101 protein-coding genes, 1 tRNA gene and 1 other RNA gene (2 of these 103 cut by a window edge) are annotated in these 115,343 nt (G+C 54.8%); 42 read left to right on the top strand and 61 right to left on the bottom strand.

The features are described 5' to 3' along the window. Positions 1-349, bottom strand: partial view of a paraquat-inducible protein A gene (locus Abin_RS09515; RefSeq protein WP_048846259.1) — the beginning only. 1,139 nt of this gene lie to the left of the window's left edge; 349 of the gene's 1,488 nt are visible here — the first part of the coding sequence; the start codon lies at positions 347-349; the stop codon falls past the left edge of the window. Between the two features lie 171 nt (positions 350-520). On the opposite strand from Abin_RS09515, the gene Abin_RS09510 reads away from it, so the two are divergent. Continuing rightward, positions 521-596 (top strand) — tRNA-Thr (locus tag Abin_RS09510). A 129-nt stretch (positions 597-725) separates the two neighbouring features. On the opposite strand, the gene Abin_RS09505 is transcribed toward Abin_RS09510, so the two are convergent. The 11 genes from Abin_RS09505 to Abin_RS09455 form a co-directional block, all read right to left on the bottom strand. Beyond that, a complete protein-coding gene (locus tag Abin_RS09505; RefSeq protein WP_048846257.1) occupies positions 726-2,408 on the bottom strand; it encodes an ArnT family glycosyltransferase in 1,683 nt (560 codons plus the stop codon). After that, the gene (locus Abin_RS09500) at positions 2,402-3,157 is read right to left on the bottom strand and encodes a glycosyltransferase family 2 protein (RefSeq protein ID WP_048846255.1); all 756 of its coding nucleotides are present in this window, start codon (positions 3,155-3,157) and stop codon (positions 2,402-2,404) included. The genes Abin_RS09505 and Abin_RS09500 overlap by 7 nt, the downstream gene beginning before the upstream one ends. 27 nt (positions 3,158-3,184) lie before the next feature. Then, positions 3,185-3,697 (bottom strand): F0F1 ATP synthase subunit B, encoded by a 513-nt coding sequence (atpF, locus tag Abin_RS09495; protein ID WP_255319286.1) that lies wholly within the window; start codon positions 3,695-3,697, stop codon positions 3,185-3,187. Between the two features lie 15 nt (positions 3,698-3,712). Further along, positions 3,713-4,303, bottom strand: a complete 591-nt coding sequence (locus Abin_RS09490) for a F0F1 ATP synthase subunit B family protein (RefSeq protein ID WP_048846383.1) — start codon at positions 4,301-4,303, stop codon at positions 3,713-3,715. A 37-nt stretch (positions 4,304-4,340) separates the two neighbouring features. Next, the gene (locus tag Abin_RS09485) at positions 4,341-4,565 is read right to left on the bottom strand and encodes an ATP synthase subunit C family protein (RefSeq protein ID WP_003624142.1); all 225 of its coding nucleotides are present in this window, start codon (positions 4,563-4,565) and stop codon (positions 4,341-4,343) included. Between the two features lie 52 nt (positions 4,566-4,617). Further along, positions 4,618-5,367 (bottom strand): F0F1 ATP synthase subunit A, encoded by a 750-nt coding sequence (locus tag Abin_RS09480; RefSeq protein ID WP_048846253.1) that lies wholly within the window; start codon positions 5,365-5,367, stop codon positions 4,618-4,620. A gap of 56 nt (positions 5,368-5,423) precedes the next feature. Next, entirely contained in the window at positions 5,424-5,723 is a 300-nt protein-coding gene (locus tag Abin_RS09475; RefSeq protein WP_048846251.1) for an AtpZ/AtpI family protein, read from the bottom strand. A 129-nt stretch (positions 5,724-5,852) separates the two neighbouring features. Then, complete coding sequence (ftsY, locus tag Abin_RS09470; RefSeq protein WP_048846249.1) at positions 5,853-6,779, bottom strand: signal recognition particle-docking protein FtsY; 927 nt, start codon at positions 6,777-6,779, stop codon at positions 5,853-5,855. 2 nt (positions 6,780-6,781) lie between these two features. Continuing rightward, positions 6,782-8,026 (bottom strand): tRNA (N(6)-L-threonylcarbamoyladenosine(37)-C(2))-methylthiotransferase MtaB, encoded by a 1,245-nt coding sequence (mtaB, locus tag Abin_RS09465; protein WP_048846247.1) that lies wholly within the window; start codon positions 8,024-8,026, stop codon positions 6,782-6,784. Beyond that, positions 8,023-8,835: a diaminopimelate epimerase gene (dapF, locus tag Abin_RS09460; RefSeq protein ID WP_048846244.1), complete on the bottom strand. Its 813-nt coding sequence runs from the start codon at positions 8,833-8,835 to the stop codon at positions 8,023-8,025. The genes mtaB and dapF overlap by 4 nt, the downstream gene beginning before the upstream one ends. A 72-nt stretch (positions 8,836-8,907) precedes the next feature. Next, positions 8,908-9,309 carry a VOC family protein gene (locus Abin_RS09455; RefSeq protein WP_048846381.1) on the bottom strand — a complete coding sequence of 134 codons (402 nt, stop codon included), beginning with the start codon at positions 9,307-9,309 and terminating at the stop codon, positions 8,908-8,910. 153 nt (positions 9,310-9,462) lie between these two features. On the opposite strand from Abin_RS09455, the gene Abin_RS09450 reads away from it, so the two are divergent. Both Abin_RS09450 and Abin_RS09445 read left to right on the top strand, forming a co-directional pair. Continuing rightward, positions 9,463-11,388: a hypothetical protein gene (locus Abin_RS09450; RefSeq protein ID WP_048846242.1), complete on the top strand. Its 1,926-nt coding sequence runs from the start codon at positions 9,463-9,465 to the stop codon at positions 11,386-11,388. 115 nt (positions 11,389-11,503) lie between these two features. Beyond that, positions 11,504-13,282 carry a DEAD/DEAH box helicase gene (locus Abin_RS09445; RefSeq protein WP_048846241.1) on the top strand — a complete coding sequence of 593 codons (1,779 nt, stop codon included), beginning with the start codon at positions 11,504-11,506 and terminating at the stop codon, positions 13,280-13,282. A 117-nt stretch (positions 13,283-13,399) separates the two neighbouring features. On the opposite strand, the gene Abin_RS09440 is transcribed toward Abin_RS09445, so the two are convergent. Continuing rightward, positions 13,400-14,122, bottom strand: coding sequence for a hypothetical protein (locus tag Abin_RS09440; protein WP_048846238.1), 723 nt, complete (start codon positions 14,120-14,122; stop codon positions 13,400-13,402). Between the two features lie 152 nt (positions 14,123-14,274). On the opposite strand from Abin_RS09440, the gene Abin_RS09435 reads away from it, so the two are divergent. Then, positions 14,275-15,843, top strand: a complete 1,569-nt coding sequence (locus Abin_RS09435; protein WP_048846378.1) for a S10 family peptidase — start codon at positions 14,275-14,277, stop codon at positions 15,841-15,843. A gap of 177 nt (positions 15,844-16,020) precedes the next feature. On the opposite strand, the gene rpsI is transcribed toward Abin_RS09435, so the two are convergent. Continuing rightward, the gene (gene rpsI / locus Abin_RS09430; protein ID WP_048846235.1) at positions 16,021-16,506 is read right to left on the bottom strand and encodes a 30S ribosomal protein S9; all 486 of its coding nucleotides are present in this window, start codon (positions 16,504-16,506) and stop codon (positions 16,021-16,023) included. 5 nt (positions 16,507-16,511) lie between these two features. After that, positions 16,512-16,988, bottom strand: a complete 477-nt coding sequence (gene rplM / locus Abin_RS09425; protein WP_048846231.1) for a 50S ribosomal protein L13 — start codon at positions 16,986-16,988, stop codon at positions 16,512-16,514. A gap of 219 nt (positions 16,989-17,207) precedes the next feature. Between rplM and Abin_RS09420 the strand changes: the two genes are divergently transcribed. Together Abin_RS09420 and Abin_RS09415 are read left to right on the top strand one after the other, a co-directional pair. Next, positions 17,208-18,557, top strand: a complete 1,350-nt coding sequence (locus Abin_RS09420; RefSeq protein ID WP_048846229.1) for a hypothetical protein — start codon at positions 17,208-17,210, stop codon at positions 18,555-18,557. Between the two features lie 42 nt (positions 18,558-18,599). After that, entirely contained in the window at positions 18,600-19,463 is an 864-nt protein-coding gene (locus Abin_RS09415; protein ID WP_048846227.1) for an NAD(P)H-binding protein, read from the top strand. A gap of 25 nt (positions 19,464-19,488) precedes the next feature. Here the strand turns inward: Abin_RS09415 and Abin_RS09410 are convergent, their stop codons facing one another. The 5 genes from Abin_RS09410 to pstC are packed head-to-tail and all read right to left on the bottom strand — an operon-like array spanning position 19,489 to position 23,945. Next, complete coding sequence (locus tag Abin_RS09410) at positions 19,489-20,475, bottom strand: retroviral-like aspartic protease family protein (protein ID WP_146867627.1); 987 nt, start codon at positions 20,473-20,475, stop codon at positions 19,489-19,491. Positions 20,476-20,522: 47 nt separating this feature from the next. After that, positions 20,523-21,227: a phosphate signaling complex protein PhoU gene (gene phoU / locus Abin_RS09405; RefSeq protein ID WP_048846223.1), complete on the bottom strand. Its 705-nt coding sequence runs from the start codon at positions 21,225-21,227 to the stop codon at positions 20,523-20,525. A 17-nt stretch (positions 21,228-21,244) separates the two neighbouring features. Continuing rightward, complete coding sequence (pstB, locus tag Abin_RS09400; protein WP_048846376.1) at positions 21,245-22,051, bottom strand: phosphate ABC transporter ATP-binding protein PstB; 807 nt, start codon at positions 22,049-22,051, stop codon at positions 21,245-21,247. A 23-nt stretch (positions 22,052-22,074) separates the two neighbouring features. Continuing rightward, positions 22,075-22,959: a phosphate ABC transporter permease PstA gene (pstA, locus tag Abin_RS09395; protein WP_048846221.1), complete on the bottom strand. Its 885-nt coding sequence runs from the start codon at positions 22,957-22,959 to the stop codon at positions 22,075-22,077. Then, complete coding sequence (gene pstC / locus Abin_RS09390) at positions 22,956-23,945, bottom strand: phosphate ABC transporter permease subunit PstC (RefSeq protein WP_084593565.1); 990 nt, start codon at positions 23,943-23,945, stop codon at positions 22,956-22,958. The genes pstA and pstC overlap by 4 nt, the downstream gene beginning before the upstream one ends. Positions 23,946-24,228: 283 nt before the next feature. Here pstC and ilvD point away from each other — a divergent pair, with 283 nt between their 5' ends. After that, positions 24,229-26,097: a dihydroxy-acid dehydratase gene (gene ilvD / locus Abin_RS09385; protein ID WP_048846219.1), complete on the top strand. Its 1,869-nt coding sequence runs from the start codon at positions 24,229-24,231 to the stop codon at positions 26,095-26,097. Between the two features lie 99 nt (positions 26,098-26,196). Here ilvD and Abin_RS09380 read toward each other — a convergent pair whose 3' ends face one another. The 7 genes from Abin_RS09380 to Abin_RS09350 all read right to left on the bottom strand — a co-directional run bounded on the left by Abin_RS09380 (position 26,197) and on the right by Abin_RS09350 (position 34,089). Next, positions 26,197-26,442: a hypothetical protein gene (locus Abin_RS09380; protein ID WP_084593564.1), complete on the bottom strand. Its 246-nt coding sequence runs from the start codon at positions 26,440-26,442 to the stop codon at positions 26,197-26,199. 79 nt (positions 26,443-26,521) lie between these two features. After that, positions 26,522-27,217, bottom strand: a complete 696-nt coding sequence (locus Abin_RS09375; protein WP_048846216.1) for a hypothetical protein — start codon at positions 27,215-27,217, stop codon at positions 26,522-26,524. 202 nt (positions 27,218-27,419) lie between these two features. After that, positions 27,420-28,712 (bottom strand): autotransporter strand-loop-strand O-heptosyltransferase, encoded by a 1,293-nt coding sequence (locus Abin_RS09370; RefSeq protein ID WP_048846213.1) that lies wholly within the window; start codon positions 28,710-28,712, stop codon positions 27,420-27,422. 464 nt (positions 28,713-29,176) lie between these two features. Beyond that, on the bottom strand, positions 29,177-30,160 hold the full coding sequence (locus Abin_RS09365) for a quinone oxidoreductase family protein (RefSeq protein ID WP_048846211.1): 984 nt from the start codon (positions 30,158-30,160) through the stop codon (positions 29,177-29,179). A 123-nt stretch (positions 30,161-30,283) separates the two neighbouring features. Beyond that, complete coding sequence (locus Abin_RS09360) at positions 30,284-31,309, bottom strand: FUSC family protein (protein ID WP_048846209.1); 1,026 nt, start codon at positions 31,307-31,309, stop codon at positions 30,284-30,286. Between the two features lie 26 nt (positions 31,310-31,335). Further along, positions 31,336-32,892 (bottom strand): DegQ family serine endoprotease, encoded by a 1,557-nt coding sequence (locus Abin_RS09355; protein ID WP_048846207.1) that lies wholly within the window; start codon positions 32,890-32,892, stop codon positions 31,336-31,338. Positions 32,893-33,012: 120 nt separating this feature from the next. After that, positions 33,013-34,089, bottom strand: a complete 1,077-nt coding sequence (locus tag Abin_RS09350) for an OpgC family protein (RefSeq protein ID WP_237595693.1) — start codon at positions 34,087-34,089, stop codon at positions 33,013-33,015. Positions 34,090-34,398: 309 nt separating this feature from the next. Between Abin_RS09350 and Abin_RS09345 the strand changes: the two genes are divergently transcribed. Further along, a complete protein-coding gene (locus tag Abin_RS09345; RefSeq protein WP_048846203.1) occupies positions 34,399-35,529 on the top strand; it encodes an Mrp/NBP35 family ATP-binding protein in 1,131 nt (376 codons plus the stop codon). Between the two features lie 92 nt (positions 35,530-35,621). Here Abin_RS09345 and Abin_RS09340 read toward each other — a convergent pair whose 3' ends face one another. After that, positions 35,622-35,897: a hypothetical protein gene (locus Abin_RS09340; RefSeq protein WP_048846201.1), complete on the bottom strand. Its 276-nt coding sequence runs from the start codon at positions 35,895-35,897 to the stop codon at positions 35,622-35,624. A 358-nt stretch (positions 35,898-36,255) separates the two neighbouring features. On the opposite strand from Abin_RS09340, the gene Abin_RS09335 reads away from it, so the two are divergent. Genes Abin_RS09335 through Abin_RS09325 form a run of 3 tightly spaced genes read left to right on the top strand, consistent with a single transcriptional unit; the run spans position 36,256 to position 38,694 of the window. Beyond that, positions 36,256-37,068 (top strand): MetQ/NlpA family ABC transporter substrate-binding protein, encoded by an 813-nt coding sequence (locus tag Abin_RS09335; protein ID WP_048846197.1) that lies wholly within the window; start codon positions 36,256-36,258, stop codon positions 37,066-37,068. After that, the gene (locus Abin_RS09330) at positions 37,065-38,057 is read left to right on the top strand and encodes a methionine ABC transporter ATP-binding protein (protein WP_048846195.1); all 993 of its coding nucleotides are present in this window, start codon (positions 37,065-37,067) and stop codon (positions 38,055-38,057) included. The genes Abin_RS09335 and Abin_RS09330 overlap by 4 nt, the downstream gene beginning before the upstream one ends. Beyond that, positions 38,038-38,694: a methionine ABC transporter permease gene (locus Abin_RS09325; protein WP_048846192.1), complete on the top strand. Its 657-nt coding sequence runs from the start codon at positions 38,038-38,040 to the stop codon at positions 38,692-38,694. Before Abin_RS09330 ends, Abin_RS09325 begins: the two co-directional genes overlap by 20 nt. A 144-nt stretch (positions 38,695-38,838) precedes the next feature. On the opposite strand, the gene Abin_RS09320 is transcribed toward Abin_RS09325, so the two are convergent. Both Abin_RS09320 and thyX read right to left on the bottom strand, forming a co-directional pair. Further along, positions 38,839-39,108, bottom strand: coding sequence for a hypothetical protein (locus tag Abin_RS09320; RefSeq protein ID WP_048846190.1), 270 nt, complete (start codon positions 39,106-39,108; stop codon positions 38,839-38,841). Positions 39,109-39,121: 13 nt separating this feature from the next. Further along, on the bottom strand, positions 39,122-40,030 hold the full coding sequence (gene thyX, locus Abin_RS09315; RefSeq protein WP_048846188.1) for an FAD-dependent thymidylate synthase: 909 nt from the start codon (positions 40,028-40,030) through the stop codon (positions 39,122-39,124). Positions 40,031-40,290: 260 nt separating this feature from the next. Between thyX and Abin_RS09310 the strand changes: the two genes are divergently transcribed. The 5 genes from Abin_RS09310 (at position 40,291) to Abin_RS09290 (ending at position 44,330) form a co-directional block, all read left to right on the top strand. Continuing rightward, the gene (locus tag Abin_RS09310) at positions 40,291-41,052 is read left to right on the top strand and encodes an HPP family protein (RefSeq protein WP_084593563.1); all 762 of its coding nucleotides are present in this window, start codon (positions 40,291-40,293) and stop codon (positions 41,050-41,052) included. A gap of 50 nt (positions 41,053-41,102) precedes the next feature. After that, positions 41,103-41,436, top strand: a transfer-messenger RNA (tmRNA) gene (gene ssrA / locus Abin_RS09305). Positions 41,437-41,620: 184 nt separating this feature from the next. Next, complete coding sequence (locus Abin_RS09300; protein ID WP_048846187.1) at positions 41,621-42,169, top strand: SspB family protein; 549 nt, start codon at positions 41,621-41,623, stop codon at positions 42,167-42,169. A gap of 42 nt (positions 42,170-42,211) precedes the next feature. Then, positions 42,212-43,867 (top strand): fumarate hydratase, encoded by a 1,656-nt coding sequence (locus Abin_RS09295; protein WP_048846185.1) that lies wholly within the window; start codon positions 42,212-42,214, stop codon positions 43,865-43,867. Positions 43,868-43,937: 70 nt separating this feature from the next. Beyond that, entirely contained in the window at positions 43,938-44,330 is a 393-nt protein-coding gene (locus tag Abin_RS09290) for a VOC family protein (protein ID WP_048846183.1), read from the top strand. 102 nt (positions 44,331-44,432) lie between these two features. Here the strand turns inward: Abin_RS09290 and Abin_RS09285 are convergent, their stop codons facing one another. The 3 genes from Abin_RS09285 to alr all read right to left on the bottom strand — a co-directional run bounded on the left by Abin_RS09285 (position 44,433) and on the right by alr (position 48,632). Then, entirely contained in the window at positions 44,433-46,037 is a 1,605-nt protein-coding gene (locus Abin_RS09285) for a glucoamylase family protein (RefSeq protein WP_255319285.1), read from the bottom strand. A 169-nt stretch (positions 46,038-46,206) separates the two neighbouring features. Next, positions 46,207-47,463: a D-amino acid dehydrogenase gene (locus Abin_RS09280; RefSeq protein ID WP_048846181.1), complete on the bottom strand. Its 1,257-nt coding sequence runs from the start codon at positions 47,461-47,463 to the stop codon at positions 46,207-46,209. 26 nt (positions 47,464-47,489) lie between these two features. Then, positions 47,490-48,632: an alanine racemase gene (gene alr / locus Abin_RS09275; RefSeq protein ID WP_048846178.1), complete on the bottom strand. Its 1,143-nt coding sequence runs from the start codon at positions 48,630-48,632 to the stop codon at positions 47,490-47,492. Positions 48,633-48,770: 138 nt separating this feature from the next. Between alr and Abin_RS09270 the strand changes: the two genes are divergently transcribed. Continuing rightward, on the top strand, positions 48,771-49,223 hold the full coding sequence (locus Abin_RS09270; RefSeq protein ID WP_048846176.1) for an Lrp/AsnC family transcriptional regulator: 453 nt from the start codon (positions 48,771-48,773) through the stop codon (positions 49,221-49,223). A gap of 8 nt (positions 49,224-49,231) precedes the next feature. Here Abin_RS09270 and Abin_RS09265 read toward each other — a convergent pair whose 3' ends face one another. The 6 genes from Abin_RS09265 to rimP all read right to left on the bottom strand — a co-directional run bounded on the left by Abin_RS09265 (position 49,232) and on the right by rimP (position 57,102). After that, entirely contained in the window at positions 49,232-50,629 is a 1,398-nt protein-coding gene (locus Abin_RS09265; RefSeq protein ID WP_143217139.1) for a hypothetical protein, read from the bottom strand. 483 nt (positions 50,630-51,112) lie between these two features. After that, positions 51,113-51,592: a 30S ribosome-binding factor RbfA gene (gene rbfA / locus Abin_RS09260; protein WP_048846171.1), complete on the bottom strand. Its 480-nt coding sequence runs from the start codon at positions 51,590-51,592 to the stop codon at positions 51,113-51,115. Continuing rightward, on the bottom strand, positions 51,589-54,273 hold the full coding sequence (gene infB, locus Abin_RS09255) for a translation initiation factor IF-2 (protein ID WP_048846169.1): 2,685 nt from the start codon (positions 54,271-54,273) through the stop codon (positions 51,589-51,591). Before infB ends, rbfA begins: the two co-directional genes overlap by 4 nt. Continuing rightward, positions 54,270-54,926 carry an RNA-binding protein gene (locus tag Abin_RS09250; RefSeq protein WP_048846167.1) on the bottom strand — a complete coding sequence of 219 codons (657 nt, stop codon included), beginning with the start codon at positions 54,924-54,926 and terminating at the stop codon, positions 54,270-54,272. The genes infB and Abin_RS09250 overlap by 4 nt, the downstream gene beginning before the upstream one ends. A 34-nt stretch (positions 54,927-54,960) precedes the next feature. Further along, positions 54,961-56,487, bottom strand: coding sequence for a transcription termination factor NusA (nusA, locus tag Abin_RS09245; RefSeq protein ID WP_048846165.1), 1,527 nt, complete (start codon positions 56,485-56,487; stop codon positions 54,961-54,963). Positions 56,488-56,517: 30 nt separating this feature from the next. After that, entirely contained in the window at positions 56,518-57,102 is a 585-nt protein-coding gene (gene rimP, locus Abin_RS09240) for a ribosome maturation factor RimP (protein WP_048846163.1), read from the bottom strand. A 227-nt stretch (positions 57,103-57,329) separates the two neighbouring features. On the opposite strand from rimP, the gene Abin_RS09235 reads away from it, so the two are divergent. From Abin_RS09235 to Abin_RS09225, 3 genes are all read left to right on the top strand, one after another. Further along, complete coding sequence (locus Abin_RS09235; RefSeq protein ID WP_048846161.1) at positions 57,330-57,929, top strand: hypothetical protein; 600 nt, start codon at positions 57,330-57,332, stop codon at positions 57,927-57,929. Next, positions 57,926-59,209 (top strand): AAA family ATPase, encoded by a 1,284-nt coding sequence (locus Abin_RS09230; protein ID WP_048846159.1) that lies wholly within the window; start codon positions 57,926-57,928, stop codon positions 59,207-59,209. Before Abin_RS09235 ends, Abin_RS09230 begins: the two co-directional genes overlap by 4 nt. 72 nt (positions 59,210-59,281) lie before the next feature. After that, a complete protein-coding gene (locus Abin_RS09225; RefSeq protein ID WP_048846157.1) occupies positions 59,282-60,241 on the top strand; it encodes a hypothetical protein in 960 nt (319 codons plus the stop codon). A gap of 193 nt (positions 60,242-60,434) precedes the next feature. Here Abin_RS09225 and Abin_RS09220 read toward each other — a convergent pair whose 3' ends face one another. The 4 genes from Abin_RS09220 to acnA form a co-directional block, all read right to left on the bottom strand. Then, the gene (locus Abin_RS09220; protein WP_048846156.1) at positions 60,435-61,340 is read right to left on the bottom strand and encodes a LysR family transcriptional regulator; all 906 of its coding nucleotides are present in this window, start codon (positions 61,338-61,340) and stop codon (positions 60,435-60,437) included. Between the two features lie 246 nt (positions 61,341-61,586). Beyond that, positions 61,587-63,104 (bottom strand): ABC transporter substrate-binding protein/permease, encoded by a 1,518-nt coding sequence (locus tag Abin_RS09215; RefSeq protein WP_084593576.1) that lies wholly within the window; start codon positions 63,102-63,104, stop codon positions 61,587-61,589. 35 nt (positions 63,105-63,139) lie between these two features. Continuing rightward, positions 63,140-63,928: an amino acid ABC transporter ATP-binding protein gene (locus tag Abin_RS09210; protein WP_048846154.1), complete on the bottom strand. Its 789-nt coding sequence runs from the start codon at positions 63,926-63,928 to the stop codon at positions 63,140-63,142. 40 nt (positions 63,929-63,968) lie between these two features. Beyond that, positions 63,969-66,662 carry an aconitate hydratase AcnA gene (acnA, locus tag Abin_RS09205; RefSeq protein ID WP_048846153.1) on the bottom strand — a complete coding sequence of 898 codons (2,694 nt, stop codon included), beginning with the start codon at positions 66,660-66,662 and terminating at the stop codon, positions 63,969-63,971. 304 nt (positions 66,663-66,966) lie between these two features. Between acnA and ccmA the strand changes: the two genes are divergently transcribed. Next, positions 66,967-67,638 carry a heme ABC exporter ATP-binding protein CcmA gene (ccmA, locus tag Abin_RS09200; protein WP_146867626.1) on the top strand — a complete coding sequence of 224 codons (672 nt, stop codon included), beginning with the start codon at positions 66,967-66,969 and terminating at the stop codon, positions 67,636-67,638. Further along, positions 67,632-68,300 carry a heme exporter protein CcmB gene (gene ccmB, locus Abin_RS09195; RefSeq protein WP_048846150.1) on the top strand — a complete coding sequence of 223 codons (669 nt, stop codon included), beginning with the start codon at positions 67,632-67,634 and terminating at the stop codon, positions 68,298-68,300. Before ccmA ends, ccmB begins: the two co-directional genes overlap by 7 nt. An 83-nt stretch (positions 68,301-68,383) precedes the next feature. Here the strand turns inward: ccmB and Abin_RS09190 are convergent, their stop codons facing one another. The 3 genes from Abin_RS09190 to Abin_RS09180 form a co-directional block, all read right to left on the bottom strand. Continuing rightward, positions 68,384-69,430, bottom strand: a complete 1,047-nt coding sequence (locus Abin_RS09190; protein ID WP_048846365.1) for an aldo/keto reductase — start codon at positions 69,428-69,430, stop codon at positions 68,384-68,386. A 178-nt stretch (positions 69,431-69,608) separates the two neighbouring features. Next, the gene (locus Abin_RS09185) at positions 69,609-70,370 is read right to left on the bottom strand and encodes a YfdX family protein (RefSeq protein WP_048846148.1); all 762 of its coding nucleotides are present in this window, start codon (positions 70,368-70,370) and stop codon (positions 69,609-69,611) included. Between the two features lie 177 nt (positions 70,371-70,547). Then, entirely contained in the window at positions 70,548-71,678 is a 1,131-nt protein-coding gene (locus Abin_RS09180; protein ID WP_048846363.1) for a type III PLP-dependent enzyme, read from the bottom strand. 447 nt (positions 71,679-72,125) lie between these two features. Here Abin_RS09180 and Abin_RS09175 point away from each other — a divergent pair, with 447 nt between their 5' ends. Next, a complete protein-coding gene (locus tag Abin_RS09175) occupies positions 72,126-73,115 on the top strand; it encodes a YihY/virulence factor BrkB family protein (RefSeq protein WP_048846146.1) in 990 nt (329 codons plus the stop codon). Positions 73,116-73,306: 191 nt separating this feature from the next. Here the strand turns inward: Abin_RS09175 and Abin_RS09170 are convergent, their stop codons facing one another. Then, the gene (locus tag Abin_RS09170) at positions 73,307-73,942 is read right to left on the bottom strand and encodes a septal ring lytic transglycosylase RlpA family protein (protein WP_306297636.1); all 636 of its coding nucleotides are present in this window, start codon (positions 73,940-73,942) and stop codon (positions 73,307-73,309) included. A 244-nt stretch (positions 73,943-74,186) separates the two neighbouring features. On the opposite strand from Abin_RS09170, the gene aroQ reads away from it, so the two are divergent. The 4 genes from aroQ (at position 74,187) to Abin_RS09150 (ending at position 77,391) form a co-directional block, all read left to right on the top strand. After that, positions 74,187-74,642, top strand: coding sequence for a type II 3-dehydroquinate dehydratase (gene aroQ, locus Abin_RS09165; protein ID WP_048846140.1), 456 nt, complete (start codon positions 74,187-74,189; stop codon positions 74,640-74,642). After that, complete coding sequence (accB, locus tag Abin_RS09160) at positions 74,639-75,097, top strand: acetyl-CoA carboxylase biotin carboxyl carrier protein (RefSeq protein WP_048846138.1); 459 nt, start codon at positions 74,639-74,641, stop codon at positions 75,095-75,097. Before aroQ ends, accB begins: the two co-directional genes overlap by 4 nt. Continuing rightward, entirely contained in the window at positions 75,097-76,440 is a 1,344-nt protein-coding gene (gene accC / locus Abin_RS09155; RefSeq protein WP_048846137.1) for an acetyl-CoA carboxylase biotin carboxylase subunit, read from the top strand. The genes accB and accC overlap by 1 nt, the downstream gene beginning before the upstream one ends. Before the next feature lie 171 nt (positions 76,441-76,611). After that, on the top strand, positions 76,612-77,391 hold the full coding sequence (locus Abin_RS09150) for an acetoin reductase (protein ID WP_048846135.1): 780 nt from the start codon (positions 76,612-76,614) through the stop codon (positions 77,389-77,391). A gap of 81 nt (positions 77,392-77,472) precedes the next feature. Here Abin_RS09150 and Abin_RS09145 read toward each other — a convergent pair whose 3' ends face one another. Beyond that, positions 77,473-78,960 carry a sugar porter family MFS transporter gene (locus tag Abin_RS09145; protein ID WP_048846132.1) on the bottom strand — a complete coding sequence of 496 codons (1,488 nt, stop codon included), beginning with the start codon at positions 78,958-78,960 and terminating at the stop codon, positions 77,473-77,475. A 413-nt stretch (positions 78,961-79,373) separates the two neighbouring features. Between Abin_RS09145 and thiC the strand changes: the two genes are divergently transcribed. Beyond that, a complete protein-coding gene (gene thiC, locus Abin_RS09140) occupies positions 79,374-81,233 on the top strand; it encodes a phosphomethylpyrimidine synthase ThiC (protein ID WP_048846129.1) in 1,860 nt (619 codons plus the stop codon). 48 nt (positions 81,234-81,281) lie between these two features. Here thiC and Abin_RS09135 read toward each other — a convergent pair whose 3' ends face one another. After that, complete coding sequence (locus tag Abin_RS09135) at positions 81,282-82,667, bottom strand: hypothetical protein (RefSeq protein ID WP_143217140.1); 1,386 nt, start codon at positions 82,665-82,667, stop codon at positions 81,282-81,284. 321 nt (positions 82,668-82,988) lie between these two features. On the opposite strand from Abin_RS09135, the gene Abin_RS09130 reads away from it, so the two are divergent. Continuing rightward, positions 82,989-84,635 (top strand): dihydroxyacetone kinase subunit DhaK, encoded by a 1,647-nt coding sequence (locus tag Abin_RS09130; RefSeq protein ID WP_048846126.1) that lies wholly within the window; start codon positions 82,989-82,991, stop codon positions 84,633-84,635. A 74-nt stretch (positions 84,636-84,709) separates the two neighbouring features. Here the strand turns inward: Abin_RS09130 and Abin_RS09125 are convergent, their stop codons facing one another. Both Abin_RS09125 and Abin_RS09120 read right to left on the bottom strand, forming a co-directional pair. Then, positions 84,710-87,331: a TonB-dependent receptor plug domain-containing protein gene (locus tag Abin_RS09125; RefSeq protein WP_371862209.1), complete on the bottom strand. Its 2,622-nt coding sequence runs from the start codon at positions 87,329-87,331 to the stop codon at positions 84,710-84,712. Between the two features lie 181 nt (positions 87,332-87,512). Beyond that, entirely contained in the window at positions 87,513-89,312 is a 1,800-nt protein-coding gene (locus tag Abin_RS09120; protein WP_048846124.1) for an ABC transporter ATP-binding protein, read from the bottom strand. A 156-nt stretch (positions 89,313-89,468) separates the two neighbouring features. Here Abin_RS09120 and nth point away from each other — a divergent pair, with 156 nt between their 5' ends. Next, positions 89,469-90,305 (top strand): endonuclease III, encoded by an 837-nt coding sequence (gene nth / locus Abin_RS09115; RefSeq protein ID WP_084593561.1) that lies wholly within the window; start codon positions 89,469-89,471, stop codon positions 90,303-90,305. Positions 90,306-90,311: 6 nt separating this feature from the next. Here nth and hemH read toward each other — a convergent pair whose 3' ends face one another. Then, positions 90,312-91,349 (bottom strand): ferrochelatase, encoded by a 1,038-nt coding sequence (hemH, locus tag Abin_RS09110; RefSeq protein ID WP_048846122.1) that lies wholly within the window; start codon positions 91,347-91,349, stop codon positions 90,312-90,314. An 84-nt stretch (positions 91,350-91,433) separates the two neighbouring features. Beyond that, positions 91,434-92,498 carry an A/G-specific adenine glycosylase gene (mutY, locus tag Abin_RS09105; protein ID WP_174766828.1) on the bottom strand — a complete coding sequence of 355 codons (1,065 nt, stop codon included), beginning with the start codon at positions 92,496-92,498 and terminating at the stop codon, positions 91,434-91,436. Positions 92,499-92,646: 148 nt separating this feature from the next. On the opposite strand from mutY, the gene Abin_RS09100 reads away from it, so the two are divergent. The 3 genes from Abin_RS09100 (at position 92,647) to Abin_RS09090 (ending at position 94,834) form a co-directional block, all read left to right on the top strand. Then, positions 92,647-93,078 (top strand): DUF721 domain-containing protein, encoded by a 432-nt coding sequence (locus tag Abin_RS09100; RefSeq protein ID WP_048846120.1) that lies wholly within the window; start codon positions 92,647-92,649, stop codon positions 93,076-93,078. 317 nt (positions 93,079-93,395) lie between these two features. Continuing rightward, on the top strand, positions 93,396-93,635 hold the full coding sequence (locus tag Abin_RS09095; protein WP_052948201.1) for a hypothetical protein: 240 nt from the start codon (positions 93,396-93,398) through the stop codon (positions 93,633-93,635). A 95-nt stretch (positions 93,636-93,730) separates the two neighbouring features. After that, the gene (locus Abin_RS09090) at positions 93,731-94,834 is read left to right on the top strand and encodes a lytic transglycosylase domain-containing protein (protein ID WP_052948200.1); all 1,104 of its coding nucleotides are present in this window, start codon (positions 93,731-93,733) and stop codon (positions 94,832-94,834) included. A 111-nt stretch (positions 94,835-94,945) separates the two neighbouring features. Here Abin_RS09090 and Abin_RS09085 read toward each other — a convergent pair whose 3' ends face one another. Continuing rightward, the gene (locus Abin_RS09085) at positions 94,946-95,158 is read right to left on the bottom strand and encodes a hypothetical protein (protein WP_048846118.1); all 213 of its coding nucleotides are present in this window, start codon (positions 95,156-95,158) and stop codon (positions 94,946-94,948) included. 1 nt (position 95,159) lies between these two features. Between Abin_RS09085 and Abin_RS09080 the strand changes: the two genes are divergently transcribed. The 5 genes from Abin_RS09080 (at position 95,160) to Abin_RS09060 (ending at position 103,464) form a co-directional block, all read left to right on the top strand. Then, positions 95,160-95,699, top strand: coding sequence for a DUF3576 domain-containing protein (locus Abin_RS09080; protein ID WP_084593559.1), 540 nt, complete (start codon positions 95,160-95,162; stop codon positions 95,697-95,699). 54 nt (positions 95,700-95,753) lie between these two features. Then, positions 95,754-98,393 carry a leucine--tRNA ligase gene (gene leuS, locus Abin_RS09075; protein ID WP_048846117.1) on the top strand — a complete coding sequence of 880 codons (2,640 nt, stop codon included), beginning with the start codon at positions 95,754-95,756 and terminating at the stop codon, positions 98,391-98,393. Then, entirely contained in the window at positions 98,393-99,091 is a 699-nt protein-coding gene (locus Abin_RS09070; protein WP_048846115.1) for an LPS assembly lipoprotein LptE, read from the top strand. The genes leuS and Abin_RS09070 overlap by 1 nt, the downstream gene beginning before the upstream one ends. A gap of 25 nt (positions 99,092-99,116) precedes the next feature. Next, complete coding sequence (gene holA / locus Abin_RS09065; protein ID WP_048846113.1) at positions 99,117-100,130, top strand: DNA polymerase III subunit delta; 1,014 nt, start codon at positions 99,117-99,119, stop codon at positions 100,128-100,130. Between the two features lie 1,054 nt (positions 100,131-101,184). Beyond that, complete coding sequence (locus tag Abin_RS09060; RefSeq protein ID WP_370684413.1) at positions 101,185-103,464, top strand: TonB-dependent receptor; 2,280 nt, start codon at positions 101,185-101,187, stop codon at positions 103,462-103,464. Positions 103,465-103,531: 67 nt separating this feature from the next. Here the strand turns inward: Abin_RS09060 and Abin_RS09055 are convergent, their stop codons facing one another. Together Abin_RS09055 and Abin_RS09050 are read right to left on the bottom strand one after the other, a co-directional pair. Next, positions 103,532-104,434 (bottom strand): cytochrome-c peroxidase, encoded by a 903-nt coding sequence (locus Abin_RS09055; protein ID WP_086659051.1) that lies wholly within the window; start codon positions 104,432-104,434, stop codon positions 103,532-103,534. Continuing rightward, positions 104,434-104,958 carry a hypothetical protein gene (locus Abin_RS09050; protein ID WP_048846109.1) on the bottom strand — a complete coding sequence of 175 codons (525 nt, stop codon included), beginning with the start codon at positions 104,956-104,958 and terminating at the stop codon, positions 104,434-104,436. The genes Abin_RS09055 and Abin_RS09050 overlap by 1 nt, the downstream gene beginning before the upstream one ends. Positions 104,959-105,020: 62 nt before the next feature. On the opposite strand from Abin_RS09050, the gene Abin_RS09045 reads away from it, so the two are divergent. Then, positions 105,021-107,207: a TonB-dependent receptor plug domain-containing protein gene (locus tag Abin_RS09045; RefSeq protein ID WP_084593558.1), complete on the top strand. Its 2,187-nt coding sequence runs from the start codon at positions 105,021-105,023 to the stop codon at positions 107,205-107,207. 162 nt (positions 107,208-107,369) lie between these two features. Continuing rightward, complete coding sequence (locus tag Abin_RS09040) at positions 107,370-107,690, top strand: SelT/SelW/SelH family protein (protein WP_084593557.1); 321 nt, start codon at positions 107,370-107,372, stop codon at positions 107,688-107,690. 53 nt (positions 107,691-107,743) lie between these two features. On the opposite strand, the gene Abin_RS09035 is transcribed toward Abin_RS09040, so the two are convergent. The 5 genes from Abin_RS09035 to Abin_RS09015 are packed head-to-tail and all read right to left on the bottom strand — an operon-like array spanning position 107,744 to position 111,480. Next, positions 107,744-108,058, bottom strand: coding sequence for an antibiotic biosynthesis monooxygenase family protein (locus Abin_RS09035; RefSeq protein WP_048846105.1), 315 nt, complete (start codon positions 108,056-108,058; stop codon positions 107,744-107,746). A gap of 13 nt (positions 108,059-108,071) precedes the next feature. Further along, the gene (locus Abin_RS09030) at positions 108,072-108,890 is read right to left on the bottom strand and encodes a heme ABC transporter ATP-binding protein (protein ID WP_048846103.1); all 819 of its coding nucleotides are present in this window, start codon (positions 108,888-108,890) and stop codon (positions 108,072-108,074) included. Then, positions 108,887-109,852 (bottom strand): FecCD family ABC transporter permease, encoded by a 966-nt coding sequence (locus Abin_RS09025; protein WP_306309161.1) that lies wholly within the window; start codon positions 109,850-109,852, stop codon positions 108,887-108,889. Before Abin_RS09025 ends, Abin_RS09030 begins: the two co-directional genes overlap by 4 nt. Positions 109,853-109,912: 60 nt before the next feature. Beyond that, on the bottom strand, positions 109,913-110,851 hold the full coding sequence (locus tag Abin_RS09020) for a heme/hemin ABC transporter substrate-binding protein (protein WP_255319284.1): 939 nt from the start codon (positions 110,849-110,851) through the stop codon (positions 109,913-109,915). 44 nt (positions 110,852-110,895) lie between these two features. Then, the gene (locus Abin_RS09015; RefSeq protein WP_052948199.1) at positions 110,896-111,480 is read right to left on the bottom strand and encodes a biliverdin-producing heme oxygenase; all 585 of its coding nucleotides are present in this window, start codon (positions 111,478-111,480) and stop codon (positions 110,896-110,898) included. A 248-nt stretch (positions 111,481-111,728) separates the two neighbouring features. Here Abin_RS09015 and Abin_RS09010 point away from each other — a divergent pair, with 248 nt between their 5' ends. After that, positions 111,729-114,002, top strand: coding sequence for a TonB-dependent hemoglobin/transferrin/lactoferrin family receptor (locus tag Abin_RS09010; protein ID WP_048846099.1), 2,274 nt, complete (start codon positions 111,729-111,731; stop codon positions 114,000-114,002). A gap of 413 nt (positions 114,003-114,415) precedes the next feature. Beyond that, positions 114,416-115,343, top strand: partial view of an FUSC family protein gene (locus tag Abin_RS09005; RefSeq protein ID WP_048846097.1) — the beginning only. 1,115 nt of this gene lie beyond the right edge of the window; the window shows 928 of its 2,043 coding nt (coding positions 1-928); it begins with the start codon at positions 114,416-114,418; its stop codon lies off the right edge, out of view.

The following is a 115,343-nucleotide window of genomic DNA, read 5'->3' as shown; positions in this document are numbered from 1 at the left end:
GCAGTTCTATTGGGCCGGTAATAATATCAACCGTGCGCTGACGCCCATACAGGTCAAGCATCATCAGGGTTGAAAACAGCATGGCCAGATAAAGAGCAGCCGAACTGATACAAAACGCCAAAGGTGTTGCAATCGGTGCTGTCTTGTTCCGACGGTCTAGGCTCTGGTTACAGCGTAAACACCGTGCCTGTGTGCCCGGCTCAAGCGGCGGCAGTTTCTGAAACAGCCCGCAGCACGGGCATTCCACCGCACCTTCAACATTATGAACGTGCTGACTTTCATCTACAGACGAATCCTGCACGGGCATAACGGCCTCTCGCAACAGGGCTGTAAAATGTGACGCGTTCATGAAACCGACCTTAGAACGAAAAAACGGAGTGGGTAATAGCTAACGCACCAAATTGCAGCCATGCGAGCACAACAGGAAGCCATAGAATAGCACTCTATCGCATTTTTTTGGCTGCCAGCCCGTTGCGTTTGCGTATATGCCGTGATAACCAGCGCTTCGAAAATTGGTTATGCCCGCTTAGCTCAGTTGGTAGAGCACGTCATTCGTAATGATGGGGCCGGTGGTTCGAATCCGCCAGCGGGCACCACTTTTCCTCTCCCACACAAAACAATAAAACAAGCCAGTCAGGTTAATTTACCAGACCATAGCGGCGCATCATGCTCTGTGAATGAGCAAACCAGCTTGCCGCGCTTTAGCGAAAAACGGTCAGCAATTATTATTCAGCAGATAGTCCGTAAAGACTGATGTTCAGATGGTGTCCGTTTGAATAATTCAGCCCGGATACGGTACCGTGAGACACAACTTTGCTCCGTGCGTCGCCCAGTGCTGACAGGAACTGTTCTTTGTCATGATCATCAACCAATGCGACCGCACACGCACGATTATTCAGCATCATGGTGGCGGCCTGCTGTGCGCCAACCAACTTGACCTTGCCCCCAAGTAAAAAAACCAAACTGGGTTCAGAAAAGGAGACTGACGCCACTTCTGTCTGCGAACATGGGCGATGTGTCTTCACTAAATCAGCCAAGCGGGGTGCCAGCCAGATACTATGCAGGCGCGGCACCACAACCAGAAAAAGCCCGACATAAAGAAGCGCTGCACACGCGGCACTGGTAAGGAGCGCCTTGCGGAGCTCAGACTTCCAGATCAAGGCAGAGGCAAGCACTATCAGAGGCAGACACCCGGCAGCCAGTATCAGGGCTGCGGGAGAGACAACGTGCTCCACTTTCCATAAAAGCACCGGCCCTGCCACAGAGAGCGCCAGCCCGACCAGAAGCCAGGCAACGCCATAAACCCCCAAAAGCACCCGCGCCCAGATGGCTTTTGGCCATTCATTCCAGACCGGCGCGCCACGCACCAGCATGCCTGCTGTCAGAATGGCAATGGCAGGATAGGTGGGCAGCACATAGTGCGGCAGTTTGGTTGCAATGGCTTCAAATACCAGCCAGTGCGGAAGAATCCAGCACAGCAAATATTTTACAGCCTGTGTGGTCCGGTTTTTCCATATGGCTGGCAGCGTGGCCGCCACAAAAAAAGACCCCGGCCAAAATGCAATTAGAAAAACAAGAACATGGTACCCGGGTGGCAAACCATGCGCCTGCTGGCCTGAAGAGACCTTACCCAGAAAATTTGTACCGACCGCGTTCCGGAAAAATTCACCGTGACTGACAACACCAATGGCAACACACCACGGCAGCAAAATAGCCAGCGAGATCAGCCAACCCCATGAAGGACGCAACCGCAGCCAGAGGGTGAAATTACGGTCAACCCACGCCATGGCAAGCGGCGTTGCCAGTGACGGAATAAGAATAACAGGCCCTTTGAGCATAAGCCCGCAGCCAATAGCAGCCCAGAACAGAACAGGTGTTTGCCAGACCGTGCTCTTTTGCCGTTCACAATCAAGCAGCGCACGAAGCACGGCGACCTGCGCCAGCAAAACCGTTAACAACAAGCAGGAATCAATGGTGCCCATCCGGCTTTCAGCCGTAACCAGCACAGACACCATGAACATGACCGCCGCCGCAATCCCGGCTGGGGCACCGAACAGAACCGAGCCCATCCAGGCTGTGAGCATTACGGACGCTGACATGGCCAGTAAGGACGGCACACGGTAGGGCCATACAGCCCGATCAGGCAGCGTGCCGGACGCAGCTACAGCCGCAGCTTCCAGCCAGTATATTCCTGCTGGCTGCAAATAGCGGGGCTTGTCCTGAAAGCGAACATCAACAAAATTGCCGCTTTCAAGCATTTGGGCCGTCGCTTCCATATAGCGAGGCTCGTCCCGGTCAAAGGGGGGCGTTGACGCCCGTCCAGGCAGGAACAGCAGAAAAGCGAATAACCCCAGCAGAGCGAGAACACGACCTGGCAAGGGCTGTGTGCCCGACTGAGGTTTCAGCATTCACGGACCGATTTTGGCAACCGAGTGCGGTTTCGCAACCAGATCACGCCCAGCAGGTCTCGAATGCCGACAAGCGCGCGATTGAAGTTGGTATATTTTGACTGGCCATGCAGACGAGGCCGATGTTTGACCGGGTGGCATAGAAGCGGCACGCCATACGAACCGAATAATGCCGGCAGGAAACGATGCAGACCTTCAAACTGCGGCAACCGTAAAAAAGCATCCCGCTGAAACAGTTTGATAGGCGCACCCGTATCCGGGCAATCATCACGTAAAAGGCGACGACGCAAACCATTGGCAAAGCGGGTCGCAAAGCGACGAGACCAGCCATCTTTCCTGCGCGTACGCACACCTACGACCAAAGGCGGTGTGCCGTTAGCCGAGCGAGCCAGACGCAGCAGGGCGATCAGTTCACGCGGATCATCCTGCCCATCGCCATCAATGGTAGCAATCCATTCGCCCTTTGCGGCCGTAATGCCGGTACGCAGGGCAGCGGATTTACCGCAGCAACGGTCGTGGGATAAAACCCGCAAATTGGGGAGACATTCAGCCCGCATCTGCTGAAGCACAGCAACCGTGTCATCCCGGCTGCCATCATCAACAAAAACAATTTCTGTCGGGGGAAGGCTCTGGCAGGCTTCAGCCAGCTCCTTGCAGACGAAAGGCAGGTTATCGCGTTCATCAAGAACAGCGATAACAATGCTCAGGACCGGAGTGGTGTCACTCCGGAGAGAGGTATGTTCTGTCAAACCTGATCAATCAGCACAGAGCTGAACTCAGGCAGCCTGGCGCGCCAGAGCGGCGGGCAGGTCAGCAATGGCTTTATCAACCAATGATTCAGCTTTCTGTGCGTCCAGAGACTGGCTGATCACACCGCGGGCTGCCTCAACAGCAACATCAATTGCAACCTGACGCACTTCTTTTGCAGCAGCACGTTCAACAGCGGCAATACGGTCATAAGCCATCTGCTCGTGACGTTTCACAGCTTCTTCAGCTTCAGCGCGGGCTTTTTCCGCGACTTCAGCCGCATGCTTGCGAGACTGCTCAACAACAGATTTCGCTTCAACCAGAGCCTGCTCACGCTCACGCGTGGCATCTTCCAGCATCTGCTCGGCTTCGCGGCGCAAACGAGCAGCTTCATCAAGCTCTTCGCGAATGCGGGCTGCACGGCTATCCAGCACCGCAGTGATGGGGCCCCACAGTTTGCGACCAAAGAAAACAAAGAACAGAACGAAAGAAACAGCGACCCAGAAGCCTGCTTCGTGAAAAATGTTATTCATGATGAATATTCCCCTCGAAGCAGATCAGAGCGACAGGTGCGCGGAAGCACCCTCAACCTTTTGCGCCACCAGAGAAGCATCAGCAGCCGTACCAGTCAGACGGCTTACAAGCGCCTGTGTGGTATCAGCAGCGATATCCTTCAATGCGGCAAAGGCGCGGCTTTTTTCGGCAGCAACGCGCTGTTCTGCTTCTGAAATTTCAGAAGCAAGACGGGCGTTGATTTCCTGCATTTTCTGTTCTGCAGCACGCTGTTCTTCATCCAGCGCTTTCTGCAAATTCGCTTGGGCTTCAGCCAGGGCATCCTTACGGGCCTGCTGAAGTTCTGCCACGGCTTTATCGGCATCCTGTTTGGCAGCACGGGCAACATCAAGATCATTCGAGATGCGTGTGCTACGGTCTTCCAGAACACGACCAACGCGCGGCAGCATTACCCGGCTGAGCACCAGGTAGAAACCCAGAAAGATCACCGCACCCCAGATTACCTGACCGGTAACCAGGGGATTGTGAAAATCAAGCTGAGGCATCCCTGCGGCGTAGGCACCAGGTGCCGCCATGGCCAGAAGAGACACGCCGGATACCGCAGCGAGCAAACCGGCACGAACAGTCTTCATCATGACACCCACAGGAACTTCTCCTTTACCCTACGGCTTCTTAGACGAAGAGGATCAGGAACGCGATCAGCAGAGCGAACAGAGCGATAGCTTCTGTCAGCGCAAAGCCCAGCATGCCCAGACCGAAAACGTGGGGGCGAGAAGCCGGGTTACGAGCAATGCTGCTCACCAGCGTTGAAAAGATGTTGCCGAGGCCGATACCAACGCCGGCGAGGGCGATTACGGCGATACCTGCACCGATTTCCCGGGCTGCAGCGATGTCCATATCAGTCACTTCCTTGTTTCAAGTACAGTTCAAACGAAACGGGCAAAGCAGCTCAGTGAGCCACGGCCTCCCGCAGGTAGATGCACGTCAGGATGGCAAACACATAGGCCTGCAGCACACCAACAAGCAACTCAAGAGCCACCAGCGCCATGTTAATGGCAATGGGCCCGATCGCAAACACGTCACCCACCACGCCAAAACCGGCGAGCATGACAACAAAGCTTGCGAAAATATCAAACATGACGTGCCCAGCGACCATATTGGCAAACAGTCGGATAGACAGGCTCACGGGGCGAGAGAGAAAGGACAGGATTTCAATCGGGATCAGCAGTGGCGCAAGAGCCAGACTGGCACCAGCCGGCATGAAGTGCGCGAAAAAGCGGAAGCCCTGCACCTTAAGGGAGACAATCACCGACAAAAGGAAAACCAGCAGCGCGAGTGCCAAGGTTACGGCAATGTGGCTGGTGAAGGTGAAAGAGAAAGGCAGCAGGCCGATATAGTTCCCGGCCAGAATGAAGAAGAACAGCGTAAAGATAAACGGGAAGAAAGCAGCGCCTTCTGGCCCGATGGTATCAACCGCCATGTTCCGGATAAATTCGTAGGCCACTTCTGCCGCGGCCTGAAAACGACCAGGCACCACAGCAGCAGGACGCATCCCGAAATACAGGAATGCCAGCACCAGGCAGACTGCCACAAGCATGTAAAGCGGAGACTGACTGAAGCGCAATGCTTCACCAAGCCCGCCAAGAACGGGATGAAGCTCGAACTGACCAAGTACGTCGATACTGGAACCGCCCGCCAAAACCGTTCTCCTACTCCACTGTGCCCGGCTCGTTACCGGGCTTGCAGCTTTCCATGTCAGATCTGGGGTGGTTTGACCAACCGCCAGACATTCAGCACTCCTGCACTTCCACCCAGCAGCGCGAAGATAATCAGGAAAATGGCCCGGGTATGGAACCAGTGGTCCAGACCCCAACCGACAGCAACCCCCACAACCAGAGCGGAAATCATTTCCGTCCCGGCCCGGAGCGCCAATGCTGGAAGAGATTTTTCATCTCCCTCCGCCGCGCTGGCTTTTTCATCTTTCTTTTCCAGCCCCGAACGGCGTTCTGCCGCCTCAAGACGCTTGGAGAAAGACTCGTCGCTCTCTTTACCCATTCTTCGCACCTCCAGAGGGGTGCAGGCGCTTGCTAACGGGGCTGCTATGGCCTGTCAAGGAAGCATCACCAGCACACACAGGAAAATCCTTCACTTCGCGCAAAAAAGCCACTTATTGACGTTCTTTTTTCAGGCGTCGGGCAGACCAACCAGCCCTTTTGCATAATCCTGCGCCAGAAACGGCCGTAAATCTTCCGCCTGCTCACCCACACCAACGGCATGTACGGGCAAGCCAAAGCTGTCTGCCAGTGCCACGACAATGCCCCCACGGGCAGACCCGTCAAGTTTGGTGACAACCAGCCCGGTCACATTCACCAGTTCACGGAACACGCGAACCTGCTCCATGGCATTTTGGCCCGTTGTGGCATCCAGAACAAGGAGAACGGTGTGAGGTGCTGTTTCATCAAACTTGCGCATGACACGAATAACTTTTGCAAGTTCTTCCATCAGGGCACTTTTGTTGTGCAGACGGCCTGCCGTATCAATAAACAGAAGATCCGCGCCTTCTGCCTTGCCACGCTTCAGGGCTTCAAAGGCCAGACCGGCGGCATCACAGTTTGGCGGGCCGGCAATAACCGGACACCCTGTGCGCTCGCCCCATATCTGAAGTTGCTCAACAGCGGCGGCACGGAAGGTGTCTCCGGCTACCATCATCACTTTTTTACCTTCATCGGTAAAAAAGCGCGCCATTTTGCCAATGGTGGTCGTTTTTCCGGTACCGTTGACGCCCACAACCAACACGACATGCGGTTTGTGGGCAGGGTCTGGCACAAACGGCACCGCAACAGGTTCGAGTATCTGCGCGATTTCATCGGCCAGAGCGGTGCGAATCTCCTCATCCGTCACCTCCGTGCCGAAGCGGGAACGACGGAAGGACTCGATAATGCGTTCAGCAACATTCGGGCCAAGATCTGCCGTAATCAGCAGGTCTTCCAGTTCTTCCAGCGCTTCATCATCAAGTTTACGCTTGGTGAAAACCGAGGTCAGGCCGCCGCCCAGTTTCTGCGTGGAGCGGGAAAGCCCCTGCTTGAGGCGTGAAAAAAAGCCTAGCGCCATCCTTAAACCCTTTCTGCCAGCAGGCCGGTTTCATCCACCGTCACGGCCCGCAGGCTGATAATCTCACCAATATCTGCTGCACCCTGCGCCAGACGCACAGGGGCAAACTGTTCACTGTGGCCGGATGTGGACGTTTCCATCAGAACCCGCAATTCCTGCCCTACCAGCCCTTCAAAATAACGGCGGGCAGACGCTGCCCCTACGTCACGCAACTGCGCAGCGCGAGCCTTACGTTCTGGCACGGGAACGGCGCGCATACGGGCCGCCGGGGTACCGGGGCGTTCGCTATAGGGGAAGACATGCAGGTAAGGCACGCCCTGCTGTTCAAGAAACGAACGGGTTTCTTCAAACAGACTTGCATCCTCTGTCGGGAAGCCTGCGATTACGTCTGCGCCGATGCCAATGTCTGGCCGCAGGGCGCGGGCGCGGGCAATGACGTCTGCTGCATCCTGCGCCAGATGCCGCCGCTTCATGCGTTTGAGGATCAGGTCAGACCCGGCCTGCAACGACAGATGCAGATACGGCATAAAGCGCGGTTCATGCTCAAGCAGACGCCAGATGTCCTCATCAATTTCAACAGGATCAACTGATGACAGGCGCAGCCGCTCAAGCTGCGGCACCAGCGCCAACACGCGGCGGCATAACTGCCCCAGTGATGGCGTTCCCGGCAGGTCTCCGCCCCAGCTTGTCATGTCCACGCCGGTCAGCACCACTTCCCGGTAGCCCGATTCGACCAAGGCGCGCACCTGTTCAACCACCACCCCGACGGGAGCTGACCGAGACGGCCCACGCCCGAAGGGGATGATGCAGAACGTGCACCGATGGTCACACCCTTGCTGCACCTGCACAAAGGCACGCGTACGCCCGGCAAACTCCGTAACCAGATGCGCTGCTGTTTCCTTGGCAGCCATAATGTCGGAGACAGCCCGGGCCTCGTTCATGGCGGAAGGAGACCAGCTTTCCGCCTTCAGCTTTTCCTCATTGCCCAGCACACGAGTAACACCGGGCAAAGCCGCCCAACGGTCTGGGTCAATCTGGGCGGCGCACCCGGTCACCACAATACGGGCTGTGGGTTTATCACGGTGCGCCCGACGAATGGCCTGCCGGGCCTGGCGTTCTGCCTCGCCCGTGACAGCACAGGTATTGACGATAATCACATCATCCAGCGCGGCAGCATGCTCACGCATGACTTCGCTTTCCCATGTGTTCAGGCGACAGCCAAACGTCAGGATTTCAGGCTGCGTCATGATGCATAGGCGGCAAGATCGACCGTCCCTTCAAACGCCATGGTGGCACTGCCCGTCATCAACACATGGTTGTTGGCTGCCCATTCAATGCGCAACACACCCCCATCAAGTTCGACCTCGCAAATACGCTCCACCAGCCCACGCCGGACGGCATTGACCACTGCTGCACAGGCACCAGAGCCACAGGCCTCTGTCACCCCTGCCCCCCGTTCATGCACTTTCAGGCGCATACGCGTCGGGTTTTCAACAAGCGCGAAGCCGATATTGGCGCGATCAGGAAAGAGCGGGTCATGCTCAAGCGCGGAACCCTGGCTGAGCATCGAAAAATCATCCACAAAAAACGTTGCATGCGGGTTGCCCATGGACACCGCCGCAGGGCTGCCAACCAAAGGCAGGCTGAGGGTATCAAGCGGGTCAGACAAAGGGATCTGCTGCCACTGGGTCTGGGGTTCGCCCATATCAACAGTAACAAGACCATCGGGCGCAATGTTTGCAGGTAGACACCCGGCGCGCGTCTGAAGAACGGGGGTTCGGTTCCCTGTCTGCCGCCAGATCAGATCTGCAACACAGCGGGACGCATTGCCACACGCTCCGGCTTCAGACCCGTCCGGATTGAAAAAGCGCACGAATACATCCGCCCCCTCGGCACAGGCGGGCCGCAGCGTCACCAACTGGTCGCACCCGATGCCCCGCCGCCGATGGGCAAGCGCTGCGATGCGCACCGGGGTAAGCGGCAGGTGGCCCGTGCGCTCGTCGAAAATGACAAAATCATTCCCGAGCCCGTGCATCTTGTAAAAGGAGGTCAACATCGTGCGCCTTATAAGCGAGATTGGCCTCCAAAGCCATTCCGATCAGGAACTGCCGTTTTCAGCCGCAATAAATTAGAGAAAACGCCCCGGTGCACCACGCTGGAGCACTTCAATCTTATAACCATCGGGGTCTGTCAGGAAGAAAAACATCCCGACAACCTGCCCATTATTTTCCAGCGTCTTGATGGGCGTAAGGGTTAGTCCCGCATCATCCAAGCGTCCATGTTCAGAAGCCAGATCATCCACCGAGACGGCAAGATGTCCATATCCATCCCCTAACGCATAGGGTTCGGTGCGGCCATGATTGACAGTCAGTTCCAGTTCAAACGTCTGCTCGTCATTTGCCAGATAGATCAGGGTGAAACTGTCAAAGGCCACACGCTGGGCCACTTTCAGGCCAAGTGCTGTTTCATAAAACGCAAGCGAACGTGCTTCATCCAGAACGCGGATCATGGAATGAATCATCTTTGCCATTGGTATCAGCCTTTCACCGTAAATTTTGTAGATGTCATAATGCACGTTCGCGTCTTCATGAAATTATTTTTTAAATACATTGGCCTTTACGGAAGGGGCAAAGAAATGGTTCACAATAAATAAATCACCCTTGCCCGGATTATCTAAAAAATCATGCGTTCTTCCCGTTTTATATCGGCCGCAACTTTGCGACACGCACGCAACTGGCTTTTTGTCGGAACTGTTCTGGCATCTGGCGCGGTGTTTGGTCCGGCATGCGGTGTTGCGCACGCAGCAGAAGACGAAAGTGCATCACTGGATGTGCTTGAACAGCAGATGGCCCGCATTCAGGCTGAACAGCGTGAACTGGCCAAAACAATGCTGAGCATGCAGAAGCAGATTGCCGCGCACAGAGCGGCCCTGATGCACGGCAGCAAACCCGGCACACCCGGCAGCCACCATACCCTGACGGCCCATAACACAGCGCATACTACCGCCCCAGAAGACAGCCGGGGCTGGAGCGAGCACGGTGGCGACGGGGATATGGGTACAGGCACAACCACAACGGCCATGAACACGCACACCGGGCATGGTCTGCATCATGTTACCGGGCCGGACGCGCAACCTGTCTTTTCTGGCACCACAGACCGGGAAGTTGATTCTGTCATTGGCCACAGGGCAGAAGATATTATCTCCCGCATTGCAGAAAACGGTGTTGGCCCCCACGCCCGTGAAACCGTTGGCGCGCAGGCCGCAGGGGCGCTGGGTGACCATGGTATATTCCACATGGGGCCTGTCACGCTGATACTGGGTGGCTTTCTTGATGCCTCAACCGTACTGGCCAACCGGCATGTCGCATCGGGCACGTTCAACTACTGGCAAGACATGCCCTACCCCAACGAATCCCGGTATCACACCAACAATTTTGAAGGCAGCGCCCGCTACAGCCGTATTTCTTTGATGGCACGCGGCAATGTTGATGCGCACTCCACCATTTCCGGATTTTATGAAATGGATTTCGGTGCCGGGGCTGCCACGACCGATGCCTATGAAAGTAACAGCTACGCCTTCCGTATGCGGCAGCTTTACATGGCGTACGATAACAGTGACTGGAACTTCCACTTCTTGGCAGGGCAAGCATGGAGCATGCTGACCCCAGGGCGGATCGGGATTATCCCGCGTCAGGAAAGCCTGCCTGAAACCATTGAATCGTCCATGCTGGCCGGACAGACATGGGCACGTCAGCTTCAGTTCCGGTTTGTGAAAGACTTCCTTCAGCATCGACTCTGGCTGGGGCTTTCCATCGAAAACTCGGCTACGTTGTATGACACCACAGGCTTCACCAACAACGACGGCACAGTCACGCTGCCCACCGGTAGAACAGCCACCATCAGCAGCAACGGGACGGGTCTGACTAATGATGCCCCGTTCTCGAACGAAATTGCGCCAGATGTCATTGCAAAAGTGGCGTGGGACCCATCATGGGGGCATTATGAAGCGGAAGGTATTCTTCACTTCCCGCATGACCGCGTAGCATCCGTCGGGACTGGCCGGAATAACACCGCCATTGCGGGCGGCGGCGGCGGATCCATGGTGCTGCCAATCATTCCGCACAAGCTTGAAATGCGTCTGGCTGGTCTGGCTGGTGTTGGTATCGGGCGTTATGGCTCGGTGCTGCTACCCGATGCCACGCTGAAATCAACCGGCGAACCTGTGCCCATCCCGTCTGTGCAGACAACAGGGGGCATCATTGCGCACCCCACCCCGCTGGTCGATGTGTATGGTTATTTTGGCTATCAGGCCGCAGGCCGACGGTATTCAAACTATGAAGGTGGGTCATACGGCTACGGCAATCCGAACTATTCCAACGCCGGGTGTGAGGTCGAACTATCTACGTTGGGCTGCACTGCCAACACCCGCAGCGTGATGGAAGCAACAGTCGGCGCATGGTATCGGTTCCTGAAGGGAAAATACGGAACAGTTGAAGCCGGAGCCCAGTTGGCCTATTCTCGCCGTGATGCCTGGAAGGGGCAGGGTGGTGGTCCTGATACCAGTATGAGTCAGATATTTCTGGACTTCCGCTATCTCCCGTTCCAGTAACAGCACACGCTTGCAAAAAAGCGCCTTGGGCAAAAAGTTCTCCGACCAGGCTCTGGTCTTTCATGCGGGGAACCTTTATCCCCCCATCATTCTTGTTGCCTGGACCTAAAGACTTATGCCTTTTCAGAATGCCCCCGCCTCTCTTGCGAGCGCCCTTGCCGCTCGCGGGTACGAATCCGCAACCCCTGTTCAGGCCGCCGTTCTGGCCCCTGAAGCTGAAGGGCGGGACCTTCTCGTTTCAGCACGCACCGGATCTGGTAAAACCGTCGCTTTCGGTCTGGCCATGGCCAACACGCTGCTGGACGACAACGGACGCTGCCCCCCGCCGGGTGCGCCGCTAGCGCTTGTTATTGCCCCAACCCGTGAACTTGCCCTGCAGGTACGTAACGAACTGGAATGGCTGTACGGCCAGACCGGTGCCCGTATCGTTTCCTGTGTTGGCGGCATGGAACCGCGCAAGGAAGCCCGCTCTCTGTCAGCCGGGTGCCATATTGTTGTGGGTACGCCGGGCCGTCTGTGTGACCATCTGTCACGCGGGCAGCTTGTCCTGTCAAACCTGCGCGCCGTTGTGCTGGATGAAGCTGACGAAATGCTTGATCTGGGCTTCCGGGATGAACTGGAAACCCTGCTGAAAGCAATGCCGGATACGCGCCGCACGTTGCTGTTTTCTGCCACCATTGCCCGCGACATTGCTGCTCTGGCCCGTCGTTATCAGAACGATGCCCTGCGCATTGATACGCAATCTGGCAGCGCACCGCACACCGACATTTCCTACCGTGCCATCCTGACTGACCAGTCTGACATGGCCGGAGCAATTGTGAACGTGCTGCGTCTGATTGAATCGCCGACAGCTATTGTGTTCTGCCACACACGTGAAGCAGTACGGCAGTTGCAGGGTATTCTGACCGAACGGGGATTCTCTTCCGTCGCCATTTCAGGGGATCTGGGGCAGAACGAACGGAGTCGCGCCATTGAAAGCCTGCGTCATGGTCAGGCACGCGTCTGCGTGGCTACAGACGTTGCAGCCCGTGGCATTGATATCCCTGATCTGGGTCTGGTGATTCACGCCAGCCTGCCATCCAACCCTGCAACCCTGCTGCACCGTTCAGGCCGCACGGGCCGCGCAGGCCGCAAGGGCACCTGCGTTCTGCTGGTGCCGCCAAGCCGCCGCCGTCTGGCAGAGCGTCTGCTTGAAGGAGCCAAGGTTGAAGCCGAGTGGAGTGGTGCCCCCACACCCGAAGCGATTGCCACTGCGGATGCTGAACGTCTTCTGGCGTCCCCCGCACTGAATGCGGATGTGCCTGAAGCGGGTGAAACCCGTGACCTGATTAACAAAATCACGGAAAGCCATTCAGCCGAACAGCTTGCGACGGCCCTGATTACCATGTGGCAGGACAGCCTGCCGACGCCAGCAAGCCTGCGCGTGCTTTCGCCCGGTTCCGTTAAGAAAATGCCACGTGAAAAAAGCCGGGATGGTGAAGAACGTGGTGAACGCTCACGCGCCCCGCGTGAAGCAGGGTCATGGTTCCGCCTGTCTGTTGGCCGTGAAGACCGTGCCGACCCTAAATGGCTTGTGCCCATGCTGTGCCGCTTGGGTGGTATCAAGAAGCAGGATATCGGCGCAATCCGTATTCAGCCTGACCATACGCTGGTTGAAATTGCCCAAGACAAGGCAGAACGCTTTCAGGCCTGCGCCGCCGCAACCGACCCGGATGAAATCTCGGTCGAGCCCGCAGCAGCGCCCCGTCAGCACAGCGCCTATAAGGGTAAGTCCGGCCGTGGCGGTAGCGGTGGCGAAGGTGGCCCAGGCAAGCGTGCGCCCCGCAAAGGTGGCGGCGGCGGTGGTGGTGCTCCCTTCAAAGGGGCTTCCAGCCGCAAGCGCAAAGAGTTCTGATCCGAAAGCATCATATCTCTGGGGCTATGGTCAGGCCATAGCCCATAAGAAGAGGCCCATCCTGCAAAGGAAGGGCCTTTTTTATTAGGCGCTCACCTGTATCTGCTTTAACGCAGCTTACAGTTTTGGCAGCGAGGTTGCGTCTTTCAGGTCTGCATTCAGACGCTCTTTCTGCGCCTGCCATCCCTGACGGGATTTTTCACCCGCGCTGCTCCATTTTTTTTGCGTGTCCGTCAGCTTATTCTGCCATTTCTGGCGGGTCGCTTCGTCTGCATTTTTCCATTTATTCTGCGCATTTTTCTCGGTACTGGTCAGCTTGTCCTGCCACTTTTGACGGGTCGCTTCATCAGCGTTCTTCCACTTATCCTGTGCATTTTTTTCAGTGGTATTCAGCTTGTTCTGCCATTTCTGGCGGGTTTCCTGGCTGGCATTATTCCATTTATCACGGGCGCTCTGCTCCGTGTTTTTCAGACTATCCCGCTGGGCTTCCCATTTTTTGCGGGTTGCTTCATCAGCATTGTTCCATTTGTCCTGCACGCTTTTCTGCGCATTTTTTAGACTATCGCGCTGCGCCAGCACTTTCTGGCGGCTTTCTTCACTGGCATTGTTCCAGCTATCCTGCAGGCGGTTTTTAGCTGACTGGCCAGAGTTTTTCAGGTCAGAAGAAAACTGGCTTGTATCATTCTTGACAGAGTTCCGGGTATTATCCCACCCCTGTTTAATCTGCTCCTGCGTGCAGGCGCTCAGGGATGCGCATGGGTCAGCATAAGCGGACGATGCTGAAACCAGAGCTGTCGCAAGAGGCAACCCCATAATGGCAATTTTTTGAATGAACCGCATAAATAATCCTTCCTTCTTTCCTGACACGTATCAGGAAAAGATATCCGGATTCAGACATGCAATTTTGTCAAAAAATTGCCAGTTCTGTCCTGTAAATACGGCAATGCAGCAAGGGCATGGCTGAATTCTTTGTATCTGGAGATAAATCCCGCATGTTTCCATCGGTTTTATTCAACGGTTCTTTTTTACGCCGCAAAAGCCGCGCCCCTATTGCTCTGACTGCCCTGCTTTGCCTGTCTGCAGCCCCTTGTGCATCTTACGCGGCAACGCCGTCCCCCAAAGCAACGCCAGCAGCCGAAACGCCCAAAGACGCTCAACCTGTTTTTCAGGGTACAGCGGCTTTGCTGCCGGATGATGCCGTCACACATCACACCGACACGTTTGCTGGCCGTAAAATCAGCTACACCGCCAAAGCAGGAACGCTGATACTGCGCGATGATGCCGGTAAGCCCACAGCCCGTATGTTCTATGTAGCTTACACGCAGGATGGCGCAGACCCGGCACGCAGACCTATTTCCTTTTTCTTTAATGGCGGTCCGGGCGCTGCCACGGCCTATCTGCATTTAGGGGCGGCAGGCCCAACCATGCTGTCTTTCCCGTCGGGAAACCCAACGGATGGTGCCAATGCGCATCTGGCCCCCAACCCGGATAGCTGGTTGCCTGAAACCGATATGGTCTTTCTGGATGCACCGGGAACCGGCTGGTCAATTCCGACAGACGCAAAAACGGCTGACAAAACTTTTTACGGAGTGAAGCAGGACGCCCGCGCGTTTGCCAAAACCATTCAGCTTTGGGCCAGCACCAATAAACGTCTGGCGTCCCCACGCTATCTGGTGGGCGAAAGCTATGGCGGCATACGGTCGATTGAGGTGGCAGAGGCTCTGGCCCAGCAGCAGAATCTGCTTGTAAACGGCATTGTCATGATTTCGCCCGCGCTTGATATGCAACTGCTGGCAACCGGTGACAATATTCTGGCTTCAGCCCTGATTCTACCGTCATACGAAGCCTCTCGCCTTGCAATGCAGCATAAGTTGTCACCTGACACTGTCGGCCATCAACTGGACGAAGCCTATCATTACGCGTTGGGGCCTTACCTCAGCACGTTGGCGAACACGCCCCCTACCGGCGATGCCGCGCATGATTTTTATGACGACGTTGCGACGCATAGTGGCCTACCCCTAGACGTTATCACCAAGGAACGTGGCATCCCCGCCCCCAGTGCGCACGACGTACGCAGTCGGGATGGCCGCCTCTATTCGCTGTATGACGGCACATTGTCTGTGGCAGACCCCTTCCCCGAAGGTGTTGACAATAGCGACAGCCCGGACCCTGTTCTGTCAGGCTTCGGCCGTGCCTATGGCACCGCGTTTGAGCAGTATGCCGCCACAACACTTAATTTCCATACTGATCTGTCTTACGAACTGCTCAGCATGAAAGTGAATGGCGCGTGGGATTACCGTGGTGATGGGGAACTTATTGCACGGCAGATTCCGGTGCTACGCCGCCTGCTGGCCCTGAACCCAACACTCAGGGTGTTTATTGCCAACGGTTATTATGATCTGGCTTGCCCCTTTGCCTCGTCTCGCTGGGTAGCCGAACATATTCCGGTCGGGCGTAACCGCATTGGTCTGCATCTGTATCCCGGTGGGCACATGCTCTACACGCGCCCAGAAAGCAAGGCTGCGCTGGCGCGCGACGTCAAAGCGTTTCTTTCACCGTAAGGAACAATTCATAGTTTTGCTGGGGCTATTTCCCGGCAAAACTGGCACTGGCACTGGCACTGGCACTGGCACTAATTTTGACACCAGTCCCCATTTGCATAACCCCAAATACAAAAAAGGCGGGAGAGGAAACCCTCTCCCGCCTTTCTGTGTCGCAAAAGCGAGCGTTCTTGCAGATCAGCGCTTGCTGAACTGGAAGGAACGACGGGCTTTGGCGCGACCGTATTTTTTACGTTCAACCTGACGAGAGTCACGGGTCAGGAAGCCAGCAGCTTTCAGAATGCTGCGCAGGCCGGGTTCATAGTGGGTCAGAGCACGGCTGATACCGTGACGCACTGCACCAGCCTGACCGGACAGACCACCACCAACAACCGTGCAAACAACGTCGAACTGGTTGTAACGGTCAGCCACAAGGAAAGGCTGAGTCAGCAGCATGCGCAGCACAGGGCGGGCAAAGTAGGTGCCAACCGGACGGCCGTTTACGGTGATGTCGCCTTTACCTGGCTTGATCCATACGCGGGCAACGGCGTCTTTACGACGGCCCGTAGCGTAAGAACGGCCCTGCGCATCGCGCTTTACTTCATAAACAGGAGCTTCCGGAGCTGTCGGGACAACGCCCTTCAGATCAGCCAGCGTGCCTGTACGTTCCTGAGTTTCAGACATAATGCTCAGCCTTCCTGCGCGTTAACGACGTTTTTGCGGTTCAGCGCCGCTACGTCCAGCTTCTGCGGCTGCTGACCGTCATGCGGGTGTGCGGCACCAGCATAAACATGCAGGCTGCGCATCTGCTGACGCTGCAGCGGACCACGGGTGATCATGCGCTCAACGGCCTTCACCACAACGTGGTCAGGGTTTTTCCCTTCCAGACGCTGGGAAATGGTGCGGGTCTTGATACCGCCCGGATAACCGGTGTGGTAATGGAACAGCTTCTGGCCAGCTTTGTTGCCGGTCAGTGCCACCTTTTCAGCGTTGATGACAACCACGTGGTCGCCGCAATCAACGTGCGGGGTGAACTGGGGCTTGTGCTTGCCGCGAAGGCGGTTAGCGATGATGACGGCAAGACGACCAAGAGCGAGGCCTTCGGCATCGATCAGGATCCAGTTCTTCGTCACCTCCGCAGGTTTCAGCGAGAGGGTTGTCTTCATAGAGAATGATTCCGTTAAGACTGTAAGCTTGTAGAGATGGGGCCTTATGAGCATGCAAACCCCCTTCGTCAAGAGGAATTGGCGTTCATGGCCGTTATTTCAACGGTTTTTCTTCAGGTAATATGTTACCGTACACCCGCTTGCTCTCTGCCCCCGCAGTGCATTAAAGAAGGCATGAGTTGAAGAGTTTCTGGTAAAAACAAACAGGATTTCTGCCTGGTGAAGAAAAAAGTCGTTGTCACAGTTGGTGGGGTTGCCGCTGTTGCCTGCCTGGGCTGGCTGGCTGCCCGCCATGCCGAACATGTCATGCTGGATAAGAGCATAGACAGTTTCCGGCAGAGTCTGGGGCCTGATACGTCCTTCACCTATCAGAAAGCCTGGCCTGGCCTGCTGGGCCGAAGCGTGAAGTTTTCCGGGCTTGTGTTCCGTCAGGGGCCGGAAACCATTACGGCGGATGAGGCTGAAATATCAAAACTGGCCGCAAGTGGGGAAGAACCCCACCGAATCGGCCATCTGACGTTCCACAACTTCCAGTTGGCTGACCCGGCAGGCAGCCTGCATCTGGACGCCCTGCGTATGGATGATGTGACGCTGCCATCCAAAGCGGATGAACCACAGGGCTCGCCTGCACAGGCGCTGGAAATTCGGCACGCGGAAGCTGACAAACTGCATGGGTTTGTCAGCAGTCTGCAATCTGACCTGTCAGCGCAGTCTCTTATTATAGATGATTACGGTGCAAGCAACGCATCGCGCCTTGAGGCCCATGACGCCAAGCTGTCAACGGATGTAGCCCCCCAGCGGCATATTACCGCTGCGTCTCTTATCCTTGATGGGCTTGATCTTGCGGGGCTGTATGGCAGCCTTTCTGCCGGTACACCGTACACAGCCCACAATGGCACCCGTGACATTCAGGTTGAAAAACTAAGTGTGGAAGGGACCGGCCCCCTGCTTCGCCTTGCTGCCCTGCATTCCCATGCCACACGCACGGACACCGCCGAAAAAGAAGTCTCCAGTGTGCAGAATCTGGAACTATGGCCCGAAGTGCCAAACCTGTCTATGCTGACAGCGCTGGGGTACGACCGCTTCCGTGGATCAATCGTGCTGAATGACACACATGACTTCAAGGCAGGCAAACTGCATGTGGATGAGTTCAGTCTGGACGCACCCGGCATGGGCCGCCTGAATCTGGATGGAGATTTCAGCCAGACAAGCACCACAGCCCTTCTGTCTGCCGGAGCAGGCGACATGCAGGTTATGGCGCTGAACATTACCTATACAGACCACGGGTTGGTTGAGAAGGCGTTGGATGCTGCGGCAAAAGCACGGGGCGTAAAACCGGAAGAACTGACAGCCGCTCTACAGAGCCAGTTCGCGCCACCATCCCCCACGGCCTCTGTTCCCCTGACGCAGGTTGCCACCTATCTGCGCCACCCCGGCAAAGGGCCTTTGACCATTACGCTGCGGCCTCCCCAGCCTTTGCCCATGATGGCTGTTGCAGCCGCCATCAGCATGCTTTCCACCTCGCCACAGGTCGCGCAGCAGATTGGCCTGACTATCAAGGCACCCTGAGCATCTCAAGGCTCCGCTAGGCTAGAAGGGACGAGCGCAACTATGCAGTCAGATGCATCCGTCACGCAGCACTGCGTGCATGTTATTGGGGCATCTGGTCGCTCCGGCGCAGCGCTTTGTGCTGCGTTGCAGGCTGAGGGTAGAGCCGTTATCCCGTTGGTACGAAACCCTGCTGCTGCGGCATCCCTCCCAAACGCCCGACTGATTGATCTGACAGGGCCGGAAGCCTCGCTGCGTGCAGCTTTGGCAGATGCAACCACTATTGTGTGCACAGCCCATGCCCGTAATATTCCGGCGCTGATTGCCGCCGCCCCCACCACTACCAAACTGATCTGCCTGGGAAGCACGCGGAAATTTACCCGCTGGCCTGATGCCCACGGCCAAGGGGTGCTCCGGGGGGAAAAGGCGCTGATGGAATCGGGCCGAACGGGGATCATTCTTCATCCCACCATGATCTACGGGGCGCAGGGTGAAAATAATGTTCAGCGGCTGGCATCCCTGTTGCGGTTCATGCCCGTCGTGCCGTTACCCGTTGGCGGCAAGGCGCTTGTGCAACCCATCTGGCAGGGCGATGTGACAGCCTCCATTCTGGCAGCACTGGACAAGACATGGCAGGGCCCGAAATCTCTGGTCATTGCCGGTGCGGCACCCGTGACCTACCGCCACTTTATTGAACTCGTCTGTCAGGCCGCAGGGTTACGGCGTCGGCAAGTGTTGCCCGTGCCTGTTTCGATTCTGATGCTACTGGCGCGGTTAACGCCGTTGCTCCCCGGTGTTCCACGTATTGAGCCAACCGAAATCCGCCGCCTGCTGGAAGACAAGAATTTCGATATCAAACCCATGCAGGATTTTCTGGGTGTCAGCCCGCTCTCATTAGATGTGGGGTTGAAGCGGACATTTTCTTAAAGACCTATACTTCTACACTAGGTCTTCAGGGTGTTGGCTGCTTCTGCATGTCAGGCTGCGTAAGCTGACGTTTCCGCAAGCCGTGCTCAAATGTCGGGTCCTGCATCGGCGGAGGTGATAGTCGCTGGATGTAAATCATATCATTCCGATTAGAAATCCACACCCGATTATGCCGCAGAAAATCTGCCCCCAGAAGAGCATCCCCATCCGTTTTAAGCGGAGAGACGTCTAGAAGAGGATTAGGAAAAACTTCATCGCCAATCTGCAATCGTTCAAACCGATGCAGATGACCAGAGAGACTGTGCAGATCAATCCCCCGGCTTTTTGTTGAAATATCATTTGCCAACTGTTCTTCGGACACACCAGCATGATGCGCCTGACGGGGCAGCACCACAGTGGCGGACGAACCACTGTCAAGAATAGCGTCAATTTTATAATTGTTCAGCACCAGCTTCAGACCGATATGCGTTTTCCCTTCACGGCTTGACCGAAGCTTGGAAACCGGACCATCCCACATTGGGGTTGGCGACGGGCACCCATGAAGCTGATACAGATCGATCTTGTGTGCGGGTAAATCGAACACGACGTCATAGGATGTCAGAAAGTCACCGCCAAAAAGACCGACAATCGGAATACCATTGATCTGACCGTGCGTTCGGGGCAGCCCGACCAACGCAATATCCTGCGTTGTTCCCGTGCCCAGCCCCAACTTGTCCACCTTATAAACAGACGCATCGACCAACCCTCCGACCCCGTTCACAGGGACATAGGCGGACAGACGCGTCATGTCATATTGTTTGGTAAGGGATTCGGAGACCGAGGAAAAATCGGCCCCGGTATCAACAATCATGGCGGCCTTTTTATCATTGAGTGTGACCTCAACGATAGGCGAACCATGATCATTCAGAACAGGCAGAGTGCCAAGGGTATGAACGACGCACTCATTTGGTGTTTCAGCACAGCCTGCCAGCGTCAAAAAAAGCAGAGCAGCCAGACTGTGTTTCAACCTCATTTCCTGCACCCCTTCTTTGTCTTTCAGGCAGTGCAAGGCATAGACCTTTAGCTGCTTTTTCGTGCGGCCCCACCACGGGGACGAATTGCCGGAAGCATTTCACCCGTTACCGCGTAATAGACACGTTCTGCAATATTGGTGGCATGGTCGCCAATACGTTCCAGATTTTTGGCAACGAACAGCAGATGAATACAAGGACCGATTTTACGAGGATCTTCCATCATGTATGTCACCAGTTCACGGAACATGGCGGTGTACATTTCATCTACAGCGGTATCGGCATTCCAGACTTCCATAGCCCGTTCGCTGTCGTTGTTGGCCATGGCTTCAATCGCGCGATGCAGATTTTCCTGCACCAGCCGTCCCATACCGCGCAGCGCGGTGAAGGACATGGCACCATCCAGCGGTTCGACCTTGAGCGCACGGCGCGCAATGCTGGATGCGTAATCACCCACACGTTCAAGATCGCCTGTGATTTTCAGCACAGCTACAATCAGACGCAGGTCAACCGCCATGGGGGCACGCAGGGCCAGAATGCGGATTGCCAGACTTTCGGCATCGCGCTCAAGCGCGTCAACCTCCACATCCAGTTCAGGCGGTTCAAGAGCTGCGTCTTCGTCTTGATCTACAACGGCGGCAATAGCTTGTGCGGTCTGACGTTCCACCAGACCCCCCATGCGGGCCACTATCCCGCGCAGGCGGTCAAGCTCCTGATCATAGCGGGTGACGGTATGCGCTGGTTCAGTCCCCATCGGTGTGTCCTCCCTGTTCAGCCAAAGCGGCCGGTAATGTAATCCTGCGTACGGCTTTCACGCGGGGTGGTAAACATGCGGGCTGTGCTATCAACTTCCACCAGCTCGCCAAGGTAGAAGAAGGCCACCTGATCCGCACAACGTGCAGCCTGCTGCATGTTATGCGTGACAATGGCGATGGTGAATTCGGTTTTCAGTTCATCCAGCAATTCTTCGATACGGGCGGTAGACACCGGATCAAGGGCTGATGTGGGTTCATCAAGCAGAATAACTTCGGGGCGGGTGGCAATCGTGCGGGCAATGCACAGACGCTGCTGCTGTCCACCAGACATAGCCGTGGCAGAGGCCTGCAAGCGGTCTTTCACTTCCGGCCACAGGGCAACACGCCGCAGCGCGTCTTCTACCCGCCCATCCATTTCCGATCGGCTGACCCGTTCGTGCAGGCGGATACCAAAGGCAATGTTATCATAAATGGACATGGGGAATGGGGTCGGCTTCTGGAACACCATGCCGATGCGTGAACGCAGCACATTCAGGTCAACGCCCGCCGCCAGAATGTTCTGACCATCAAACAGAACCTCACCCGTGGCTTTCTGGCCGGGATACAGATCATACATCCGGTTGAGCACACGCAGCAGGGTTGATTTACCGCAGCCTGAGGGGCCAATCATCCCAGTGACACTCCGCTCGGGGAAATCAAGGGAGATATTGTGCAACGCACGGGACTTTCCGTAGAAAAAGTCCAGATTGCGAACCTGTAACGCCAGCGGATGGGCGGTTTCGCCAACTGCATCAGCCGTCAGGTTAGACGCATCGTTCTGCATGGTGCTGCTCATGGTGTCTCCGTTCATGTCCGTCCTCCGTGGATACCCACCCGCACCACAATATTGATAATCAGCACGCCCAGCGTGACCAGAAGCGCGCCTGTCCAGGCCTGCTGCATCCAGTCCTGATAGGCAGAGCCTGCATATTGATAAATGGCGACCGGAAGGCTTGCCATGGGTCGCCCCATGTTCAGTGACCACTCCGAATTACCCAGCGAGGTAAACAGCAGTGGCGCTGTTTCACCCGCCACGCGCGCAATAGCCAGCAACACGCCGGTCATGATACCGCCGCGCGCAGCCCGCACGCAGATAAACAGAATAACGCGCCATTTCGGGGCACCCAGCGCAATACCGGCTTCACGCATGGAAAGAGGCACCAGACGCAGCATGTCTTCGGTTGTGCGCACCATGATCGGCATGGCCAGAATAGCCAGTGCAACTGACCCAGCATAACCGGAAAAGTGGCCCAAAGGTGCCACCAGAACCATATAGACAAACAGGCCGATCAGGATGGAAGGCGCTGACAGAAGCATGTCAGACACAAATCGCACGGCCCGCGCCAATGCGCTCTCGCTGCCATATTCAGCCAGATAAATCCCTGTCAGCAACCCGGCAGGGGCCCCCAGCAGAATGGCAAGCCCTGTCTGAAGGATGCTGCCCATAATGGCGTTAGCCAGGCCACCGTCCTGACCCGGAGCGCCCATGGATTTGGTAAACAGGCTGGCGGTCAGCCCCGGCAGACCGTTTTTCAGGAGCGTCCAGATAATCGAGCCTAGGACAAACACCACAATCAGCATTGCGGCCCAGCTCATGCCGGTAGCCAGTCTGTCCATGATCTTGCGCTGCACCGCGCGTGAAGCAGATTTCTTGGCGCGTCCCGGACGCGTGGATGTCTGGCTGGCGCTCATGACCGTTTTCCTGCCTGTGCTTCGCCCCGCGCAAGCAGAATGCGGGAGCACCACAATGTCACGAAAGAGATTGCCATCAGAATGGCCCCCAAAGCCATCAACGACGCCAGCTTCAGGCTACCTGCCGGGCTTTCGGGGAATTCAAGCGCAATAAGGGACGCAATGGTGTTGGCTGGCGCAAAAAGGGACCACCCAATGTGGTTGCTGTCACCAATCACGAAGGTTACGGCCATGGTTTCCCCCATGGCGCGGCCCATGCCCAGAACAATACCACCCACAACACCCTGACGCGACCACGGCAGCACAACCTGACGCATGACTTCCCACCGGGTCGCCCCCAGACCGTAAGCACTCTCGCGCAGAACGGTCGGCATGGACGTGAACACATCCCGCATGACCGCGGTGATGGAGGGCATGACCATAATGGCAAGGATCAACCCCGCCGTTAGCATGCCCGTACCAAACGGCGCGCCAGAGACCAGAGCCGAAAGACCGGGAATATGGCCGAACATATGCCGGGCGAAGGGCTGTACATAATGTGCCATAGGCGGCACCAGCACAAAGAAACCCCACATCCCGAAAATGATGGAAGGCACGGCCGCCAGAAGCTGCACCGCCATACCAATAATGGCCGCGGGCACAGGCGGGGCCAACGCTGTCAGCCAGAAAGCCGTGCCAAACGCCAGCGGCACGGCAATCAGCAGCCCCAGGGCACTACTGGCCAGCGTGCCGAAAACCGGGGCAGCGGCACCAAAATGCTGGGAAACAGGATTCCAGACCGCAGAGACAAGAAAGCCGGGACCAAATGCCTTGAAGGCCGGGAACCCGCCAATGCTCATGACAGCAATGATCGCGCCAAGCACCAGCAACACGCCTATGCCTGTTGCCATGACCAGCATTTTGAACAGTGGGTCCCCTGCGAACCCTCCGCTCCTGCGATGTTTTTGGCCATCCATCTGGGCGGGCGGCTTTGCGGATACGTCCATCTGCACTCCGTTTCCGATCTGCAATCGGGCGAAGCGAGGAATACTGAACCCCCTGCCCGCCTGCAACCGCATGATGGCGCAAACACTGCCAAAAATCCTAATTTGTCATGAAACTGTAGTAATTATGGGGCACATGCACCAGATAGTCAGATGCTACCTGACAGAGAGCGCTTTGTACCGTAAGGTGCCGCCCTTGTGTCGGCCCCCTGCCGCGCATTTTTCCTGATTTTGGTCTGCTTCTGTCAGGCCGCTGTGAACCATGACCCAACCAGAGAGACCCCCAATGGCCGGCTATCGTTCCCGCACCACCACCCATGGCCGCAACATGGCAGGCGCCCGCAGCCTGTGGCGTGCCACCGGCATGAAGGATTCCGATTTCGGCAAGCCCATTATTGCCGTCGCCAATTCCTTTACCCAGTTCGTACCCGGCCACGTTCACCTGAAAGACCTCGGTCAACTAGTGTGCGACTCCATTGCGGAAGCCGGTGGTATTGGTCGTGAATTCAACACCATTGCTGTTGATGACGGGATTGCCATGGGTCATGGGGGCATGCTGTACAGCCTGCCATCGCGTGAACTGATTGCTGACGCCGTTGAATATATGGTGAATGCCCACTGTGCGGACGCATTGGTGTGCATCAGCAACTGTGACAAGATTACCCCCGGCATGCTGATGGCCGCTATGCGGCTGAACATCCCCACCATTTTTGTCTCCGGTGGCCCGATGGAAGCCGGACGCGTAACCCTGAATGATATTGAGCAGCGCGCCGACCTTGTGACGTCCATGGTGGCCGCCGCCAACCCGGATGTTAGCGAAGCTGACTCCGAAGTGATCGAACGCTCCGCCTGCCCGACCTGTGGGTCATGTTCTGGCATGTTCACCGCCAATTCCATGAACTGCCTGACCGAAGCACTGGGTCTGTCGCTGCCCGGCAATGGCAGTCTGGTGGCAACCCATGCTGCACGGCGCGGCCTGTTTGTAGAAGCAGGCAAACGCATTGTGGACATGGCCCGCCGTTGTTACGAACAGGAAGACGAAAGCGTGCTGCCCCGCAACATTGCCTCCATGCAGGCGTTTGAAAACGCCATGTCGGTTGATATCGCCATGGGTGGCTCCACCAACACGGTGCTGCATCTTCTGGCCGCAGCGCATGAAGGTCAGGTGCCTTTCACCATGAAAGACATTGACCAGCTTTCCCGTCGTGTTCCCAATCTGTGCAAAGTGTCTCCCTCTCGCCCCGATGTGCATATGGAAGATGTTCACCGCGCCGGGGGCATTCCGGCCATTATGGGTGAACTGAACCGTATGGGCCTGCTGCATAACGATATCCCGATGGTTCACGCCCCATCACTGACCGATGCGCTGGCACAATGGGATATTCGCCCGGCCAGCGGCGAAAGCCGCCCTGAAGCCGAGGCCTTCTTCCGCGCTGCCCCCGGTGGCGTTCGCACCACACAGGCTTTTTCCCAGTCAAGCACCTACAAGGAACTGGATAAAAACCAGAGCACCGGCGCCATTCGTGACGCCGCCCATGCCTATAGCAAGGATGGTGGTCTGGCCGTGCTGTACGGCAACATTGCCGAAGACGGCGCGATTGTGAAAACGGCTGGTGTTGCAGCCGGGCTTGAAACCTTCTCTGGTCCTGCCCGCATTTTTGAAAGTCAGGATGACGCGGTTTCCGCTATTCTCACCAACAAGATCAACCCGGGCGATGTTGTTCTGATCCGGTATGAAGGGCCAAAAGGTGGCCCCGGCATGCAGGAAATGCTGTACCCGACCAGCTATCTGAAATCAAAAGGGCTGGCTGAAAAATGCGCCCTGATTACAGATGGCCGTTTTTCTGGCGGTAGCTCTGGGCTGTCGATTGGCCATATTTCACCAGAAGCAGGTGAAGGCGGCACAATCGGTCTGGTTGAAGAAGGAGATATTATTGAAATTGATATCCCCAACCGCCGCCTGTCTGTTGCCGTGGCGGATAGCGAGCTTTCTGCCCGTCGTGAACGCATGGATGACAAGGGCGATCAGGCGTGGCAGCCCAACCGTGACCGCGTTGTGTCTAACGCACTGAAAGCCTATGCCGCCCTGACAACCAGCGCCGCACGCGGTGCCGTGCGTGACGTAAGCCAGCTAACGCGCCGCACGCCACGCTGATTACAGACACATAAGGCCAATAAAAAACCGGACGAATTGTCCGGTTTTTTTGTCTTTGCTCTCTGGCGCAGAAGGTCTTGGTGCTGCTTGAAAAGCGCCTTAACGCCCCCGCCACAACCAGAGAATAAACAGGGGCAGGAAAAAATAGGCGGCTACCCCTGCAATCAGGATACGCAGCACATAAGACAGATCTATGTGCAGCCCATACTGGCAGATCAGATTAGCCGCACCCAGCATAGCCAGAACGCAGACAAACGCCCCCAGATTGGCCAGCCATGACCGACCGCCATTCACCTGCTCCAGTGTTTCCAGAAAGGCTGGGCCTGTGCTGTTCTGACGGTTCACGACTTCTCTCCTGTCACATAACAATACAGGCCGTTAGCAGAGCGCAGATGTCGCCCTGTTAACGGCCTGTCATTTTACCTTACTGCGCCTGCGGAGCCGGTGTTGGTGCAGTCGGTGCAGTCGGTGCAGTTTGATCTGCCGCGGCAGCAGGGGCAACAGGAGCGTCTGGCGTGGCCGGTGCAACCGTATCATTCAGGATGATGTAGGAAATGGATTCCATACGCGTGATATCAATCACGTCACCCACTTTCAGGGTTTTCAGGAAATCCTGCATCGCCTTCGTACGCAGCACAGCAACGTGAGACGTATCATCATCCGTGGTGAAGGAGATGGTATGGGTCGGCACGTCGATGCTGTTGATCTTGGCGCGTTCACGACGGAAAGACGCAATAACGCCGCGTGGGTGGCCATGCACATAACCACGAGCCGTGGTCAGAGTTGATTCCGGCAGTGGGCTGCCCGGCTGGGCCAGGTCTGCACCCAGCGTTTCCACAAAGCTGATGCTCAGCTTGTCACCTGCGTTGACATGCGGAAGATCGCGCACGGAAGACCCGTATTCAATGGTAATCAGATGGCCATTGGCTTCGCGCAGCAGCAGTTCGCGGGCGTCATGGTCAACGGTTTCAACCACGGCCTTGGCAGATTGATGCTTAAGCAGCACGGAAGCCTGTGCATGCGCCTGTGCCGACAGGCCAGCCACACCACCCAAAGTGAGGGCGCAGACCGCAGCGGTACCAGCAGCCAAAGACGCAAGACGGGAGACGATAGGATGCAACGCCCTTATCCTTTCTGAAATCAGTCTGACAACACGGGGTCCAGACAAGCAGTTATGGAGTAGTCTGATACAACGCCAGCACCATAACACAACCCGTGCGCAACGCATTGCGTTGCCTCAACGCGCCTGATCGCAGATTTCAGGGGAGCAAAAACCACGGTTCTGCTTTTGCTCGCCCCGGCGGCTAGAGCGTAAGCCGCCCTTATTCGCCCACTATTTTCTTAAGCTGACCAATGACCTGCTGCCCGGTAATCAGTCGCGAACATTCAAACTGCCGGGGGGTATTTTCATGCCGGGGGCACCATAAAAAATTATGGTGATCAAAGCGTACACGCGGGTCATTCCAGCAGGAATTGCAGGTGTGCCAGTTGATAACACGGTATGGCGTATCAAATTCATTGGTAGGATGTGTAAAGCCAGAGACCATAACAACTCTGGCCCCTGCCCCCCACGCCAACCATGCCAGACCGGAACTGACACCAATAAAGGCTTCGGAATGCTTCAGCCAACGCGCACGTTCGGCCAAGGGACGATTGCCGGTCTGGTCTTCCACTCCATGCGGAATATGGTTCCAGACAATGCCTGTTCCATGAACGGGTTTCTGGTCAATACAGATAACCCGATAGCCCTTCTGCTTCAGAAAGGTAATGACTTCCTGCCAGCCTGTCGGGTTGTTCCAATATTTGCACTGGGTACTGGCCTGCACGGCAATACACACATAGGGTTCGGGGATAGGCCGGGTATCATCAGGCAGAACCATTCTGGGCGCTTCTTCCTGCGGGGAGACACCTAAAATATAACCTGCCGTACGATGCAGCCCGACAAACCGAAAATCGGTTGGCTGCTGGGCATTGGCTTCATCATCAAAAAACAGCCCAATGCAGTATGTGGCATAGGATTGGGCACAGATCCCTTCCTTCGCAGCGTCATCAGACGTCATGAGCCGCAAATTAGGGTAGGCATCTTTTAACAATGGCAGAATGAGACCCGACAGCAAACAGGTTACGCGTGCCCCATAGGTCTCGGCAAAGCGGGCCACATATGGGAACCATGCCAGCGTATCGCCCAGCGTTCCAACCGGAAGCTGGATGATAACGTCTTTTCCCTTTGCGTCATATTCATGCTCAAGCACGACGGTTTCAACACCTGTCGCGCTAATATCCACAACCTCGATGCCAAAACGGACATAATAGCGTTTGGCGGACGAGACAAAGGCCCCGGTATTTTCGTTCTGGAACAGGATGTTGCCTGTATCCAGATCACGCAGGGTGATGCGCCATTTCCCTTCCGTCCGTTGCGGCAAAAGAACACGCGCACCCAGATTGAAATCAAAGAAAACGCCGTTTCCACCATCCAGAACGGGTTTTTCTGCCGGCGATAAATAAGCGGGAGACCCATTTGAGGGTGCTGGCGGAGCAGGTGGAGCTGAAGAGACAGTGCTTTCTACTGGAGCTGCGGAAACCACGGGGTCTTTAATCTCAGTATCAGTCGTCAACTGCCTCTCCTGAATATAATCAGACTGTTTATAAGTTTTGCTGAACTGTTTTGAAAGAATTAATATTTAATAAACATGATTAGCTATTTTTGAAAAAGAAACGTCAGAAAAACTGCTTATCATAACTGTTTCACCCAATAAAAAACCCCCGCTCTGTTCCCAGAGCGAGGGTTGGAACCTTGGGGCATTATGCCTTCAGGTTAGCCGCAGCACTTTTTCTTACGGAAAAAATATACGACAGAGGCAATCAGCCCAACAATCAGCAGACCGCGTACACACGGAGATTTCGGGCATTTTGACAGACATTTTGCCATATCAGACTATCCTTGCATTCTTTCTGCCTTCCAGTGTTCTGGAACGCTGAAACCAAGACTACCCCATATGCTGCACGCCGTCATGCCATATGGGGCATATTCCTGCATTGTTACATGCCTGCCGCGCAAAAACCGGTGCGCAGCCGTGCGTCAGACAACCAGAATGGTGCTACCGGTTGTCTGGCGTGATTCAAGCGCCTCATGCGCTTTGGCGGCCTCTTTCAGGTTGAAACGCTGCCCGATACTGGGCTTGAGCACCCCTTGCTCCAGCAGCGCAAAAAGAGCCTTGGCCGATGTCTGTAATTCAGCCGGATTGGCAATATAGGTCATCAAAGAGGGACGTGTGAGGTACAGGCTGCCATGCGCACCCAGTGTCCCGACATCTAGCCCGGTAACAGGGCCGGAGGCATTGCCGTAACTCACCATCAACCCGCGCGGAGCCAGACAGTTCAGGCTGGCTTCAAACGTATCCCGACCAATGCTGTCATAGACAACTGGAACCATAGACCCACCAGTCAAATCCCGCACCCGGTTCGCGAGGTTGTCAGTGCCAATCAAAACATCTGATGCCCCGCAGAATTTCGCCAGTTCTGCCTTTTCTGGGGTAGAGGTCACGCCAATAACGCGAGCCCCCAGATGGCGGCCCCATTGGCACATCAACTGGCCCACACCCCCAGCAGCAGCATAGACCAGAATGGGGTCACCCCTTTTCACGTCATAAACCTGACGCAACAGCATATGAACAGATAGCCCACGCAGCATGACACCCGCTGCCGTTTCAAAGCTGATTCCCTCTGGTAAAACAACCAGTCGGTCAGCCGCAATGGTGCGATAGTGCGCATAGCCCCCCAGAACACCCGCATAGGCTACCCGCATCCCCGGCGAGAGAGAGGTCACGCCTTCCCCCACAGCTTCAACAACACCCGCCCCTTCCATACCCAGCGTGGCAGGAAACGCAGGCAATTTATAAAGTCCGGAACGAAAATAGGTATCAATGAAATTGACCCCCATGGCCTCCTGCCGCAGCAGGACTTCACCCTTGGCTGGCGTGGGTATGGGAAGTCTCTCCGGTTGCAGCACGTCGGGGCCGCCGGTTGTCTGGATTTGAATGGCGATGTTGGGTTCAGAAGCCATGATACCACTCCTTTTTCTGGCTCGGGCTTGGACACAGGAGGAGGCCAGATCCAAACTCCGATATTTCCCCCTTAACGTGGCGCAACCAGAAAAGACTGTCACCTGCCGTCTTTGTCTTACGCTCTAGGCTCTATCTGCGTCATCTTCACCCAGCAGACGAATGAGTGACGTCAGGTCTGTTTTCAGAATATGCAGGGCAAAGCTGATAATCTCATCATCAATGCCATTCTCGCTCGGCAGGCCGCTGATCACACCGGCCGCCACGCGATATTCCTCGCCCGATCGGGATACGGCCTCTGCCTCACACCGGGTGATAATCCAGTCGAAGCCGCGCATCACTCCGGCACTCAAGGCTTCAGCCTTGTCCCGCGTCAAAGTTGAACGCGTTTTAGGCGACCTGAGGATGGCCCGTGCGACCACCAAAGAATCCATCTGCAACTGGCGTAGGGCTTTGGGCAGCGCGGCCAGCATGGGGTCCCGTTGCTCCAGCGGCCGCCAGCGCTCGCGACGGGCTTCTTCCACAGCCGCCTGCACCTTGCGGAGCGAAGCCGCACATTCGTCATTCAGATCCTGAATACCCAGCCAGTCGATATCCCGATCACGCGCATGGGCCAGAATATCGACAATTTTGCGTACTGTAGTGGCAGCATTCCGAAACGCATCCCTCCGCGCCTGTTCATGCAGCACGACGTAAGACACCACCATGGATACGCTGACACCAATCAGAATCGACAACACACGTTCCACCGGCCGCAGGTACGGATCATCCTGCGTGGGGAACAGCGTCGCAATCATCAGTGTGACAACGGCCATGCGGGTATTGGGCCGCCATGATGCCAGAACCGCCAACGGCACAAAGGCAACAGTAAACGCCTGCCACAAAGGCCAGTGAAAAATCAGAAGCGTGATGGGCAGAATACTGACTGCTGCACCAATAAAGGTGCCCACCAATTGATACCGCCCGCTGGACAGGGTTTCGGTAATGCTGCTCTGGGTCACAATGACTGAAGTAATCAGAGCCCAGCCCGGTTCCTGCAGGCGGGTAATCAGCGCTACCAGCCCCGACAGCCCGACAGACACCAGTAGCCGGATAGTCTGCCTGACTGTCGCATTATTCAGCCAGCGGGCGGAGAAGGAAAAAGACGCCATAAATGAATTGGGATTATGGCGTAAAATCAGGGAGCATCATCACCCGTCAGCGGAAAGGGCACCCACCGCAGACCATCGGCGTCATGCACCAGAAGCAGAATGGATTTCTTCTTGGCTTTTTGGGCTGCTTCAATCCGCTTCTTCAAATCTGCAGGGCTGTTGACTTCTGCCTGCTGCACTTCCGTCACAACATCGCCTTCCTTCAGACCACGGTCAGAGGCAAGACCACCATCTTTGACCGCTGTAACCACAACGCCTTTCTGACTGGCTGGAAGGTTATATTTCTGACGCGCGGCGGCATCCAGCGGCCCCACAGACAACCCGAACGTGGACAGACTGATCTCTCCACCGCCCTTGGGGGCTGGGGCGGCCTTTTTTTCGGGCTCGGCAGCGGGTTCCGGCAATGCACCAATGGTAACAGGCACATCAATGGTTTTGCCATGACGCCACACGCCCAGATGGGCAACAGTTCCAACCGGCAACTGTGCCGAAAGACGGGGCAGCGCCTTCCCTTCTATGACATGCCCATCAAGCGACTGGATGACATCCCCTGTCTGAAGCTTGGCTTTGGCACCCGGCCCGTCTTTTTCCACACCGGCCACCAGCGCGCCACGCGCCGGGCTGAGGCCCAGACCATCCGCAATATCCTGCGTCACGTTCTGAATGCGCACCCCAAGCCAGCCGCGTGAGACCTTACCTGTCTTACGCAACTGTTCGATAATGCCTTGGGCTTCATTGGCCGGAATGGAAAACCCAATCCCCACTGACCCGCCGGAGGGTGAGTAGATAGCGGTATTCACGCCAATAACATTGCCATCCATATCAAACAGCGGACCGCCGGAGTTCCCTTTGTTGATGGGCGCATCCGTCTGGATGAAGTCATCATACGGGCCCTGATCAATATTACGCCCGCGTGAGGAAATAATCCCTGCTGTCACGGTGCCGGAAAGGCCGAAGGGATTACCAATCGCCAGCACCCAGTCACCCACTCGACGTTTGTCGCTATCGCCAAAATGTACGGCGGGCAGAGGCTTTTTACTTTCGACCTTCAGCAGCGCCAGATCGGTCCGGTCATCATGACCGACAGCTTTTGCCGTCAGAACCGTGTTGTCCTGCAACGTGACCGTGATTTTATCGGCATGGCGGATAACATGGTTATTGGTCACAATGTAACCTGCGGGGTCGATAATAAAGCCTGACCCCAGCGCCTGCATCCGGCGCGGTGGTGCGTCCGGGCTGTTCTGGCGGTTCATGAAATCATGGAAGAATTTTTCGAAGGGTGACCCCTGCGGGAAATTCGGCATCTGCGGAAGCTGATCTTCCCCATCGCCGTCTTCTTCGTCTTCATCATCGCCGTTTTTCACGGTCTGGGTTGTCGAAACATTGACCACAGCCGGTAGCAGGCGGTCTGCCAGATCAGCAAAGCTGTTGGGTACCCCCCGCGCCATACCACCTGCAACCACAGGTTGTGCGGCTGGGGCCGCATTTGTATCCGCAGCCCATGCCGCAACAGGTCCTGCTACCCCCGCCAGCAATACACATGAGAGAGAACCGGCACGAAGGAGACGAACGGGCAGACGCATGGGCTGAAATCACTCTCAACAGTCAGAAAACAAGGTCGTTTTTACTCTATCGCACGATCGAGCCAGAACGTCAGCCTGTTTCAGAAATACGACCACAGCAAGGCAGAACGAGTGCGATCATTACGCTTTTGCCTGTTTATCAAGGGCTGCCAGTTTCTGACGCGAACGGTATTTGTCCAGCCATGCTGCCAGCCCGAACAGGATGCTCAGCCCCGTAACATTCACAACAACCTGCAAGACCCAGCCATCCCCAAACGTGTTGAAAATCAGCCGCGCATAAAGGTCTAGCAGCGTGCCGACCACAAAAATTTCAAGCGAATGGCGGCCAACCCGCGCCAGAAGTTGCCCTGTGGGCGATTCTGCGGCCCAGCGCCGTGCGCGGGCGGAAGACTGCACCAGATAGAAAATGGCCATGACATCCAGCAAACGAAGCGGAGAAAGCCAGCTTTTTTCCGGCATGATCATACTGCCAAAAGGCCGAAGGTCAGGCAGCCCCCATTGCCCCCAAGGAAACGCCTGTAGGGCTGAAAACAGCAGATAGAGCATGCAGCAGCCCGCAAGCAGATCAAGCCGGGGAAAATCTGCGCCACGACGCTCTGTCTCGGCTGAAGCAGAAACACCCAGCGCAAACAGAAACTGCCATGCGAACGGGTTAAAATACCAGCCGTCCGGGTCAAGCCAGTTGGGAAAATTCAGGCCGGGGTCCAGATTAACCAGCATCCACAATGCCCCCGCCAACAACAGTGCCAGCGAACGATGGATGCGCATCAAAAGATAGAAAATGGGAAAACCGGCCAGCAGCACGATGTAAAGCGGCAGAATATTCAGATTGCTGGGCAGCGCGTCAAACATCATGACACGCCAGACCCAGCTCATGCCGTGCGCCAGTTCTGGTTCCAGAAAATCAACGGGCACCGGCGTATAATGCCGCCATAGACGGATGCTGAGCACGGACACCATGACCATAATGGTCTGGCCAATATAAAGCTGCACACACCGGCGGAAGATGCGTTTCAGGCACCCAAGCGTGCCGTATTTACGAAAGCCACGCCCATAGGCCAGCCAGGATGCATAGCCCGCCAGAAGCACAAAGACCTCCGCCGCATCCGCAAAACCAATATTGCGCATGGTAAAGCGGTTCAGCAGGCTTTGTGGAATATGGTCCACAAACATCATCAACAGCGCAACGCCCCGCATGGCATCAATCCGATGATCCCGGCCCGGACTGATGGCGGAACGCGGTTTTGCGGGCTGGGGTGTCTGCGCCTGTCGGGTCTGCGCTGTTGCCTGAAGGTCGGGCTGTGCAGTCATGGAACGAAATTGGCCCTTTTAACGCGTATCATGATAAAGCCATGTCAGTCCGGTGGCCTTATATCCTGCTTTCTTTACGCGCTCTGCCTTGCAGAACAAAGCACCAAAGCCACCTTTATCCCTTGACGGCCTACCCGCATTGCTGTTGCCAACACACGCGGACGCCGCATTTCGTTGCAGATCAGGACAAAACCATTGGCACAGACTTCCTCCCCCCTTCACCATGATGACATTGCGCTGGTTCTGGATTCGGTAACGGATGCCCGGACAGGCCATTCCTTGCTGGCCCTTGGCAAGCTGGAAGGGTTCCGGCTGGAAGAAGGGAAGCTGTCTGTCGCTCTGGCCGTGCCGAAAGAAAAAGCCGCGCTGCTTTCCCCATTGTGCGATGAAGCCGCCATGCGCCTGAAAGCGTTGCCGGATGTGCAGGATGCCACAATTATTCTGACCGCCCACCGGCCCGCAGCCCCGGCCCAACCCGGCGCGGCACGTCCACCCGCAGGGGGAGCTGGCCATCGGCCCTTCGGTGGCCCGCCAGCGGACCCCAACGCGCCCGTCCTGCCGGGGGTAAAAGCCGTTATTGCCGTAGCGTCTGGTAAAGGTGGCGTAGGCAAATCAACCACGGCCACCAATCTGGCCATCGGGCTTGCACAGGAAGGCCTGAAGGTGGGCCTGATGGATGCCGATATTCACGGCCCATCGCTGCACCGCATGCTTGGCACCGCAGGCAAGCCGGAAGTTCACAATGGTCGTCTTCAGCCCATTCCTGTGTGGGGTCTGCACGCTGTTTCCATCGGGATGCTGGTTGAAGAAAAACAGGCCATGATCTGGCGCGGGCCAATGGTCATGGGGGCTATTACCCAGTTTCTGACAGATGTGGACTGGGGAGAACTGGATGTTCTGGTTGTGGATATGCCCCCCGGCACCGGCGACGCCCAGCTTTCCCTGATGCAGAAAGTGCCGCTGGCAGGGGCTATCATCGTCTCAACCCCGCAGGATATTGCGCTGATTGATGCCCGGCGTGGCGTCAGCATGTTTGAGAAAATGAAAGTCCCTGTTCTGGGGCTGGTCGAAAATATGTCCTATTTCTGCTGCCCCAACTGCGGCCACAACACCGAACTGTTCGGCCATGGTGGTGCCCGCAAGGAAGCCGATGCCATGGGTGTTCCGTTTCTGGGTGAAGTGCCCCTGCTGGCCACTATCCGTGCCAGCAGCGATGAAGGTAACCCCATTGTGGCAAGCGACCCGGACAGCGAAGCGGCGCAGGCTTTCCGCCGTATTGCCCGCACCACGGCAGACGCTCTGCGCCGTCAGACGACAGCCCAGTAAAGGCTACCCGGCAAGGCAAACTGGCTAAGGCCTACAGTGTATTTGCATCTCGGCTATCGGCTCCAATAAAGCTGATAACCGGGAACGACTGGTCAGTTTTTGGAAGGTGTCTTTTTCTGCTTGCTGCCTTTGTCAAAAAAGGCGCGGCATTTGGGGCTTAGCTTCTCTTTTTTCTTTTCCATACAGGCGGTGATTTTCGCTTCGTTAGGAATATACAGGGCACAAAGCTTTACAGCGTCGCCTTTGCAGGCAGCAGTCTGTTTTTCACGCTCGGTTTCGGCATGAGCTGCAACACTTACACCCAGTAACGTTGCCACCGACAGCGCCAGACAGACCTGATGCAGTTTCTGTTTCTTTAAAATGATCATCCGCTTTAATTCCTGTTCACTATAATTGGGGTCTGAAGGGTGCTTCACATGCTGTCAGCCTGATTTGGCGGTCTGTTTCTCCGCCTGCCTGCTGCCTCACTTTGGCATTGCCTCTTAACCGTTCTGCCTTATCAGCTTTTGAAACTGATAAGATATAAAGAACAGTCACGTTTCTTCCCAAAACTCACATGGCAAATATGTGACACACGCGACCGGAAGAAGATGCACCCCTTAAATCCGTTTTGTTTTCGTATTATGGTCAGGCGTTTTTTTAATCACTCTTGACAACGTGTTTTTCTTACATTCAATCAGCCCCCTCCGTTAATATCGTGTTCTTTCAGCACAGGTGCGGTACGCCATGTCTTTTTCTGCTCTTTCTCGCCGGTCTGCTCTGGCCCTGCTTGGTAGTGCGGCCCTTGCCAGCCGTAAGGCTTTTGCCGCATCCCCTCAGACACTGCGTATTGGCATCATGTCCGGCGAGGATGAAGATGTGTGGCGTGTTGCGGCTGAAAATGCGGCCAAGGCCGGGCTGACGCTGAAAATCATCCCTTTTTCAGACTACAATGCCCCCAACGAAGCGCTGTTTGAGCATGAACTTGACGCAAATGCGTTCCAGCATGGACCATTCCTGACGGCCCAGAACACTGCCAACAATTTTCATATTGTGCCGGTTGGGAACACCTACTTCGCCCCGATCGGGCTTTATTCCGGGCGCTGGAAGTCTGTAAAAGACTTACCCCAGAATGCAACAATCGGCGTGCCCAATGACCCGAGCAATGAAGGCCGAGCCCTAAAGCTGTTGCAGACACTGGGGCTTATCAAGGTTTCAGAAAGTGCTGGCCTGACGCCAACTGCAATCGACATTACCGAAAACCCACGCAACATCACCATCAAGGAGCTCGATGCCGGTGTAGTCGGGCGTGCCCTGCCTGATCTGGATGGTGCAGTGGTCAACACAGATTGGGCCAAAAAAGCCGGGATTGATGTTGAAAAACAGCGCATTGGGCAGGAATCCCTGCAAAACAACCCCTATGTCTGCTTCATTGCTGTAAACGAAGCTGACCAGAAAGCACCGTGGGTCAGTACACTGGTCAACGCGTTCCATCAGCCCAATGTGCGGCAGTCTCTGCTGGATGTGTATCATGGGGCCATTGTGCCTGCGTGGTCATGACACTTCTTCAGGTCGAACATATCAGTCGGTCTTTCGGGCCGCACGCTGCGTTACAGGACATCAGCTTCTCTGTCTCAAAAGGGGAAAGCGTTGGGATTATCGGACGCTCCGGGGCTGGGAAATCGACCCTCCTCCGGTGCCTGAACGGGCTGGAGCGACCAGATTCCGGGCGCATCCTCCTTGAAGGAGAAGATCTTGCCACGCTGCCTGAACAGCGGCTGGTCATGCTGCGCCGTAAAATTGGTCTGGTGTTTCAGCACTTCAATCTACTCAACTCGCGCACCGTTGCTGCAAACATTGCGCTGCCGCTTGAAATTGCCGGTATCCCGAAGCCGCAACGCACCCAACGCGTTGCCGAACTGCTTGATCTTGTAGGCCTTGGTGGCCACGCCAGACACTATCCGTCCCGGTTATCTGGTGGTCAGAAGCAGCGTGTTGGGATTGCCCGTGCGCTGGCAGCCAACCCCACATTGCTGCTGTGTGATGAAGCGACATCTGCCCTTGATCCAGAAACCACAGCCTCCATTCTGGCCCTTCTGGCTGACATAAATCGCACCCTTGGCCTGACCATCGTGTTCATCACGCATGAAATGGATGTTGTGCGGCAACTGGCCAACCGTGTTCTGGTGCTTGATAAAGGGCGCATTATTGGCCGCGGCAGGCCTGAAGATGTTTTGGCCCCGTCTGCACCAAATACCGCTGATCTGCCCCTACCAGCCGGATTTTCTACCGTACCGGGCAACAGCAGCCAGACCGTGCTGAAACTTGCCTTGGCCGAACAGGATATTGTCAGCCCTTTGCTAGAACAGCTTGCCAAGCAGCATCAGGTCAACGCCACGGTTCTGGCCACACAAATGCGGCAGAACAGCACAGCGGCAGAAGTTGATGTGCTAGTGCAAATGGCTGATCCGTCGATGGATATTATCGCTTTTCTGAAAAATGCCAGTCAGTCTGTGGAGGTCTTGGGGTATGTCCCGGCTGATTCTTGATCTGCTTGTCCGTGCGACCGGACAGACACTGGAAATGGTTCTAGCCTCTGGTTTTCTGGCCGTTCTGGGCGGCCTGCCCCTGGCAGTGCTGATGGTGCTGACAGGCCCGTCAGGTCTGTGCCGTATGCCGCTTCTGGCCCGCAGTCTGGGGCTTGTTATTGATGCTGTCCGTGCAGTGCCCTTCATTATTCTGCTGGTGCTGCTGATCCCGGTTACACGCCTGATAGCGGGCACCGCACTGGGTACTACGGCAGCTATTGTGCCGTTATCCATTGCGGCCATTCCTTACTTTGCCCGTATTGCAGAAGTGTCCCTGCGTGAAGTTGATGCCGGGTTGGTGGATGCCGTGCGTGCCATGGGGGGAACACGCTGGATGGTGGTCCGCTATGTTCTGCTACCCGAAAGTCTGCCCAGTCTTATTTCCGGCTTTACCGTCACGCTTGTCACGCTTGTCGGCGCATCGGCCATGGCAGGGGCCATTGGTGCAGGTGGTTTGGGTGATCTGGCCATTCGCTATGGCTATCAGCGGTTTAACACCCCCGTTATGCTTGGGGTTGTGGCTGTTTTGATTGTTCTGGTAACAGGCCTGCAAGGGCTGGGTAATCTGCTTTCCCGCCGTCTGCGGCACGAAAGCTAAACGCTGCCGCATAATAGAGACGGATCAATAAAAACGCTTGAACGTATCCACGCTGCAAATAAAGAATGAATCTGAACTCAGGACGGTAAGAGCATCTGATTGATACAGACGTAAAATAATCTGCTTTAGAAAAAATCTTATAACTCAATGCAAACAGATGGACGTATGGGCGTCTGGGCCTTCTGTTTTGCAAAGATGAAGATGCTGCGGCCGCGGGTTTTTCGGGGCCGTCAAAAACAGCGCCAGCCAGATTGCCACAAGAACACCGGCCACCACCAGAAACGGGGTGAAGGTCGGTAATTTGAAGGCCGTTTCTGCGTCTAATTGCTCTACCCGGTTTGCGCCGGGGACCGGGGTAAAAATCTCGTCCCGATTGACGGGGAGAGGCGCAGATGCCTCATGATCATGATCCATCTGCGCGTCCTTTTCAGCCTTTCAGGCTGGCCATCATTTCATCCCACTCACGCTTGCTCAGGCCCGAATCGGCACGCTCAACCGCTTCACCAGCCAGCATGCTGCGCAGAACCTTCATCATCCCGGCCGAGAATGTGACCGCACCCCGACGGTAGTCTTCAAAGGCCGAGGCTGTCTGCGGCACCCACGCATGCAGAATCTTCAGCATGACTTCCGCATATGCCCGGATCTCGTACTGGGCATGCGGGTCAAGGCGCAGGGCCAGAAAGTGCATCAGATTATGCAGATCAATCTTCCAGTACCACTGGGTGTAGGTATTCAGGGTCAGATTGATGCGGGCCAGTTCGCGGGCCAGACCGTAGCCTTCGTCCGTATCCAGCATGGTTTCATAGTTGCGATAGGTGCGCATGGCATCATCACGCAGAATATCCAGCACGGCGGCAGCATCTGCGCCTTCCAGCACGGCACCGCGACCCTGACGGTTAATTTCACTCTGGGCGGCCATATGTTCTGGCGCGGGCAGATAGAACTCACTGTCCAGAATCGAATAGCGTGCAGAATATTCGTTCACGCTGGCCATGCGATGACGAATCCATTGCCGGGCAATGAAAATCGGTAGTTTGACGTGAAATTTGATCTCGCACATTTCAAACGGCGAGGAATGACGATGCCGCATCAGATAGCGGATAAGCCCCGCATCTTCTGACACTTTGCGGGTACCGCGTCCATAGGAAACACGCGCCGCCTGCACAATGGCGGAATCATCCCCCATATAGTCGATAACGCGCAGAAAGCCGTGGTCAAGCACCTCCTGCGGGTCATACAGCATGGCCTCCAGCGCAGGCACCGTTGGCCGACGGGTGGAGCTTGTTTCTTGGGCGTGTGCGGCAATTTCAGCGCGCTGGGCATCGGTAAGTGACATGCCCTTTCCCTAGCGCAAAATACCCCCTGCGGGAAAGACACATATCACCGCGATTGGCTGGTTATCACCTGCGGGTGCTGCCCTCTGATGCGTCCCGTGAAAAATGCGTCATGAGTTATAAGCAGAACTTATCACGTAATAAAAACCTTTCATTGGACAGTGATGAAAGGAAATGGCAGCAGAAAATGTAAAACCATTAAGTTGTTTTGCATTCGTTATTAAATCAAGAGCCCTGTAAAACGCCTGACGGATGCGTCCCTATGTATAAATTCTTTTCAAAACTGCCGCCATTACTGGCCCGTGGTAACAGCAGAATACTGTTTCTTCTGGCCGGCCTTGGCGCTTTATGTGGTATTATCACCAGTATGGTGCTGACAGGCATTGTCGTTCCAGCAGCGCTCCCCGCCATCGTCGCGCCGATCGGGGCTTCTTCGGTGCTGGTATTTGCCCTCCCTGCCAGCCCACTGGCTGGGCCGCGTGCTGTCATTCTGGGAAATGTCATTTCGGCCGCCATTGGTGTTGCCGTCAGCGTGGTCATTGAGAATCAGATGCTGGGCGCGGGCATTGCCGTAGGGCTTGCCATTATGGGCATGAGCGCCACACGCTCACTCCACCCACCCGGTGGCGCAGCAGCCCTTACAGCGGTCTTGCTTCATCCGTCTTCTGCCGGGGTTGGGGCCGCTGTCCTGTTTCCTTTTGTGCCAGTTGGTCTGAACTCGCTTCTGCTGGTCTGTGTTGGGATTGCCTTTCACCGGCTTGATGGCCGCAGCTACCCCCACAAAGCCGTTCCTGCCACCCAGCAGGCAGAACAGGCCGCAGGGCTTCATCGTGACGATGTGCTGGCCGCGCTGCATAAAACCAATGAAACGTTTGATATCGAACTAGAAGATCTGGAACGCCTGCTGGTTCTAGCCGAACTGCATGCCCAGGAACGTCAGACGATTGTTCAGAAACCGGCTTTTCCCAGCAAGCCAGCGTCCCGTGCCCTAAGACCAGCCACCCCACGCCCCAGCGCTGCGTAATCCCCCGTCCGCTGACGCAACAGCGTTAAGAACTAAGCGGACACTACAGGCCTCTTGCAAAGCAACCCCATGCTCCTTATGTTCACAGGTGCAGGAGGGGCTTGCCCCTTGGCTATGGCGATAAACGGAACGTGGAATAAGCGTAGTGGACCCGGGGGCAGTACCCGGCGTCTCCACCATAAAAATCCGGCCCTTGTGGCATTGGATAGATGGGGACGAAACAGGCTCGACACGCGTGGTAAAGACCTTCTTTTTGCCCGGCATTGTACCGCCGTTATCGGGCTAAACTTACAAGTGCCAACGATAACTCAGAGGTGCTCGCTGTCGCTGCATAAGCGATAAGCGCGGTTCGGGAGGGCACCGGGCAACAGAAGCCCTCCCACTTTTTAGCCTTCATCCCTGTTTATTTTTACGCTTTCAGGCGTTTTGCATTTTGCATGGCAGCCTGACGGAGTAGAGAATCATGCAGTGTCGACTTGCACTTGCCCACCCTTTGCCCCATGGCTGACGTCAGAGTGATCAAGATGATGCCGGAGCCCCCATACCGGCACAGAACAGGAGAGCCGCCATGACTGATGACCACGATAACACACCGGAAAACGGCGCTTTTCCCCCTGAAAGCCTGCTACCTTATGAACGCTGGCTTGAAGACGCCTATCGCGGCGTCATGTTAAGTGCGCTCGAATATGTGAGCCGCGAAGGGCTTGCAGGCGAACATCATTTCTATCTGACTTTCCGCACTGACTTCCCCGGCGTGGAAATACCGGCCCGTCTCCGCGCCCAATATCCGCATGAGATGACCATAGTGCTGCAACACCAGTTCTGGGACCTGAAGGTAGACCACGCGGAAGATACCGTGTCTGTCGGCCTGTCTTTTGGCGGTGTGGGCAGCATTCTGGTTATCCCTGTGCGGGCCTTTACCGGCTTTGCAGACCCATCCATTCAGCTCAGCCTCCATTTCATGGCGGAAGAACCTGATGAGGCCGATGCACCTGTGGCTGAACAGCCCAGTGACGCCGCAACTGGGCAGGAAGACAGTGGAACAGCAGAAAGTGATGGCTCCTCACAGGTGGTGAGCCTTGACGCTTTTCGCAAGAAAGGGCCATCACCCGCCTGATGCCCCCAGCAGCGGGGCAAGGCAACGGAGATCACGCACATCATGAACAGCCAGCCCCCCCGCCCGCCTGTGCCCGCCTTCACCTACTCCCCCATTTTTCCGTTGGGGGAAGACACCACAACCTACCGCAAGGTTGATATTGCGGGTGTCAGCACATCGCACTGCGGTGGCAAAACCATTCTGCACATCACACCTGAAGCCCTGACAGAATTCACGGCGCAGGCTTTTCATGAAGTGGCCCATTATCTGCGCCCCAAACATCTGGAGCAGTTGGCCAGCATCCTCAAAGACCCTGAAGCATCAGACAATGATCGCTTTGTTGCCCTCGATCTGCTGAAAAACGCCTGTATTGCTGCCGGTGGCGTGCTGCCCATGTGTCAGGATACCGGCACCGCCATTGTGTTTGGCAAAAAAGGCCAGCGCGTCTGGGTGGAAGGGGACGAGGAAGTCGCGTTCTCCAAAGGGGTGTATGAAACCTATACCCGCACCAATCTGCGCTATTCGCAGATGGCGGCCCTTTCCATGTTTGAAGAAAAAAACACGGGCACCAATCTGCCGGTGCAGTGCGATATTTTTGCCAGTCCTGCCACGCATCATGATGAACAGTTTGATCTGATGTTTGTGGCCAAGGGTGGCGGGTCAGCCAACAAGACCTTCCTGTTTCAGGAAACACGCGCCCTTCTGGGGTCCGAGCAGAAGCTGCTTGACTGGCTTGATACCAAGATCAAGACATTGGGCACATCTGCCTGCCCGCCGTACCATCTGGCCATTGTCATCGGCGGTATGTCGGCAGAACAGACGCTGAAAACGGTCAAACTGGCCTCGACCCACTGGTATGACAGCCTGCCAACCAGCGGCAGCCCCACCGGCCACGCCTTCCGCGATGTGGATATGGAGCAGAAAATTCTGGGCCTGACCCGCAAGCTGGGTATTGGGGCACAGTTTGGGGGCAAATATTTCTGCCATGACGTGCGCGTTATCCGCCTGCCACGTCACGGTGCTTCCCTGCCGGTGGGAATGGGTGTTTCGTGCTCGGCTGACCGTCAGATCAAGGCTCGCATTACAGCCGACGGCTTCTTTCTGGAACAGTTGGAGCATGACCCAGCCCGCTTCCTGCCAGAAACAACAGACGACCATCTGGGTGGGGATGCAATCAAAATTGACCTCAACCGGCCGATGGATGAAATCCGGAAAGAACTGTCACAATACCCGGTCAAGACCCGTCTTGCCCTGACAGGCACCGTGGTGGTGGCCCGCGACATTGCCCACGCCAAGTTCAAGGAACGGCTGGATCGTGGTGAAGGCTTGCCCCAGTATCTGAAAGATCACCCCGTCTACTATGCAGGCCCGGCCAAAACGCCAGAAGGTATGCCAACAGGCTCCTTCGGCCCGACAACGGCAGGGCGCATGGATTCGTATGTGGCCGAGCTTCAGGCCAATGGCGGGTCATTCATTATGCTGGCCAAAGGCAATCGCTCCAAAGCCGTGAAAGACGCCTGCCAGAAATATGGTGGCTTCTATCTTGGGTCTGTCGGTGGCCCGGCAGCACGGTTGGCACAGGATTGCATCCGCAAGGTTGAGGTTCTGGAATATCCTGAATTAGGCATGGAAGCCGTGTGGAAAATTGAAGTTGAGGACTTCCCGGCCTTTATTGTTATCGACGACAAGGGCAATGACTTCTACGCTGAACTGAGTTGATCTGGGCTGAACAGTTCAGAAAGGCCGCCTTGCAGGAAGGCGGCCCAGCCAGAGGGAGCCGGGTTGTTTCATGCGCTTTACCGTTGACCGGATGGACCATGCGGTCCTGACTGTAAGAGACCTCGAAATTTCAGCCTCCTGGTACCAGCGTGTTCTGGGTATGGACCGTGAGGAATACGGGCGCAACAACCGCACCGCCTTATGTTTTGGTGGCCAGAAACTGAACCTGCGCCCCCATGACGCCACCGGCTGGGACACAGCAGTGCATGCCCTGCCCGGTGGGAACGACCTGTGCTTTGTTACCGCCGTAACCAGCGATGATGTTGTCGAGCATCTGGAAAAATGCGGCGTAACCATTGTTGAAGGGCCAGTGGCCCGCCTTGGCGCGCTTGGCCCGATCACATCTGTGTACTGCCACGACCCAGACCAGAACCTGATCGAGATCGCGTCCTATCAAGGATGATCAAAAAGGCCGTTCAGAAAAAAATCTGAACGGCCTTTTTTGTGTCTGGTGATTTCAGAAAAGCCCTAGGCTGGCTCCTCTTTTCACACTCTGCCCGACAAATCAGCCAGCCTGATTATTACGCACCACACCCTTATTGTCGTCCGTGCTGGCTTCCGTATTGCCAAGCCAGCCACCGCGGAACCCGGCGCGTTCCAACCCCTGCCGAATAGCCGGATTTTTCTTCATGACGTTCCAGACAAAACCACTGCGCCGGTTTTCCAGCATGAGCAGAATTGGACCCTGATCGATGCCGAGATAGGCCGTGTCTGACCAGAATGGCAGAGTCGTCTTGTTATGAAAACTGGGGTTGAAAGCATCAACAAACCCATAACGCCCATAAATGTGGCTTCCGTAGCGATGCTTCATTTCACGCAATGCAGGCACAGCAATTTCTGGCGCAAAGGCAACAGACCCCCCTGCGGCCGTCGGCGCAATCGTACCATCGTCCTGCGTGTAATCACGCCCTGCCCCGCGTGCGGAATAAGAAAAGAAGCGACGCACCTGCCCGTTTTCGGTTTCCGTTACTTCTCCCGGCCCGTCACTGGCCGTCAGGCCCCACACATCTGGCCCGTAATCCTGCCATTTGCCGGGGTTGGCAATCGCGTAAGACCGCTGCGCATAGGCAGCGCGTCGGCTGTTTTCAAAATAGTCGATGCCTTTCTCACGGTTCCAGTCATCTTGGATGCCGCGAAAATCAATCCAGGAGTGAGTGTATTGGTGGCCAAACAAGGGGGCAAAATTCAGCAATGTCTGCCCGCTATATTCCCCCCAACGCTTGTCATTCGTCGCCAGCCATGCCTGCCATGACGCAGGCTGAAGCGGATGAGTGGAAGCGCCAAGGCCAAGCACATACGCCATCATGCCCTCGCTATAACCCTCCCAATAGTTAGGGAGAAACTGGTGTTCGGGCGACCACCCCATACTCAACCGCTGATCGGGCCTGCGCATCCAGGCCCAGTCCACGCCTTGATACAAGGCGTTGGCCAAAGTCCGGATTTCGCGTTCCTGCGGTGTGTTGGCGGTATAATAGCTTTCAGTAAACAGCACGCCCTGCATCAGCAAAGCTGTATCAATACTGGAGAGTTCAATGTCCTTGTTGAACCGCAAACCAGTTTTATGATCAAGAAAATGATAGAAAAACCCGTGATAACCAGACGCTTTATCCGCACTGGCGTTTTGCGGCAGTCGGGACAGATAACGCAAGGTTGTCAGCGTACGTTCAACCGCCTGTGCGTGTGTAATATACCCACGGTCAGCACCAATACCATACGCGGTCAGCCCGAACCCGATGGAGGCCACGCTCGCCTGTGTCTGATCAGATGGATAACGGTCAGGCACCAGACCGGTTTTAGGATCGCCAGCCTCCCAGAACCAGAGAAACGTGCGGTGTTCCAGATCTTCCAGTAACGCCTTATCCGATGCCGTTACGACGTAGGGTCCTGCTGCACTATGGGCAGCCCGCGTGACAGTGGGGGTATTGGGTACACCGCCATCGGCCGCATAGGCGGCAGAACACCCGACACCGCCGCCAATTGACGACACACCCACCGCACTGACTGATAATACTGCGCCAAGAGTGGGAATTGGACGCGAAACATACCGCACCATCTGACGCAGACAGGACTGAACCGAAAACCGCTTATCCATCATATCGAGTGTCGCCACCTCTTGTTGCCACTTGCCGGAGCACCGCTTTATCCGACTACCGCACACAGGAAACCATTCAAAACAGGCATATCCATGTCACAGCCATGACAGTAACAGGACACAATTTTGAAAAAACACACTATGAGGATAAGAAACTTTAAAGTTTTATTACAGAAATGACAGAAACCTACTGTGCGTAACGGAAGACATTCAGATCCTCATACGCAATATCTGGCTTCTTGCCTGACATTATGTCCGCCAGAACTCGGCCCGACCCACAGGCCATTGTCCACCCCAATGTGCCGTGGCCGGTATTAAGGAACAGATTATCAAACCCGGTGCGGCCAATAATCGGTGTACCATCGGGTGTCATGGGGCGCAGGCCGGTCCAGAACTGTGCTCCGGGCACGTCACAGCAGTTTGCAAACAGATCTGTCACTGAATGTTCCAGTGTTTCACGCCGTGGTTTACGCAACCGGCGGCTGAAGCCTGCCAGCTCTGCCGTGCCACCAACGCGAACCCTATCCCCCAGACGGGTAATGCCAATCTTGAATGTTTCATCCATAATGGTGGAAACAGGCGCTTTTGCCGCATCGGTAATGTTGGCTGTCAGCGAATAGCCTTTCACCGGATAAATAGGCAGATCGAGCCCCAGAGGCCGCACCAACGCCGGAGAAAAACTTCCCAAAGACAGCACATAGGAATCTGCCATCAGAACGCCACGGCTGGTTTCGACGGCGGTAATACGTCCACCATCCGCCAGAATCTGTTTGATCTTGGTATTATAAAGGAATTTCACACCCGCTTTTTCTGCCATAGCCGCAAGGGTCTGTGTGAACTTGAAGGCATCCCCTGTTTCATCACCCGGCAGACGCAGGCCACCCACTATTTTCTGCGCCGCGTCAGCAAGCCCGGGCTCTGCCTTTACGCAGGCTTCACGATCCAAAACTTCGTAAGGTACCTGATATTGTTTCAGAACAGCAATATCGAGTGCTGCGCCATCAAGCTGCTTCTGGGTACGAAAAACCTGCAATGTACCTTGCTGCCGGTCATCATAAGTAATCCCCGTTTCTTTCCGCAGATCACACATCACATCACGGCTATATTCTGCCAGACGCACCATACGGCCTTTGTTCCGGTCATAGGCATCGGTTGTGCAGTTTTCCAGCATCTGCCACAGCCATTTCCACAAATGCGGGTCTGGCATTGGCCAGAACACAAAGGGACGATGCGCCATCATCAGCCAGCGGATAGATTTCAGTGGCACCCCCGGGCCGGCCCACGGAGCGGAATAACCCGGCGAAACCTGTCCCGCATTGGCAAAACTGGTTTCCATACCGGCTTCTGGCTGCCGGTCTATAACCGTAACGTCATGCCCGGCCTGTGCAAGATACCAAGCCGAAGTGACACCAACAACGCCACCACCAAGAACAAGAACTTTCATAAAATACTGTCCTTATTTGAAAACGATCAGATTGCTTCAGACGTATTCTGGTAAACACGGTGGTACCGTCGGCCCAGAGACGTCAAAATTTCGTAGCCTATCGTGCCTTCTGCCTTGGCAACATCATCCACTCCATAGTCAGCATTCAGAAGATCAACTAACGCATCTGGGCCAAGTTCATGTTCTGGAATGGATGAGACATCGACGGTCATGGAATCCATAGAAATCCGACCGAGAATTGGCAGTTTCCTTCCATTGAACCACACACAGCCTGTGCTTGCCCCTGCGCGGGCAAAGCCGTCTGCATATCCAGTAGCAATGGTTGCAACGCGACATGGCCTCTCGGCCTGCCACGTCAATCCGTACCCAACCCGATCTCCCTTTGACAAAGAACGAGTTTGCAGAACATGCGCTTGCAGACGCACAACCTGCTTCAACGGATTGGGTGCCGTCGCATTCGGGGCGACGCCATATAATGCCGCACCCGGACGTACCAAGTTGAAATGATACTCAGGCCCCAAAAATACACCTGATGAGGCCGCCAGACTTAGCGGGGCAGCAGGTAGTAAGGCCGCATAAGCTTTCAGATTATCACGTTGCCATTCATTAGCCGGATTTTCTGGACTATCGGCACACGCGAGATGGCTCATAATCAGGCTGACAGAAATTCCTTTTAAAAGAGATGGGTTTTCAGAAATTTCTTTTACATCAGCCTCTGACAGACCAAACCGGGACATACCCGTATCAAGCTGTAACACCGCATCAAACGGTCTGTCGGTTTTCTCAGCCAGCGCCCGCAACTGTGCAATTTGTTCCAGACTATTCAGAACAGGGCGCAAACCGCTTTGCACACAATCCTGCAGTGCTTGCGGTCGTGCGCCATGGAGCACCGTGATTCGCGCCCGGTCAGACACATATGGTTTTAGCGCCAGACCTTCATCCACATGCGCGACAAAGAATTCCTGCGCCCCGGCTTGCTCAAGAACAGGCGCAACTTGTGCAGCCCCCAACCCGTAAGCATCGGCTTTCACAACCGCCGCACACACGGCACCCGCCGTACGCTGTGTCAGTTGACGATAATTATCCGCTATAGCCGCCAGATCAACTGTCAAAACAGCACCTGCCCTGTAGGCAGCCCAGTCAGCGCATGGAAAGGAACTGGAAGACATCAGGACAGATACTCATTCTGTTTCGATATAACAATTTTAGCAAAGAGCATCTGGCATTTCTTGCTATTTTGACGCATAAAATTGCACTTAATCGCATTTTTGTCGCATATTATGCGTCATTAGGCAGGAAATAGACACATGATCTTCGACAAAGTGACAGATGCTATTCTTCGCCATCTGCAACATGATGGACGGCTTAGTAATGCGGAACTGGCACAGCGGGTGGGTCTATCGCCATCGGCATGCCTCAGACGCGTCAAGCTTTTAGAAAAAAACGGAATTATTCAGGGCTACCGCGCCATTATCGACCGCAATGCAACCCGCAGCATGGCGACGGTTATTGTGCAGATTACCCTGGAACGCCAAACAGAAGATTGCCTGCGCCGCTTCGAAAGCCGTGTACGGGAATGCCCCGATGTCAAAGAATGTTACCTGATGACCGGAGACGCAGACTACCTGCTAAGGGTGGAGGCGCAGGATATGTCAGACTATGAACGGATTCATAAAGAGGAGCTTTCCCGTATGCCCGGGGTGGTCCGTATTCAAAGCAATTTTGCTATCAGACCAGTTGTTCAAGCCTGGAAAAGCTAAGCCATATTTCACACAGCAAAGTCACACCCAGCAGATTCTGCGGCCAACCCTTCCCTAATGGCTTGCACCACCATTTGGGCACTTTTGCCCGGATAAGGCAGCAGCAGTTTCAAAACATCATCACGATAGACGCTTGCGGGGTCATTCTCGCCACCCCGGATACGCTCAATGAATTGCCGAGCCTGTGCAACGTCGGCAACGCTGTTCGCGCCCTTGACCACCTGTTGCCCGACAGGATTGAACGGCACATGTTCACCACTATCAATAAAAACCAGTGGTTTTTCAAAAAGCTGATATTCTGCCAGAAAAGACACACCATCCGTAATCATGGCGTCAGACGCGGCAAGAAGCGCACTATAGTTTCCGCCGTCCTGCACGGTTGTATTAGGGAGCGAATCCCATGTTTCGCGAAAAAAGCGATACTCTTCCGGCGATAGCATCTGATCGCCCTCTATTTTACTAAACAGCGCAGGATGCGGTTTCAACACAATCTGTATGGTTTGGTCTTCCTGCGCCCACGCCAACATTTCGCGCCATGTCTGAAGAAACATACCGAATGATAACCAGCGCCGATCGATACTATGATGGGGAGCCCATACAATTCGGAAAGGACGAGAGTTTTCAGGTTTTTCTTCTGTTTGATCACCCGCTTCTGTGTCCAACGGCCCATCTGGAAGAGCGTCGTCAAACGAAGGGTTATTCTCACAATGCTCTGTGTTTTGCACTGACGCACTCCCAACCACTTCCGGATCTGGAAGTGGCCAACACGGATTATCCTGCATACGCCGCAGCCGATCCAGCTTAGGGTTGCCGGTCACAACAATATTAGCGCCACATAATGTAGAGTCTGTCAGTGCCTGCTGTTTGACCGTTTCGTTTTCAGCAAAAATTCGCCAGCAATGTTTATGGAATGGTTGATCAATATGCTGGTTTAGATGATCTTCCGGTTTATCGGCCTTAAAATGATCATCAACCAACATGAAAGCATAATAGGGCACATAACATATACGAGCAAAATTGATCGCTTCTGCTCCAAAAGCCTCAGGCACATCATATTCCCAAGGGCTTTGCCTAAAAATAACGTCTGGTTGAAGGTTTTTTATAAGATCAAGGTCATCCAGACGTTCTGGATTACTCGTCAGTCTGAAGTGAGGAACCCCAGAGTTGCGTAATCCTTCATGCACCATATCCTCATGGCTGAAATGATTTTCTCCAGGATAACGACGTGGAATACTGACCACTATCGGGTCGAAGTCTTCGGCATGTTGCATTTCTTTATAAACATCATGCAGAGAATCCCACGTCTCTATTGCATGCACAATAAAAACACAGCGTATTTTACGGCGTACGAATTGAGAAATAACGCGCCTTGAAACCAGATTACTCGTCTGGTCAATCCGTTGCATCTGCTTGCTGAGACCTGAAAACGCAGAGTGCATTTCAGATCGCAATTGATTCAGAAGATCATTCGGATTTTCTTGTTCTACAGGCTTAAGTGTTTTCTGCTGTAGAATATAAAAAGGAGACGGTAGCGTTTCCTCCGCTCCCTCTTGTTTCAAACATCGGGCTATCAGCACAAATGAACCGGGCGCCCCGACACAATTCTGGAATATCAGACGTGTATTATCATTTAAAAAGCAAAGAGAATCATTTTCTATTACCCATTGGGTAAAAGAGAGGCCCTGCTGAAGTCCGTGTAATTCGCCATTGCGCTGACATTCAAGACAATCAGAAAGAACTGCACCATCAGATGAAAAAAGCTGAAATTGCGTGCCTACTACATCATCTTCGTTCAACACGCGCATCAATGAGTGCTCCTTCTTTGCAGACAGTGTAACAATTCTGCAAAGAAAGGTGTTTCACAAAAAAGGCACTTTTATGCCAGAATTTTATACTTCTGGTTCATCTTCGCTCTCATCGCCCTGGTGTTGGGCGTCGAGATCCCGCTTCACATCGGGTGATTTCAGAAGACTGTCCATATGCATGGCATAATCCAGCGTTGTGTCAGGCTGAAAATGGAGTTCTGGCGCAACACGCAACCGCAGCTTGTGAGACATCTGTGTCCGCAGCCATGGGGCAACCCGCTTCAAACCTGGGAGCAGGGCGTCAATATCACTGCGTCCTAACCGTGCGATAAAAACTGTCGCGTGCTTGAAGTCAGGTGAAAGACGCACCTCGGTGACCGTAACGTCAGCATCCGCCAAGTCTGGGTCACGAAAGGTAGTGCGCGCAAAAAGTTCGGCCAGTACACGGCGAACTTCTTCACCAACTCGTAACTGACGTTGGGACGGCCCTAAAGGAGAAAGACCGGCGAGATACCCCGCCGGTCCTTTCATTCCTGGCCTGTCTGATCCGTTTCGACGGCTCATGCAGGAACCAACTCACTTTCAAAACATTCGACCACGTCGCCTTCACGCAGGTCATTATACCCAGCAAAGGACAGACCGCACTCATAACCACGAGCCACTTCTTTGACATCGTCTTTGAAGCGCTTGAGCTGGCTGAGGTCACCTTCGTGGATAACCACACCGTCACGCAGCAGACGCACGCCACAGCCGCGTTTGACAACGCCTTCCGTAACGTAACACCCGGCCACTTTGCCAACCTTGGTAATATTGAAAACCTGACGGATTTCTGCGTAACCAAGGAATTTTTCACGGTGCTTCGGCGCAATCTTGCCACGGACAAGCTGCTCTACATCGTCCGTTACCTGATAGATAATGGAATAGTAGCGAATTTCCACACCTTCGCGCTGAGCAAGGGTACGGGCCTGAGCTGTTGCACGCACGTTAAAGGCAATGATGAGAGCATCAGACGCTTTGGCAAACTGCACATCACTTTCCGTGATCTGGCCTACCGTTGCGTTGAGCACGCGCACTGCAACTTCTTCATGTGCCAGCTTGAGAACCGTGGTCTGAATTGCTTCAGCAGAACCCTGAACGTCAGCCTTGATAAGGACGGCAACTTCCTTCTGCTCACCCGCCTGAATACGGGCCAGCATCTGGTCAAGAGTACCACGGGCAGCAACCTGCCCCGCTACCTGATGTTCCTTCAGCTTACGCTGACGGAATTCAGAGATTTCACGGGCACGATTTTCATTTTCGACCACAACAAACGGGGCACCTGCGGAAGGCACACCTGTCAGGCCAAGGATTTCAACCGGCATGGATGGTGTTGCGTCCGTTACCTGACGACCGCGGTCATCAACCAGTGCACGCACACGGCCCCATTCAGCCCCGGCCACAACAATGTCACCCTTATGCAGGGTGCCCTTCTGCACCAGAACAGACGCCACGGAACCGCGACCCCGATCCAGACGGCTTTCAATCACGGCACCTTCAGCAGACCGGTCCGGGTTTGCTTTCAGATCCAGAATTTCTGCCTGCAGAAGAATGGCTTCTTCAAGCTGATCAAGACCCTGACGCTTCAATGCAGAGACTTCAATGTCCTGCACGTCACCGCTCATGGATTCGACAACAATTTCGTGGTTCAGCAGTTCCTGCCTTACCCGATCCGGATTAGCACCCGGTTTGTCGATCTTGTTGATCGCAACAATGATCGGCGCATTTGCAGCCTTGGCGTGTTTGATCGCTTCAATCGTCTGCGGCATGACGCCGTCATCGGCAGCAACAACCAGAACAACAACGTCTGTAATCGAAGCACCACGGGCACGCATGGCCGTGAACGCTTCGTGGCCTGGCGTATCAAGGAACGTGATCTTGGCACCAGACGCCAATGTTACCTGATAGGCACCAATATGCTGCGTGATACCCCCTGCTTCACCAGCGGCAACGTCTGTTGTACGCAGGGCATCAAGCAGAGACGTTTTACCGTGGTCAACGTGACCCATGATGGTCACAACAGGCGGACGGACTTTCAGTTCATCTGGCTGATCTTCAATGCCTTCGATCCCCAGTTCCACGTCGCTTTCTGAAACGCGGCGCACACGGTGACCGAATTCTTCAACGATCAGTTCGGCTGTATCAGCATCGATAGTCTGGGTAACAGTAGCCATGACGCCATTTTTCATCAGCGCCTTGATCACTTCACCCTGACGGGCTGCCATACGGTTTGCCAGCTCCTGAACCGTGATGGTTTCAGGCAGCACGACATCACGCACAACGCGCACCTGATCCGCACGCAGACGTTCAAGTTCAGCCTGACGGCGTTCACGTTCACGCTGGCGACGGACAGAAGCGAGCGAACGCGTCTTGTCGTCATCACCTTCGATAGCGGCCTGAATATCAATACGACCTGCACGACGGCCTGAGTCACCCTTACGGGCCCCGCTTGGAGCTTTACGGACAGGTGCACCACCGCCACCGGGGCGACGGGCCGGACCACCACGACGAGGTTCGTCATCGCTATCTGCATTGCGGCCCCGCAGACGCAGGGTCTGTGCAGCAGCGCCTTCAGAAGCAGACGGTGTCGCGGCCGGTTGAGACTGCGGACGCGCAACAGGCTTCAGCGGCTTGGCAGGCATGATTGCCCGTTCAGCCAGAGGCTTCAGACGGCTGACAGGCGGAGCAAGCGTGACTTCACCCGGAATCGGCACAGCAGAAACAACCGGGCCCTTCGCTTCAATCGGCTTGATGGCGTCAATGCGGGCCTTGCGCTCTGCTTCTTCAGCCGCTGCTTTTTCAGCAATAGCTTCTTCAGCAGCCCGTTTTTCGTCTTCTTCACGACGACGCGCTTCTTCGGCAGCAGAAAGGATCTGAATCTTTTCCTGCTCGCGGCGTTCAGCTTCACGCCGTTCGGCTTCTTCAGCCGCAACCTTTTGTTCCTGCAGCACGCGCTGGCGTATCGCCAGTTCAGCGGCAGTCAGGGTACGACCTGCCCCTGCACGACCACCTGCGCCACGACCACCTGCTCCAGAGGCAGATCCGGGGCCGCGCTTCTTGCGCACCTCTACCTGCACAACCTTGGAGCGGCCATGGCTGAAACTCTGCCGCACGGACCCGGCATCAACCGTCCGTCCGACTTCCGAACGACCCGCCGGCCGAAGGGACAGACGTCCCTTACCCTGATCCTGATCCTTGCCTTCGCTCATTGACCCGCCTGTTCACACCCATCCGCCGGAAAGGTCCGGCGAACCCGGGAGCCGCCTTCAGCAACCCCCGAAAAACGCTCATTCTCGCAGCAGAGACGAGAGGCAAGCCCCCCGGCTGACAACGCTACGTTTACCACTCGCTCCCGCCCGAAAACCTTTGCCAGATCTTCCGCCGAAAGCGCCTCAATCACGGGGAGAGACCGTGCGCCTGATAACAGACGCCCCAGTTCATCCCCGCTTCCATCAGATGCATGGACAATGACTGCGGCATTCCGCTGCGCCACCCATTCCCGCACCTTCATAAAACCACTGACAGATTGCCCGGCACGCCGGGCCAACCCCAGAAGTTCTATCATCCGCCGACGCAGGCCAGCCTCTATCTGGAAGACCAGATCGTCCGGGACAGTGACCTGACACCGGGCGGCCCGCGCGAACACCCCGCGTTTGCGGGCCTGTTCTATCACATCCCGCTGTGCGCTCAACCATATTCCCCTTCCGGGAAGTTTTGCGTCCAGATCGGGAACAACAACCTGTGAGGGAGATACCACAAAACGCAGCATTACGTCAGGTTTTCCCTGCTGGCGTGTTACAGCACAGCGCCGCAGGGGGCCTTTTTCGTCTTCATCCGCTTCGGGCAAAAATTCACCACTCACTGTTTATCAGGCCTTCTTGGCAGCCTGCCTGTCCTTACTCCTGCTCGGCGCTCTTGCCGTCTTCCTCGTCAAACCAATGAGCACGGGCTGCCATGATGATTTCATTGGCAGCATCTTCCTCAATGGCGTCAGAACCGAGAATTTCGACAAGCTCATCACCAGCCAGATCAGCAAGGTCGTCCAGAGTTTTTACACCCTTTTCGCCCAATGTCACAAGCATCTGGTTGGTAAACACGCCCATCTCTGCGATGTCATCAGACACACCGAGCTCGCGCCGCTTGGTATCCAGGTTTTCTTCCTGCTTCACCAGATAAGCTTCGGCGCGCTGCACCAGTTCACTTACCACTGATTCGTCAAAACCTTCAATGCCAATCAGTTCATCCGGGTCTGCATAGGCCAGTTCTTCAATTGTATTGAAGCCTTCTGTCACCAGCAGCCCTGCAATGACGTCATCAACATCAAGCGCTTCAACAAACAGATTGGTGCGACGACGGAATTCTTCCTGACGCCGTTCGGATTCTTCAGCTTCCGTCAGGATATCAATATCCCACCGGGTCAACTGGCTGGCCAGACGCACGTTCTGACCGCGACGGCCGATCGCAAGGGAAAGCTGTTCGTCAGGCACAACCACTTCAACGCGCCCAGCTTCTTCATCCATCACCACTTTGGAGACTTCTGCCGGTGCAAGTGCGTTCACCACGAACGTTGCAGCCTGCGGGCTCCACGGAATAATGTCGATCTTTTCGCCCTGCAATTCAGTAACAACAGCCTGAACACGGGAGCCACGCATACCCACGCAGGCACCGACCGGATCAATGGAAGCATCGCGGGAAACCACAGCCATTTTTGCACGGGACCCGGGATCACGTGCAACAGCCTTGATTTCGATAATACCGTCATAGATTTCAGGCACTTCCTGCGCAAACAGCTTGGCCAGAAAGGCCGGATGCGTGCGGGACAGGAAGATCTGCGGGCCACGGGGTTCGTCACGCACGTCGTAAATATAGGCACGAACACGATCAGAATTGCGGAATGTTTCACGAGCAATCAGTTCGTCACGGCGCAGAAGCGCTTCTGCCGAACCAATTTCCACCATCAGGTTACCGTATTCAGTACGCTTGACAGTGCCGTTAACAATTTCGCCTACGCGGTCCTTGAATTCATTATACTGGCGCTTGCGTTCATATTCACGCACACGCTGCACAATAACCTGCTTGGCGGTCTGCGCTGCAATACGGCCGAAATCAATTGGCGGCAGCGGATCAACCAGATATTCGCCAGCCTTGATTTCCGGCTGAAACTTGCGGGCAATGGCCAGCGGAATCTGGGTTTCCTCGTTTTCGACGTGCTCGACAACTTCCGTCCAGCGTGACAGGCGGACTTCGCCCGTGCGGCGGTCAATGGTCGCACGAATATCTTTTTCATGCCCGTATTTGGCACGTCCGGCCTTCTGGATGGCCTGTTCCATGGCCTCCAGCACTTCTTCGCGTTCGATTCCCTTCTCGCGCGAGACTGCATCTGCAACCAGCAGAAGTTCAGGACGGGAAACAGAGGTATCCATACTCTCAGCTCTCCAAAGCAGGCGGCTTGATCAGTGTAATTTGCGCCCGGTCGGCTTTTCTTCCCCGACCTTGCTCTTCTCGTTTTCGCCCTCATCAGCCGGGCGCGCCATCTGCGCGCTCGCCTCAATCAGGGCATCCGTCAATACCAGTCTTGCCCGGCGAATTTCCACCAGCGGCAAAACGGCTTCGGTTCCATCATCCAGCCGCAGGCGGCCGGTTTCACCATCCGACCCCAGCACCACGCCTGAAAAGCGACGACGACCATCAATCGGCACCAGAACCTCGGCCTTTGCCTGATGTCCGGCAAAACGGTTCCAGTCCTTGGCGCGGGTCAATGGGCGATCAATCCCGGCGGAAGACACTTCAAGCGTCCACACACCAGGAATGGGGTCTTCCACATCCAGCACAGCGCCTACCGCATGGCTGATACGCTCACAATCATCCACATTGATAAGCGTACCGTCCTTGCGATCGGCCATGATCTGCACAGTTGGGCTTTCGCGGCCCAGCACTGCCACGCGGACAATTTCATAGCCCAGATCGTCCAGCGTTGGCGCTATCAGCGCAACGAGGCGAGACTCCAGACCGGAATGAATGGGCAGATCAGCGTCCAATGCAAAAAAGGCGGCCCGTCAAGGCCACCCCCCAAAATTCTTATAAAGTGAAAGGATGATGTTCCATGTAGGGGATACCAAGCCAGACCGCAAGGGGTGAAACATCGGCGACCATGATGCTACGGGTTTAACGTGAAAAAGAAATTAAGTGCAGACATGGCTTTTCGGGTCTTTCCTGCGTTTTCTGAACTTGCGCATAGCGGCCCGGATATGTCTGAATTACCCGTATGAATGATCTGCCTGATCCTGTTTATAAAGCTCAGCCGGAAAAAGAGGAAAAATCCTCTCATTTCCGCACCATACTCGTCGCTTTGGCGACGTGTACCCTGCTGGCAGGCGCCGGTGTGCATTTCATAGGCTCCAACAACAGCACGTCGTCCCACACGCCCGCTGCGGCTGGGGCGGGAGACAACCAGGGCGCAGATGCCAGCCAGCAGCGGATGGGCATTCAGCTATCCCTGATAGCGCCGGAAAAAGCTGCGGAAGCCTTGGCCTCCTCCGGATATTCGGAAAAAGAGCAAGCTGATATTCTGGCGGGCGTGAAACGGCGTGACCTGCGGTTGGTAGCCATGCCCATTTTTGATGCAACCGGCACGGGGGGTACGGTCAATGTGGTATGCGGGACCATGCATCGCACTGTTGCCTTGCAAACCACCCCAACCGTGTTGATTCTGCCTATCAGTGTTGCGGGCAATGTTGATATTCTTCCGGTCTCTGATCCCGGCATAGTAGGAATAGGAAGCGGCGTGATAACCATGTTCGGGCCACAGGTTCTACCTGTCATGCATCAGGGTGATTCTCTTGGCCTGACGGTGATTGCGCAATGAAAGGCCTGCTGCCCGCCCTGAACCGGCTTATGCCGCTGATGATGGTCATCTTTCTGGTCCTTGCCAGTATTCAGATGGCCATCAGCCTGCACCTTTCACTGGCCTCGCTTGGTCATTTCATGGAATGGTGTGCACCGGCATGGCCTATAATTGCCGCAGTAAGCGGATTGCTGACCATAGGCGGGCTGCTATTTGAAACACGCGCCGAGCGGCTTGCACGCAAAGGCTTATTACGCCGACGGGGGTGGATGATGGACGTTCTTGCCAGACTGACAAACCGCAATGAACTGGAAGAAATGCTGGCGCGTGAACAGCGCGAAACAACCATTGATGCTGAAGAACTGGCCGCAAATCTACGGGCCCGCGTGATTGGGCAGGATCAGGTTTGTGAAGATATTGCCATGCAGTTGCGCCGACGGCTGGCGCTTCAGGTTCGTGGCAAACCTGTTGGCATCTTCCTGCTGGCCGGGCCGCCTGGCACTGGCAAAACCTATCTGGCCAAACAGATGGCGCGCCAGCTTGAGCGCCCCCTGCTGCATTTTGACATGACGCAGATGAGCAGCCCCCATGCCGCCACGCAGCTTTTCGGCTCGCCCAAAGGATATGTCGGGTCTGATACGTACGGTAAACTGACGGGTGGCTTGAAAGAAAAGCCTGATGCCGTCGTGCTGCTGGACGAGATTGAAAAAGCGCACCCTGACGTTTTCAAGAAATTCCTGACCGCATGGAACGATGGCCACGTTACCGAGGCCTCGACCGGCCAGCAGATTTCGACTGTTCGTGCGATTTTTGTGCTGACATCGAACATTGCAACCGATGCCCTGACCGAAATTGCAGACCGCCTGCATGATGACCCGGACCGGATGCGCGCCGAGTCGGTTGAAGCCTTGCGTCAGGCCGGATTTGCGCCGGAAGTTCTGAACCGTCTTGACCGTATTTTCGTCTTCCGTGCGCTGAAAGGGCTGGATATTGCCCGCGTTTCTGCGCTGGAAATCGAAACCATGATTGAAAGCTACGGTCTGAAAGTAGAAACCGGCGGTATCGACGCTGGCCTGCTGATGGACGTGATGCGCCGACAAAGCCGTATGGGCGATGCAGCGTCGGCCCGTGACCTTGTCCGCTCTATTGAAGACATGATTAGCGAGTCGCTGATTGTGGCGCGTCAGCAGGGTGCGACCATGATCCGCATCAGCCGCGATGAAGATGGGTCCGTTGTGGCTAAGATAGCAGACAATAAAAGCGATAGCAGCGAAAGCATGCACGCCCGTCTGACACCCTGAGTCTGTTACGGCCCATGCCTGTGCATCGGCCGGTGTTTTCAAGCCTGATTATTCTGAACCGAGCATTACGGCATGTCCGCTTTTACCCGTCTCTGGCAACGTGCGCCGCTCTGGCGCACGGTTCTGATTACCACTGGTGCCTGCGGCATTTTCTCCGTGGTGTTTCCCGCCCCCTGGCTGACCAACAGGCTTCCGTATTATCAGACATTGACTGATAAAGTGGGCCATATGCTCGGCCGTGCGGATGCAGGCAAACCAGCCGCCGATGCGGATGGGGAAGGCCGCCGCATGGTCTCTCAACCGCCGCTGGATGCCCAGTTTGAAGGGGTTATTCCATTTGCGGGCCGTCAGTTACCCCTGCCTGCCGGAAAATGGCACCCGGTTCTGAACTATCAGGATGATATTTCACATGGTGAGATTCTGACCTCCATTTTTGTGCGGTCAGAACAGGGCGTGGTGACAGGTTTCATTATTGCGCAGGCAACGACGCAATCCATCCCGTCCCAAGATACGCAGATGTTGCAGGATATGTGTCACAGCGGCTTCAACTTTACAGTTGGGGATCTGCCGCAGGACGGCACACAGACAGAATGCTGGCTGACATCCCCCATTCGGGTGGTTAACAACCTGTTCATTACGTCCAATCAGGCTCTACAGGGTTTGTTAAGCAGCCCGCTGTTCATTCCACCAGCTTTGCAGCGACTGGGCATGATGGGGTTTGATCTGCCCCCTATTCTGGTGGATGCCGGATGGACGCATATTGAAAAAAGCAAGTCTGGCACAGGTGTGGATTTTGCCACCATTCATACGTTGCTAAGCCCGGCGCAGGCTGGCCAGCGCGCGGTGCCGGGTGCGCCCGAAGACTGGTCCCATGCAGGCATGAACAACTCTCCCATGGTAGCGGATTTTGTAAAACGTACCGATGGATGGCTGAAAAACTGGCTGCCATATCTGCGCAAAGGATATACGAGCAGCCTGGAAGCGGGTCCTCTTCCCGCAAACGCCGCAACAGACCCCGGCTTCCACGGGTAATGCGGCGTGCCGCGAAAGGCGAACTTTTATGAATCTGGTGCATGTCAGAAGTAAAAAGCATAATGACAGGCTTTTCGCGGCTATAATTTAGCCTGCGTCTTTTACAGACGCACAATCTATTCTGAACATCGAAGCAGCCACTTTTCAGGGAAGCTACTTCTTTATCAAAAATTAAGCGTGCGTGAGAACCACCTTAGACTGACGGTGCTTCTTTCAAAACGTCTGACGATACATCAATCAGGAAATCGAGCACTGTCCGCGTCCGTAACGGCAGGGTACGGGGGCCAGTGTGTACTGCATAAAACGGCAGCGTCGGGATTTTCCAATCAGCAAACAGACGCACCAGTTTGCCTTCCTTCACCGAGTCCCGCACCAGAAATTCGGGCAACAAGCCAATCCCGATATCTGAGGAAACCGCATAAAAAACCGCCTCGCTGCTATTGGCACGAAAAACGGTTGAAGGCGCGATAACGCTTTCTTCTTCCTCACGGTAGAAGTTCCAGTCGTGCCGACCGCCACCATAGTTGTAAACAATGGCAGGGTATTCGGGCAGATCACGCGGGTGTTCTGGTGTCCCACATCGCTTCAGGCATTCTGGGGAGGCCACCAGCCATTTGCGCACTACGCCCAACTTCCGGGCAATAAGCGACCCTTCGGCAATTTCTCCCACACGTACAGCCAGATCGAGCCCTTCTTCCACCAGATCCCCAAAGGAGTCGCGCATGACGACTTCGACTGAAAGATCAGGGTGGCGTTCAAGCAGTTCACCCAGACGCTTTGTCAGATACAGACCAAATGCGGTGGTAACGCCAAGCCGCACCAGACCCGATACGGAAGCACGCCGACGCCCCAGAACGGTTTCTGCCGTTTCAAGAATTTCCAGCACTTCATAGGCATGCGGCAGAAGGCTGCGGCCATCTTCCGTCATCATCAGGCTGCGGGTGGTGCGGGCAAACAGCGTGGTGCCGTAATGCGCTTCCAGCAGGGCGATATGCCGCGAAATTGTGGGTTGGCTGACACCTGTCTCACGCGAGACAGCAGAGAAAGAGCCTGTGGCCGCCACGCGGACAAAGCTGTGTAGAGCAGAAAGAAGGTCCATCAGGTTCCGGAACGAATGTGCTTGAAGCCGCCGCCACCTGCCCAACCTGCGGGGTATGTCTGGTTAAAATGCAGCCTGACGTGCCACACCTTCACAAACACCCATCAGACCAGGCAGATCTCTGGAATAGCAACGCGAACGCTACCGTATTTATATGTGACGCATGGCCATTTTCTGCACAATTGACAGTAACACTCCTCCGCCATGTCATTTGTGCATTGAGCCATGACATAGCGGAAGCCAACGTTACCGCCGCCGGGTGTGGGGCTGGGCCAGTTTCTTTTCCGCCATTCGGGCCAGACGCACAAAAGGCAGCCCCAGAAGCAGGTATGCTGCGCCAACCATCAGGCCGGTACCGAAATAGTCAAAATAGGTTGAAGAAAGACGAATATACGTCTGCGTCAGTTCTGTCAGGGTAATGACACTGACCAGAGAAGAGTCTTTCAGAAGAGAAATAAAATCATTGGTCATGACTGGCATCACCAGACGAAATGCCTGCGGCACCACCACAAAGCGCAAGGCCTGAATGTGAGTCATGTTCAGCGCAAGGGCGGCTTCCATCTGCCCTCGCGCAACTGATTGCAGTCCTGCCCGGTAATTTTCGGCCTCATAAGCCGCGTAGTTCAGACCGAGCCCTATAACCCCGGCCAGAAACGGCCCCAAATTGATGCCAAATTCTGGCAACCCGTAAAAAATAAACAGGATTTGAATCAGCAGCGGCGTGCCGCGCACGACTTCCACATATAAAGCAGCCAGAGACGCCAATGGGGCGGGCCCATATATACGCAACAGCGCCAGTGTCAGCCCCAGACCAACCGCCAGCACCATGGACAGCAGAGAAACAACCAGCGTCAGCACCGCCCCTTTGCCCAGCAGAGGCAAAAAGCCGACATAGCGTTTCACACGGGCTGACCACCCAGCATTCCCCTGCTGGGCATCCACGTAGGCCTGCCATTCTGTCGGGGCGATATCCAGCGTTGACGAGTCTTCAGCATAGTGCGCCATTTCTGGCGTCCACAGGTTCCAACGCGCCAGAATCCGATGCAGGCTGCCATCTTTCATCATGGCGGCCAGCGCGGTATTCACCTGCTCACGCAAGGCTGCGTTCCGGCCTTTGCCAAAGGCAATGCCATAGGCAACTTTGCCAATCGGTTCGCCCACAATCTGTAAAGCCGGATTGGTCGCCCCATAATATTGTGCAATGGGCCCATCAATCAGGATGGCGTCGGTACGGCCATTCACCAGATCCATGAACACATTGGTTTCTTCTTCATAGGTGCGGACCTGCACCTGAGGATGATCAGCCAGAATCCGTTCAGCCTGTGTGGCTTTAATAGTTCCGACAACATGCCCGTCCAGGTCTTCCAGCCGGGTCAGTTGCGGACCGTTGCGCCGCACGACAATCCGTTCAGACGTCATGTAATAAGGGGCGCTGAAATCAATCCCCTCCGCGTGTTCGGGGGTTATTTCGATACCGCAGATTACCATGGCGTAAAGGCCACGCTGCAAACCGGGAATCAGGCCATCCCAGTCATTCTGCACAAATTCAAGACTGGCACCCATATGACGGCCCAGTTCCTGCATCAGATCATATTCATACCCGGTCAGGCGGGATTGATCTTTCAGGTCATGAAATGTGTAGGGCACATCGGCCGAGGCGTCTGCCGCCCAGCGTATGGGGTCAGCGGCCTGCGCAGTGTGGGAGGGTACGGAACTTAAGCCAGCCACGCCTACCAGAATGGCCAAAGCCCACACGCGCACCATGACAAAGCGCGCCAGAAAATACCGCAGGCCGTGCTTCACAGAACTGTCCTTAAAAAACGCCGTGTCCGTTCATCAACCGGGTTCACACACAGTGTTTCCGGTGGTCCGGCCTCAATAATATGACCACCATCCATATAGACGATGATATCAGACGCGACTTCGGCAAAGCGCATGTCATGCGTCACGACAATCTGGGTCATGCCTTCATTATCAAGCGTCCGCATGACGCCCAGCACTTCCTCGGCCACCAGCGGATCAAGTGCGGATGTGGGTTCGTCATACAGCATGATTTCAGGGCGCATGGCCAAGGCACGGGCAATGGCCGCGCGCTGCTGCTGACCACCAGAAAGCGAAAGCGGGTACCGCTGTGCAACGCGACCCAATCCTACTTTTTCAAGCAGGCTCATAGCTTCATCACGTTCTTCCGTGCCTGTTTCACGCTTCACCACCCGGGGGGCAAGCAGCACGTTTTCTAGAACGGTCAGATGGGGAAACAGGTTGAAGCTCTGAAACACCATGCCAACATGCGTACGCAGCTTGTGCGCCATGGCTTCATCCGCGCGTCTCCAGGCGCCCCCCTGCCGCGCAATGGTCACGCCCATGGCCGTGACAGTGCCATGGTCTGGTATTTCCAGAAAATTCAGACACCGCAGAAAAGTCGATTTTCCGCAGCCAGACGGCCCGATAATGGAGATCAGTTCGCCTTTGCGAACCTCCAGGGAGACGCCGCTGAGAATATCCCCCTCCCCGAAGCTTTTGTGCACATTCTGCGCACTCAGAACAATGGGGTCTTCATTTACAGAAAAAGCCGACCCGGTGTGCACCGGGTCGGCAGTGTCATGTCCACTTGGAACAAAACGATTTTCAGGCAGCTTTGGTCATCCCACGCAAGACATACTGGAGGATGCCACCATGCCGGTAATACTCGACTTCGTCCAGTGTATCGACGCGGCACAGAAGGGGAACATCCTGCGTAGAACCGTCTTGACGCGTAATTGTCATAATCACATCCATACGCGGCGTAATGGTTTCCAGACCTTTGATGGTGATGGTTTCATCACCCGTCAGGTTCAGGGTCTTGCGGGTTGTGCCTTCCTTGAACAGAAGGGGCAGAACGCCCATACCCACCAGATTTGAACGGTGAATACGTTCAAAACTTTCGGCAATAACGGCCTTGATCCCCAGCAACAGGGTGCCTTTTGCAGCCCAGTCACGGGATGACCCCATGCCGTATTCCTTGCCACCAAAGACGACAAGAGGGGTGTTTTCCTTCTTGTATTCCATGGCCACATCATAGATCGACCCTTCCTTGCCATCAGGGTAGTGCTTGGACAGCCCCCCTTCTGTGCCCGGAAGCATTTCGTTCTTGATGCGGATGTTGGCAAAGGTGCCACGAACCATCACGCGGTCATTCCCACGCCGTGACCCGTAAGAGTTAAAGTCACGCGGTTCCACACCATGTTCGATCAAATAACGCCCGGCGGGGGAGTCCTTCTTGATCGCACCGGCTGGGGAGATATGGTCGGTGGTGATGTTGTCACCCAGAATGGCCAGAATACGGGCATTTTCAATACCGCCGCGGGCTGCTGGTTCTGGCGTGATGTCCTTAAAGTAAGGCGGGTCCTGCACGTAGGTAGATTTTTCATCCCACTTGTAGGTTTCAGACCCGGTAGCCACCTTCAGATCCTGCCACTCCTTCGTGCCCTTGGACACGTTCTTGTAGCGCTTGATGAATTCTTCCCGGTTAATGGAAGATCCCATCAGGTCGGCAATTTCCTTATTGGAAGGCCAGACATCCTTCAGATAAACCGGCTTGCCGTCCTTGGAGATGCCAAGCGGTTCAGTCGTGATATCTTTCCGCATGGTGCCGAGAATGGAATAGGCAACAACCAGCGGCGGGCTGGCCAGATAGTTTGCCCGCACGTTGGGAGAAATACGGCCTTCAAAGTTACGGTTGCCGGACAGCACGGACACCGCAACCAGATTGTTGTTTTCAATCGCGTCCACAATATGCGATGGCAGCGGGCCGGAGTTACCGATACAGGTTGTGCAGCCATAGCCAACTGTATTGAAGCCCAGGGCATCCAGATCTTCAGACAGTTTGGAGCGATCAAGGTAATCGGTCACGACCTGAGAGCCAGGCGCCAGAGACGTCTTGACCCAAGGCTTAGGAGTCAGACCCAGAGCACGCGCCTTACGCGCCACAAGCCCCGCTGCAATCAGCACTGCCGGGTTGGAAGTATTGGTGCAGGACGTAATCGCCGCAATAACGATATCACCCTGACCAATTTCGTAATTGGTGCCCGCAACCGGAACTTTTTTATTGGCATCGTTGGCAGGCACGCCAAGAGAAGACGTCAGTTCTTTTTCGAACTCGGTCTTGGCGGCGGTCAGCACAACACGGTCTTGCGGACGCTTGGGACCGGAAATAGACGGCACAACAGTGCTGAGATCTAGTTCAAGAACATCCGTGAAGACAGGTTCTGGTGTGTCAGATGTGCGGAACATATCCTGCGCACGCAGATAGTCTTCCGTCAGCTTGATGCGGTGTTCGTCTCGGCCGGTTTCACGCAGGAAGTCGAGCGTGAGCGTATCAACCGGGAAGAAGCCACAGGTTGCGCCATATTCCGGTGCCATGTTCGCAATGGTTGCACGGTCAGCAACCGGCAGATGGTCGAGTGCCGGGCCGAAGAATTCAACAAACTTCCCAACCACACCCTTCTTACGAAGCATCTGGGTAACGGTCAGAACCAGATCGGTCGCCGTAGCGCCTTCTGGCAGTTTGCCGGTCAGCTTGAAGCCGATCACGTCCGGGATAAGCATGGCAATCGGCTGACCCAGCATGGCGGCTTCAGCTTCAATACCTCCAACACCCCAGCCCAGAACGCCCAGACCATTGATCATGGTTGTGTGGCTGTCTGTGCCGTACAGTGAGTCAGGGTAAACATAGTCCTTACCACCAACGTTGGCGGTCCATGCGACCTGCGCAATATATTCCAGGTTCACCTGATGGCAGATACCCGTATCGGGCGGCACAACGGAGAAGTTTTCAAACGCTTCCTGACCCCAGCGCAGGAAGGCGTAACGTTCACCATTGCGTTCAAATTCAAGCGTGATGTTTTTCTGAAGCGCATCGGCAGAGCCGTAAACGTCCACCATCACGGAATGGTCGATGACCAGATTGACGGGAACCAGCGGGTTCACCTTCTGTGGGTCACCTTTCAGCTTCACAATGCCATCACGCATTGCCGCAAGATCAACCACAGCGGGAACACCCGTAAAATCCTGCATCAGAATGCGGGAAGGCTTGAACGGCACTTCCTTTGTGCTGCTGCCCTGTGGCAGCCAGCCCGCAATTGCCTTGGCATCATCAATGTTGTAGGAGCGGCCGTCTTCAAAACGGAGAATATTTTCCAGCAGTACCTTCAGCGAAACCGGCAGCCGACTGACATCGCCGATTGTTTTTGCCGCTTCGGGAATGGAAAAATAATGATAGGTCTTGCCGTCAACATCCAGCGTACGACCTGTTTTCAGTGAATCGTGCCCAACCGTCTTCATTTAACCCTATCTCCCCTATCACAGCCCATGGCTGGTGATACGTTCCGGAAGCCGATGCCCCGCACGTATGGGGGGCCTTATGCACACCCGCTCTTCCGGGTGCCCGACTTGATATCCCGTTGGCAGTAGAACATACCGGCAGACACATCAGGCACAAGCCGGAGCCCGACCACGAGAACGCGAGCACCCCGGCATTGGCTGATTTTGGTAGGTAACATTAAGGGGAAGTCCCATCTCCGAGAGCGTTTTCTGTGGGAATGGACCACATCTTGATCCACTTTCCCCCTCCGGCACACCACGGCTTGTGGCAGAGTCTCTCTCGGTTTTCCGGGGTGACCGGCTGGTGCTTGATGACGTCAGCCTGACCCTGCACGCAGGGGAAGCCATGCTGTTGACCGGGCCCAATGGTGCTGGGAAATCCACCCTGCTGCGTGTTCTGGCTGGTTTACGCCGCCCCGACAGCGGCACCCTGTTGTGGGATAACACCCCTATTCAGGAAGACCGCACGACCCATGCGGCGCGTGTGGCGTATCTGGGCCACCAGGATGCGCTTAAGCCCAGCCTGAGCGTTCTTGAAAATCTGCATCTTTTTGCCCGCGCTGGCGGTGGCTCCATCCCCGATGCGCTGACAGCCGTTGACCTACTGCCATTGGCTGACCTTCCTGCCCGTCTGCTGTCTGCTGGTCAGAAACGCCGTGCCGCCTTGGCTCGTGTCCTCCTGGCCAAAGCCCCCTTATGGTTGCTGGATGAACCAAGTCTGGGGCTGGATGCCAATGCAATTGTCTTACTGGGGCAAGCCATAGCGCATCACCGGGCACAAGGTGGCGTCGTTATTGCGACAACACATGTTCCCTTGCCGCTTGACGATGTACGACACCTCGCCCTGCCGGGTGCGCCGCCCCCTGTTGACAGATGGTGGGATGAACAAGGCGACGAGGAAACGCGTCTTCTTCAGACGGAGGCCGAAGAATGGTAAGCCTGTTCTGTGCCGTCATATTCCGTGATTTGCGGCTGGCCTTGCGGCACGGGGCAGACACTTTGGGGGCAGTGCTGTTCTTTATTCTGACAGGCACATTGTTTCCGCTGGCCCTAGGGCCATCCCCTGACCTTTTGCGCCATATGGCCCCCGGCATTATCTGGGTTTGCGCGCTATTGGCCGCCCTGCTGCCGCTTGATCGCCTGTTCGGGGCTGAACTGGAAGATGGGTCACTCGATCAGCTTTTGCTGATAGGGCTGCCACCGTCTTTGGTTGCCTTGGCCAAAATGACTGCGCATTGGCTGACAACAGGGCTCCCCCTGCTGATTGCCGCAGTGCCTTTGGCCATTATGCTGGGGCTGCCCGCTTCAACCCTGCCTATTTTGCTGGCAGGGTTACTTTTGGGGTCAATGGTGTTGTCTCTGGTTGGGGGGATGGGGGCCTCCATTGTTTTAGGGGCCCGCCGCGGGGGGGTGCTGTTACCGCTTCTGGTCTTGCCACTGATCACACCTGCATTGATTTTTGGGGCCGCCGCCATTGATGCAGCCCGAACCGGGCTACCCTGGGCACCTGACCTTGAACTGCTGGGCGCTTTTCTGGCTGGGGCCATTCCCTTATGCCCTCTGGCTGCCGGGGCAGGATTACGCGCTGCTGTAGAATAACCCCATATGATGAAGGCCGCCCTAATAGGAGCGGCCTTTTTTCTGTCAAACCAATACGCTTCGTCGCAACTTGAAACAAAGCGTCATGGTGCCGGGTTGGAATGTACCTGATGAATAGCGTTAATTTTCGCCTCTAGTTCAGGCGTTATGGTGACGTCCACCGAACCAAGGATAGTTGCCAACTGATCCGTGCTGGTGGCACCGATAATATTGGACGTGACAAACGGTCGGGACGTCACGAATGCAACTGCAAGTTGCACAGGGTCAATCCCTTCTTCGCGTGCAAGGGCCAGATAGGCTTCAATGGCCACATCGACCCCCGGCTTCTGATAACGCTGCCCGCGGTCAAACAACGTGGTACGGGCTCCCGCAGGGCGAGCACCATTAAGATATTTTCCCGTCAGATAGCCTTGCGCAAGTGGTGAATAAGCCAGCAATCCGACCTTTTCGCGCAGGGCAAATTCAGCCAGACCAATTTCAAACGTGCGGTTAATCAGGTTGTAGGCATTCTGGATTGAAGCAATACGGGGTGCCCCGGAGGAAGCAGAGGCCAGATATTTTGCCACGCCCCATGCTGTTTCGTTCGACACACCGACATGGCGAATTTTGCCTTCTGTCACCAGATCACCCAGAACACCGAGTGTTTCTTCAATAGGCACTTCATCCGCGTCAGACACGGCGGTGAAGGTATTTCCGCCTTCGCCAAAGAGCCCCAGTTTCCGATCCGGCCAATGGAGTTGGTACAAATCAATATAATCAGTGCCCAAACGCCGCAGAGATCCCTCAAGCGCGTAACGGATCTGTCTTGGCGTCAGGCGGGTTTCTTCACCACCGGGGCGAAACCACGGGAACGCACTGCGCCCCACTGCTTTGCTGGCAATAACCAGTTTGTCCCGCTGCCCGCGAGCTTTAAGCCATGTACCGATAATGGTTTCAGTTGCCCCCTGCGTTTCAGGCCGCGGAGGGATGGAGTAAAGTTCAGCCGTATCAATAAAATTGATGCCATGCTCCAGCGCCATATCCAGCTGCGCATGTCCTTCGGCTTCTGTATTCTGCTGACCGAATGTCATGGTGCCGAGGCAGATCTCACTGACCAGAATGCCAGTACGGCCCAGTTCACGCTGTTTCATGCTGAGGAAACCCAATAGGTAATAAAGACAGGAAAGGGGCTGAAAGCCTGTTTTGCCTTCAGCCCCACCACAACCAGTGTCTTCATTATCCACGCACAAAGCAAGGGTGTAAAAAATTTTACATTTTTGTGTGCTTGTTAAGTGGTGGCCAGATAGAAAAGGTTTTGCGCGCTGTTTTCTATTTCCCGTCAGATTTTCTTGGCGAGGCACCGTCTGACAGAGGGTGAGAAACCGCCTGAATATCAACAGACGCATAACGCACGGAGTTTTCGACAGCCCGTAATGCTTCGCTGGCTTTATACGGGTCATTTTTCAGAATTTTTGCCGCGCGAGCTACGTCCTGCCGCGCCTGCTCCAGCGGTACTGCGGCAATAATATAGTCAGCATCCACGCCGGAAATTTTCAGCACTTCTGACGCACGGGCCGTATTGCCTGCTTTCAGATGACGGTTTGCCGCAGCCAACGCAGCCGTTTTTTCTGATGTTGGCTCAATCGTTTCATCCAGCACCAGTTCCCCATCAATCGGCAACCATGCCACTTGCTTGCCACCCGATGGAACAGGCCGAGGCGGTTGCTGACGCACCTTGTTAGGCATCAGTTCGTCTTCCGCTTTCTGAAAAGCAGTGTTGTCTTGACCAGCCCGCTCAAGCGCATCCCGTGCGCTGGTGATAAAAAGACCGGCTGTTTTGAGATCACCATCAAAAATGGCGTGGCGCGCCAGACCGACGTCTTCAAAGGCGGTATTGCCGTCAACCGAAAGGCGCCCGAAATCCTGTGACGCCAATGCTGCCAGTTGGATCTTTTCAGGCCCCTGTGGCCCGACAGAGGAAGCGGCTGATGCTTCAGGAGTCTGAGCCATGGCCGCAGGTGTCTGGGCCAGAGCTGGCACAATAACGGCTGAACATAGGCAACCGGCCATTAGCAAAGCTGAGATTTTCATGAGTTCTCTTCCTCATCCCTCTTGCGCATTCATGCGGTAATGATGCGCTGAAACATAGCGGGACAAGGCAGCCCTGCACAAAGCAGGAATGAACAAGGGGCTGATCACATCCGCGAGCAGCTAAAAAACAAGCTGGCGCAAGAGGTTACCCCCCTTGCGCCAGAAAAACATGGCAGATCAGATATAATATTCAGTCAGCGGCTTGAAACCGTTGAAACGGGTCGAGCAATAGGTCGAAACATAGGCACCAGTGGAGAGCAGATCGATCTGATCACCCGATTCCAGACCCAGCGGCAGTTCGTAGGCGGTTTTTTCGTACATGATGTCCGCACCGTCACAGGTTGGACCAGCAATCGCTACCGGACCTGTGGGTGTGCCATCGCGATCAGTACGGATTGCGTAGCGGATGGATTCCCCCTCCGTTTCCGCCAGACCACCAAAACGCCCGATATCCAGATACACCCAGCGCGGACCGTCTTCACGACCACGGCGGCTGACCAATACCACTTCAGACCGCACAACACCGGAATCACCCACGATGAAGCGACCCGGCTCAACCAGCATTTCAGGCAGAGCATTACCGAAATGCTCCGTCATGGCGTGGCTGATGGCCGTCGCAAAATGGTCAATGCCCGGCACGTCATCCCGATAGCGGACCGGAAAACCGCCCCCCAGATTAACCATGCGCAGATCAAGCCCCGCAGCGCTTAGATCCGTGAACAATGCTGCCACACGCGAGATCGCAACTTCATACGCGTCAGCCGACAGTTGCTGGCTACCCACATGAAAGGACAGACCATATGGGTCTAGCCCCAGATCACGCGCTAGCAGCATCAGATCACGCGCAGAATCCAGCGTGGTGCCGAATTTGCGGGAAAGCGGCCATTCAGCGCCGTCATTATCCACCAACAGGCGGCAATAAACACGGGCACCGGGTGCATGCTGTGCCAGCTTTTCAAGCTCTTCACGGCAGTCAAACACGAACATCCGCACGCCAGCATCATAGGCTGCACAAATCGCGGAAACCTTCTTGACCGTATTCCCGAAAGAAATGGCGTCTGGTTCGGCCCCGGCTTCAAGGCAGAGAGAGACCTCTTCCCATGAAGCAGCGTCAAAGGATGAGCCCAGACCAACCAGCCGGTTCAGGATAGGCATGGCGGGGTTTGCTTTGACCGCATAATAAATGCGGGCCTGTGGAAGGGCGGAATTCAAAGCGCGATACCGAGCCTCAACCTGGTCAACATCGACCACGAGGCATGGCGTTGCCGGCTTTTGCTCGGCAATAAAACGGGCAATTTTGGGAGTCATCCCACCCATTCCCTATATCAATGCTCTTGCTGCGTTTTCTAGGCAGGAAGAGAAGTTGCGAAACGGTCTAACGGACCAGCGACCTTAGGCGAACCGTCCAAAAACAAGGCGGTCCCGATTGCCAGAACGCTTGACGTCGTTGCGTAACCTCAAAGGGCCAGTGGCACGTGCGTTGCTGCGTAGGGGGGTGCATATGAGGCCAAACCGCCACAAGCGCAAGACAAAAATAGCGTGATGCCAAAAAAACATGGAAAGGCTGGAATACTCCCGTTAAAACAGCGTTTCTTACGGTTTCTTCACGTTTCTTTTACCCCCCTGTTCGCCCCAGAACACCGCCGCTGCCGTGAAGCGAACCGCCCGTAATCCACAGGCTGCTTTGTGCAGCTTCTTGCGCGGTTCAGCCCTTTGGCCGGATGCCACACGACAAAAAAGGATGTTTGACGCACGATGCAGGTTCTCTGTGATCCCGCCACACCTTCGCACACCGAACTCCAGACAACGGCCGAGTCTCATCAAACCGGAACTGAAAAACAGGGACCGACTTTTGAGCGTCCCTCGGAATTAAAGCGCAGCGACTGGAAGAGCATTTTTATTCAGACAGCGAAAAGTCTGATTTCAGGCCCGACCACACTGGTCGCGGCGGGGTGCGCTTTTTATACCACGCTGTCGCTGTTTCCGGCCATCAGTTCGCTTATTTCCATCTACGGGCTGGCCTTTGACGTGCAGACCGTTACCCCGCAACTGGAAGTCTTGCGCAACCTGCTGCCCCCCAGTGCCTATGCACTGATTTATGACCGTATCCAGACACTGGTCGCCGAGCCTCATAGCTCGCTAACGCTGAATCTGGTCATTTCTCTGAGTGTCGCAATCTGGTCTGCCTCTGCCGCAACCCGCTCCATTTTGGCTGCACTGAATATTGCTTACAACACCAAGGAAAGCCGGAGCTTTCTGGTCTTTCAGGTCACGGCTTTAGGTATGACGCTGTCTGCTGTTCTGGGGGCCGCGTTGACGCTGGCCCTGATGGTGGCACTGCCTCTTTTGCTCAATTTGCCCGCGTGGCTGCACATTCCCACTCCTCCCGGCTCCATTGAGTTTGCTGCGCGCTGGAGCGGACCGGTAATCATGTTTACGTTCCAGATTCTGGCAACATCCGTGCTGTATCGCTTCGGGCCTGACCGTCATCACCCGGCCCTGTGGCGCTGGGTCATGCCCGGCGCTTTGTTCGCCACCATTTCCTGGATTCTGAGTGCTTCAGGCTTTTCTTATTATGTTGCCCATATTGCCAGCTACAATGCCACATACGGACCTTTGGGCGCGGTTATTGCCATCATGATGTGGTTTTTCGTTAGCGCCTGGGTGGTTTTGATGGGTGCAGAACTGAATGCCGAAATGGAAAGCTACGCACGCGGGGAACGCCGGAAGCCAATCGAGCTTTAGACCCCAGATTTCACTGCCTAAAAACACACTCTGTCAGCGTGCCAGTCTCTAAGAATGGCACGCTTTTTTATGTCCAAATGGTTCTCTGCCGGTCTGCGGATCTGCGCTCTTTCACCTGACCAGAGGACACAAAAAAAGCGATGAAAGCACAGCCCTCATCGCCCCGTTCGTTTCTTGAAGCTTTTAGTAATTCAGTGTTTGCCGTGTCTTACACGTGGGCGCTGAATCTGACGCACTGTGTGCCCCTTGGCAGCTTCAATCTGCATGACAGAAGAGGACTCAAGAGAGTCTGATCCATCCTGCGGTGCGGAAGCCACTTCGATGGGGGCTGGCTCAACTTTCACGTGGGCCACACCGGCACCCAGCATACCAATCTGCGCTGCGGCTGCCTGAGACAGATCGATAATCCGACCACGGCTATAGGGCCCACGGTCATTGACGGTCACAACGACAGAGCGACCGGTTTCTTCGGATGTAACCAGAAGTTTGCTGCCAAGCGGTGCGGTAGGATGCGCTGCCGTAAGGCTGGCTTTATTGAACGCGGCACCAGACGATGTCCGATGGCGGTTAAAACGGCCGCCGTACCAGCTTGCCACACCCTTCTGGGAAGCGTGATGCCCCTTACCAGCGGCAGGGTTCACAAACGTGGGGTCTTTCTGCTCACGCGCGGCCAGCGCACGCTTTACAGAATCGGCCCAGCTTGTGCCGTTCAGTCCATCATCTGCCGCACGGGCAGAGGAGGCTGATGCCATGGTGGCCATAACAAACACACTTCCAAGAAGTGCCCGGCGCAGGGCTGACATCCGCTTTTTTACTCCGTCGTTCATTAAAATTTCCTGAGTAAAGCCGTTGCACGCTCAAAAAAGCAACCTGTTTTTCTCTTTCAAAGCTTTTGGTCTTCCTGTTTCCTGCCGGGGCCTGATGGCAAAAAAAGGGCGTCTTTCGGGCCAAATTGCTCCCGACATCCCACATATGGCTAAAATGGAAAGCTGGTTTTTCCTTAATTTTCAGGTAGCAGGCGCATCTCTTCTCTTGGATGCCGCGTAGCATCGTGCTACGGCCCGAGGCACTATGGAAAGACCCCTCATTGCTGTGCTGAACGGCCCCAACCTGAATATGCTTGGCCAGCGCCAACCCGAAATCTACGGGCGCGCCACCTTGGATGATGTAGAACAGATCTGCATTCAGGCCGCTGATAAGCTCGATCTGGCCATAGATTTCCGGCAGACCAACATCGAAGGCGAGCTGATTTCTTGGGTGCAGGAATGCCGCAAGCGTGCGCGTGGCATCATTATTAACCCCGCAGGTTACAGCCACACATCCGTTGCCCTTCTGGATGCGCTGCTGGCCACAGATCTGCCGGTAATTGAGGTTCATATCTCCAACATTCACCGCCGCGAGCCATTTCGCCACATGTCGTACGTCTCCCGCGCCGCCGTTGGCGTTATCTGCGGGCTAGGCGTGACAGGGTATTCTCTGGCATTGCAGGCAATGACCGATCTTATTCTACAAGAGGATGACCAATGAGCGGATTGCTCGTAGATGCAGATGCCATTCGGGCATTGGCTGAAATTCTGACCGACACCGGGCTGACAGAAATTGAAATTGCGGAAAAAGACAGCCGCATTCGTGTTGCCCGTGCCCCGGCTTCCGTTCAGGCCGTTGCAGCACCTGTTGCTGCCCCAGCACCTGTGGCAGCGCCCGCAGCAGCCCCCGTACCGGCTGCCCCGGCTGACCTTTCACGCCATCCGGGTGCTGTAAACAGCCCGATGGTAGGGGTGGCTTACCTGACGCCTGACCCGTCCTCCCCTCCGTTCGTGAGCGAAGGCCAGATTGTCAGCGCCGGTCAGACCCTGCTGCTGATTGAAGCCATGAAAACCTTCAACCAGATCAAGGCCCCGAAGTCTGGCACGGTTAAGACCCTGCTGGTCGCTTCTGGCGATCCGGTCGAATTTGGCCAGCCGCTTGCCATTATCGAGTGATGTTTTCAAAAATCCTCATCGCCAATCGCGGCGAGATTGCCCTTCGTATCCTGCGCGCCTGCCGGGAACTCGGCATCAAAACTGTGGCGGTTCATTCCACTGCGGATGAAGACGCCATGCACGTGCGTCTGGCAGACGAAGCCGTCTGCATCGGGCCTGCTGCCTCGCGCGATTCGTATCTGAATGTGGCTGCCATTCTGTCTGCCGCAACCATCACCGGGGCTGAAGCCATTCACCCCGGTTACGGCTTTCTGTCTGAAAATGCAGATTTTGCCGAAACGGTTGAAGCCCACGGTCTGACCTTTATTGGCCCGACGGCAGACCATATCCGCATGATGGGCGACAAAATTACCGCCAAAACCACCATGGAAGCCTTGGGCGTTCCCTTGGTGCCCGGTTCTGACGGTGAACTGACAAGCCTGGACCAAGCCCGGACCGTTGCGGAACAAGTCGGCTATCCGGTGCTTATCAAAGCTACCGCTGGTGGCGGCGGGCGTGGCATGAAAGTGGCGCGTGACGCCAGCGAAATTGAAGAAGCGTGGAGCGTGGCCCGTACGGAAGCCCGCACGGCTTTTGGTAATGACGCCGTTTATCTGGAAAAATATCTGGATAAGCCCCGCCATATCGAGCTTCAGATTCTGGCCGACAATTACGGCAGCGTGGTCCATTTTGGTGAACGTGACTGTTCCCTGCAGCGGCGCCACCAGAAACTGCTGGAAGAAGCTGGCTCCCCCGTTCTGACAGCAGAAGAACGCGATGCCATTGGCCGCACCGCCACGGACGCACTTTCCAAAATGGGTTACCGGAACGCTGGCACGCTGGAGTTTCTGTATCAGGATGGGCAGTTCTGCTTTATCGAGATGAATACCCGCCTGCAGGTGGAACATCCGGTAACGGAAATGGTGTGCGATGTTGATTTGGTGCGTGAGCAGATCCGTATCGCTGCCGGTGAAAAGCTGGGTTACACGCAGGATGATGTGACGTTCTCTGGCCATGCCATTGAGTGCCGTATCAATGCCGAAGACCCGGATACGTTTGCCCCTTGCCCCGGTACTGTAGCTGTTTATCATCCGCCCGGTGGGTTGGGTGTGCGTGTCGATAGTGCGCTTTATACCGGCTACCGCGTGCCCCCTTATTACGACAGCATGATTGCCAAGGTGATTGTCCACGCGCCGACACGGGCGCAGGCCATTGCCCGTATGCACCGTGCGCTGGATGAGTTTGTGGTGGAAGGGATCAAGACCGTTATCCCGCTGCACCGACGGATTCTGGCAGACCCGGAATTCCAGAAAGGTGACTACACCATTCACTGGCTGGAACAGTTTACAAGCCGCCCGCACTGATTTTTCAGACGGACGCAAAAGCCCGGTTTCTGCATGGAAGCCGGGCTTTTTTTATGGCTATGCCTGCCTGTGTTCACCTGCTCGTGATTTCAACCTGCCGCACCATGTCGGCACGGTTGCCTTCTGCTGCCCGGCATGGTGCCGTGCACCCCTTCAGAGAAAGCAAACCTTATGTCTCTCTCAGGTAAAACCGCCATTGTAACAGGTGCTGCACAAGGCATCGGCCGCGGCATTGCCCTTCGACTGGCACAAGATGGTGCAGATATTGTTCTGACTGATCTGAAAAAAGACAAACTTGATGCCGTAGCGGCAGACATACAGGCACTAGGCCGGAAGACGCTGTGCGTAACAGCGGATGTAAGCCAGCGCGATCAGGTTTTCAGTGTGCTGCAACAGGCCAGTCAGGCGTTTGGCCCTGTCGATATTATGGTCAACAACGCTGGCATTGCGCAGGTGCGCTCACTTCTGGAAGTAACGCCCGAAGAAGTGGAAACTATTTTCCGCATTAACGTGCAGGGCACATTATGGGGCATTCAGGCAGCCGCAAAGACATTCAAGGCACAGGGTACGCCGGGCAAGATTATCAATGCATGCTCCATCGCTGGGCACGAGAGTTTTGCGTTTCTTGGTATTTATTCGGCCACCAAATTTGCTGTGCGGGCACTGACACAAGCTGCCGCCAAAGAACTGGCATCGGCTGGCATAACAGTAAACGCTTACTGCCCCGGTGTGGTCGGCACCGATATGTGGACGGAAATTGACCGCCGCATGGCTGAAGAAACCGGCGCACCAGTCGGCGAGACCTACAAGAAATACGTAGAGGGCATTGCGCTGGGCCGGGTAGAAACGCCTGAAGATGTTGCAGCTTTTGTAGCGTATCTGGCCAGTGCGGACGCCAATTACATGACAGGGCAATCTGTCATGATCGATGGTGGACTGGTGTATCGGTAATACGCGAACTGAAATAATTTTCCAGCCACACACAAAAAAGGCTCCCGAATGGGAGCCTTTTTTTCAGTCTGCGCCTGAATCTTAGGCGGCAGATGTAACCCCGGCTTCTTCGGCCTCTTCGTCATCGTAAGAGCGAATGCGTGGGTCTTCCCCCCGACGTGGCTTAAATTCACCACGGCGTAGGGCTGTCTCAATATCTTCCAGCGTTGCCCCGGCTGTTTCAGGCACAAAGAAGTAAACAAAGAGAACAGATGCCAGATTAACCCCGGCATATATCCACATGGTACCACCCAGCGTCACAAGCTGCACCAGTGTCAGCGCCGTTGCTGTCACCAGCAGATCCGCACCCCACAGCACCGCAGCATGCACGCTGGTTGCGGCTGCACGCATCGGCAGCGGGAACAGTTCCGCACCCAGCAGCCAGCCAACAACCTGAATACCGCCCGAATTGAACATCATGAACAGCAGCATGAAGGCAATGGTCACCCAGCTTCCCACACTGCCTTTATCCGGGTGGATGGCAAACATGATTCCCAGCCCTACCAGACTGATAACGGAACCCGGCCCCATGATGAGCACCAGACGACGACGCCCGATTTTATCCACAAACAGGCAGCCCAGCAGCGTCATGACCAGATACACAATGGCAATGCCAAGGCTGGCCAGCAGAGCGGCAGAATTACCGAATCCGGCATCAGACAGGAAAGTCGGGGCGTAATAAATCATCATTTCCAGCCCACCAGCCTGCGTAAAGAAGGCAATACCGAGGGCTGCAATCAGAGCCGGACGGGCAAATGGCAGCATCAGCCCTTTCCATCCGCGTTCGTCTTCATCCATGTTGGCGGTGTTTTCATGGATTTCGTGAATTTCACGTCGAATGGCTTTGCGTGAGGTTCGCACACGGCTGAGTTGCTCAACCGCTGATTCCAGCCCTTCGTTTTCGGCGGTCCAGCGTGGGCTTTTCGGCAGAAAGAACATGCAGACAAAAACAAATGCCGCAGGCAGTGCCGCGACCGAGATCATAGGCCGCCAGCCCCACGCATCCCGCATGGTGAACCCGACAAGGTTGGCCAGAAAGATACCAACCCCGATGGCCACGTTAAACAATGTGACCAAATTACCGCGCTTGCTGGCCGGTGCCAGTTCGGAAATATAGGTGGGCACAACCTGTGTTGCCCCCCCAACCGCCAGCCCCAGAAACAGGCGCGACAAAACCAGCGACGTCACATCAGGTGAGCGCGAACAGGCCACGGCCCCCAAAACAAAAACGGCCGTCACCACCATGACGGAGACCCGGCGCCCAAACCGCTCAGACAGATAGGAAACGCCGAGCGCCCCCAGCACGGCCCCGACCAGAATGGCCGATGTCACCATTTCCTGCTGGCCGGAAGTCAAATGGAAGTCTTTAGTAATAAGAAGAAGAGCACCGGAAATAATACCAGTGTCATATCCATAAAGACCACCACATATGGCTGCGACTATCGAGGCAATCCATAAGACACGATGCGCGTTTGGCGAAATCTCAACATTCGCAATTGCTTCTTGAGCACGTTTTCTTTCTGCTTTCATGCCTGCATAATGCCACAATATGACAACGGTTGCATAGAAATTACATTTTTTTATTAATTATGTTACGATGTCGGGCTGGACTCTACTTCAAACCGGTTTGCCACACGGCTATGTGCGCATCCCTGCGGCCTTGGCGTCCCGAATTCTCTTGACAGAAAAACGCGTAAAGCTATCTGATTCCCACACAACCAAGGGGGGTTCCGGCAAGGAACTGAGAGGCCACTGGTTCTGGCAACAGAACAGCGCGTGGCGACCCTGCCGCCAGCATGCATGATGCCGCTGGCGGGGAACCTGATCCGGCTAATACCGGCGGAGGGACTGGTGCGAAAGAAGAGAGCCTTTACAGGCAAAATCCCTCCGCACGGATGTGGACCCCTCTTCTGCCCTGTCCTCCTCTGGCTGAGGAGAGAGTTATGACCCAAGCCACTACACTGACAGAAACTGGTAATCCACGCCCGGCCAACACCGCCGCACCAGCCCCCGGTCATGTCACCACCGGCCCCATCCGTGGGTCACGCAAGGTATATTCAAGCCCGGATGACCATGCCGATATCCGTGTTCCTTTCCGCGAAATCGCGCTGGACCCATCAGCCAATGAGCCGCCGCTGCGCGTCTATGATACGTCCGGCCCCTATACTGATACCGCCGAACAGATTGATGTCAGCAAAGGTCTGCCCAAACCGCGTGCTGCCTGGTTGGCCAAACGCGGCTTTCAGGCAACTCAGGCACGCGCCGTCAAACCGGAAGACAACGGCAATGCATCCGGGGATCATCTGGTTGCCCCCTGCCCTGCACCGCACAGTGTTCTGAAAGGCGCAGACGGACAACTGGTGACCCAGTATGAATTCGCAAAAGCGGGCATCATTACCGAAGAAATGATCTATGTGGCGCACCGTGAAAACATTGGTCGCCAACAGGCTGCAGAAGATGCCGCTGCCCGTCTGAAAGATGGTGATTCTTTTGGGGCCGCCATTCCAGACTTTATTACCCCGGAATTCGTCCGGCAGGAAATTGCACGCGGGCGCGCCATTATTCCTGCCAATATCAACCACCCGGAACTTGAACCCGTCATTATCGGACGCAATTTTCTGGTTAAGGTAAATGCCAATATCGGGAATTCAGCCGTCACGTCATCGGCGGCTGAAGAGGTCGAGAAACTGGTCTGGTCAATCCGCTGGGGTGCGGACACCGTGATGGATCTGTCCACCGGCCGCAATATCCATAATATTCGCGACTGGATACTGCGTAACGCCCCGACCCCTATTGGCACTGTGCCGCTTTATCAGGCTCTTGAAAAAGTGGGCGGTGATGTCAGCAAACTGAGTTGGGAAGTCTTCCGCGACACGCTGATTGAACAGGCCGAACAGGGCGTGGATTACTTTACCATTCATGCCGGTGTGCGCCTTCAGCACGTGCCGCTGACTGCCAACCGGGTAACGGGTATTGTGTCTCGTGGTGGGTCCATCATGGCAAGCTGGTGCCTGAACGGACACCGCGAAAGCTTCCTGTACGAACATTTTGACGAAATCTGCGACATCATGCGTGCTTATGATGTTTCCTTCTCTCTGGGGGATGGTCTGCGCCCCGGCAGTATTGCCGATGCCAATGATGCCGCGCAGTTTGCCGAACTCGAAACACTGGGCGAGTTGACACAGATTGCATGGTCAAAAGGTTGTCAGGTTATGATCGAAGGGCCGGGGCATGTGCCCATGCACAAGATCAAGGAAAACATGGACAAGCAGCTCCGTGACTGTGGCGAGGCCCCTTTCTACACGCTTGGCCCGTTAACCACGGACATTGCACCCGGCTATGACCATATTACTTCCGCCATTGGCGCAGCCATGATCGGATGGTTTGGTACGGCCATGCTGTGCTACGTCACACCCAAGGAACATCTGGGCCTGCCAGACCGTAATGACGTAAAAACGGGTGTTATCACCTACAAAATTGCAGCCCATGCAGCAGACCTTGCCAAAGGACACCCGGCCGCAAAACGACGGGATGATGCCCTAAGCCGCGCCCGCTTTACTTTCAGATGGGACGATCAGTTTAACCTGTCCTTAGACCCCGACACGGCATGTGCTTATCACGATGAAACCATGCCGCGTGAAGCGCATAAGACAGCACATTTCTGCTCTATGTGCGGGCCGAAATTCTGTTCCATGCGCATTAGCCATGACCTGAAAGAAGATGCGATCAGGTTGGCTGGCATGGAAGAAAAAACGAAAGAATTTCGTGAAGCAGGCGGGAAAGTTTACGTTCCCGCTGAATAACATCCTTTTTCCACCCGGCGACAAACCGGGTGGAAATCTGCACCGAGATTAAAGCACATCAATATTAAGAATAATGCTTTGATAATGGGGGTTTTTTACCCCAACCTCCCTTTCTATCAACATTGTATCTTTTCCCCTGTAACCAGCAGCAGGCCGGTACTGTGCACTACTGCCATGCGTTGCTTTATTACACCGAGCCAATGGTGATGGGGCCGTATAATGGGGCGTCCCGATAATATCGGGCCAGATTGTCAATGTTCCATGAAGTGGCTGTTTGACAACACGAATTTTCGGAAGAAAATCTACCGAGCAGTCAGGCTTGAGCGAAGTGAGAAACAACGAAATATCGCCTTTCGGATCGACACGAACATGATAGACTTGAGTATCTGCGGGTAAACGACTTTTCCATAAAACTCTGTCATTATAGGCATAAAGATGGCAGCTTTTACTATGTGTTGAACATGTCTCTAAAGCATGGCGCGCTGGGTCACGCTCGCTCCATGCTGTCGCTGTTCCATTTTCACCGATAGCAAACGCTCTGGGGAACGGTTTTTTCAGAAACTCTTTATAAGCCTGTATCGCTTTATCGGATTGATCGGGAAGCGCCTGAATATCGTCAATTTTTGCAAGAGACTCTGCTTCATTCTTTTTAATGATCGGTTCTACATAGGCAGCATCTTTCAGGCCAGATGGGAGAGAAAGATGTTTCAAAAATTCGTCCGCTTTTACAGACCAATACGGAAATGCCTGCCCATAGCCAAGAAAAGTATAATACCCGGATGGCGTCGTGCTGAGGTCAACTAAGGATAAATGATCATTCTTGTGAGAATACACTCCAACCATCGCCCGCCAGACTGTTTCTGACACCGGATTGTTAGCACGTCCTTCCACCCAGAATGTTGGCAAGCTGTTTGCTTTCCCAAATTGTTCTGCACCGTTGACAAATGCTTTATCTGTTCCTACCGGGCAAATATCGGTTTTGAATATTGGTCCAAGAACCAGAATTGCCTGCACTTCAGGGATTTTCTCCTGATTAGATGCCAGGGTTTCCCAACCTCCGTGGCCTGCACCAGCCAACACAATATGTCGCATATCAAGGCTGGACTGATCAGCCAGAGTGCGGATTGCCAGACTGTTTTCTTCTGCCGTATCGGCGCGGGATGTGCCCGCGAAGTCGCAGGCCTGCGGAGACCCTACGAAAATTCGTTCGCCTCGCCGTGTCATATGAAACCGCACCACCGCATAATGACGAGATAAAAAATAGCCAGAAAGAAGAGAGACGTGCAAAAATCCTGGTTTAGTGAAACCAAAAGAACCACTTCCTGCCTCACGCACAAAGGCAACAGGAAAAGGTCCTGTACCTTCTGGAGTTAAGACTTCAAGCTCCCCAGACAAATGATCTGATGGTAACAGTTTGATAAGGGTGCTTTTCACATGCGGTCGTTCCACAGTTTGCGCCGATGGATGGGGCGAAAACCTCAAAGAAATACTGCCAGATAAAAACAGGACTGATACAAACGACAAAAAATATTTCTTACAGAATGAATGTTTGAACATTTTATAAATACCTATCGCTCATTTTTTATTCGTATCACGTTGGCAGAATTTACTTAAAAAGAAAAATACTGATACATTTTATAAATATCAGACCATCAATCTGAATATAGATGCCTAATGAAACTGTTAGCCCGCTTTTCAACTGCCATATGAACTTCTACGGTCCGTGTGACATTAAAATCAGCGGGCAGAGTTTTCATGAAGCGTTTTTTCAATAGCCGGGATACCCTTGTTACAGAATCACTGGACGGGCTGCTCCGCTCCTCTATGGGGCAGTATCTGTGCCGGTTAGATGGTTATCCGGATATTCGTGTTATCACCCGCAAAGACCGAAACCCTGACCACGTTGCCGTTATTTCAGGTGGCGGTTCAGGCCATGAACCCACCCATGCCGGGTTTGTTGGCGAAGGCATGCTTGATGCCGCCGTGTGCGGATCGCTTTTCGCTTCCCCCAGTGTTGATGCCATTCTAGCCGGTATTCTGGCTGTCACTGGTCCGGCTGGCTGTCTGCTGGTCATTAAAAGCTATACCGGAGATCGGCTGAATTTTGCCCTTGCGGCAGAACAGGCCCGCAGCATGGGCTATCAGGTGGAAACTGTTGTGGTGGGTGATGACATCGCATTGCCCCACAACCGCTTTGCCCGTGGTCTGGCAGGAACGGTGCTGGTTCATAAAATTGCAGGCTATGCAGCACATCAGGGCGAGCCTCTGGCCTCGGTTGCTGAAAAAGCACGGGCAGCAGCAGCGAGCGTATCTTCCATCGGGTTGTCCCTGACTGACTGCAACGCATATGACAGTGCCCACACAACGCGCCTGACAGCCCAGCAAGCCGAACTCGGGCTTGGTATTCATGGCGAACCGGGTGCCCAACAGATCAGTCTGGCAAAAGCTGATCATCTCATGCAGCAGGCCGCCGACACGCTGGAACAAGCTCTTACAGCCAAAACGGGTCATACCGGCGCACAGCGTTACGCTTTGTTGTTGAACATGTTGGGAGCCGTCCCACCTATTGAAATGACATTGCTGCTTGAAGCTTTTGCAAAAACAATGCTAGCAGAAAAGATAGATCTGATTATCGGCCCCGCCCCGATAATGACTGCACTGGATATGAATGGCTTTTCCCTGACAGCCATTGCCTTAAATGAAGACGTGCGCACAGCACTGGCTGCCCCCGTTCAACCCTATGCGTGGCCCGGTATTGCGTCCTTTGGTACACCAGTCATTCGCGCTATGCCAGAACTGCCTGAGACCTTTCGCTTTCCGGCCTCGCAAAATCAAGAAATTGAGGCTCTTATCCGCCACGCTGGCGCAACGCTTATCAATAATGCCGAGGCCTTGAACGCTCTTGACGCACAAATTGGCGATGGAGATGCAGGGTCAACCTTTGCTGAAGGCGCGCACGAAATCCTGAAAACAATGGATCGGTTACCTTTGGCTGATCCTTTGGCTCTTTTCTCTACGTTTGGGGCTATTCTGGCGCGTCATGCTGGTGGTTCCAGCGGTGTATTGCTGTCCATCATGTTTTCCGCCGCGGGCCGGAGCACCGGCACATGGGAGCAGGCTCTGCGGGATGGGCTGGAAAGCATGCAACATCACGGAGGAGCAAAACCGGGTGACCGCACCATGATTGATGCGCTCCACCCAGCCTTCACTACTTTGGCTGACGGCAGCACACTAAAAGAAGCCGCTATCGCCGCCCGCAAAGGTGCGGACGCAACAAAAAGCATGACCCATGCCAATGCAGGGCGTGCATCCTATGTGCCAGATGCAAAACTGGCCAACGTGCCTGACCCCGGGGCCGAAGCCATCGCGCGGCTTTTTGAAGCACTGGCGACTTTACACTGACATACAAAAAACCGCCTCGTGAAAGAGGCGGTTTTTTACTGTCTTAGTTTGCACACTTCTTAAATCTGCAAATTTTAGAACGAAATATCTCCACGGAGATAGTAGAACCCGCCATTCATACCCAGCTGCGATGTGCTCATGTAATACTGGGGGGCTCCCAGATAACGGTTGCCATCTGGCACGCGGCTTGGGCGGGCATCAAACAGATTGTTGCCACCCAGCGTGACAGCAAGCTGGGGTGTTACACGGTATGTTACTTCCAGATTAGTGACAAACTTAGGTGTATTCTGGAACTCCCGGTAATTGGTGCTGGAGAGCGAACTGGTGTTACCCGCACCACCATAATAAGTCAGCTGTGACGTAACCTGCCCATAGCGGATTTCATGCACGGCAACAGCCCACTTACCACTGGTGAACCGCCCGCCAAAAATCATCTTGCTGCGCGGGTATGCTGTTGTCAGATACGCGACACTCTGTGCGTTCAGCAGGGGGGTGCCGTTTGCATCAGCAGCCTGATGGGACAGACGTGTGCGGTTGAGGTTGATTGCAACATCCCAGTCAATACGCCCAATGTTCCCAAGTTGGGTCGGGTAATTTGCTACGATATCTAGCCCTTGTGTACGGGTGCTGGCAACGTTGGCAAACCAGTGCGTTGAAAGAGAAGACGCAGACCATGACGGATAACTGTCTGGCAGCGTAAAGCCGTTCATGACCAGAGCAGAGGCCGCCTGTGCGCCATAAACCTGCCCACCCGGCATAATCTGATCACGCAAGTTGATCTGATAGACATCGACAGTGACGTGCAGTTTTTTGAATGGCTCCATCACGATACCACCGCTGACGTTGGTAGAGCGTTCAGGCTTCAGAGCGGATGCCCCATTGGCCAGCGCACCAGCGGAATTTACCGCAATCAACCCACGGGCAGCAGTGGGGGAAATAGCCAATGCGCTATAATGTTCCTGCGCCAGAGTCGGCGCATGAAAGCCATTGGAAATAGTTGCGCGGAAAGCCAGACGGGGTGAGACATCATACCGGGTGGAAACCTTGCCGGTTTCCGTGTTCCCAACGTCTGTATAATGTTCGTATCGGCCTGCCAGATCAAGCTGCCAGTGGCGCGTCAGATGTGTAGAAACATCCAGATACCCGGCGACAACATCACGATTAAAGTTTCCTGCATTCCCCGGATTGGTGCCTGCCAGCGCATCTGACCCACTCCCATACAAGGAATCAGGAGACCCGGTGCCAATGGAATAGCTTTCGTAACGATACGACGCACCACCCGCCACGTTGATTTCGTGCGGCCAGACAGCAAGGCGGAACTTACGCGACAGGTCAAACGTGTTGCTCCATTGCGAGTTATTGAAGCCCTGCACGTCAAATTTTGTCGGCGTACGCCCGGTATCACGCTCAATCGCGGTATTGGTGGAGTTCTTCAGACCGATATCATCATAATCGCGGCCATAAACGGTCGAGAGATCCCAGTTCCAGCCCCGAAAAACGCCTTTGACGCCTGCTGTCAGTTCATAGTCATTTTCTTCAATGGTCTGGAGTGGTGAATACCCGTACGGATAAATGGCAGCGTAACCGGGATATTTGGAAAGTGAGCTTGGCAGACGATAATTCTGATACGCTTCAGCATGACGGTGCGCGTAGGTTGCTGTGCCGTAAAGCTGAATATTATCCGTAATGTCATAGCCAGCCTTAATCGCAACGCTTTCACGCGTCTGTTCAGGCTGACCCAGCACGTTATTGATCTTGGTGCCGGTGCGGGCATCAGGCGCGCTACGATAAGTATGATCAGTGTGGAAGAAATCACCACTGACATGAATAAAGCCACGCTGACCCAGCTTGGCACCGCCGTCCAGATACACCCCTTGCTGGAAGCCATCCTTGGCCGCCGTAATGCCGGAGATTGATTGGGCGTGGAAACCGTGATCCTGTTTTTTCAGAATGATGTTGACCACACCGGCAACGGCATCTGACCCATACTGGGCGGATGCGCCGTCACGCAGCACTTCCACATGGTCAATCGCCGCCATGGGGATCATGTCGATATCAACCGGGGTCGAACCCTGCTGCGGGCCGGGGTCGGCATACATATTGGCGGTTGTGTGACGACGCTTTCCGTCAACCAGAACCAGCGTTTCGTTAGGATTGAGACCACGCAGACTGATTGAATCCGTCAATGCGCCCGTATCAAACCCGCCTGTTGGCATGGTCAGGGATGGAAGAAGCTGGGCCAGAGCTTCACGCAGATTTGGCTGGCCAGTCTGGCTCAACTGCTTGGCCGTGACCACATCAATAGGGGACAAACTTTGCCGGGCCTTACGCCCCGTTTCACGCGTGCCGGTGACGATCACGCTTTCCTCCCCCGCGCTTTCGACGGGAGCGGCTGTTGTGGTTCTGCGCACAGAGCGTACTGTATTATCAGCAGAACCAGATGTAACCGCGTTTGGTGTGCCATGCGGGCGGCGGGCGGAAGCCGGACGCGCTTGCACCGATTTTACCGCAGGTGCTGCGCCAGCCGTCTTGTCAGCAGAAGCAGAAGAAAGGGCAGTCTGGGCGTGTGCAGAAACCGGGCCGGAAAAAAGCGTTGCAGCCAACAGAATGGACGCAAAACTGCCCCCGCGGCACAGCATTGTGCCTTTTGTTGACCGAACACCCTGTAAGCCCTCTACAATAAAACGCTGCTGCACTGAGGCATGCTCCTGACATAAAACACAAAAAATAACGTCTTATTGAATAAGTTACTTTTTGGATCGTATCATCAGGAAAATCAGCCTGTGACGAGTATTCGCCACAGGTTGTGTCACATCTGCAACAGTTTGCGCTTACGCAAAACGGGAGTTTCCGCCCCGTTTTAACGGATAAATCGCTTTATTGTTCCAGCGACTGAAGCTCGTAAAGTTTACGGTAAAGCCCATCCGGTTTTCGCACCAGTTGGGTGTGGGCTCCGTCTTCAACAATATGTCCACGCTCAAACACCAGAATACGGTCTAGATCGACCACCGTTGCCAATCGGTGAGCGATGACAATCACCGTGCGCCCCTGCATCAGGCGTTGCATGGCCTCCTGCACCAATGCCTCTGACTGGGAATCCAGACTGGCGGTCGCTTCATCCATGACCAGAATGGCTGTATTGGCCAAAAACGCACGGGCAATCGCAACGCGTTGCCGCTCACCGCCTGACAGTTTTACCCCGCGTTCGCCCACCAATGTCTTATAGCCTTCGGGCAACCGGTCAATGAAGTCTGACGCATTGGCCAGCCGGGCGGCCTGTTCAATATCAGCCTGCGTGGCATCCGGGCAGCCATAGGCAATATTATCTGCCAGACTGCGATGAAACAGCATGGGTTCCTGCGGCACTATGGCAATTTCCGACCGCAATGCGGACTGGCTGATGGTGGCAATATCCACCCCATCAATGGTAATCCGCCCGCCACCCAGTTCATAAAGCCGTTGCAGCAATTTGGTAAATGTCGATTTACCGGAACCAGATGGGCCCACCAGCCCAACCCGGCTACCCGCCGCAATTGTCACGTTCAGATCAGAGAATATCTGTTTTTTCTGACCCGGATATTGAAAGCTGACATGGTCAAAACGGATTACCCCTTCCTGTGTTTTGAAGGGCTGAACAATGGCAGCGTCTTTTACAGATGGTTCAGTGCGCCACAGTTCAAGCAGTTCTTCCATTTCATTGACCGAGCGCTGCACAACGGAAACCTGCTGCCCAATGTCGCGCAGATAACCCTGCACAAGAAAGGTCATGGTCAGCACGTAAGCAACATCCCCCGGCCCCGCGAGGTCTTGCAACCACAGCCACACCGCTGCACCGGCAAGCGCCAGCCGCATGAGTGTTACCAGCAGGTTCTGCACGCCAGCGCTGTTTGTGCCGCGCGTCCATGTCTGGCGGGTGTGCGTGCGCCAGTTGCCAATAACCTCTTCCAGCCGCTGCTCTTCCCGCTGTTCTGCACCAAAGGCTTTCACCACGGCATTGCAGGTAATGGCGTCAGCTAAAGCTGCCCCCATCCGGCTATCCCATTGGTTTGATTCCCGCGCTGAAGGGGCCACATAACGCAGGGTCAGGATGCATGAGACCGCAATAAACAGGATGGACAGCACGCCCAGCAGAACGCCCATAAACAACCAGTGCCACGCCAGCACCAGCGTGGTGAGCACCAGCAGACACACTTCCGGGATAAGCATCAGCAGTAATGTGTCATCCAGCATATCGACTGCCCACATCCCACGGGTCAGCCGCCGCACGGTTGACCCCGCAAACGTATTGGCATGCCAGTCTGTAGAAAGACGCTGCACACGGGCAAATGCTTCTGCGCCGATTTTGTGCATGACCTGCGTTGTCAGATGCGTGATGCCCAGATAGGCCGCACGCTTGCCCAGCACGTTGCCCACGCCACAGGCCGCCATGGCAAACAGCATCCATACCGCATCACGCGCCAAAGCTGACTGTGCCGCGGGTTCCGCAACGTCAGACACCAGACGGCCAGCCAGTACCGGCATAAGCACATCTAGCACGGTGGCAACCATGACCCCGGCGACTGTAATCCACAGCGGCAATGGAAAATCGAGCCACCGGTGCATGACAAATTTCAAGACATCGACAAACAGATTTTGCCTCCGCACGGTAGAAACCGCATCGGAAGAGGAGGTATTCATAAGAAAATTCCGAAAAATAGCTCAGAAAAACTGAGAACTGAGACCTTATTGGGCCGCCTTATTTACCCTGCCTGCCCGGTTTTAGCAAACCAGAAGCGTGCTTTTACCGCCCCATGCTAATAGACGCTGCCCCCTTGAACAGGATAGACTGCCTGTATGGTTAAAGCCCCCTCCTCCGCCCCCAGAACACGTAAAGCAAGCACTGCGGCCACAGCAAAACGTGTCAGCGTCAAGCCTGAAAAAGCCCAACCGGCAGCACGCACCAAGGCTGCATCCGATAAGGCAAAAACAGGTCATAACGCCCCGACAGCCCAAGCCCCGCGTGACATGACCAAAGCTGAGATTCGGGCCTTTCTGACCGATCTGTCGCGCGCGTGGCCGGATGCCGAAACGGAACTGCACTACACTACACCTTTTACCCTGCTGGTAGCCGTCGTGCTGTCTGCTCAGGCGACGGATGCGTCGGTCAACCGCGTGACACCAGCACTTTTCGCGGCGGCCCCCACCCCCACAGCCATGGTTGAATTAGGCGAAGAAGGCGTAGGCCAGCATATTCGGACAATCGGCCTGTGGCGTAACAAAGCCAAAAATGTTGTTGAACTGTCCCGTCAGTTGCTTGAGCGCCATAAGGGGCAAGTGCCGGGCACCCGCGAAGAATTGGAGGCATTGGCCGGGGTTGGCCGCAAAACCGCCAATGTGGTGCTGAATGTTGCTTTTAATCAACCGACCGTACCCGTCGATACGCATGTTTTCCGACTAGCGAACCGGACCGGGCTGGGACGAGGCAAAACGGTTGAAGCCGTTGAAGCCGCACTGGAAAAACGGATCCCGCCTGAAATGATCCGTGAGTCTCATCACTGGATGATTTTGCAGGGCCGTTACGTGTGCAAAGCCCGCAAGCCAGAATGTTGGCGCTGTGTTGCCACAACACCGTGCCTGTTCCCTGCCAAAACAGACCGGCCTGTCAGCAAACCGCCCCGCCCCGGTGCATAAAAGCGGTTACAGCCAGCCCGATAGTTCCTGCCGGGCCAGTTGTTCCAGCACATCAATACAGTCTGAACTGTCATTCAGACACGGCAGAAGGGTAAAGTTTTCACCGCCTTTTGCCATGAATTCGTGCCGGACTTCATTGCCAATTTCATCAAGTGTTTCAATGCAATCGGCCATAAAGCCGGGCGTGATAACGGCAATATTCTTCACGCCTTTTTCTGGCAGGGCTTCAATAAACGGGGCGGTGTAGGGTTCCAGCCATTTGGTTGGACCAAAACGGGACTGAAATGTCAGGGGCAGAGTGTGCTCGTCCATTCCCAGTTCGGCCCGCAATGCTTCAACCGTGCGAATACAATCAGCCAGATAGGAATCCCCTTTATCCACATACTCCTGCGGCAGGCCGTGGAAAGAAGCCACAATCATCTGGGGTTGCGTTGCCAGATGTGCCAGCCCAGACCGAACGGAGTTAGCCAATACCTTGATATAACCTGCATGATCAGGAAACGGGGGCAATGTGCGTACCGCCGGCTGGTTACGCAGTTTCATAAGCGCGCGGAAGAGTTGGTCATTGGCTGTGGCCGTGGTTGTGGCGCTGTATTGGGGGTAAAGCGGCATGACAAGAATACGGTCACACCCGTGCTCCAACAGTTCCCGCACACCAGCCGCAACAGACGGTTTGCCATAGCGCATACCCCATGCCACCGGCACATCATCATGTGCAAAACGCTGGGCCAGCCCTTCAGCCTGCCCACGTGTGTATCCGCGTAACGGGCTTTCGTTCCGGGTTTTATCCCAGATACGGTCATAGGCCTTGCCGCTTTTGCCCGGCCGCACCGTCAACACCACACCTTGCAGAATAGGCTGCCACAACACCGGCGAGCCCTCGATCACCCGTCGGTCAGACAGAAATTCAGACAGGTAGCGCCGTACCGAGCGATACCCCGTGTCATCTGGTGTGCCCAAGTTCAGAAGCAAAATACCGGGGCGACCACCAAAAACAGCCGTGCCATCCGGGCGCTTACGTGGAGGGATATGATGAAACACCATCGTCTTTTTCCTGAACCCGAACAGCCAGCGGCCGAACGTCTTTTTTAAACAAACGGCCTTTGATAGCCCGACACACCAACGGTTTTAGACAGCAAGAGTTTTCAGACCCAACTTTATGCATTTGAGCATAAGGGACGGCAATGAAAGGGTTTCTACATCTGTGACGGGGGCCAGAAAACCGGAAGCCACCGCCTGATTGGAAAAATGGCTTACGCGGGCAGCATAAACCATGGCTTCAAGCGTGAAGTGTGTAAACACATGCTTGACCATGCCGCAGTGCTGCCATTCAGCCTGCACAGGCGCATAGGGCAATATATCAGCCTGCGCCCACGGCTCCATCCGCCAGTCCGTGCCGGGCAGTTCGGTCATCGCGGCCAGCAGTCCTTTTTCCGGGCGCTTGCGCAGAAGCACCTGCCCAGCGTTATCAATCACCAGAAAATGGATCCCATACCGCACCGGTTTGGCCACTTTTGCCGCACGACGGGGGAGGGTTGGCGCAATCCCGGCCTTATGCCCTTCACAGTGCTCGCGCCACGGGCACAACCCACAGGCGGGCGACCGCGGGGAACACAACGATGCTCCCAGATCAAACAAAGCCTGCGCGAAATCAGAAGGACGCGCTTGCGCCGCTTTGTCCTTATTCAGGCCAGCCGCAAGTGTTGCCAGCGCCTTACGCACCCCCGGCAGAGGATCTTCAACCGCAAACAAGCGGGAGGTAATGCGCTCCACATTTCCATCCACGGGGACGACGGGCACACCAAAGGCAATCGCGGCCACAGCCGCCGCCGTATAAGCCCCAATGCCCGGCAGATTGAGCAAGCCTGCAACTGTTTGAGGAAAACCACCCAGAGCCACCACCTGCTGCGCGCAGGCATGCAGGTTTCGGGCGCGGGAATAATAGCCAAGGCCGGCCCACGCTGACAGCACATCATCCCGATCAGCCGCGGCCAGCGCCTGCACGGTTGGAAATTTTTCCAGAAAACGATGATAATACGGCCCGACCGCCTTGACGGTTGTCTGCTGAAGCATGATCTCGCTTAGCCAGACACAATAGGGATCAGCCTTCTGACCCAGCCCCGAACGCCAGGGCAGAATGCGACGGTGACGGTCATACCAGTCTAGAAGGGATTGGGCGGGCGGTGTTTTCACGGAGGACGTTATGAAGAAGGAGAGTCTCTCCGACAAGGCCGCACCAAAGAAAAGCGCAGGCGTTTCAAGCCGCGCACCGCGCAAAACGGCCGCGGCTTCCAAACAGGCCAGCGATAAAAACGCCCCACCTGAGCCACCCCGGCGCGCCATGACAGCACGCAGTCTGGGGGCTCTGCTGCCCGCCATTACTGAGCCCGCTTTCCGCCGCCGCAACCCGGCCACGGTGCAAGTTTTTTCGGACTGGGCCGATATTGTAGGCCCAGCCCATGCCGCCGTGACCACCCCCAGCAAGCTAACTGCCGGAACACTGACCATAGCCTGCGCCGGACCTGTGGCGATGGAACTGCAACATCTGAGCGATGCGCTGATTGCCCGAATCAACACATGGTGCGGGCAGGCGCTGGTTGCGCGGCTGCGCTTTGTTCAGGACCCCAAAGCCGGAATACGGGTAGCCCCTAAAAAAGCACCCTCCCTGCGGCCCGCCCCGATATGCAGCCTGCCAGAAATGGAAGACAGCCCCCTTCGCTCCGCTCTGGAGTCCTTGGGCGCCCGTATTCTTCAGGAAAAGCAGAAGCGATAAATCTGCTTCCTCACGAAAATGTATGCCTGCCCAAAGGGGGCCTGTAACCGAACCTTTACGGTACGTGCTTGAAATTGACACAATTCAGGCGCGTTAGATCACCCACCAAAAACCTGAATGACCAAACAGTCACAACACCATAATCAGACTACGCACAATGTTCCTTTCTTTCCCATGTGTGAAAAACCCTGCCTTGGGCAGCATGACATCACACAGTCCGGCACCGCTTCTTACAGCAAAGGGGATGTGTCGGTTTACGGGCCTGCCTGTTTTCAGAGTGGCCCTGCCTGACCTTATGCTTTGAACCGGACACCACAATGTTAAAAAAATCCGTTACACTTTCAACCGTTCTGACCCCTGCGGCAAGGCGTGCCCTGCACCGTCATGGGCGGGATAGTCTGTCTGACCTGCGCTTTCTGGAACAATGGGCCACCAACCCGTCCTATAACGCAGCCACCATTCTGCGGGCGGGCCAGATACGGCGCACCAACCCGGACCTGATGCAGGATATCGATACCGGTATTCGGCAAGGGGGCACCCGCAAGGCGTTGCGCTGACAGGAGAACTGGCAGGAGAACTACAGCCTGCTACCGAAAAAACTGCATAGCAGCTTGTGATTGCATCTGCGCCGCAACAGGGGCACCATAAGCCAATGAACAGCGTTGCGGGCATACAGACTAAACAGGCACGAAAAAAACGGGCGGCATCAGCAGTCTTTGTTGGTGGGCTGGCCGTTCTTTCCGCCTGTGCTGGTCCGACCCCACGCACCAGTTATCGGGCACCCGGCCCTGCTGTGAACCAATGGGGGCCTTACATTCAGGAGGCCTCAACCCGGTTTTCCATCCCCCAATCGTGGATTCGGGCTGTCATGCAGCAGGAATCAGGCGGCCACCAGTATATTCACGGGCATCTAGTCCGGTCTGTCCATGGCGCTGTCGGCCTGATGCAGCTTAAACCTGCAACGTATAAAGAGCTGGCCCATCGCTACAGCCTAGGGTCAGACCCGTATGACCCGCACGACAATATCATGGCGGGCAGCGGATATATCCGCGAACTGTATGACAGATTTGGGTCTCCACAATTTCTGGCAGCCTATAATTGTGGCCCACAATGTGCGGAAAACCATCGGTCCCGCGGCACGCCCCTGCCCGATTATGCCAAGACCTATGTGGCAGCCATCAAGCCGCATCTGAATGACCCCATCCCGGCGATGTTGCAACCAACGCAAATTGCCTATGCCCCGGCCCCAACGCCGCCGGTCAAGGTTATGGCCGTCACAACGGGTAGCGCTGCCGCGCCATCGTCCGGGCAGTTGGCCATGGGCACCGCCCCGGCCTTACAGGACGACTTTACGCCTCCGCCACCTACCCCCGCCGATGATGCAATTGCTGTTTCCTCCGCATCAGCCACGGCCCCAGCTTCGATGGACGTGGCCAGCAGTGCACCGCAGGCCACATCTTATACCGCCACTCCCGCTGCGGCGGCATGGCAACAGGATTCGACTGTGGGCGGGGCCACCATTCAGATTGGCGCATTTTCAACGCAGGAACGGGCGCAGCGGGCCGCTGCGCTGGCAAAGCAGGCATCAGGCGCATTGGCCAACACGGTTAACCATATTGACCTGATCCCCGGCGGAGCGAATGGGCACCCGGTGTGGCGCACCCGGCTGGCCGGTTTGCCAGCAGAACAGACAGATGCTGCCTGTGCCGCATTGCGCCAGCAGGGTATGCCGTGCGTGCTGGTCATTGGCCAATAGCTCTATATTCGCAGCATACCCTTCCTTCTCCTGTTCCCGGCCCCAAGTGAAGGGGGTGTTGAAGAAGACTGTCTTTTTCCGCCGCTACACTTATCACGCGGGCGATCGTGTTCATTCAGCCTGTTTCAACCGGGCATCGCTTCTCACACCCTGCACATGAAAAACGGGAGAGTTACGCGCCAAGGCAAGCAGACGCTTGGCGGGATTGCCCCAACAGGATATGAAGTCAGCATAGACCCGTTTGACCACGAACCGGACCTGATCTGCCACGCGCACAGGACTGGGAACATCGACGCCCACGCGCCGAAGGAGCCGTATCGACATTATGCCACGTCGTCTCATGCCCTGCCGTCCCGCCCCCGGTTCTGCCGCACGCCGTATGCCGGGCACTTCATGGCTTTCTGCCACAGCCCTGCTTGGGCTGGTGCTGCTGCCTGCCTGCTCTGGCTCCCCCCGTTCTGCCAATGATCTGACAGCCCCGCGCAACCATCTTCTGGCTGAAGATCGTGGCGCATCGGGCGGGGAAGACAAGCTGAAAGGCGGCGTCAACGCATATCTGTGGCGTGCGACACTTGATACCATTTCCTTCATGCCCGTTGCGACGGCCGATGCCGAAGGCGGCATTATTCTGACAGATTGGTACACACCGCCAGCCGCCCATAACGAACGCTTCAAGATTACGGCTTTCATTCTTGACCGCCGCCTGCGTTCTGACGCGCTGCGCCTGTCTGTGTTCCGTCAGGTCAAGGAGGGCACTGAATGGGTCGATTCCGCCCCTGCCGCCAATACGGCGTCTGATATTACAGGCCGCATCCTGTCCCGTGCACGTAAGCTGCGCGCTGACAACGGCAACCGGGACGACTAAGTCGCCCCGGCTTTTTTCGCCGCTTTTTCTTTCCCTGTTACCCGCACGAGTTCCATGACACAGCCTGCCAACACGTCTGCCACACCGGCACCTGCCGCCGTTTCCTATGATTTCCAGTCTGTCGAACCCCGTTGGCAGAAAGCATGGGATCAGGCCAATGTGTTTGCTGTGCCTGACGTGCCCCCGGCAGACCGCCCCAAATACTACGTGCTGGAAATGTTTCCCTATCCGTCCGGGCAGTTGCACATGGGGCATGTGCGCAACTACGCGCTGGGGGATGTGATTGCCCGTTACAAACGCGCCCGTGGCTATGCGGTGCTGCACCCCATGGGGTGGGACGCGTTCGGTCTACCTGCGGAAAACGCAGCGCGTGAACGCGGCGTTCACCCTCGTGAATGGACCCTGAACAACATTGCCGCCATGCGCACCACGTTGCAGCGACTGGGGTTTTCCCTGAACTGGGACCGTGAGATTGCAACCTGTCTGCCCAATTATTATGGCAAGCAGCAGAAACTGTTCCTTGATTTTCTACAGGCTGGATTGGTTGAACGCCGCGAAAGCTGGGTCAACTGGGATCCGGTGGATCAAACTGTTCTGGCGAATGAACAGGTGGTTGACGGCTGCGGCTGGCGTTCTGGCGCACCGATTGAAAAGAAGCAGCTTTCCCAGTGGTTCCTGAAAATCACCGACTTTGCGGAAGACCTGCTTGATGGCCTGAAGACCCTCGACCGTTGGCCCGACCGTGTCCGCACTATGCAGGAACGCTGGATTGGCCGGTCAGAAGGCGCACGTATCCGGTTTTCCCTGCATCAGCCGCCGCAGGGGCTTGATACCAACCTGAATGCGGTTGAAGTCTTTACCACCCGCCCCGACACCTTGTTTGGTATGTCTTTTCTGGCCATTGCCGCGGACCATCCGCTGTCGGAATGGATTGGCAAGCAAAACCCGGAAGCAGCAGAATTTATTGCGGAATGTCGTCGCCTCGGCACATCAGTCGAAGCAGTTGAGACGGCTGAAAAGCGCGGTTTTGACACAGGCTTGCGTGTCAATCACCCCTTCCTTGACCAAAGCTTCCCCATCTGGATCGCTAATTTCGTGCTGATGGATTACGGCACGGGGGCACTGTTCGGGTGCCCGTCTGGGGATCAGCGCGATCTGGACTTCGCGCATAAATATGCCCTGCCCGTTACCCCGGTTGTGCTGCCACCGAGCAAGGATGAAGCTGATTTCACCGTCACCAACACGGCCTATACGGGCGATGGTGTCATGATCAACTCCGGCTTCCTTGATGGCCTGTCAACAGATGATGCCCGGCGCGAAGCCATTACACGCCTTGAAGGCATGGGTGTGGGCAACGGTGTAACCAACTGGCGTCTGCGTGACTGGGGCGTTTCCCGCCAGCGTTACTGGGGTTGCCCCATTCCGGTGATCCACTGCGAAAGTTGTGGTGCGGTCGCTGTGCCGGATGATCAGCTTCCGGTAGAACTCCCCGAAGATGTGACGTTTGATAAACCCGGCAACCCGCTAGACCACCACCCCACGTGGAAACATGTGGACTGCCCGAAATGCGGCAAGCCTGCCACCAGAGAAACCGATACGTTTGATACGTTTGTTGATAGCTCCTGGTATTTTGCGCGCTTTACGGCCCCACAAGCGCCCACCCCCACGGTACGTGATGCCGCTGACGGCTGGCTGGCTGTTGACCAGTATATTGGCGGGATTGAACACGCCATTCTGCACCTGCTTTATGCCCGCTTCTTCACCCGCGCCATGCAGAAAACCGGGCATCTGGATGTAAGCGAACCCTTTGCCGGTCTGTTTACACAGGGCATGGTCAGCCACGAAAGCTATAAGGATGCAGCCGGAAACTGGCTGTACCCTGAAGAAGTGGAACTGAACGGAGACGCAGCCGTCAAACGCGGCACCGATGAACCGGTGACTGTGGGCCGTGTTGAAAAAATGTCGAAATCAAAGCGGAATACCGTGGCCCCTGTAGCCATTATTGACCGCTTTGGTGCAGATACGGCCCGCTGGTTCGTGCTGTCAGACAGCCCGCCAGAACGCGATATGGAATGGACGGAAGCGGGCGTTGCCGGGGCTGCCCGTTTCTCTCAACGGTTGTTCCGTCTGGTGCGGGCCGTAGCGCAATCCGTGCCTGCGCAGCCTGCCTGCCCGGCAGAGATTGCACCACAGGCTGATGCCTTGCGCCGCGCCACGCACCGTACCATTGCGGCTGTAACAGAAGCGCTTGAAGGCTTTGCCATTAACGTGGCCGTTGCCCGTATTCACGAACTGACATCTGCCCTGTCCGATGCCGAGAAAACGGCTGACGTCACCGGCATGGACTTCGCACGACGTGAAGCCGCCCGCACGCTCTGTCTGTTGTGCGCCCCCATGATGCCGCATCTGGCGGAAGAAATGTATGCCCTGCTTGAACCGGGCAACACAATGGTTGTTGATCTGCCTTGGCCAGAAGCAGACCCCAGCCTGCTGGTTGCCACACAGGTGACCATTGCAGTGCAGATCATGGGTAAACTGCGCGGCACGATTGAAGCCGCACCGGATGAAGATAAGGATGCCGTGGTGGCCCGTGCAGAATCCGAACCCAATGTGGCCCGCCTGCTGGAAGGCAAGCGTATTGTCAAACGTGTGCATGTGCCAAACCGCATTGTGAACTTTGTAACGGCAGGCTGATGCAAAAACCCCGCTCTTTCAGAACAATTCTGGCGCTTCCTTTCACTGCGCTGCCCTTATTGGCTCTGCCCGTTGCGCTCAGCGGCTGCGGGTTTCAGCCATTATATGGCGAGCAAAAAGGACAAACCGCGCCCGAAGCCGAACTGAAGCGGGTTTACGTTGCCAACATACCAGAGCGGTCTGGCCAGCAGCTTCGTCTGGCGTTGCAAGAGAATATGGCCGGGGACGGACCGGAAAATCCTGATGGTTATACCCTGATTGTCCAGCCCTCCTTCGGGCAGGAATCCATTGATATCCATTCAGACAATACGTCTGGTCGGGTGCGCATGAATGCCCATGCGCACTGGCAACTGCTGACGGTTGAACAATATCCCAAATTGCTGGCGCAGGGAGATGCGTCTGCTCTTGATGGCTATACAAGCACATACGAACAGTATTTTGCCCAGACCCTGAATAGTGAAACTGCTACCGGGCGTGTAGCCCAGACCTTGGCCGACCAAGTGACGCAGCAGGTTGCAACATGGTTCCGCACCCATGCCAAACCCTCCCAGCGCAGGGACCAGGGACCACGGGCCTATTATCCCATCCCCAATGCAATTCCGGATTCTGAAAAAGAAACCCCGATGGAGCAGGAAGGCGCAGATGCCATTCCGGATATGGCGACTGGCCGGAATGCCCCGAATGCGGGTTCGTTATAAGTTCTGAAGGGGCGAAAGCTGGCCCATGAAAATTGATGCCCGCTCTCTCCCCCGTGTGACGCGTGATCCGGGCGCATGGCGTGTCATTCTGCTGCACGGGGACGATACAGGGCTGATCAGGGAACGAGCACAGGACGCCGTGCGTCAGATTGCCGGGACTACTGACGACCCATTTCGTGTTTCCGTGCTGGACAAGGAAACGCATGATCGGCTGGAAGAAGAAGCAACCGCCCTTTCGCTGATGGGCGGCCGACGTGTTGTGCGTGTGCGTGATGCGTCTGACACGCTGCTGAAAGCAGTAACAAATGTGCTTGAACAGCCAACCGATACATTGGTCGTGTTGGAAGCACCGGGCCTGCCATCTCGGTCCAAACTGCGTGCCCTGCTTGAAAAACGACAAGATTGCGCCAGTGTCGGCTGCTACCCGGAAGAAGGGCGCACGCTTGAGGCAACCATTACACAGATGCTGGCATCCCACACTGTGCGGATAGAACCCGATGCCCTGCATTGGTTAACTGGCAGACTGGGGGCAGACCGGGGCGCTGCCCGAAGCGAAGTTGAAAAACTCGCTCTTTATGCCGGAGATACCGGAACCCTGACGCTGGATGACGTGCATGCCTGTATTGGCGATGCCGGAAGCGTATCGATTGAGGATGCGGCCTTTGCCGCCACGGAAGGCCGACGGGCAGAGGCGGATCTCGCCATTGAACGCGCACTGGCAGAAGGGACAAGCCCTATTACCATTGCCCGTGCTTTTTTAAGCCATCTGCACCGCCTGCGTCGTGTTCGGGCCGCAATGGCGGATGGGGAAAGCCGGGGAGATGCCATAAAAGGGCTCAAGCCACCGGTCTTTTTCAAACGGACAGCCAGTTTTAACCGGGCTATCGAACTCTGGTCCCTCCCCGCCCTGACGGAGGCGCTTAAAGATACTCAAGCGCTTGAGCTTGCGTGCAAACAGACAGGCGCACCCGATCAATTGCTCTGTAAACGCTATGTGGCAACCCTGACAGCAAAGTCCGCACGCGCGGCCCGTCGATGAGGCATCAAAACACACCCCTTCATCCCAGAGCAGCATCCTTCATCATAGAAGGCCGCCAGACAGAGAGAAATGTAGGATTCGGACCGATCCCCTTTCAGTCGAACCTTCCGTGCTGCTGCTGCACTCTTGCTCCCACCAAAGCTTTCAGTATAGATGAGCGAGTGTGTCCACGTAGCTCAGTAGGATAGAGCACAGGATTCCTATATAATTGGGCGCCACAATCGGAAACGGTGTGGTGTATCCGCTCAAAGTCGGGGAACGCTCTGACCCTGTTGGGTCGTGCCAATCCCGAGCCAAGCTGATCTATGGATCAGAAGGTGTAGAGACTGGACGGGCGGTACCTAAGGGCCTTTGGCCTAAGGTAAAGGGACAGTCCAGACCACGAACATGTTAGCGGGGTTCTGCCCGGTGGCATGGCGGTGAAAACCGAAGTGGGATGAATCCTGGGGCCGTGGGTTCGAATCCCGCCGTGGACACCAACACACTCTGATTTACTCTCGACAACCGAAAAAATTACGGACGCTGATCTAATTTATTGTGTCTATATTCGTGCCCAATCACCATAAACAGTATTTACCACAATTACTTATCAAAATAATAAAGCATTTGGATAATTTCTATAGCAATATCATTTTTATTACGCCTCACACCCATTCCGATACGGACACTTAAAGTTTTCATTTGAAAAAACAAACAAAATGTGTGGCACTTGCGTTCCACACCCTGTGGCGTGATAGCCACATGCCTGCATCAAACACATCCCAGTCATGAATCTGCAATAAACTTACATGTTGTTTTGTCGTAATGACGCGCTCACGTCCATGTGAGGACTAAGCATATCCTGGCTTCCGGTCGGGTCATTGCTTCCGCCCCGCCGTCTGATTTGAACAGAGTGCATATGTCCTTCTTTACGCGTCGCCTTCTCACGACTTCTGCTTTGATTGGGTTTGCTGTTCCGACTGCTGTGATGGCAGCCCCTGCTGCCTCCTCCAGCAATAGCGGAGCCCCTGCACAGTCCGTTAAATCCGCCAAAGCTTCTGTCAGCGCCCCGTCCATGATGGGGGCAACAGCCCCGACCGATCAGGCTCCAGAAAATCTGGATGTGAAGGGGTCACGTCACCGGCAGGTTGGCGGCGGCCTGATGATCAAAGAAGACGCAGCGAAGTCCCGCTCAACCATAACGTCCGAATATATTGAAAAGCAGGGTGCGGGCCTGAACCCCATGCAGCTGATCGAAATGCTGCCGGGTGTGAACACCACATCCACTGACCCTATGGGTCTTTCAGGCGGCCATATGACCATGCGCGGCCTGACAGAAAGCCAGATCGGTTTTACGCTTGAAGGCTTCCCGATCAATGATATCGGCAGCTATGCCGTTTATCCGCAGGAAATCGTTGACCCGGAAAACCTGCGCTCCATTAACGTGGAGCAGGGCTCGGCTGATCTGGACAGCCCGCACATCAGCGCCACAGGTGGTGCGGTCAATATGTATCTGCTGAACCCGAAAGAGCGCTTGGGCGGCAAACTTGTTGGATCATACGGCAACTATAATGCACGCCGTATTTTTGGCCGTCTGGACACGGGTTACGTTGGCAACACCAATGTGCGCGGGTATGTTTCTTTTTCTGACGCTGTTCAAGAATCATGGCGTGGCCCCGGTGGCCAGAATAAAATGCACGGTGAAACCAAATGGGTCAGCGCCTGGGGCAAGGGGAACGTTGTCTCCTTCTCTCTGGTCGGAAATCAGTCCACCGGCGTGATGTTCCCGTCGACCTACATGGATACTTGGAAAAAGACGGGTATTTATAACTCCTACTCTTCAAAGTGGGACCCCAAGCACCCTGACAAAAACTATTACCAGCTACACCGCAACCCATTCACCAACATTTACGCCAGCGCTCCATCAACCTTTACGCTGACAGATAATCTGACCCTGACCGAAACACCGTATTTCTGGTACGGCAACGGTAACGGCGGCGGCGCTTACAGTGAAGATCTGACCAAGCAGCAATATGGTTCCCAGACCATGACCGGCTCTATTGGTCCGTATAATGCTTCAAGCAGCAACGCTAAATCCCTGCTGCTGTATAATCCATCAAACACACAGACGTACCGTCCGGGTGCCGTGACCAAACTAACACTGCATACTGGCATCAACCGTCTGTCTATCGGTTACTGGTTTGAATATTCAAAGCAGATTCAGACTGGCCCTTACAGCATGATTGATTATGCAACAGGCAAACCGGAAGATCTGATGGGGAGCGGCCCCAACCTGGTGTTGGCCAATGGCCAGACCGCAATGTATCGTGATTCACTCACGCAAACCCGTATCCACACCATGTTCATTGCAGACAGCCTGTCCCTGCTGCATGATCGCCTGACGCTTGAAGCAGGTCTGAAATATACCGTTGTGAACCGTCAGGGGCATAACTTCCTGCCTGATACATCGACGGGTCCGTACATCAACGGGTCATGGCAGCAGCCGCTTCCCGCTGCCTCTATCCGATTCAAAATCAACGATGAAAACCAGCTTTTTGCATCGTCCACAACAAACTTCCGTATTCCCATGAATACGTCTTTGTATGATTCCGGCGCGTATTCTGCCGGCAGTGGTTATTCCACGCATGCTAACGCCAACATGAAACCGGAAATTTCAATTTCTGAAGAATTTGGCTGGCGTTATCAGGGCCCAACGGTGATGAGCTCCATCACCTACTTCCACTATAACTTCACTAACCGGCTGTATCAGCAGACCGTCACTATGCCGAATGGTGATTACTACAGCCGCAGCATCAACGGCGGCAATTCACACGCCGATGGTGTGGATCTGGAAGTCGGCACACGCCCCATTCTCTATCACCTGCGCCCTTACTTCTCGGCTGAATACATCAATGCTCGGACGGACAGTAACGTAGCTGCTGGCAGCGGCAGTGATTACGTGTTCAGTAAAGGCAAGTTTGCACCGCAGACCCCGAAATACCAGATTGGCTTCAACCTTGATTATGATGACGGCCATCTGTTTGGCGGCTACAGCCTGAAATACGTTGCAAGGCAGTATTCTTCCTTCACCAACGACCAGCATATTCCCGGTTATCTGACCATGAACATCAATGCTGGTTACCGCTTCCGTAACTGGGGGCCGCTGAAGTCCCCTACCCTGCGCCTGAACCTGCGTAACATTACAGACCAGCACTATCTGGGCTTTGTAAACGGCACAGCAGCAAACGGCCTGGCAACCACAGGTGTTTATGGCAGCAAAATCAAGGCGGGTAGCAGCACATTTTCTATTGCAGCACCCTTTATGGTCATGGGGAGCGCAAGCGTCGAATTCTGATTTTCTCCCAATCAGGCCAAGACAGAAACGCCGGGTTTTTCGCCCGGCGTTTTTTTATGTACGACATTTAACGGCACTCTTGCGCAGGCAAACTGAATGCGGGATTTGTCAGAAACGTTCGGTCCGTTAAAAGCTGAAGAAAATCAGTAAGATTATTCGTCTCTTGCTCGGTTAAATTATGCGCCAACCCGTGCGCCGATATGGCTTCTTTCAATGTTGAGGCAGAACCATCATGAAAATAGGGTGCTGTAACCTGAATATTCCGCAAAGAAGGTGTTCTGATCTGTGTTCTATCAGCGGCTACCAGTCTATAAAATTTCTGGTCCGTAAATAACGGTGGCGCATGACAGCGACTGCAATGCGCTTTGCCGAAAAATAACGTAGCCCCCATTTTTTGTGTTTCAGACTGAAGACTTTGTCCATGGTCTGGTAAATCCCACACGGCCTGTCGGCTGACCAATGTGCGTTCAAAAGCCGCAACAGCCTGAGCAATCGTTTTTGACGAAATATGTGGTGACTGGTCAGGAAAAGCTTTGGCAAATAATGCTTTATAGCAGGCTTTACCCGCGACACGCACTACCATTTCCTGCCGATTGATCATCCCCATTTCAACTGGAGTATGGCCAAATACCGGAACAAAAAACTGCTGTTCCAAGGTAGTCAGGTGCTGGTCAATCCATGTCAGTGTGTGAAATGACCCGACATTAGCCAAAGAGGGCACATTACGTATCCCTGCATCATCCGTAACACCGGGGTGCGTTTTATTACCATCAGCAAAAGCGTGTTTCTGTTCATGGCACGTTGCGCAAGAGATACTGCCATCTTGTGAAAGGTCAGCATCATAAAACAGATACCGACCCAACTCAGTTTGCGCTGTCTGCTGGGGTGACGGAATGGTGTCTGCTCTTGCATCCACCAAAGCAACCAGTACCCCCGCCCACAAAAAGACGCACGCACGCCAACCCCGCATCAGGGCACAGAAACCAGCATCACGGTCAGTTCTTTTTTCCCACTCCCACTTAACTGCAAAACAGCCGTTCCTTCATCAAGGGTGAAATCAACCATTTTCCCTATGCCAGAACATTCCGGCCCGTGATGATGCGCTGTAGAATCCACGGCATGCCCGTTCTGCACCACATCAATCCAGGCGCGGCCACCCAGCATCACCCGGTATGTGCCTTTTTTTGCAACAGCAAAGCCCACCATTCCGGCTGAACTTACGCTGCCACCGGGTTCATTGGGGCGAAGCACAAACTGTAAATCCGGTGTCGGGGCCAATTGCAGGCGAACAGCCTTACCTGCCTCAATCTGGGATTTTGAAAGATCCTGCGGGGTGCGCGCCGCCGTCATAACGGCTGGTGTAGCCCAACCAGACAAATCGGCAGGTAGTGTGTACATGCCGGGTGTGCAGGCTTTTTTATCCGCCCATGCGGGATTGCCCGTCACAGCAAAACCCAAAACAGCCGCCCCTAATACCAGATTTATACGCTTCATGATTGTCTCTCAGGCATTTTGTCTATATTTGTTTATATACATTACAGCAACGTAGGACGTCCATGGCAATCCACCATCCGGCTCGGTTGGTGGTCTCGGCTCTTGTCGCGACCACTCTCACTTACACTGACGAGAAAAGAGCACATGCTGACAGCCTTGCGCCTGTAGCACCCGCAACAGCAGCACAGCAGACGCCTCGCACAGGTCAGAACAGTCAGCCATCCTCTGCCCCTACATCCGTCATAAAACGAGCAACAATCCCTTCAAGCACGTCTGTGGTCCAGACAAAGCCCAACAGAGGGGATACCTATACTCCCGGTGAAATCACGGTTTACGGACACCATGAACCAAGCATGCTGATTGGCAGTTCAACGCTGTCATCTGAAGCCATGTATATCTTCAATAAAACTACCCTTGATCAGGCCATCAATCTGATACCGGGTGTCAATTCCGCCAACACAGGCGGCTCCCGGAACGAACGTACTATCATGGTGCGCGGCTTCAATCGTTTTCAGGTGCCTGTATTGGTTGACGGTATTCGTATTTACCTGCCGGCTGATAACCGACTTGATTATGGACGGTTCTTGACGCCTGACATTGCTGAAATTCAGATTGCAAAAGGATATGCCTCGGTACTGGACGGACCAGATGCCATGGGCGGCATGGTCAATCTGGTAACGCGCGCGCCCCGCAAGGAACTGGAAGTAGAAGTACGGGGCGGCTCCGCCTTGGGGCATGCGGGGGAATACGGAGGATATAATGTGTTCGCACTTGTGGGTACCAAGCATGAAAAATGGTACGCACAAGCAAGCTTTGCCCGCAATGACGTTGACCATACCGATCTTTCATCAAACTTCACGCCCACTGCCACACAGGGCAAAGGCAAGCGCCTGCTGTCTGACTCACTCGACTGGCGAGTGAATGCGAAAATTGGTTTTACACCCAATGAAACTGATGAATATACCGTAAACTATACGCGGCAGGAGGGCGAAAAACGTGCGCCTTTTTCAGTTGTTGATCCCATCTCCATTCAAAGAAACTGGACTTGGCCTGCGTGGAATCTGGACAGCCTGTCTTTAACAGGTCGCACGGCACTGGGCCGCCATCTGGTCCTGAAAACAAAGCTTTACAGGAATACGTTTTATAATCTTTTGCGCAGCTTTGATGATTCAACTGAAACAACGCAGACCAAACCCAAAGCCTTTAACAGCTATTATAATGACGCAGCATGGGGCGGATCGGCTCGACTGGAGGCCGAACTTTCGGCACGGGATACATTCGGCATCGCATTTTATGGGCGGCTGGATCAGCATCATGAACTGCAACAGACTTTTCCCGGTGGCGGATGGCAACCTGAAGCATCATCTGTCGAACAAAGTTACAGCATAGCAGGCGAAAATACCTTCCATATTCTGCCAACATTATCGCTTCAAACCGGTGTCAGTTATGACTGGCGTGTTCTTGACCACGCAGAAGGCGCATCAGGAACCACACTTATTCAGTACCCTGTTAAAAACCGGGGCGCACCCAACGGGCAGGCTCGGTTAAGTTGGCAGCCAGACGCCAAATCAGAACTTCATATCAGTGTTTCTGACCGGGTACGTTTCCCCACTCTTTTTGAACGTTTCAGCACCCGCTTTGGTGGGGCCGTTTCAAACCCTGGCCTGCGCCCGGAACGAACCCAGAATTATGAAATTGGCGGGGCACACACGTTTGGGCGCGTCGAAGTTGAAGGGGCGTTGTTCTATTCACACCTGACTGACCTTATTACGTCATTCCCCATGATTTATAATGGTGTAGCAGTCACGCAAAGCAGAAACGTGAATAACGCCAATTATATGGGGGCCGAGATTTCAGTTGCCCTTCCTGTTACCAAAAAACTTTTGGTTGGCGGAAATTATACATATATCCATCAAGATATTAACGATACCGTTTCAGCCATCACGCGGCCTACCGATGTGCCAACCCATAAGGCCTTTGTCTATGCGGAATGGAAGCCAATACGGCATCTGCGCTTTGTCCCCAGTGTCGATATCGCGTCTAACCGGTGGACAACCAATACTGCGGGGACAGCCTATTTCCGTACCGGCCATAACGTCAATATCGCGGCGCGCGTTGATTATCAGATTACGCCGCGGCTACAGATAGGGGCAAACGCCAGCAACCTGCTTGACCAGAACTACCAGATGGTTTCAGGCTTTCCGGAACCGGGACGTAATTTTTACCTTAATTTACGCGTAACTTACTAATTATTGTTATTGTATCGGCTACCCATTCAGAACTGTGCGTGGGTAGCCATTTCAAGTGTCCCGCCACACTCTCTGTTATTTTAGCAGCTTTGCATTACACTCCTGATCTGTCTTTCCAAATTTCAACAAACAGCAGCTGGACAACAGACAGGAGAGAGAACGATGACAGCACCCAATTCTACCAAACCTCGCATTTCCATAAGATATTGCACCCAATGTAACTGGCTTCTTCGGGCCGGATGGATGGCGCAGGAGCTTCTCTCAACGTTTGGTCAGGATGTAGGAGAAGTCGCTTTGATACCTGATACTGGCGGCCACTTTGAAATCCAGGTGGAAAACCAGGTGGAAAACCAGACGATATGGGAAAGAAAAAACGATGGTGGCTTTCCTGACGCCAAGGAATTAAAGCGCAGAGTCCGCGCCATTATTGCCCCGGAACGCGACCTTGGTCATATTGACCGCCATACAGGGCTTGATACTTAAAATAACAAATTCATATAGCTGCATATTTTATCAATATGCAGCTTCTTGAAAAATCAGTTGGTGATGTTTTGAAGAACCTGAAACCCTTCAAAAACAGGTGGACCAACTGTCAACGGCTTCCCTTCCCCTGCATTGGCGTGCGCTGCCCGAAACTGTTCTGACTTTGTCCAGCCAATAAATGCGTCGTAGGATTCCCACACGGTATGAGACGCATACAGAACATAGTCTTCATATCGTGGGCCTTGCAAAAATTGAAAACTTTCAAAACCCGGAACTGTTTTCAAAAGAACTTCTCGGTCAAGCCAACGTTTTTTAAATGCCTCTTCATGGTCAGGATGAACACGAAAGCGGTTCATGGCAATATACATAGTTGTCTTCCTTTCAGGCTGTAAAAGATGACTGTTTCATCAGATCGTGCGGAATAATAAAAGGGCGACCTGTTTCTTCGTGCATCACATAATGTCGTGATTGCACCCCGAACACATCGGCCAGAAGCCGTGTGTTCAGTATCTCAACGGGGGAACCTTGGGCATGCAGGCGGCCCTTTGACAGAACGACGACCATATCCGCGCAGGCAGCAGCCCAGTTCAGGTCATGCAATACAACAACAACACTGCCGCCTTTTGCTGCATGCCGTAATGCACTGTCCATAATCAGTTTTTGATGGGCCAGATCCTGCGCCGCCAGTGGTTCATCCAGTAGCAGAAGACCCGGTCCATAATGGGCCTCGCTGCCCTGTAACTGGGCCAGAACACGCGCAAGATGAGCCCGCTGGCGCTCCCCACCCGATAGGGTTGTTACGTCCCGCTGGGCAAATTCAGCCAGACCAACTTGGGCAAGCACATTTTCGATAAGCTTGTTCTGCTTTGGCCGCGTCAGGTGCTTTCCGGTATAGGTCAGGCCCATAGCAACCATATCTTGCACCGGGAAGCAAGCTGTTGTCACACAATCCTGCGCCAAAACAGCCCTGTGCTGGGCCAGTTCCATGGCACTAAAATCTGCCATGTTCCGATCACCCAGCCACACCGTGCCTGTTGTCGGCATCATGCTACCACTCATCAGTTTCAGTAATGTGCTTTTTCCCGCGCCATTCGGCCCGACAATAGCCATGACTTCACCCGGTTTTATGGACAGATAAAGCGATGACAGAAGTATTTTATTCTGTTTGCTAACACCACTTTCTTCAAGACGAACTATCATAAGGATGCGTTTCCCTTATGTGACCGTACCAGCATCCAGACAAAAATAGGCGAACCTACCAGCGCCGTTATAATACCAACAGGCACTTCAGCCGGTGCAGCAACAACACGCGCTACAGCATCTGACACCACCAGCAAACATGCGCCGAGTGTCACGCTGCCGGGCAACACCCATCGATAATCAGGCCCGGTTACCAGACGCACCAGATGTGGCACCACCACACCGATAAAGCCAATAGCGCCGACCAGAGACACGGATGCCCCAACAGACGCGGCAGAGGCCAGCATGGCAAGCTGCTTTGTCCGTTCAACCGGAAACCCCATTAAAGCAGCATCAGCTTCACCAAGAAGCATGGCATTGAGTGGTTTTGTGATGGTGATGGAACTTAAAAGAGAAATACAGAAAAATGGCACAACAAGAAGCACCCGTGACCAGTTCATCCCGGCCAGACTGCCCATGGTCCAGAACGTGATATCACGCAGTGCCTGGTCATTGGCGCGAAAAACCAAAATACCGGTTAACGCACCACAGAATGCAGAAAATGCAACGCCCGCCAGCAGAATGGTACTAATGGATGTTTGCCCCTGTTTGCGTGCAAACGCGTAGAGCAGCAATGTCGCCCCAAAGCCACCTAACATCCCCCCTAATGGAAGCACCCACAATCCATACGAGACAGGAAGCGTATCGGCTACACCTAAAACAATCAGAAGCGATGTAACCAGCCCAGCACCAGAAGAAACACCGATCAGCCCTGGGTCTGCCAACGGATTACGGAACAACCCCTGCATAATGGCACCGGCTCCGCCTAATGCCGCCCCTGTCAGTGCGGCCATGAAAACGCGTGGTGCACGAATTTGCAAAATGACTTCTTTTGCAAGAAACAGATCATGACCACCTGTCATGACAGCCCACAACGGAATATGCGTCGCACCGATATTCAGTGATAAAAGAACGGATGCCACAAAACACACAAGGAGAAACAAAAGAAAAAAGATCTTCTGGCTCATCCCGTCAGACTCAGCTTACGCAGGGGGCAGACTGGCATTGATTTTTTGTGCCAGTTCAAACGCAGTTTGTGGCGTACGCGGACCAAAGCCAAGCATCCGCCCCCCTTCCATCTGCACAAACCGGGCGTTTTTTCCAGCGGGGGTTTGTTTGAACGCAGCAGATTTTAGCATTTCGGCCTGAATGTGGGCACCGCTTTGCTCCATTAACAAGACAACCTGAGGAGCCAGAGGAATTAGCGCTTCATCATTCAGTGTTTTATAACCCTGCATTGTGCCCGCGGCATTGATGCATCCTGTCAGCGCAATCATGCTGTCTGCGGCCGTGCCGGTTCCGGCCACCATAGGGCGTCCGTTTTGCATGCTCATAACAAAAATAACGCGTGTTTTCTCGGCTGGAAGTTTTGCGCGCCAGTCTGACAGAGTTTGGAAACCCTTCTCTATAGACTGGCACAAAACGCTCCCTTCCTTCTGGCATTGCACAACATCTGCCAGAAAGCGGGTTCGATCCAGTATTGTGTCAGGTGTGGGTTTGGATGCCACCATAACCACCGGCACCGGCGACGCAATAAGCTGATCAATTGCTGTCGCAGGGCCTGCATCATTCAGACTCAGAACAAGGTCAGGCTGAAGCGACAGGACACCTTCAACTGAAATGGTTCTCATATAGCCAAGGGATTTTTTAGTCTGAAGGGCTTCGGGTGGCCATGTGCTGGTTGTATCTACAGCAACAATACGGTTCTGCGCCCCGAGATCGTACAGTGTTTCGGTTATTGCGCCACCAATACAGGCAATGCGATTAGCCGCCCCAAGCGCAACACGTCGCCCCCTGCAATCTGTAATATCTTTCTTTGGAAGTGTGCTGGCTGCCGCCCCGCCAAAAGCGGCAACCAGACCCGCCCCTACCCCGGCCAACATAACACGACGCGAGATAGAGTATTCTTTGTATTTTTCCATATCCGGTAAAAATCTTTTCTCTAGACGTATAGAATATAATGTAATCAGGCTGCTTGTAAGTAAGGCTCGCAGCGGTTCAGATGCATCGTCACCCGGTCAAAGGCGGCTTCAGCATGACGCAGGCTGGTTGCGACATCCCACTCCAGTGCATCTACCGCAGCCTTGAACCCAGTCCATGACTGCGACCGGCCTTGCGCGTCTGCTGCCAGATGGCGTGCACCAAAATTGTCTGTCAGCCCAATATCCTGCACACGTTTTGCAAGAACATTTGCCCCAAGTTTTGACCCTTCAGCAACATACAGCCAGCCAATCGCCGCAGACAGTGTACCAACAACAGGCGGTGTTTTCCGCACCATAGGATAGGGCACACAGAGATCTTGCATGTCTTGCTCAATCAATTTCAGCCGATTTCTGTTCTGTATATCAGGCAGAAGGGCCGCAACATCCGCACGACTATAGATATCGGAAATATCACGATGAAACAGATACTGTACTGCTAAAAATATCTGATACCGGTCATGGCTTGAAAACAGATTCAGCGCTGTCATTCGCTTGTCTAACCGATCATGCGCGGCATGGGTTCCCTGCCGCAGCACCATGGTAAGCGCTGGTTTTAGATCAACTGTCATAGCTCTGTTTCCCCCGCCATATATGCCGGTTTTGCAGATTGTCTCTTGATAGTGTGGTGCCAGGCCCGTGAACATATGCCCCCCATACCGCACTCCGCCCGGCACCTGTCCGATTCTATATCGCAAATGATAATCATATGCAACTAGATTGACAGAGAAATCTGTTGCCTTCTATTTGATGCGAATAATTCTTATTATCGGAGTCTCTGATGCTTATTCGTACGCCGGGGTCGATCTGGCTTCATATAATGATGGCTTCGACCTTCTTCTCATTCCTTGCTGCACATGCTCAGGCGCAGACACCTGCAACATCAAGCGTACAGCCGACCAAAAACCATTCCTCCACAGCCAAGCAGGCTGTGTCTTCTTCCTCGCAGCCTGGTGAAAAAGGCACTATTAATCTTGGTCCGGTAAAAGTGCAGGGCAAGGCAGACATTCTTGACTCTATGAAAATCAACCCTGATTCAGATTATAGTAGCGTGGGGAAGCCGCGTGTGCTGACCACCACGACAACCATGAAAACCTTTCAGGAGCGAATGGTCGATAATCTGTCCGATTATGCACGTCGTGTTGATGCCGCCGTCAATTACAACACTAATAATTTCAGCATCAACATGCGGGGGCTTGATCAGAACCGCCTGCTGACCACCATTGATGGTGTCAGAACCGTATGGGCCAATGACGGGGCTCGTGGCGTAGAAGGCGGCGTTGCGGCTTTTGACTTCAACTCACTGGGGGCGATGGATATCGTCAAAAGTGCGGATTCAAGCTTCTTTGGTACTGGGTCTCTTGGCGGTGTGGTTGCGCTCCGCACGCTTGACCCGGAAGATATTCTAAAAAATGGAAAGAAATTCGGTGGTCTTTCCAAGCTGACTTATGATGGATCAAGCGAAAGCGCCTACCTGAATCAGGCACTTGCTGGACGCTACAAAAACACGGTTTTCCTGATTCAGGGTGGTTATCAGAATGGTAGTGAAATCTGGAATATGGGGAAAAGAAGTGGCGTGGGCACAACACGGTCTAAGAAAAATCCTGATTCGTACGAGCAGGGTAATTTTCTTGGAAAAATCAGGCATTATTTTGCAGGTGGCCATCGGGTTGGCCTGACGGGCGAATGGTTTGATCGTAATTCGGACGAAGATACCTTAACCAGTGTCGGGTCAACATATTCCCGTTACCGCACACGAGAGGAAAATAAACGCTCCCGTGTGTCCGCCAATTATGATTACAAGGCGACCAGCCCTACAGCCTTGTTCAGTGAAGGCCATTTTCTGGCTTACTGGCAACAAATGGATATGATTACCAACACAACGTCAAACAGACGCACCGCCCCTATTGGCGAATACGATCGTGATTCAGACCTTGCCGTGCAATCTTATGGTGTAACCGGCTCTGCCACCGCTAATCTGTTTACCGGCCCAGTGCACCACGCCATTACATTCGGCGGTGAAGCCTACATGACGGATACCAGCCAATACGCCGCAGGACGTGATAACTGTAGCGCATCCATTTATGCCTGTAGTTTTCTGCATGTTAATCAGTCAGACATGCCAAAGGTTCATGGGAATGACCTGGGGGCCATTGTGCAGGACCGCATGGGGATGGGACGGAATGAATGGTTTCATATCACACCGGGCTTCCGGTTTGACTGGTATGAACGCAACCCGCAGGCAACGGCCACTTATGCGTCAAACGCTGCTTATATGGGTCTTCCTGCCCGTTCCAGCGGCTCGCATTACTCCCCAAAAGTTCTGGCTGAAGCACGCGTGTTGCGCAATCTGACCCTGTATGGACAGTATTCAGAAGCGTTCCGCGCCCCCTCCGCAACCGAGCTTTATCTGACGTATGGCGGTAATGGCAGCTACGTGAATATTGGTAATGCGGGGTTAAAGCCAGAAACCAGCCGCGGGTGGGAGGTTGGCGCGCGGTATGGCAATTCAGAAAAAGGGGCCACCATTTCTTTTTATGACAATTACTATCGCAATTTTATTGATAACATTACCACCACGGCCGCGGCTGCCGGTATTGGCGGCTACTACCCCATGGGCGTTTTTGAATATGTAAACCGCCAGCATGTGCGCATTTATGGCGTTGAAGCCAGCGCGAACTGGACATTTGAGAAACACTGGCAGGTCTGGAGTTCCTTTGCCTATGCCAATGGCCGCGACACGGATGAAAAAGTGCATCTGAATTCGGTCGCGCCATTCCGGGGTATTATTGGCTTTGGCTATAAACAGACAAATTGGGGGGCCAGCCTTTCAAGCACCTTCGCTGCCGCGCGTGACAAGGTTCAGGACCCAACCTCCAACAAAAACAAAACACCCGGATATGTCATTTTTGACCTGACCGGCTGGTATAGCCCGTCTTTCATGAAAAAACTGCGTCTACAGGCCGGTATGTATAACGTCTTTAATAAGACCTATTACAACTCACTTGATATTCCAGACAGTTCTTCTCTCCCCAAAGCCTATTACACTCAGCCCGGAAGAACCTTCAAAGTAACAGCTCTGATTAATTTCTAACGTCGCTATAACTATACAGGCTAACCTGATGCTGCCTTTTCCATGCGGCATCAGACTCTCAAGCGGAGCCCAAAAAGGAGCAACCGCTCCAACCCCGCTGACCGGCTCGCAGCTACCATGCCCTTGTAGTTAAGGCCGTAAGTCCGCTATTTTTGGGCGCGTTACGCGGCCGCATACCTCTTGCCCGCATGTTACAACAAAACTTTGTTGCATTGTCCCAACAGGCGTGACAGAACCACGAGCCTGTTCACATTATCGTTAAATTGATGAGCTGAAACGCCCACAGCCTTAACGATGCGTTCTGCTTTTTCATCGTTCTATCGTGCCCTGCATGAGAGTTTCCGCGCGATGCGCAAACGCTGGAAAGTCTATTCTTAAACTCTGTTCCGCCTGTTCATATTGACCGCCCCCTGATGAAAACAAACCTGCCCCGCCCCCTTACCCGCAAGACCCGATTTCTCCGCTCCGTGTCAGGCAGTGTCATGCCGTCTGCACTGGCGCATTGGCTGGGTGTACGCGCTATTGCCATCGCCCCCGAACAGATTGCCGTGCGGGAAGGGCTGCGGGCTGGCGTGGCTGTTGGTACCGTCATGATCGTGGCCTTGTATCTGAATATGCCGCTTATGGCGTGGTCAGCATTTGCCGCGTTCTGGACATGCCTTGTTGACCCAGGTGGTCTGCTGCGCCCCCGGCTGGAAGCCATGCTGAAATTTGGCGCATCAGGCACGCTCATTACAGGCATTATGTCTGCTGCATCAGGGTATGGAACGCTCACTGCTTTTATCGGTCTTGGCATTTGTTCATTCCTGTGCGGACTGGCGCGTATGCGCGGGGCAGTTGCTACACAGATCAGTGTTCTGGCAGCAATCGTGGCAGTGGTGGCGGTCTGTTACCCGCAAACACCAATGGGGGCCGTGCATCTTTCGGGGTTGTTTGTGCTGGGCGCTGCATGGGCAACCTGCATCTGCGTGCTGGCGTGGCCAGTTGATCCTTATGCCCCGCAAAGACAAAGCTGCGCTGCCATTTTCCGCGAACAGGCGCGCATGACCCGCAGATTAATGAGTTACATGCAGCCGGCAGCGCCAGAAAGCCTGATGCAGCATGATGCCATCAGTGCCTACCGTCGCGATATCCGTAGCCGGATTGAGCAAGCCCGTGCCAAAGTGGAAATTCTGTCAGCGGGGGCTACAACCAGCCACACACGCGGCACCCTTCTGCCCGCGGTTGAAGCCGCAGACCGTATTTTTATTGCACTTATGGCTTTTGAACATGCCGTGCTTTCGGGCACCCCAACACCGCAGGCTCGCCGCACGGTTCGGCTTGTAGCCGCCACGTTGCAGC

Source organism: Acetobacter indonesiensis (genome assembly GCF_000963945.1).
Taxonomy (GTDB): domain Bacteria; phylum Pseudomonadota; class Alphaproteobacteria; order Acetobacterales; family Acetobacteraceae; genus Acetobacter; species Acetobacter indonesiensis.
This window is presented reverse-complemented; position numbering and strand designations above follow the sequence as displayed.

Bases quoted from the DNA above. Each gene is read 5' to 3' on its own strand.
- Abin_RS09505 (WP_048846257.1), bottom strand. From the start codon at position 2,408: ATGCTGAAACCTCAGTCGGGCACACAGCCCTTGCCAGGTCGTGTTCTC.
- Abin_RS09490 (WP_048846383.1), bottom strand. From the start codon at position 4,303: ATGATGAAGACTGTTCGTGCCGGTTTGCTCGCTGCGGTATCCGGCGTG.
- Abin_RS09485 (WP_003624142.1), bottom strand. From the start codon at position 4,565: ATGGACATCGCTGCAGCCCGGGAAATCGGTGCAGGTATCGCCGTAATC.
- Abin_RS09475 (WP_048846251.1), bottom strand. From the start codon at position 5,723: ATGGGTAAAGAGAGCGACGAGTCTTTCTCCAAGCGTCTTGAGGCGGCA.
- ftsY (WP_048846249.1), bottom strand. From the start codon at position 6,779: ATGGCGCTAGGCTTTTTTTCACGCCTCAAGCAGGGGCTTTCCCGCTCC.
- mtaB (WP_048846247.1), bottom strand. From the start codon at position 8,026: ATGACGCAGCCTGAAATCCTGACGTTTGGCTGTCGCCTGAACACATGG.
- dapF (WP_048846244.1), bottom strand. From the start codon at position 8,835: ATGTTGACCTCCTTTTACAAGATGCACGGGCTCGGGAATGATTTTGTC.
- Abin_RS09455 (WP_048846381.1), bottom strand. From the start codon at position 9,309: ATGGCAAAGATGATTCATTCCATGATCCGCGTTCTGGATGAAGCACGT.
- Abin_RS09450 (WP_048846242.1), top strand. From the start codon at position 9,463: ATGCGTTCTTCCCGTTTTATATCGGCCGCAACTTTGCGACACGCACGC.
- Abin_RS09445 (WP_048846241.1), top strand. From the start codon at position 11,504: ATGCCTTTTCAGAATGCCCCCGCCTCTCTTGCGAGCGCCCTTGCCGCT.
- Abin_RS09440 (WP_048846238.1), bottom strand. From the start codon at position 14,122: ATGCGGTTCATTCAAAAAATTGCCATTATGGGGTTGCCTCTTGCGACA.
- Abin_RS09435 (WP_048846378.1), top strand. From the start codon at position 14,275: ATGTTTCCATCGGTTTTATTCAACGGTTCTTTTTTACGCCGCAAAAGC.
- rpsI (WP_048846235.1), bottom strand. From the start codon at position 16,506: ATGTCTGAAACTCAGGAACGTACAGGCACGCTGGCTGATCTGAAGGGC.
- rplM (WP_048846231.1), bottom strand. From the start codon at position 16,988: ATGAAGACAACCCTCTCGCTGAAACCTGCGGAGGTGACGAAGAACTGG.
- Abin_RS09415 (WP_048846227.1), top strand. From the start codon at position 18,600: ATGCAGTCAGATGCATCCGTCACGCAGCACTGCGTGCATGTTATTGGG.
- Abin_RS09410 (WP_146867627.1), bottom strand. From the start codon at position 20,475: ATGAGGTTGAAACACAGTCTGGCTGCTCTGCTTTTTTTGACGCTGGCA.
- phoU (WP_048846223.1), bottom strand. From the start codon at position 21,227: ATGGGGACTGAACCAGCGCATACCGTCACCCGCTATGATCAGGAGCTT.
- pstB (WP_048846376.1), bottom strand. From the start codon at position 22,051: ATGCAGAACGATGCGTCTAACCTGACGGCTGATGCAGTTGGCGAAACC.
- pstA (WP_048846221.1), bottom strand. From the start codon at position 22,959: ATGAGCGCCAGCCAGACATCCACGCGTCCGGGACGCGCCAAGAAATCT.
- pstC (WP_084593565.1), bottom strand. From the start codon at position 23,945: ATGGACGTATCCGCAAAGCCGCCCGCCCAGATGGATGGCCAAAAACAT.
- ilvD (WP_048846219.1), top strand. From the start codon at position 24,229: ATGGCCGGCTATCGTTCCCGCACCACCACCCATGGCCGCAACATGGCA.
- Abin_RS09365 (WP_048846211.1), bottom strand. From the start codon at position 30,160: ATGGCTTCTGAACCCAACATCGCCATTCAAATCCAGACAACCGGCGGC.
- Abin_RS09360 (WP_048846209.1), bottom strand. From the start codon at position 31,309: ATGGCGTCTTTTTCCTTCTCCGCCCGCTGGCTGAATAATGCGACAGTC.
- Abin_RS09355 (WP_048846207.1), bottom strand. From the start codon at position 32,892: ATGCGTCTGCCCGTTCGTCTCCTTCGTGCCGGTTCTCTCTCATGTGTA.
- Abin_RS09350 (WP_237595693.1), bottom strand. From the start codon at position 34,089: ATGCGGGGCGTTGCGCTGTTGATGATGTTTGTGGACCATATTCCACAA.
- Abin_RS09340 (WP_048846201.1), bottom strand. From the start codon at position 35,897: ATGATCATTTTAAAGAAACAGAAACTGCATCAGGTCTGTCTGGCGCTG.
- Abin_RS09335 (WP_048846197.1), top strand. From the start codon at position 36,256: ATGTCTTTTTCTGCTCTTTCTCGCCGGTCTGCTCTGGCCCTGCTTGGT.
- Abin_RS09330 (WP_048846195.1), top strand. From the start codon at position 37,065: ATGACACTTCTTCAGGTCGAACATATCAGTCGGTCTTTCGGGCCGCAC.
- Abin_RS09325 (WP_048846192.1), top strand. From the start codon at position 38,038: ATGTCCCGGCTGATTCTTGATCTGCTTGTCCGTGCGACCGGACAGACA.
- Abin_RS09320 (WP_048846190.1), bottom strand. From the start codon at position 39,108: ATGGATCATGATCATGAGGCATCTGCGCCTCTCCCCGTCAATCGGGAC.
- thyX (WP_048846188.1), bottom strand. From the start codon at position 40,030: ATGTCACTTACCGATGCCCAGCGCGCTGAAATTGCCGCACACGCCCAA.
- Abin_RS09310 (WP_084593563.1), top strand. From the start codon at position 40,291: ATGTATAAATTCTTTTCAAAACTGCCGCCATTACTGGCCCGTGGTAAC.
- Abin_RS09300 (WP_048846187.1), top strand. From the start codon at position 41,621: ATGACTGATGACCACGATAACACACCGGAAAACGGCGCTTTTCCCCCT.
- Abin_RS09295 (WP_048846185.1), top strand. From the start codon at position 42,212: ATGAACAGCCAGCCCCCCCGCCCGCCTGTGCCCGCCTTCACCTACTCC.
- Abin_RS09290 (WP_048846183.1), top strand. From the start codon at position 43,938: ATGCGCTTTACCGTTGACCGGATGGACCATGCGGTCCTGACTGTAAGA.
- Abin_RS09280 (WP_048846181.1), bottom strand. From the start codon at position 47,463: ATGAAAGTTCTTGTTCTTGGTGGTGGCGTTGTTGGTGTCACTTCGGCT.
- alr (WP_048846178.1), bottom strand. From the start codon at position 48,632: ATGTCTTCCAGTTCCTTTCCATGCGCTGACTGGGCTGCCTACAGGGCA.
- Abin_RS09270 (WP_048846176.1), top strand. From the start codon at position 48,771: ATGATCTTCGACAAAGTGACAGATGCTATTCTTCGCCATCTGCAACAT.
- Abin_RS09265 (WP_143217139.1), bottom strand. From the start codon at position 50,629: ATGCAACGGATTGACCAGACGAGTAATCTGGTTTCAAGGCGCGTTATT.
- rbfA (WP_048846171.1), bottom strand. From the start codon at position 51,592: ATGAGCCGTCGAAACGGATCAGACAGGCCAGGAATGAAAGGACCGGCG.
- infB (WP_048846169.1), bottom strand. From the start codon at position 54,273: ATGAGCGAAGGCAAGGATCAGGATCAGGGTAAGGGACGTCTGTCCCTT.
- nusA (WP_048846165.1), bottom strand. From the start codon at position 56,487: ATGGATACCTCTGTTTCCCGTCCTGAACTTCTGCTGGTTGCAGATGCA.
- Abin_RS09235 (WP_048846161.1), top strand. From the start codon at position 57,330: ATGAATGATCTGCCTGATCCTGTTTATAAAGCTCAGCCGGAAAAAGAG.
- Abin_RS09230 (WP_048846159.1), top strand. From the start codon at position 57,926: ATGAAAGGCCTGCTGCCCGCCCTGAACCGGCTTATGCCGCTGATGATG.
- Abin_RS09225 (WP_048846157.1), top strand. From the start codon at position 59,282: ATGTCCGCTTTTACCCGTCTCTGGCAACGTGCGCCGCTCTGGCGCACG.
- Abin_RS09220 (WP_048846156.1), bottom strand. From the start codon at position 61,340: ATGGACCTTCTTTCTGCTCTACACAGCTTTGTCCGCGTGGCGGCCACA.
- Abin_RS09215 (WP_084593576.1), bottom strand. From the start codon at position 63,104: ATGGTGCGCGTGTGGGCTTTGGCCATTCTGGTAGGCGTGGCTGGCTTA.
- acnA (WP_048846153.1), bottom strand. From the start codon at position 66,662: ATGAAGACGGTTGGGCACGATTCACTGAAAACAGGTCGTACGCTGGAT.
- ccmB (WP_048846150.1), top strand. From the start codon at position 67,632: ATGGTAAGCCTGTTCTGTGCCGTCATATTCCGTGATTTGCGGCTGGCC.
- Abin_RS09190 (WP_048846365.1), bottom strand. From the start codon at position 69,430: ATGAAACAGCGTGAACTGGGCCGTACTGGCATTCTGGTCAGTGAGATC.
- Abin_RS09185 (WP_048846148.1), bottom strand. From the start codon at position 70,370: ATGAAAATCTCAGCTTTGCTAATGGCCGGTTGCCTATGTTCAGCCGTT.
- Abin_RS09180 (WP_048846363.1), bottom strand. From the start codon at position 71,678: ATGACTCCCAAAATTGCCCGTTTTATTGCCGAGCAAAAGCCGGCAACG.
- Abin_RS09175 (WP_048846146.1), top strand. From the start codon at position 72,126: ATGCAGGTTCTCTGTGATCCCGCCACACCTTCGCACACCGAACTCCAG.
- Abin_RS09170 (WP_306297636.1), bottom strand. From the start codon at position 73,942: ATGAACGACGGAGTAAAAAAGCGGATGTCAGCCCTGCGCCGGGCACTT.
- aroQ (WP_048846140.1), top strand. From the start codon at position 74,187: ATGGAAAGACCCCTCATTGCTGTGCTGAACGGCCCCAACCTGAATATG.
- accB (WP_048846138.1), top strand. From the start codon at position 74,639: ATGAGCGGATTGCTCGTAGATGCAGATGCCATTCGGGCATTGGCTGAA.
- accC (WP_048846137.1), top strand. From the start codon at position 75,097: ATGTTTTCAAAAATCCTCATCGCCAATCGCGGCGAGATTGCCCTTCGT.
- Abin_RS09150 (WP_048846135.1), top strand. From the start codon at position 76,612: ATGTCTCTCTCAGGTAAAACCGCCATTGTAACAGGTGCTGCACAAGGC.
- Abin_RS09145 (WP_048846132.1), bottom strand. From the start codon at position 78,960: ATGAAAGCAGAAAGAAAACGTGCTCAAGAAGCAATTGCGAATGTTGAG.
- thiC (WP_048846129.1), top strand. From the start codon at position 79,374: ATGACCCAAGCCACTACACTGACAGAAACTGGTAATCCACGCCCGGCC.
- Abin_RS09130 (WP_048846126.1), top strand. From the start codon at position 82,989: ATGAAGCGTTTTTTCAATAGCCGGGATACCCTTGTTACAGAATCACTG.
- Abin_RS09120 (WP_048846124.1), bottom strand. From the start codon at position 89,312: ATGAATACCTCCTCTTCCGATGCGGTTTCTACCGTGCGGAGGCAAAAT.
- nth (WP_084593561.1), top strand. From the start codon at position 89,469: ATGGTTAAAGCCCCCTCCTCCGCCCCCAGAACACGTAAAGCAAGCACT.
- hemH (WP_048846122.1), bottom strand. From the start codon at position 91,349: ATGGTGTTTCATCATATCCCTCCACGTAAGCGCCCGGATGGCACGGCT.
- Abin_RS09100 (WP_048846120.1), top strand. From the start codon at position 92,647: ATGACAGCACGCAGTCTGGGGGCTCTGCTGCCCGCCATTACTGAGCCC.
- Abin_RS09095 (WP_052948201.1), top strand. From the start codon at position 93,396: ATGTTAAAAAAATCCGTTACACTTTCAACCGTTCTGACCCCTGCGGCA.
- Abin_RS09090 (WP_052948200.1), top strand. From the start codon at position 93,731: ATGAACAGCGTTGCGGGCATACAGACTAAACAGGCACGAAAAAAACGG.
- Abin_RS09085 (WP_048846118.1), bottom strand. From the start codon at position 95,158: ATGTCGATACGGCTCCTTCGGCGCGTGGGCGTCGATGTTCCCAGTCCT.
- Abin_RS09080 (WP_084593559.1), top strand. From the start codon at position 95,160: ATGCCACGTCGTCTCATGCCCTGCCGTCCCGCCCCCGGTTCTGCCGCA.
- leuS (WP_048846117.1), top strand. From the start codon at position 95,754: ATGACACAGCCTGCCAACACGTCTGCCACACCGGCACCTGCCGCCGTT.
- Abin_RS09070 (WP_048846115.1), top strand. From the start codon at position 98,393: ATGCAAAAACCCCGCTCTTTCAGAACAATTCTGGCGCTTCCTTTCACT.
- holA (WP_048846113.1), top strand. From the start codon at position 99,117: ATGAAAATTGATGCCCGCTCTCTCCCCCGTGTGACGCGTGATCCGGGC.
- Abin_RS09060 (WP_370684413.1), top strand. From the start codon at position 101,185: ATGATGGGGGCAACAGCCCCGACCGATCAGGCTCCAGAAAATCTGGAT.
- Abin_RS09055 (WP_086659051.1), bottom strand. From the start codon at position 104,434: ATGCGGGGTTGGCGTGCGTGCGTCTTTTTGTGGGCGGGGGTACTGGTT.
- Abin_RS09050 (WP_048846109.1), bottom strand. From the start codon at position 104,958: ATGAAGCGTATAAATCTGGTATTAGGGGCGGCTGTTTTGGGTTTTGCT.
- Abin_RS09045 (WP_084593558.1), top strand. From the start codon at position 105,021: ATGGCAATCCACCATCCGGCTCGGTTGGTGGTCTCGGCTCTTGTCGCG.
- Abin_RS09040 (WP_084593557.1), top strand. From the start codon at position 107,370: ATGACAGCACCCAATTCTACCAAACCTCGCATTTCCATAAGATATTGC.
- Abin_RS09035 (WP_048846105.1), bottom strand. From the start codon at position 108,058: ATGTATATTGCCATGAACCGCTTTCGTGTTCATCCTGACCATGAAGAG.
- Abin_RS09030 (WP_048846103.1), bottom strand. From the start codon at position 108,890: ATGATAGTTCGTCTTGAAGAAAGTGGTGTTAGCAAACAGAATAAAATA.
- Abin_RS09020 (WP_255319284.1), bottom strand. From the start codon at position 110,851: ATGGAAAAATACAAAGAATACTCTATCTCGCGTCGTGTTATGTTGGCC.
- Abin_RS09015 (WP_052948199.1), bottom strand. From the start codon at position 111,480: ATGACAGTTGATCTAAAACCAGCGCTTACCATGGTGCTGCGGCAGGGA.
- Abin_RS09010 (WP_048846099.1), top strand. From the start codon at position 111,729: ATGATGGCTTCGACCTTCTTCTCATTCCTTGCTGCACATGCTCAGGCG.